This window comes from Kitasatospora sp. NPDC018619 (genome assembly GCF_044391605.1).
Taxonomy (GTDB): Bacteria; Actinomycetota; Actinomycetes; order Streptomycetales; family Streptomycetaceae; genus Kitasatospora.
The window spans coordinates 1-113020 of the sequence record NZ_JBISAI010000011.1 but is presented as its reverse complement, the minus strand read 5'-3'; the positions used below and the strand labels follow the sequence as shown (position 1 = coordinate 113020).

Below are 113020 nucleotides of genomic sequence, written 5' to 3'. Positions count from 1 at the left end.
CGCTCCCACCGCCTCCCCCGGCGGTCTGGAGCGCGGGGTGCTCGGCACCGGCGACATCGTCTTCTTCGTCGTGGCCGCCGCCGCGCCGCTGACCGTGATGGCCGGCGTCGCACCGTTCGCGATCTCCTTCGGCGGCATCGGCACGCCGGTCGCCTACCTGGCCACCGGCGTGGTGCTGGCGCTCTTCGCGGTCGGGTTCACCGCCATGACCGCCCACATCCGCAACGCCGGCGCCTTCTACGCCTACGTCACCCGCGGGCTCGGCCGGGCGGCCGGGCTGGGCGCGGCACTGCTCGCGGTGCTCTCGTACAACGCCATCCAGATCGGGATGTTCGGCGCCTTCGGGTTCTTCGCCCACACCACGGCCGCCGACCTGCTCGGGCTGGACCTGCCCTGGCCGGTCTGGGCGCTGCTCGGCGTCGCGCTGGTCTGGTTCCTCGGCTTCCGCTCGATAGACCTCGGGGCCAAGGTCCTGGGGGCGCTGCTGATCGCCGAGACCGGCATCCTGCTGGTGCTCGCGGTGGCGGTGCTGGTCAGGGGCGGGGCGCACGGGCTGAGCCTGTCCTCGTTCGCCCCGGAGCACGTGTTCTCCGGCGGGATGGGCGGGGTGCTCGGCCTCTCCTTCGCCGCCTTCATCGGCTTCGAGGCCACCGCGATCTACCGCGAGGAGGCCCGCCGGCCGCAGCGGACCGTACCGCGCGCCACCTACGCCGCGATCGCCTTCCTCGGGCTCTTCTACACCTTCATCACCTGGATGATCGTGCAGGCCTTCGGCGACACCGGGGCGGTGGCGGCCGCCACCGCCGACCCGGCCGGGATGTTCTTCACCGCGATGACCGACTACGTCGGCGGCTGGGCGACGGACGTGCAGCGGGTGCTGATCGTCACCAGCCTGCTCGCGGCGCTGCTCGCCTTCCACAACACCATCACCCGGTACGGGTACGCGCTGGCCTCCGAGCAGGCCGCACCGGCCGCACTGGGCAGGGTCCACCCGCGCCACGGTTCGCCGTGGATCGGCGGCATCGCCCAGTCGGTGCTGGCTGCGGTGGCCGTCGGGGTGGCGGCGCTGATCGGCGCGGACCCGTACAACCAGTTCTTCCTCTGGGTGAACTCCCCCGGCGTGGTCGGCATCCTGGTGCTCCAGGCGCTGGCCGGGCTCGCCGTGTTCGCCTTCTTCCGCCGTGAGCGGGCGGCCGCCGCGAGCGCCGGGTTGCTCCGTACGGTCGTGGCACCGCTGGCCGCCACCGTGCTGCTGTGCGGGGCCACCGCGCTCGTGGTGTGGCGGCTCGACCTGTTCACCGGGGCCGGCCCGGAGGTCAACTGGCCGCTGGTCGCGATCGTGCCGCTGGTGTTCCTGACCGGCGTCGGGATCGCCCTGCGGCTGCGGGCCCGGCGGCCGGAGGTGTACGCGCGGCTCGGGACGAGCGAGGTCGACGCGGGCTGAGCGGCGAGCGGAGCGCGCTGGGCCCGGGGCCGGGCCCGGGTGAGGCCCCGGCCCGGGCCGTTCGTTCAGGCCGGGCCGACGGCGTTCAGGCCTGGCCGACGGCCTCGGCGAGGAGCCGGTAGGACGCCAGCAGCGCGGTGCGGTCGTAGGTGCTGGTGGCGACCAGGAACTCGTCCGCCCCGCTGCGGTCCATCAGCGCCCGCAGCTCGGCGGCGGCCTGCTCCGGGGTGCCCGCGATGTGCCCCTTGAGCGACTGCTCGAAGGCGGCCCGCTCCCGGGCGGTCATCTCCCGGGAGCGGATCTCCTCCGCGGGGGCCAGTGGCGGGAACTCTCCGTGGGTGCGGGAGTACGCGCCGGACCAGGCCTCCGGGACGAGCAGTTCGTGCGCCCGCTCGGCCGTCTCGGCGACGGCGACGGTGCCCGAGACCACCACGTACGGCTCGGCGGCCTGCGCGGAGGGGCGGAACCTGGCACGGTAGCGGTCGATCGCCGCCAGCATCCGCTCCTCCCCGTGCGGGGCGGCGATCACCAGCGGCAGCCCGGCCTCGGCGGCGAGGTCGGCGCCCGCGCCGGTGGCCAACAGGAAGGCCGGCACGTGCAGCCCCTCGGCCGGCCGGGCGTGGACGCCGCGGTGCGCCTGCTGGGTGCCGTCGAAGTAGCCGAGCAGTTCGGCCAGCTGGGCCCCGAACTCGTCCGCGGCGTCCTTCTCCCGTCCCAGTGCCCGCCGGACACCGTCGGTGAAGCCCACCGAACGCCCGAGCCCCATGTCGATCCGCCCGGGGAAGAGCGCGGCCAGCACGCCGAACTGCTCGGCCACCACCAGCGGTTGGTGGTTGGGGAGCATCACCCCGCCGGTGCCCACCCGGATGTCCGTGGTGGCCGCCGCCACCGCCGCGGCGAGCACCGTGGGCGCCGATCCGGCCACCCCCGGCACACCGTGGTGCTCGGAGACCCAGAACCGGTGGTACCCGAGCCGCTCCGCCTCCCGGGCGAAGGCCACCGTGGACCGCAGCGCCAGGGCGGGCTCCTCGCCCCGTCTCGTGCGGGAGCGGTCGAGCACGGAGAGCTTGGGCACGGCGGGCGCGGCGATGGTCACGTCCGTGGACAACGCCCACCCCTCGCACGGGCATTCCCCGGGAGGACCCGGCCGGGTGCCCTGACCGGCGGCCGACCGGTCAGGCGCCCGCCCCGGGTATTCGGCCCCGGCCGGCGGCCCCGGCCCCACCCCCGGCCCCGGCCTTCGCCTTCCGACGGCCCCAGGGCTTGTACACCGAGAGGATCACGATGGCCAGGTAGAGCGTCAGCGCCACCGCCGGGACGATCACCGTGTTGTAGCGGACGAAGCCGAGCTCCGCGACCGTGATCGGGCCGGTGGGGTGCGCGTCCGCCGCCCGCACCGCCTCGTGCAGCCGGTCGGTGAGGGCGAGGACGGAGGCCGCCAGCGCCCCGAGCGTCAGCCAGAACTTGACGCTCACCCAGTGGTACCGGAAGAGCCCCCAGGACGTGCCGAGCCCGAGGACCACCCCGCTCAGGAAGGTGAGCAGGCCCAGCGGCAGCACCAGCGCGTCCCCGAGCAGGCCCATCGCCCGGTAGGCGGTGCGCAGCCGGTCGGCGTCCGCGGTCGTCAGCGCCGCCACCGCCAGGGTGAGCAGGCAGAGCATCAGCGCCAGCCAGCCCACCGAGGCGACGACGTGCAGGACGACCAGCGCTTTGCGCAGCGCCGGCGGCAGGCGCCTGCCGCCGGCCGGCGGAGCGGCCGCCCGCCGCGGCGTCGGTTCGGACGCCGCGTGGGCGCCGGTGGGCGAGCGCATGGGTACCTCCTTCGAGTCGGGGCGCGAGCACGGCCCCACACTCTCCCGCCGACGCCTCATCGGACATCCGACGGTGGAAGTAACCTCGCCTACTCCAGGGCGAGTACGCGCCCTGGCGGGTCGCTGCCCGCCGAGGAGGCGCCCCCGGGGGCGCCTCCTGACCGGGGAGCGACCCCCGGCCGCCGCCGGGGGCGCTGCGGCCCGGAGCCGGCCTCAGTCGGTCACCGCGAACCCGTGCGCCGCTCCCAGCCGGTTCAGCGAGGCCGGCCCGGGGATCCCGTCCGCCGCCCCCGCCTCGTACCCGCAGCGCCGCTGCCAGGCCGCGTACGCGGCGACCGTCCGGGTGCCGAACGAGCCGTCCACCCACCGCTGGTCGAGCAGCCCCTCGTCCGCGAGCGCCTGCTCCACGATCGCCACCTCGGCCCCGTACGTCAGGTGGCCCTGCGCGGCGCCCGGGTCCGCCCCCGCGGCCGCGACCACGTGGGACACCGAGACCGTCCGCTGCCCGGGCAGGTAGCCGAGCAGCCGGCGCAGCGAGCCCTCGCCCGGCACGCCGTCCGCCGCCTGCCCGGAGTAGCCCAGACTCCCCTGGTAGTCGGCGTAGTTCGCGGTGTCCGCGTCCGTCCAGTCCGGGCCGGGCCCGGAGCGGTAGTGGCGGCCGAAGCCGTGCGCGACCAGTGCCCGCCCGACCGCCGTCACCTGGTAGCCCCGGGCGCCGTAGCCGTACGGCAGGCCGTTGATGCTGACCTGGTAGCGCGCGGGCGTGGCCGGGGGCCCCGGGTGCTGCTGCGAGGGCGGGACGCCCGGGGAGCCGGACCCGTGGGTGAAGTCCGGCCAGGAGCCGGGGTCGGTGTGGTCGTTGTACGGCACGTGGGCGTGCGCGTACCAGCCCCCGACGGCCTCCCAGGTCCGTTCGTCGCGGTGGCTGGAGAAGTCGGCCGGCCGGCCCATCGGCCAGTTGTCGGGCACGCCCCAGGAGGAGATCCAGGCGTGGAGCCGGTCCCAGCCGGCGCACGGGGTGTCGACCAGGCGCGGGTAGACGACGCCCTGGTAGCGGCAGTAGGGGAAGAAGACCGCCTCGATCTGGATCACCACCCGCCCGGCGCGGTTGGTGCGGGTCGGGCTCTGGTCGGGGCTGCGCAGGCTCTTCGAACGGGAGTCGGCCGGGAACAGCTGCGTCGCGCGGCCGCTGAACGGGTCCCAGACCAGGTGCGGCGCTTCACCGGCGCCGCCGCCGGTGAAGTAGCCGACCAGGTCCTCGTAGGGGCACCAGTCCTGCGGTGCGGCAGCGGTCGCGTTGCGGTCCCAGGTGATGTGGGCGATGGCCTTCGGCGGGTACTGCTGGTCGGTCGGTGCGTGGTCGCCGAGGTCGTGGACCTCGGCGCCGGGCAGCCACAGTTCGGGCATCGCTGGCTCCTCCCAACGGTGTGAGGGCATCACCTCCGGTATCGGCAGGAAGGGCCCGCGGATTGACCCCGACGGCGTAATTTCCCGGTGCTGAACCCCTCGCACTCGTCCGGCCGTTCGACTCTGCGGGGGAGGTTCGCCCCCGTGTGCGATCCGGGCGCCCGTGCGGGGGCGTCCGATCGCCCGGCGGGGGGGCGCATTCCACCCCGCCGGAGCCGCGCTGTCAATCGTTGACATCAAAAGTGGTCTAGTCCACGGTGGTCCGGCGGACCGGCCCCAGCCCCGCGCCCGGGTACTCCCGTGCGCCCAACAGGCCGTCGCGGTAACGAATCTGACGATCCGATGGAGAAGCCCGCACCATGCAAAGAGTCTGCCTCGCCCTGCCCACCATGCGGCCCTGTCCCGACACCATCGCGGAGCTCGCCGAGGAGGCGGCCTACGCCGTCGAGAACTTCGGGGTCGAGGTACACCTGCTCGTCCTCGACACCAACGACGACGCCGGGTTCGCGCGGAACGCAGGCGCCGTCGCCGCGATCGAGCCCACCCCCGGCGTGGTCGTCCACCACCTCGGCGAGGCGCGGCAGCGGGAGTTCCTGCGCCGGGTGGCCGAGCGCTCCGGCGCCGCCGACCCCGACCTGCTGCTCGACCTGATGCTCCCGCGGGCCGTCGCGTACGGCTCCTGCGTCAACCGGCTCTTCCTGGGCGCGGCCGCCCTCGGCTGCACCTCGGCGCACCTGCGCAACGACGACGCCGACTTCCAGGTCGTCGACGGCCGGAAGGTCTTCCCGATCCACCACGAGCTGCTCTCGATCGGCCGGCCGGCCCGCGAGGCGGCGGCCGTCGTGTCCCGCTCCCTGCTCGACCCGGCCGACGCGGACAAGCCGGTGATGCTGGTCAGCGGCTCCTTCATCGGCGAACTCAACGTGGACATCGGCGAGATTCACGAGCTGGACCCGGCCGTCTACCGCGACGTGGTGCGCCTGTGGACCCCGCCGGTGTGGTCGGAGGAGGAGCGGGACGCGATGGTGGACGTCTCCTTCAAGGGCGCCGGCTCCGAGCCCTTCAGCACCGACGAGTCGGTCCTCGGCGTGCCCGACATCTGGGACGTCTACATGTGCAACATCGCCCTGGACCACCGGGCCTACGAGGCGCTGCCGCTGCTGCCCTCGACCGAGACCATCGGCAGCGACTACGCGCTGCTGCACGCCCTGGTCCACTCGCGGCTGCCCGGCGTCGTCCACAACCGCCACATCGTCAACTACTACACGCCCGAACGCCGCACCGGCTCCGGCTTCGTCGCCTACCAGCTGCGGTTCGTCAAGTTCCTGCTCTCGATGCTGTACCTGTACCCGGTCTACGGCGGGATGATCGACCTCGGCCGCGACCTGCTGGACGAGCGGCACGGGCTGAGGGTCGAGCCGCTCCTCGACCTGGTGCGGGGCAGCGTCGACTGGGACCAGGCAGGGAACGAGCACTGCCTGGACGTCCTGGACCGCTCCTACCGCAAGCTGGGCGGCAAGTACGCCGAGCTCGCGGACGTGGTGGCGCAGCGGCGCCGGCAACTGCTGGACGAGGCCCGGGAGGACGCCGAGCGCTGGGCGGTGCTGATCGGGTCCTGGGCGTCACTGGTGGCCGCCTCCCGCGCGGAGGGGCTCGGCGCGGCCGCCGAAGCGCTCGGCACTGCCTCGGAGGGGCTCGGCGCGGCCGCCGAAGCGCTCGGCACCGCTTCGGACGGGCTCGGCGCTTCCGCGGACGGACGCGGCACCGCCGCGGAGGTCGCGGCCGGGTGAGCGGGGACCTCCGGATCCGGCTTTTGGCCGAGGCCGACTGGGACGCCGTCGTCGCGCTGGAGCACGACGCCTACGCGGCCGACGGCCTGTCGGAGGGGCGGGAGGCGCTCCGGTCCCGCGCCCTCGCCTCGCCGGGGACGTGCTTCGTGCTGGAGCAGGGCGGCGCGGTCCGCGGCTACCTGCTGAGCCTGCCGTACCCGCCGCTGCGCTGCCCGGACCTCGCCCGGCCGGAGGAGGCGGCGTTCGCCTCGGACAACCTGCACGTGCACGACCTGGTGATCGCCGAGGACCTGCGCGGCCGGGACGTCGCGCTGGGGTTCATCCGGCACTTCCGGGAGCACGCGGAGGAGCTGGGCTACCAGCGGATCTCGATGGTCGCGGTGCGCGGGGCGGACATCCTGCTGCGGCTGCTCGGGTACCGGGCGCACCGGGAGGTGGCCGTCCCCGCCTGCTACGGGCGGCGCGCCGTCTACATGTCGATGCCGGTGCGCTGACCTGCGGAAACGCGGCGCCGATGATCACTCGTTCGGCCTAGCCCCGGCGGCGAAGATCACCCCATCGGGTGAAGCTGGTGGCGGCTGCGCCTCGCGCGCTGCCGCCACCGGCACCGTCCGTACGCCCGAGGGAGCAGAGCATGAAGGCCGCAGTCGTCCACGACTTCACCGAGCCGCTGGTCATCGAGGACCGGCCCGTTCCCGAGCCCGCCGCGCAGCAGGTCCGGGTCCGGATCGAGGCCTCCGGCCTCTGCCACACCGACATCCACGCCGCCCACGGCGACTGGCCGGTCAAGCCCAGCCCGCCGTTCGTCCCCGGGCACGAGGGCGTCGGCGTCGTGGAGGCGGTCGGCGGGCAGGTCCGGCACGTCCGGGTGGGCGAGCGGGTCGCCATCCCCTGGCTCGCGGACGCCTGCGGGCGCTGCGACCAGTGCGTCACCGGCTGGGAGACGCTCTGCCTCCAGCAGCACAACAGCGGCTACTCGGTGGACGGCGCCTACGCCGAGTACGCGCTGGCGCACGGTGACTACGTCGTCCCCGTCCCCGACGGGGTCGACCCGCTGGACGCCGCACCGCTCTCCTGCGCGGGCGTCACCACGTACAAGGCGCTCAAGGTCTCCGATGCCGGCCCCGGCACCCGGGTGCTGGTCTCCGGCATCGGCGGGCTCGGCCACCTCGCCCTCCAGTACGCCCGGATCTTCGGGGCCGAGACGATCGCCGTCGACGTCACCGACGACAAGCTCGCCCTGGCCCGCGAGCTCGGCGCCGACCACGTCCTCGACGCCCGTACCCAGGACGTCGCCGCCGAGGTCCAGGCCCTGGGCGGCGCCCACGCCTCAATCGCCCTCGCCGTCAGCAACGCCTCCTTCCAGGCCGCCTACGGCGCCCTGCGGCGCGGCGGCACCCTCGTCCTGGTCGCCCTCCCGGCCGGCGGCAAGCTCGAACTGCCCGTCTTCGAGACGGTGTTGAACGGCACCAAGGTGATCGGTTCGATCGTCGGCACCCGCGAGGACCTCGCCGAGGTCTTCCGCCTGCACGCCCTCGGCCGCACCCGGGTGATCCGCGAGACCCGCCGACTCGAGGACGTGAACGCCTGCTTCGACGAGGTGCTGGGCGGCAAGGTCTCCGCCCGCCTGGTCTTCGACATGCGCTGACCGGCCGCCCTCGCCCGTGCCGGGCCCGGTCCACCGGCGCTGCCCCGGCCCGGCCCGTGGACCGGCGGCACCCCCGGCCGGACGGCGGGCACCATGCCCGAATGCCGTCACCGCTCTACGCCGCCGCCCGCAACCCCGTCCTGCCGCCCGACCTCCTCCGGTCCCTCGTCCGTAGCGCGCCCGGCCGTGCGGGGCGGCGCCCCCGGACGGCGCGGGTTCGTCCGGGTGGCGTTGCAGTTGCGTCTCCGTTCCGTCCCGCCCGGGGCGAAGCGGGCGGCGGTCCAGGATGGTGGGGGCGACCACTCGTGCGGCAGGGGGAGTTGCCATGGGGGACGGCCGGGAATCGGCACCGGGGGCGGTCGCGGCGCTGCTGGGCGACGGTCCGCACCGGGCGGTGGCCGACGTCGTGCGGGCGCGGTTGCGGATGGTGCCGGAGGGGGCCCGCGCGCTCGCCGCGGCGCAGGCACGCCCGGGCGACGCCGAGGCGCGGGCCCTGCTGACCACCGCGGTCGAGCACCTGCTGGCCACCGACCCGGCGTTCGCGCAGTACCTGGCCACCACCGGGCTCGGCGGGCCCGGCGATCCGCCGACCGTCCGGTTGCGGGGCGAGCCCGGCACCCTCCGGCTGCGGGTCGGGCCGCCGTCCGCGCCGCCGCCGAAGGGCCCGGCCACCGTCCAACTGCGGACCGGCCCCGCGGCCGCCCGCGCCCGGGCGCTCGGCTCCGGGCGGAGCACCGCCGGGATCGTCGCGGCGCTCGTCCTGGTGCTGATCGCCGTGCTGGTCGCGCTCGGCGTCCACCTGGGCTCGCGCCCGCTGATGAAGCCCGGCGGGCCCGAACTGGCCCATGCCGCCCCTCCGTTGAGCGAGCCGACGGTGGTGCGCAGCGTACTGCCCGGCGAAGGGGCGATGCCGCCCGGCTGGCGGGTGCAGCGGGGGCCGCAGTCCGGGACGGGCCCGGCCGACGGGTCGCCGTGCCTGCCGCCGGGCCCCTGCGGCCGGCAGCTCGCCTACGCCACCGTGACGTTCGGCGCGGCACCGGTGCAGACCGTGGAGTTCGGCGTGGTCGCCTTCCCCTCCCCCGAGGCCGCCGCCGAGGGCTTCGAGGCCATGCTGGCACGCATCCCCGGCGAGGAGCCGACGGCGGTGGCGATCCCCCGGATCGGCGACCGGAGCACGACCCGGGTCGACGGCTCCTCGTCGGCGGTGGCGCTGGTCCGGCTCGGCGGCGTGCTGCTGGTGGTGCGCGGCGACGGGCCGGGCGCCGCCCTCACCGCGCCCGGGCTGACGGTCTTCGCCCGGCTGCTCGCCGACCGGGCCCGGCAGGCCCAGGACGGGCGCATCCCCGACGCCTCCGCCCGGGAAGCGGCGGGCTGACCTGCCCGATCACCGAGAAGGGGCGAGAGCGGGCAGCGGGAGCACAGCGCGCCGGGCTTCGCGAACCGGACGCCGGACGAGCACCGGGGCCGTCCCCCGAATGCATGTACCGCTCTCTTGACTGGCGTCACCAAGGCGCCATACTGGCCTCACTCCCGCTCGCACGACGAGGTGCCGCCCATGGAGCTCTCCCCCTCGGCGCACGTGGACACGTTCTGCCGAGACCACCTCCCACCCTTCGAGCAGTGGCCCGAACTCCTCTTCGATCTCCCGGAGTTGGCCTACCCCGACCGCCTGAACTGCGCCGCCGCCCTGCTCGACGACACCATCGGACGCCTCGGCCCGGACCGCCGCTGCCTGCTCACCCCCACCGACCAGTGGTCCTACGGCGAACTGCGCGACCGCGCCGACCGGATCGCCCGCCTGCTGACCGAGGACCTCGGCCTCGTCCCCGGCAACCGGGTCCTCCTGCGCGGCCCCAACACCCCCTGGCTGGCAGCATGTTGGCTCGGCGTGCTGAAGGCCGGCGGAGTGACCGTCACCACCGTGCCGCTGCTGCGCGCCGCCGAGCTGACCGAGCTGCACCGCATCGCCGGGCCCGTCCTCGCCCTGTGCGACCACCGCTTCCTGGCGGAGCTGCACCGCGCGCGGACCCCCGGGCTGCGCGTCCTCGGCTTCGGCGGCCCGGGCCCCGAGGACCTCACCGCCCGCTGCGCCGCCAAGCCCGCCGGCTTCCCGGCCGTCCCGACCGCCGCCGACGACGTCGCACTGATCGCCTTCACCTCCGGCACCACCGGCCGCCCCAAGGCCACCCTGCACTTCCACCGCGACGTGCTCGCCATCGCCGACACCTTCTCCCGCCACCTGCTCCGCCCCACCCCCGAGGACCTCTTCGCCGGGACGCCGCCGCTCGGCTTCACCTTCGGCCTCGGCGGCCTGCTGGTCTTCCCGCTGCGGGCGGGCGCCGCCGGGCTGCTGCTGGAGCAGGCCGCCCCCGAGCAGCTCGCCGAGCACGTCCGCCGCCACCGGGTGAGCGTGCTGTTCACCGCGCCGACCGCCTACCGGGCGATCCTGGCCGCCGGGCTGGCCGACCGGCTGGCCGGGGTGCGGCGCTGCGTCTCGGCGGGCGAGCCGCTGTCCGCCGAGGTCTGGCAGGCCTTCCACGCGGCCACCGGCCGCCGGCTGATCGACGGCATCGGCGCCACCGAGCTGCTGCACGTGTTCGTCTCCGCCGCCGACGAGGACATCCGCCCCGGCGCCACCGGCCGCCCCGTCCCCGGCTTCCGGGCCGCGGTTCTGGACGGGCAGGGCCGCCCGGTGCCGGACGGCGAACCCGGACTGCTCGCCGTCAAGGGCCCGACCGGCTGCCGCTACCTGGACGACGAGCGCCAGCTGGACTACGTCCGCGACGGCTGGAACCTCACCGGCGACACCTACGTCCGGGACGGCGACGGCTACTTCTGGTTCCGGGCGCGCAGCGACGACATGATCGTCTCGGCCGGCTACAACATCGCCGGGCCCGAGGTGGAGCGGGCCCTGGCCACCCACCCCGACGTGGCCGACTGCGCGGTGGTCGGCGCGCCGGACGAACACCGCGGCACGGTGGTCAAGGCGTACGTGGTGCTGCGCGCCGGCGCACCCGCCGGGCCGGAGACGGCCCGCGCGCTCCAGGAGCACGTCAAGCGCACCATCGCACCATACAAGTACCCCCGGACGGTCGAGTTCCTGCCCGAGCTGCCGCGCACCGCGACCGGCAAGCTGCACCGTGCCGAGCTGCGCCGACGGTCCGTGCCCAGCCCGGCCAGCGTCACCGTCGAGCGCCGGGTGGAGTGGTCCGACACCGACGCCGCCGGGCACTACCACTTCTCCGCCGTGCAGCGCTGGGCCGAGGCGGCGGAGGCGGCCCTGCTGCGCCGGCTCGGGCTCGCCGAGCTGTTCGGGCGGATCCCCCGGGTGCACTTCGAGGCCGACTACCGCGAGCGGCTCTGGTTCGGCGACGTGGTCCGCACCGAGCTGCGGGTTGTCCGGGTCGGCGGGTCCTCGCTGCACTACGCCTTCGAGGTGCACGGCCCGAACGGGCTGGCCGCCAGCGGGCGGATGTCGGTGGTGCACGCCGGCCCGCGCGACGGGGGCGCCGAGCCGTGGCCCGCACCGGTCCGCCGCGCGCTGATCGAGGCGGGGCCGCAACGGCCCGAGGTGGTCGCATGAGCACCGCGCGGGAGCGCTCCCCGGCCGGCGCCGCGGTCCGCCGGATCGCCGTGATCGGGGCCGGCCCCGGCGGGCTCTACTTCGCCGCCCTGGCCAAGCAGCTGGCGCCCGACCGGGAGATCACCGTCTTCGAACGCGACGGCCTGGACGACCGGACCGGCTTCGGCGTGGTCTTCTCCGACGAGACCCTGGACGGCATCGCCCGGGCCGATCCGCGCGTCTTCGCCGCGATCAGCGCCGAGTTCGCCCGCTGGAGCGACATCGACATCCGCTACGCGGGCGAGGTCCGCACCAGCGGCGGCCACGGCTTCGCCGCGCTGGACCGCAACCGGCTGCGCGCCGTCCTCCGGGAGCGCTGCGCCGAGCTGGCGGTGGACCTGCGCTACCGCACCCCGGCCCCGCCCGTCGACCGCCTGGCCGACGGGTACGACCTGGTGGTGGCCGCCGACGGCATCCGCTCCGGCACCCGCGCCGCCCACCCGGAGAGCTTCCGGCCCGACCTGGACAAGCGGCACTGCCGCTACATGTGGCTCGCCACCGACAAGGTCTTCGAGGCCTTCACCTTCATCGTCGAGCGCTACGACTTCGGCGTCCTCCAGGTGCACGCCTACCCGTACAGCGCCACCCGCTCGACCTTCATCGTCGAGGCGGCCGCGGACGCCTGGCGCCGCGCGGGCTTCGAGGCCCTCGGCACCCCGGAGCCGGCCCGCGGCCGGAGCGACCTGGCAAGCGTACGGCGCTGCGCGGACCTGCTCGCCGGGCACCTGGACGGCCACCGGCTGATCCCCAGCGCCTCCCGCTGGATCCGCTTCACCACGGTGCGCAACGCGAGTTGGCGCCACCGCAACGTCGTCCTGCTCGGCGACGCCGCGCACTCCGCGCACTTCTCGATCGGCTCGGGCACCAAGCTCGCCCTGGAGGACGCCCTCGCCCTGGCCGCGGCCCTGAGCGAACAGCCCTCCCTGGACGAGGCGTTGGCCGCCTACGAGGCCGAGCGGCGACCGGTGGTGGAGTCCACCCAGCGCGCCGCGCAGGCCAGCCTGGAGTGGTTCGAGACCATCGGGCGGCGCACCGGCCAGGGGGCCGACCAGTTCGCCTTCAACCTGCTCACCCGCAGCCGAAGGGTCACCTACGGCAACCTGCGGGCCCGCGACCCGGCCTTCGTGGACGCCGTGGAGAGCGCCGTCGGCGGCCCGCCCAGGGTACCGCCGATGTTCCGGCCGCTGGCACTGGGCGCGCTGGAGCTGCGCAACCGGATCGTGGTGCCCCCGCTCGCCACCTTCACCTCCCCCGACGCGCTGCCCAGCGGCTTCGACCGCGCCCAGCTCACCGGGCACGCGCTCGGCGGCGCCGGGCTGGTGATCGCCGGGATGACCGCCGTCAGCCCCGAGGGCCGGGCCACCGACCGCTGCCCCGGCCTGTGGGCCGACCACCAGGAGGCCGCCTGGCGCGAACTGGTCCGGGCCGTCCGGGAGGTGAGCGACACCCCGCTCGGCCTCCAGCTGACCCACGCCGGCCGCCGCGGGGCGACCGCCGCCCCCGGGCCCGACGGCATCGGGCGCCCGCTCGCCGACGGCTGGCCGCTGCTCGCCCCCTCGGCCCTGCCCTGGGACGCCGGCAGCCCGCTGCCGCACGAAGCGAACGACATCCAACTGGCCGCGGTCACAGCGGACTTCGCAGCCGCCGCCGAGCGGGCCGGCCGGGCCGGCTTCGACGTGCTGGAGCTCCAGTTCGGCCACGGCCACCTGATCTCCTCCTTCCTCTCCCCGCTCACCAACCGCCGCACCGACCGCTACGGCGGCCCGCTCGCCCACCGGCTGCGGCTGCCGCTGGAGGTGCTGACGGCGGTCCGCGCCGCCTGGCCGGCCGAACGGCCGCTGCTGGTGCGGATCTCGGCGAGCGACTGGGCGCCCGGCGGCACCACCGAGGAGGAGGCGGTGGCGATCTGCCGCGCGCTCGGCGGGGCCGGGGCCGACGCACTGGACGTCTCCACCGGCGAGGTGGTGGCGCACCAGCGGCCGCCGTACGGGCGCGGCTTCCAGACGCCGTTCGCCGAGCTGGTCCGCACCGCCACCGGACTGCCGACCATCGCGGTCGGTGCGATCTCCGGCTCCGACGACGCCGACTCCGTCCTGCTGGCCGGCCGGGCCGACCTGGTGGCCGTCGGCCGCGCCCACCTCCACGACCCGCTGTGGACGCTGCACGCCGCCGCCGAACGGGGCTACACCGGCCCCGGAGCCCGCTGGCCCGCGCCCTGGCGGGCCGGCAGCCGGAAGCCGCCGGGCCCGAACGCCGACCGGGTCGCACCCCGCCTGCACCTGCTGCGCGAGCCGCCCGCCCCCGTGCACCGCCGCTGGTCACCGCCCCTTCCCTCCGGACCCCCCGAGGAGTGACGAGGAACCATGCCCCACCTCCCCCGCTTCACCGCCGCCGCCGTCCAGGCCGCCCCGGTCTACCTGGACCCGGCCGCCACCGTCGACAAGGCCGTCGCCCTGGTCCACGAGGCGGCCGGGCACGGCGCCGGACTGGTGGTCTTCCCCGAGGTGTTCGTGCCCGGCTACCCGTACTGGAACTGGACGATGAACCCGGTGCAGGGCTCGCCCTGGTACGAGCGGCTGTTCCGGGCGGCCGTGGACGTCCCCGGGCCGTACGTCGACACCCTGCGGGCCGCCGCCCGGCAGACCGGCACGGTGCTGGTGATCGGCGTGAACGAACGCGGCGGGCCCGGTCTCGGCCCGCTGTACAACACCGTGCTGACCATCGGGGACGACGGCGAACTGCTCGGCGTGCACCGCAAGTTGATGCCGACCTGGGCCGAGAAGCTGACCTGGGGGCAGGGCGACGGCAGCACCCTGCGGGTGCACCGAACCGCCGTCGGCCCGCTCGGCGCGCTGGCCTGCGGCGAGAACACCAACCCGCTGGCCCGCTTCACCCTGCTGGCCCAGGGCGAACTCGTCCACGCCGCCTGCTACATCGCGCTGCCGGTCGCCCCCGAGGACTACGACATGGCCGACTCGATCGCCCTGCGCACCGCCGCGCACTGCTTCGAGGGCAAGGTGTTCTCCGTCGTCTCCTGCTCCACCGTGTCGCCCGAGATGGTGGACCTGCTCGCCGGTGACGACCCGCTGCTCCGCAAGCAGCTCGCCCGCCCGCACAGCGCGCTGTCCGGCGTCTTCGGCCCGGACGGCCGGCCCGTCACCGAACCGCTGGTCGACGAGGAGGGCATCGTCTACGCCGAGATCGACCTCGGCCGCTGCGTCCAGCCCAAGCAGATGCACGACATCGTCGGCCACTACAACCGCTTCGACGTCTTCCGGCTGCACGTGGACAACCGCCCGCTGCGGCCCCTGGCCCTGCCCGAGGAGGAGGCATGACCGCCACCGGTCCCGCCCGCGAGGGCGGCCGCGACGACGACCACGACGACGCCCGGATCGGCCGGGCCAGGGTCACCGACAGCCCGGAACTGCGCGCCTACTACGAGGAGTTGGCCAGGCACCAGGCCGGAGCCCTGTGGACGGTCGCGAACGAGATCGAGCCCTGGTACCCGCAGCCGAGGTCCGTACCGGCGCTCTGGCGCTACGCCGACCTCCGCCCGCTGGTGCGCAAGGCACTTCCACTGGTGAAGGCCGACGACGCCGGGCGCCGGGTGGTGATGCTGGTGAACCCGGGCCGCCGCGAACTCAGCGCCGCCGTCGGCCTGTTGTACACCGGCCTGCAGATCATGGGCCCCGGCGAGGCGATGACCGCGCACCGCCACCAGGCCTCCGCGCTGCGCTTCGTGCACGAGGGCACCGGCGCCTGGACGATCGTGGACGGCCAGAAGCTCAGGGTCGGCCCGCGCGACTTCGCGATCACCCCGAACAACACCTGGCACGAGCACGGCAACGAGGCCGACGACGCCCCGGTGATCTGGCAGGACGGCCTGGACATCCCGCTGGTCAACACCCTCGACGCCAACTTCTACGAGGTCCACCCGGAGCTGTACCAGCGGCCGGCCCCGGTCGTCGGCTCCTCGCTGCTCAGCTACGGCGGCAACCTGCTGCCGTACGGCGTCGAGAAGTGGACCAGGCCCTACTCGCCGCTGCTCGGCTGGCCCTGGGAGCCCAGCTACGACGCGCTGCGCCGGCTCGCCCGCGCCACCGAGGGCTCCCCGTACGACGGCGTGATCATGGAGTACACCAACCCCGTCACCGGCGGCCCGGTGATGCCCACCATGTCCGCCCACCTCCAGCTGCTGCGCCCCGGCCAGGCCACCCGCGCCCACCGGCACACCGGCTCGGTGGTGTACACCGCGGCCAAGGGGCGGGGCGTCTCGGTGATCGCCGGGCAGCGCTTCGCGTGGCAGCGGAGGGACGTCTTCGTCGTCCCGTCCTGGGCCTGGCACGAGCACGAGAACCTCGACCGGGGCGAGGACGCCTGCCTGTTCTCCTTCAACGACTTCCCGGTGATGCACGCGCTCGGCCTGTACCGCGAAGAGGCCCATCCGGACGGGCAGCAGCCCACCACCCCCGCCTGACCAGGAGCCCCACCGCCATGCACCTGCTCACCTTCCGCGCCGACGGCGACGACACCCCCCGGCTCGGCGCCCGCACCGGCGACGACCGGATCGTCGACCTGACCGCCCTGGCCACCGCCGCCGGGGCCGAACTCCCGCCCGACCTGCTGGGGTTGGTCCGCGCCGGGGAACCGGCCCTGGCCACCGCCCGCAGCCTGCTCGCCGGAGCCCCGGCCACCCGGCCGCTCGCCGAGGTCGCCCTGTGCGCGCCGCTGCGCCCCGGCAAGATCGTCGGTGTCGGCCTCAACTACGTCGAGCACGTGGCCGAGTCGCACCGCACCCTGGACACCGACCGCGAACTGCCCGACCGCCCGGTGCTGTTCGGCAAGCCCTCGACCGCCGTCACCGGCCCGGGCGGGCCCATCCCGCACAACGGCGACCTCACCGAGCAGCTGGACTGGGAGTGCGAACTCGCCGTGGTGATCGGCGCCCCGGCCTTCCGGGTGGCCGAGGCGGACGCGCTGCGGCACGTGTTCGGCTACAGCATCGTCAACGACATCAGCGCCCGCGACCAGCGCCGCTCCGGCCAGTGGTTCTTCTCCAAGGGCCAGGACGGCTACGCCCCCTTCGGCCCCGTCGTGGTGACCGCCGACGAGATCCCCGACCCCCAGCGGCTCGACCTCTCGCTCAAGGTCAACGGAGAGCTGAAGCAGGACTCCAACACCCGCCACATGCTGTTCGGCGTCGCCCGGCTGATCGCCGACATCTCCTCCGGCGTCACCCTGGAGCCGGGCGACGTGATCGCCACCGGCTCCCCCTCGGGCGTCGGCGCCGGGATGGTGCCCCCGCAGTTCCTCCGGCCCGGGGACCTGGTCGAGGCCACCATCGAGCGGATCGGCACCCTCGCCAACCCGGTGGTCGACGCCCGCCGTCCAGCCCCGGACCGGAAGGGGGCGTCCACCCGGTGACCACCTACCGGATCGGCCAGATCGTCCCGAGTTCCAACGTCACCATGGAGACCGAGGTCCCCGCCCTGCTGCGGGCCCGCGAGGCGGTCGCCCCCGAGCGGTTCACCTTCCACTCCAGCCGGATGCGGATGACCAGGGTCACCCCCGAGCAGCTCCGGGCCATGGACGCCGAGTCGGACCGCTGCGCCGCCGAGCTCTCGGACGCCCGGGTGGACGTGCTCGGCTACGCCTGCCTGGTCGCCGTGATGGCCACCGGCCCCGGTTACCACCGCGAGGCCGAGCGGCGGCTGCACCTGCGCACCATCCAGAACGGCGCCCCCGCACCCGTGGTCACCAGCGCCGGCGCCCTGGTCGCCGGGCTGCACGAGCTGGGCGCCGCGAGGATCGCCATGGTCACCCCGTACCTGCGGCCGCTGGCCCGCACGGTGGTCGGGTACCTCGCCGCGGAGGGCATCGAGGTGCTCGACCACGCCGCGCTGGAGATCGCCGACAACCTCGACGTGGCCGCCCACGACCCGGCCCGGCTGCCCGCCATCGCCCGCCGCCTCGCCCATGCCGAGGCGGACGCGGTGGTGCTCTCGGCCTGCGTCCAACTGCCCTCGCTCACCGCGCTGGAGGAGGCCGAGCAGCAGCTCGGCAAGCCGGTGGTCTCGGCCGCCGTCTGCACCACCCACCAGCTGCTGCGGGCGCTCGGCCTGCCCGCCTTCGCCCCCCGGGGCCGGCCGGCTGCTCTCCGGCGCGTACGCCTAGGGCATGTCTGACAATTCGCCGCGCACCCGGCGAGAATTGTCAGACACGCCCTAAGGACAGGCCCTGGTTCCCGCCGTAGCAGACCGCCCCCGCCGCCGCCCCGGGGACCGGCCGGTCCGGCAAAGACCGGCAAGACCCTTCCCGGCCCCGGCGCCCTCGTTATGATCACCACCAGTCGCCGGGGAGGAGGCCCGCACATGTCCGAGAGCGCGCCCCGGCCGAGCTCCCTGATCCACACCGTCTACGGCGAGTTCGTCCGCCGCCTCGGCGGCTGGATATCCATCGCCGACCTGATCGCCCTGCTGGCCGAGCTGGACGTGGACGGCCCGGCCGTCCGCTCGGCGATGTCCCGGCTGAAGAAGGCCGGCACCCTGCGCCAGGAGCGGCGCGCCGGGGCGACGGGGTACCGGCTCGCCCCGGCGGTGGAGCCGCTCTTCGAGGAGGGCGACCGGCGGATCTTCCACAGCCTGGAGCCCGCCGAGCTCGCCGACGGCTGGGTGGTGGCGGTCTTCTCGGTGCCGGAGTCCGCCCGCGCGCACCGCCACCAGCTGCGCTCCCGGCTGAGCTGGCTCGGCTTCGGCAACGCCGCCCCCGGCGTCTGGCTGGCGCCCGCCCGGCTGCTGCCGGACGCCCGCCGGCTGCTGGACCGGCTCGGCCTGAGCGCCTACGTCCACCTCTTCCTCTCCGCCGAGTACGCCGGCTTCGCCGACCTCCGCGAGGCGGTGGCGACGTGGTGGGACCTCCCGGCGATCGAGGCCCAGTACGCGGCCTTCGCCGACGCCTGGCGCCCGGCCGCCGAGGAGCTGCGCGAGCGCTCACCGGTCGACCCGGCCGGAGCCTTCCGCGACTACGTGCCGATGCTCACCCGGTGGCGCCGCCTGCCGTACCTCGACCCGGGGCTGCCCGCCCGGTTGCTGCCCGCCGACTGGAACGCGGTGCCGGCCCGCGCCGTGTTCACCGAGTTGCACGGGCTGCTCGCCGAGCCCAGTCTCCGGTACGTCGAGAAGGTGACCGGGCTGTCCCCCCTCCAGGAGCCGCGATGACCGACCACGCCCCCGCCGACCTGCTGGTCCGCGCCGCCGCCGTGCACACCCTGGTGCCCGGCGAGCCGCCCCGCAGGGCGGTCGCCGTCACCGGCGGCCGGATCACCGCGCTGTCCGCCGCGCCCGGCGGGCTGGACGCCCTGATCGGCCCGGCCACCGAGGTGGTGGACGCCCCGGGCTCGACGGTGCTGCCCGCCTTCGACGACACCCACGCCCACCTGGTCCTGGCCGGGCACAGCGTCCACGGCGTGCCCGTCCACCGGGCCCGCGACCTCGACGGGTTCCTGGCGCTGGTCCGCGAGCGCGCCGCCCGCACCCCCGCCGGGGAGTGGATCCACACCACGGTGAACTGGCAGGAGGTGCTGCTGGCCGAGCAACGGATGCCCACCGTCCGCGAGTTGGACGCGGCCACGGCCGACCATCCGGTGCTGGTGCGCCGGGGCGCCTACAACATGGTGCTCAACTCCGCCGCGCTGCGGCTGGCCGGGATCACCGAGGCCACCGAGGCGCCGCCGGGCGGGGTGGTCGAGCGCGACGCCCACGGGCACCTGACCGGCCGGCTCGTCAACCGGGCGGTCGAGCTGGTCGAGCGGGTGCTGCCGCGTCCGACCCTCGCGGAGCGGATCGCGGGCCTGCGGGCCGCGTCCTCACAGTTCGCCGCCACCGGGATCGGCACCGTCCGCGACTGCCTGGTCCCGGTCGAGGACCTCGACGTGCTGGCCGCCGCGCGGGCCCAGGACGCCCTGGCCGTACGGGTCCGGGCGCTGGTCTCCGGCTTCGCGGCCCGCACGCCGGAGCAGGTGGACGCGCTGCTGGACCGGATGGACGAGTGGCGCGCCGCCGGCCGCGACGACGGCCGACTGCGCCTGTGGGGCGTCAAGTTCGGCATCGACGGCGGCTTCGAGGCGGGCGCGGTGGAGGAGCCGTACCGGGGGCAGCCGTGCTACCACGGGCGGCTGCTGTGGGAGCCGGACGAGCTGCTCGCGGCGGTGGACCGGGTGGTCGGGCGGGGCTGGCGGGTCGGCGTGCACGCCTGGGGCGACCGCGGACTGCGGGTGCTGCTGGACGTGTTCGAGCAGGTCGCCGCGCGTCGCCCCGGACTGCCGCCCGGCACGTTGGTGGTCGAGCACGGCGGCCTGGCCCGCCCCGAGCAGCGGGCCCGGGCGGTCGCCCTCGGCGTCCCGGTGACGGTCCAGCACCCGCTGCTGCACGACGGCGCGCTCGCCCAGCAGCGCGCCTGGGGCGAGGAGCGCACCGCCGCGCTCTTCCCGCTGCGCGAGTGGCTGGACGAGGGCGCGCTGATCACCGGCGGCTCGGACTTCCCGGTCGGCCCGTACGGCGCGATGGTGTCGGTGTGGGGCATGACCACCCGGGGTACCACGGCCGGGGTGGTCGGCCCGGAGCACGCGATCGGCCGGGCCGAGGCGGTCGCGCTGCACACCGTGAACGCGGCCCGGCTGACCGGCGAGAGCGCCGTGCGCGGCAGCCTGCGGCCGGGGGCGTTCGCCGACCTCACGGTGTGGCCGGTCGACCCGCTGGACTGCCCGGTGGACGCGCTGCGCGACCTGCGCCCCTCCCGTACGGTGATCGGCGGCCGTACCGCACACCACGGCTGACGTCCCGTCAGGCGGCTGCCAGCTCCCGCAGGTCGATGCCGCGGTGCAGCGCCCGCAGGTCCTCGTGCAGCGTGGACGGCGGGACGACGAGCACGCCGCAGCGGGCCCGGTCCAGGCAGCGCCGGGTGACCGAGCGGCGCAGCAGCCCCCGCACCCGGGCGGCCGGGCCGCCCTGCCCGCCGCTGCTGACCACCAGCAGGTCGCCCGGACGGTCGGCGAGGCCGGTCAGCACGGCCGCGGCCTCGCCGCGCACGACCAGGGGCTGCACCGGCACGCCGACCGGCAGTCCGCCGAAGGCCTGCTCCAGCGCGCCCGCCATCCGCGCCTCGGCGAGCTCCTGCCAGGCGCGCAGCAGCGGCGGGCACGGCCGGGCCCGGTAGCTGCGCTCTCCGCCGACCGGGGTCCAGGCGAGCACCGGCACTAGGACCGCCTGCCGGGCCCGGGCCTCCTCGGCCGCCCGGTGCAGGGCGGTGAGGCTGTGCAGGGAACCGCTGACTCCGACGATGACGCGGGCGCCGTCCGACATGATCCTTCGCTTTCCGGTGTCAGAACTCTTCAATGTCTGCAATTAGATTGCCACATCCATATTTTGCCTGCAAATCTAAGGCATTCACTGAATATCACCTTGCATCGCCCGGCATATCCATGCCCGGGCCATCCACCCCGACCGGACGGACCTCCTGGAGCAGCCCCCAGGTGAAGTCGGCCTCGTACCGGCGGAGCCGACCGTCCGCGTCCGGCACGGAGAGGTCCAGCCGGAACCTGCTCGGCGCGCTCCCCTCCCGCGGCACGGCGGACGGGAAGGCGGCCCCGACGTCGCCGACCACGCAGCCCCACGGCACGAGGTCGCCCGGCGTGCGCAGCTCGGGTGCCGGTACGCCCGGCGCCCGCACCAGCCACTCGTTCAGCACCGCCCCGCGTGCCCCGGCCGGGCCCAGCAGGACCTCGAAGCGCAGTGCGGGCCAGAGCGGGAGCGACCACTGCCGCGCGACACAGCCGAGGTCTCCGATCCGACGCGGCACGCTCGCCTCGGCCGGCCCGAGCACCGCCGCGTACCGGGCGCCGCCGCGCGGGAACCCCGGCGCACGGACCATCGCCTGCCAGCGCCGGTTGGCCTCCCGCATCGAGGCCCGGGTGGCGCCGAGCCGCCGCACCGCCTCCTCGACCAGTCCCGGCTGGAAGTCGGCCATCCGGCGCAGCAGTACCAGCTGGAACTCGGTGACCCCGAATCCGTTGATCGCCATGCGGAAAGCCTAGAACCCTCCCGCCATTCGAGCACGTGTTCGAACCAGGGCGTACCCTGGCCTCATGCACGGCACCGTCCCCCTCCAGCCCTCGCTGTTCGACGACACGGACCACGGCGGCATCCGCCTCGGCCCGCTCGACGGCCTGCGGCGGCAGCAGCTCGGCGACGGCGCCTGGCTCGACCTGCTCCCGGGCTGGCTGCACGGGGCGGACGCCCTGTTCGAACAGCTGGTCGCCACCGTGCCCTGGCGGGCCGAGCGCCGGGCGATGTACGAGCGGACGGTCGACGTCCCGCGCCTGCTGGCCTCCTACCCGGCGCACGCCGAACCGCCGCACCCCGTGCTCGGCCTGGCCCGGGCCGCGCTGAGCGACCACTACGCCCGGGAGCTGGGCGAGCCGTTCCGCACCCTCGGGCTCTGCTACTACCGGGACGGCCGGGACAGCGTGGCCTGGCACGGCGACCGGATCGGGCGCGGCGCCCGCGAGGACACCATGGTGGCGATCCTCTCCGTCGGCGAGCCGCGCACCCTGGCGCTGCGGCCCCGCTCCGGCGGGCCCACCGCCGTCCGCCACCCGCTCGGCCACGGGGACCTGGTGGTGATGGGCGGCTCCTGCCAGCGCACCTGGGAGCACGCGGTCCCCAAGACGGCCCGCCCGGTGGGCCCGCGGATCAGCATCCAGTTCCGGCCGCACGGGGTGTCCTGAGGCGTGCCCGGCCACCGCCTCGCCCTTGCCTGCCGCCCCCTCGCCCACCTCGCCCTTGCCGGCCGGCTCCTCGCCCGCCGCCCGCTCGCCCGCCGCCCGCTTGCCGGCCGCCCGCCGGGCGCGGAGGCTGGCGGGTGGGGCCGGTGGCGCTCGGGCGCCCGGGCCCACCTGGAGGGCCGTATGCCGAAACCGGGCACCTACCACGCCGGAGTCCCGTGCTGGGTCGCGCTCACCGCCCCGGACACCGCACGGGCCCAGGCCTTCTACGGTGCGCTGTTCGACTGGGAGTTCGTCCCGACCGGCCCCGCCGAGGCGGTGGCCACCCGGTACGGCGTCCAGGTCGCGGCTGTCGAACGGGCCCGGCCGGACGACCCGCCCACCGCCTGGACCACCTTCCTCGCCTGCCCCGACCCGCTGCGCACCGCGGCCGCCGTCCGGGCCGCCGGCGGCCGCCTGGCCCGCGGTCCGTACGAGGTGCCCGAGCAGGGCCGCGCCGTGCTCGCCGTCGACCCGCTGGGCGCCCGTTTCGGGCTCTGGCAGCCCGGCACCATCGACGGGGCCGGGCTGGTCGACGAGCCGGGGGCACTCGCCTGGAACGAACACCTCTCCCCCGACCCCGACGCCGCCCGGGCCTTCTACCGCCGGGCCGTCGGCTACACCTACGACCGGCCGAGGGCGGGCCACGCCCTCGCCCGGGCGGCCGGGCGGCCCGCGTGCAGCATCGGCCCCTGCGCTCCGGGAGCCGGGGCGCGCTGGCTGGTCCACTTCGCGACCGAGGACGCCGACCGCGCCGCCGACCGGCTGCGCGCCCTCGGCGGCACCGTCCGCACCGGGCCGGCCCCGACACCGTTCGGCCGGGCCGCCCTCGTCCTGGACGACGCGGGCGCGGAGTTCGTCCTGGTCGCCGTCCCGGGCCGCGGCTCCGCGGCGGCGGCCTGAGTCCGGGGCGCCGAGGAACTCCGGGGCCTCCGGGCGGCGCCGGAGCCGCTCCTGCGGCCCCGTCAACTTGCCTCTCGGGTAACACCGTTAGGTGCCGGACCAGCCACGGGAGCGGCCGGACCCGCCGGGCCGGCCGTCCGTCGCGACCGCTACCGTGCTGGCATGAGTTCCTTCCTGCGCGCGTACCTGGTCGATCCCGCGGAGCTCCGCGCCCGCGTCGGCAGCGGCAACGACGGGGCGGTCGAGGAGGCCCTCGCGTACTTCGGTCCGTCCCTGGACAGGTCCGACGAGCACTTCGCCGACGAGATCGCGCAGGGCGCTCCGACCGCCCTGGAGGCGCTGCGGGCCGTGGTGCACGGCGGGCCGTTCTCCGAGGACGAGGACCACGCCTTCCAGTACGGCTACGCGTACCGGCGGCTGTGCTGGCTGGTCGGGCAGCCCCTGGAGGTGGACTCCTTCGGCCCGTTCCGGGGCAACTGGCTGGAGGTGGTCGACGAGGGCCTGGAGGCGTACGGCGTCACCGCCGTCTCGGTCGCGGACTTCCAGTACCGCGGCGGCCTGCCCGCCGGGCTGCCCTCCTGCGACGTGCCGTCCTGCGGCACCTGGTCGGCCGAGGACTGCCGGACGGCCCTGGAACGGTTCGAACGGGCCGAGTGCGAGGGCCGGGCCCCCGCGCCGGAGCGCGAGGTGGCCGAGGCCGTCGCGGAGGTGGTCGGCTGGCTCCGGCTGGCGCGGCACCGGGGGGACGGCGACATCGTCGGCTTCGTCTCCTGAGCCGGCCGGGCTCCGCCCCGGAACGCCCGCGGGAGTCCCGGACGACACGGGACTCCCGGGTGCTCCCCGGCCGGCGCGGCTCAGTCCTTCACCGCACCGGCCAGCCCGGAGACCAGCTTGCGCTGCACCGCGATGAAGAAGATCAGCACCGGCACGGTCATCAGCGTGGACGCCGCCATGATGCCGCCCCAGTCGTTCTCGTCCGGCTTGAAGAACACCAGAAGCGCCGAGGGCAGCGTCTGGTTCTGGGTGGCGCTGATGATGAAGGTCTTGGCGAAGACGAAGTCGTTCCACGCCGCGATGAACGAGAACACGCTGGTCGCGGCGAGGCCCGGCGCCACCAGCGGCAGCAGGATCCGCCACAGGATGCGGGTCCGGCTGGCCCCGTCGATCTGCGCCGCCTCCTCGATCGAGACCGGGACGGCCGCGACGAAGCCGCGCATCATCCAGATCCCGAACGGCAGCGAGAACGCCAGCTGCACCAGGACCAGCGAGGCCAGGGTGTTCAGCCCGATGCCCGGGGCGAACCGCCCGGCGTCGCGGAACATGAAGAACAGCGGGATGGTCAGCGCCTCGACCGGGATCATCTGGGCGATCAGGAACATCACCATGATGGTGGTGCGGAACCGGAACCGGAACCTGGTCACGGCCACGGCCGCCAGGAAGACCACGACCGCCGACAGCACCACCACCGACAGCGCGATCACCAGGCTGTTCCCGAAGTAGCGGGCGAAGCCGTCCACGCTGAGCACCTGGCGGAAGCTCTCCAGCGTGGGGTGGGCGGTCCAGGGGCGGGGTTCGAGCGACTGGATCTCGCCCTTGGGCTTGAAGGCCGAGAGGACCATCCAGAAGATCGGGAAGGCGGTGACGACGGCCAGTACGATCGCGCCGGAGTTGGCGGCCAGCCGCCACCGGCCGCGGGTGTTCCGGGCCGGCTTCACGGCCGGGGCCTTCACCGGGGGGTTCACCGGGCTCACAGTTCGTTCCCCGTCCGTCGCAGGGTGCGGATGTACAGGACCGTCGGGATCACCAGGATCAGCAGCATGATCACGCCGATCGCCGCGCCCAGCCCGTACTGCGAGGAGGCGAAGGCCTTCTGGTACGCGTACACGTTGAGCACCAGGTTCTGGCCGGCGATGCCGCCGCCCTCGGTCATCACGTAGATCTGGGTGAAGACCTTGAAGTCCCAGATCACCGACTGGATCACCACGATGGTCAGGATCGGCCGCAGCATCGGGGCGGTGATCCGGCGGAAGGTGGTCCAGGTGTTGGCGCCGTCGAGGGCGGCCGCCTCCATGATCTCCTCCGGGATGGCCCGGATGCCCGCGTAGAGGGTGACCATCACGAAGGGGAAGGAGTGCCACACCACCACGGCGCCGACGATCAGGAACGCCGTCCACTTGTCGTAGAACCAGTTGAACTCGTGGAAGCCGGAGAGCCCGAGCCCTTCCAAGGTGTGGTTCACCAGGCCGAGGTTGGTGTCGAACAGGAAGCTCCACACCGTCGAACCGGTCATCGCCGGCGCTGCCCAGGCGGCCATCGCCGCCGTGGTCAGCACCAGCCGGGGCCACCGGCCGACCTTGGTGAGCAGCACCGCGAGGGCGGCGCCGACCGCCAGGGTGGCGACCACGCAGAACGCGGCGAAGCCGATGGTCTGGAACAGCACCGTCCAGAACTGCTCGTCCTGGAGGATCTTCGTGTAGTTGCCGAGGCCGACGAAGGAGGTCGGGGCGCCGCCGGAGGCCTGGGCCTGCCCGAAGTCCAGGACGGACAGCAGGCCGAGCTGGTAGATCGGGTAGGCGACCAGCGGGATCAGGATGACCGCGGCCGGCAGGAGCAGCAGCAGCGGGGGCCGCCGGCGCCGGCCGCCCGGGGGTGCGGCCGGCGCCCTGCCCGCACGGCGCCTCTGCGGGGAAGGCGGCGCCGGGGCGGTCGAGGTGGATACGGACACGTGCGGGACCTGCTCTCTGAGACGAACCGGGAGGGGGCCGTCCGTACCCGGCCGGTGGCCGGCTTCGCGCGCCGGCTCAGGGGTGGCTCTGCGGGGTGGCTTCTGCGACGGGTGGCTCTCGGGTGGGGCTGCGGGACTGCGGGGCTCCGGAGGCGCCCTGAACCGGCGCCGGGTGGGCGCCGGGGGGCGCGGGGAGGGCCCCGGCCGGCGGCAGCGCGCTCGGTGCGAGCCGCGCCGCCGCCGGCGCTCGGACGTCGGTGCGCTCGGTCACCGGTGCGCTCGGTCACCGGCGTGCTCGGTCACCGGCGTGCTCGGACGCCGGCGTGCTCGGCCGTCAGTGCGCGGCGAAGGCCGAGGAGATCTGCGCGGCGGCGTCGGCCGAGGCCTTGGCCACGTCCGCCTTGCCGGTGACGACCTGCTGGACCATCGTCGGGATCACCGCCTGGGCGTCGATCTGCGCCCACGCCTGGTCGAGCGGGACGAACCTGGTGCCCGCCGCGATCGTGTCGGTGAAGGGCTTCAGGAACGCGTCCTTCGCCGCGACCTTGCCGCTGACGGACTTGAGCGTCGGCAGGTTGCCCATCGCGTCGTACATCTGCTCCTGGTACGCGGGGCTCGCCAGCAGCTCGGCGAACTCGACGGCCAGCGTGCGGTGCTTGGCCGCCTTCATCACGCCCAGGTTGTTGCCGCCGGCGAAGGCCGGGGCGATCGAGCCGGGCTTCTCGCCGGGCAGCGGCACCACGCCGTACCGGTCCTTGACGGCGCCCGCGTCCACCTTGCTGCGGTTGGAGTTGAGCAGCACCGCCATCGCCGACTTGCCGGCCGCGAACAGGTCGACGGTCTTGCCGCCGGTCAGGTCCGCGCACTGCTGGGCGGGGCAGCCGTCCGCACCGAACAGGTCGGTGTAGCGCTTGAGCCCGGCCTGCGAGGCCGGCGAGTCGATGGCCGCCTTGAACTTGGCGCCGTCCTTGGTGGCGATGTCGCCGCCCGCGTCCCAGACGAAGGGCAGCGCGGCGAAGGTGTACTTGCCGCCGACGGCGATGCCGAAGGTGTCCGGGTGCGCGGCGTGGATCTTCTGGTTGGCGGCGACCAGCTCGGCGTAGGAGGTCGGCGGGGCCAGGCCGGCCTCGGTGAACAGGTCGGTGCGGTAGTACAGCGCGCGCACGCCGACCCACCAGGGCAGGCCGTACGTCTTGCCGTCCACCACGGCGGTCTTGGCGATCGCCGGGTCGAGGTCGCCCTTGTCCTGCCACGCGTCCAGTTCGGCGGTGATGTCGGCGAGGCCGCCCGCGGCGACGTAGCCGGGCAGGTCGGTGTTGCCGAACTCGACCAGGTCGGGGGCGCTGTTCGGGTCGTTGAACGCGCCCTTCATCTTGGCCGCGCGGGCCGAGGCGTCGGTGTCGATGTAGCTGACGTTGACGGTGACGCCCTGGTGGGAGGCCTGGAACTCGGTGACGGCCTTGGTGACCACGGCCTCCTTGGCCGCGTTGCCCGCCTCGTTGTACAGCCAGACCTGGAGGGTGCCGGTCCGGTCGTCGCCGGCCTTGGCGCCGGCCGGTGCGGCGGTGCCGGGGGCGCAGGCGGTGGCGGCCAGGCAGCCGGCGGCGAGGACGACGGCCGCGGCGGTCCGTCCGATGAGTCGCATGGTGGAGACCTCCCCTCCCGACAGCTGCCGCCGAGACGTCCGCCCCGCCTGGGACGGGCACGTCGAAGCAGGCCCTGACCGGGGCCGATGGTGGGTGAAGTAGTGGGGGTACGGCAGGGCGCAGCGCTCGGGTGGGGCGACGTCGCCTGCTCGATGGCAGGGACGTTAGGCGGGGGCGATCGGCGCCAACAAGGGGGAGTTGGTGAAAGTTTTGCAATGCACAACGTTGTATCGAAGATGCGGCGATCCGGCGTCGAACGGGTACGTTCTGACAACCGCCGCCGACCTGCGGGGGAACACCGGCAGAACGACACCAGGGAACGGACCCATGACGGAGACGGCGCCCAAGAAACCCGCGACCGAACGCAACCAGTCCTCCTCGCTGCGCCGGGCGCTCGCCGTCCTGGGCTACGTCCGCGACCACAGCGACGGGCGCGGCGTCCCGCTCGCCCAGCTCTCCGACGGCCTCGGCCTGAACAAGAGCACCGTGCTGCGGCTGGCCGGCCCCCTGCTGGACGAACACCTCCTCGACCGGGACCGCGAGACCGGCTGGTTCCGGCTCGGCCACGGCTCCCTGCGGCTCGGTCAGGCCTACCTGACCACCCTCGACCTGCGCAGCGTCGCCGCCGAGCACCTGCGCCGGCTCCAGCGCGAGGCGGGCGAGACCGTCCACCTGACCGTCTGGCAGGCCCCGGGGATCGTCTACCTGGACAAGGTCGAGGACGAGACCAACGTCCGGATGGCCTCCCGGGTCGGCAGCCGGGCCCCCGCCTACTGCACCGCCACCGGGAAGGCGATCCTCGCCTGGCTGCCGGAGGAGGCGGTGGCCGAGGTGGTCGCGGCCGGCCTGCGCCCGGTGACCGCCTGGACCATCGCCGACGAGCCCCGGCTGCGCGCCGACCTCGCCCGCATCCGCGCCCGCGGCTACTCGATCGACGACCGGGAGAACGAGCCCGAGGTCCGCTGCGTCGCCGCCCCGATCTTCGACCACACCGGCGAGGTGACGGCCGCCCTGTCCGTCTCCGGCCTCACCTCGCGGATGACCGCCGCCCGGGTCCGCGCCCTCGGCCCGGTGGTCGCCCAGGTCGGCCTGCGGATCTCCCGCGAACTGGGCTCCGACCGCCAGCCGTCCTGACCGCCGGCCGCCCTGGGCTCCCCCTCCTGAGCGGCCCGCCGCCCCACCGGCCCCCCTCAGGCGCGCCCCGCCAGGCCGTAGCCCCGCTCCAGGGCTTCCAGGTCGCGTTGCAGCGGCGGGTGCGGGACGGCGAGGACGGGGCAGGTGGCGTGCCGGACGCAGTAGGCGGCGACGGAGGGGTGCACCAGGCGGGCGAGGCGGCCGCGCTCCCGGCCGGCGCCGAGGACGAGCAGGTCCCCGGGGCGGTCGGCGCACCGCACCAGGGTGTGGCCGGTGTCGCCCCGGACGGTCTGGCAGCGCAGCCGGACGCCCGCGTACTGTCCGGCGAAGGCCTCGTCGAGGGCCTGCCGGAGCCGGGCGACGGCGGCGGCGCGACCGGCGTCGACGACCGGCGGGCACGGGCTCCGGCGGTAGCCGAGTTCGTCGCCGGGCGGGATCCAGCAGAGCACCGCGAGCACCTCGGCGTCCGTCCTGCGGGCCTCGGCCACCGCGTGGTGCAGGGCCGCGAGGCTGCCGAGCGAGCCGCTGACGCCGACCACGATCCGCCCCTCGTCCGCACCGCTGTCCGCCATGGCCCGCCCTGCCTCTCCGTCCACCGCCCGGGTGTCCCGTACGGCGCACGGGACCGGGCCGACCGCGCCGGCCCGCTCCCCAGCAAAGCGGTCCGCACCCCTGCGGGCCCGGCCCGTTGACGCGCCCCTGACGCGGAGCGGGCCCGTCCGTACGCGCCCCTGACGCGGCCCGGCCACCGTGCCCGGCGCGCTCACGCCTCCGGCGGCTCCGCCTCCCACAGGTCCGCGAACATCCGGTCCAGGTGCTCCTCCCCGACCGGCGGGACGGGCAGCGGGTGGGCGGCGCGGGCGCGGAAGCCGTCGAGCAGGAGCGCGAGGTAGCGGCGCCAGAGGTCGGGGCGCAGCTCGGTGGCGGCGGGCAGGGCGCGGCAGAGCGGGCCGAGCAGGAAGAGCAGGTCCATGGTGACCACGTCGCGGCGCATGGTGCCCTGGTCCTGGGCGCGGGCGATCAGGGTGCCGACGGTGGCGGCGTGCTGCCGGCTGATCTCGATCATGCCGGGGATGGTCGGGATCGCCTGGGTGACCAGGTCGTTGATCCCCCGGTCGGCGGCGACCAGTTCGAAGATCCGCCCGAAGTACCGTTCGAGGCCGCTCCAGGCGTCCTCGGCGGCGAGCGCCTCCTCGCCCGCGGCGGCCAGCTCGCCCCCGGCGTCCGCGAACACCTCGCCGATCAGTGCCTCGCGGGTCGGGAAGTGCCGGTAGAGGGTGGCGTTGCCGACGCCCGCCTCCTTGGCGATCTGGTCGAGCGGCACGTCCAGGCCGTGCCGGGAGAACATGTCGCGGGCGGCGGCGAGCAGGAGGTCGCGGTTGCGCTGCGCGTCCCGCCGGAGCCGCCCCGGGGGGTTCGCGCTGCTCGGTGGTGCCATGCCCACGACCCTAGCAAGCGCCGGGCCGGGCCCACCCGGGCCTGCCCGCCGTCCCCGCCGGAGTGGTCAACTGCCCTGTGAGGCCGCCGAGATGAATGCCGCGCGGGCTTGGGAGGCCCGCCGGCACCACGGGGGAGGCAGGACGATGGCCACGGTGACGGAGCTGCGGTACCACCACCCGGTGAAGGGCTGCGCCGGGGTGACGGCCGCGCAGGCGGAGCTCACCCGGGCCGGGCTGGCCCACGACCGGGCGTTCATGGTGGTGGACGAGGACGGCGTGTTCCGCTCCCAGCGCAGGGACGCGGCGCTCGCCACCGTCCGCCCGGCGGTGGCGGAGGACGGCCGGTCGCTGGCGCCGGCCGCCCCGGGGACGGAGCCGGTGACCGTCCCGGTGGCCACCGAGGGGGCGCGCCGCGCGGTGCGGCTGTTCGGTGCACCCTTCCTCGGCATCGACCAGGGCGAGGAGGCCGCCGACTGGCTCTCCGGGGTCCTGGGCGCGCGCAGCCGGTTGGTCCGGGTGCCGCCGGAGCACGACCGGGTGACGGACGGGCTGGTCCCGGGCACGTCGGGGTACGCGGACAGCTGCGCCGTGCACCTGGTGTCGCGCTCCTCGCTGGAGCGCTTCAACGAGCTCTCCGGCGTCGAGCCGGTGCCGACGGACCGGTTCCGCCCGAACCTGGTGGTGGACGGCTGGCCCGAGCCGCACACCGAGGACCTGGCCCGCCGGATCGAGGTGGGCGGGGCCGAACTGGGCCACGCCAAGCTCGCGATCCGCTGCGCGGTGACGACGGTGGACCAGACCCGCGGCGCCAAGGCGGGCCCGGAGCCGCTGCGGACGCTGGCGCGGTACCGCCGGGCGGCGGCGGGCGGGGTGGCGTTCGGCAGCAGGTTCGCGGTGCTGCGGCCCGGCGCGCTGCGGGTCGGGGACGGGCTGGCGGTGGGCGCCTGGGGGCCGTCCGAGCTCTGAGCCCGGAGCGGGCGGGAGCGGCGGACGGGGCGGCGGGTGCCGTGACGGCCGCAGGTGCCGCAGATGCCGCACGTGCCACACCTGCCGCACGGCGGTGGCCTCGGCGGGGAAGCCGGCCGGGGCCACCGTCGTACGGGAGCGTCCGGGGACGTCGGGACGCCGGCGGGCAGGAGCAGGAGCAGGGGGTCAGGGCGTCAGCAGGTCTGGTCGATCAGGAAGAACGTGGCGTAGTGGTCGCCCGTGTAGTAGTCCTCCTGGCTGGCCTGTCCGGTCACGATCCGGCGGGCGCCGCGGGTCGGGGAGCCCGGGGTGATGACGGTGTACTCGTGGTAGTAGCCGTAGGACTCGCTGGGCAGGACGCCCTCCCGGTTCTGGAAGACCACCCCGTCCTGGGAGTAGGGGAACGGCCCACCGGCGGCGATCAGGTCGAGGGTGTCGGCGGCCTGCGGCGGGAGGGCGGTGAGGCAGACCGAGCCGCTCACGTCGGCGTGCGCCTGGGTGGCGACGGCGACCGGGGCGAGGGTCATCAGAGCGACGGCGGTGGCGGCGGCAGCGCGGGACTTCCACGCGCGTAGAGTGCGAGACATGCCCCTCAGTCTGGCGGGACGCCGTCAACTCCGGAAGCCCTCCGAGAAACTATTAACCAGTGAGTAACTCCCCTTTACCTGCGGAGACTTGAGCCGTACCCCGTCCTGCGGCCCACCCCGCCGGAGCCGCCCGCGCAACGCCCACGAACCGCCCGTCCGGCGCAGGGGTCGACCGCCGTCGAACTCATGTCGGAGCTGTCCCGCCCGGACGGCGCCGCATAGAGTGCCGCGTGACGCGGCGGCTCCCGGCACGGCCGGAACGATCTCTGACGGGGTGGGCATGGGTACGGTCTCGGGCACGGCGCTGACGGCCCACCAGCTGATCGGGCTGCTGGTCGATCCGGGCGGCTTCCGCGGCTGGGACGGGCCGCCGGCGGCCGGCGGCTCCGCCGACCGGACCGCCCCCGACTACCGCGCCTCCCTCGACCGCGCCCGCGCGCGCACCGGGCTGGCCGAGGCCGTCCTCACCGGCCTCGGCCTGGTGGACGGCCGGCCCGTCGCCCTCGTCGCCTCCGAGTTCGGCTTCCTCGGCGGCTCGATCGGTGTCGCCACCGCCGAACGGATCACCCGCGCCGTCGAGCGCGCCACCGCCGAGCGGTTGCCACTGCTCGCCCTGCCGGTCTCCGGCGGGACGCGGATGCAGGAGGGGTCGGCGGCCTTCCTCTGCATGCTGCGGATCACCGCCGCCGTCCAGGCGCACCGGGCCGCCGGCCTCCCGTACCTCACCTACCTGCGCAACCCCACGATGGGAGGGGTCTTCGCCTCCTGGGGCACGCTCGGCCAGCTGGTCCTGGCCGAGCCGGGCGCCCGGCTCGGCTTCCTCGGCCCGCGCGTGTACGAGGAGCTGCGCGGCGTGGAGCTGCCGCCGGACGTCCAGCGGGCCGAGACGCTGGCCGGGCAGGGGCTGGTGGACGCCGTCGTGCCGCCGCAGGAGCTGCGCGAGCTGCTCCGCCGCACGCTGGCCGTCCTCGCCGCCGCCCCGCCGCCCCCTGCCCCCGGGACTGCACCCGGGCCCGCTCCCGCCGCCGGTTCCGCGCCATCCGTACCCGCGCCGTCCGTACCCGCGCCGTCCGTACCCGCGCCGTCCGTACCCGCGCCGTCCGTACCCGCGCCCGGGCAGCCGGACGCCTGGGACTCCGTCCGCCGCACCCGCCGCTCCGACCGTCCGGGCGCCCGCGAGCTGCTGCGGCGCACCGCCGAGGAGCTGGTGCTGCTGGACGCCCCCGGCGGGCGCGACGGCGCACTGGTCCGGGCGCTGGCCCTGCTCGGCGGCCGGCCCGTGGTGGTCGTGGGCCAGCAACGGCAGACCCCCGAGCACGAGCGGCCCTTCACCGCCGCCGACCTGCGGGCCGTACGGCGCACCGCGCGCCTGGCGGAGCAGCTCGGGCTGCCGCTGGTCACGGTCGTGGACACGGCCGGTGCGGAGCTGTCCGCCCGGGCCGAGCTGGACGGCATCGCGGTGGAGATCGCCCACTGCCTGACCACCCTGCTCGCACTGCGCACCCCCGTCCTGGCCGTCCTGCTCGGCCAGGGCTCGGGCGGCGGGGCACTGGCGCTGCTCCCGGCGGACCGGGTGATCGCCGCCGAGCACGCCTGGCTGGCGCCGCTGCCGCCGGAGGGCGCCTCGGCGATCGTCCACCGGGACGGCGCGCACGCCGCCGAGCTCGCCCGCTCCCAGGGGATCGGGGCACGCCACCTGGCCGAGGTCGGGCTGGTCGACGAGGTGGTCCCGGAGCGGCCGGACGCCGCCGAGGAGCCGGAGGCCTTCTGCGCCCGGCTCGGGCAGGCGGTCGGTGCGGCGCTCGGCGCCCTGGCGGCGACCGGCGAAGGGGACCGGCTCGCCGCCCGGGCCGCCCGGCACCGGCGGTTGGGCGACCTCCGGTAGCCCGCCGCTGCGACCTCCGGCGGCCCGCGCCCGCGACGGTCGGTAACCCCGCGGCGGTGTGGCGCCGGTCTCAGCACGCGCTTGATCGTCTGAACCCACCGTGCTGCCGCCGGGCCGGAGCGTGACGCCGACCGGGGCCCGCACGGTGAGTGCGCTCACACGTGATCAAGACCGACGACGGACGGTAGTAGACGCCCGGCCGGCGCCCGCCCCGCCGCCGCACGGCCCGCGTTCGTCCAGCTCACGCCCCGTGGGTCCTGCCCCACCCGGCGGCCCCTTCGATTCCACGGCCGCCCCCTGGGTACGACCGCGGGTCGTACCGAGGGGGTCTTGGCGACGGCGGTCCCGGTCTGCCAACAATGGCTCTCGTCGTCAGCCACACCGGCTCCTGTCCCGCCGGTGAAGGCTTACTGCCGAGTCACTCCCCGTGACCGTTACGGCCCCTGTCCGGCCGTGGTCCCGGGCGGGGAGCGACCCGGCCCAACCTGATTGAGGTCCTGTTCTTCATGCCCGCTTTCAAGCTCCGTATGCGCACTTCCGCCGCCATCCTCGCCGGCGCCGCCGGTCTGACCGCCCTGGGCGCGGGTGTCCTGCCCGCCACCGCGAACGCCGCCACCGCCTCCCCGCAGGCCATCGCCGCCCAGATCGTCCCGGCCAACCAGCTGGCGTCGTTCAGCCAGATCATCGCCCACGAGTCCAGCTGGAACGTGACCGCGACCAACGCGAGCTCGGGCGCCTACGGCCTGGCCCAGGCGCTGCCGGGCTCCAAGATGGCCTCCGCCGGTGCGGACTGGAAGACCAACCCGGCCACCCAGATCAAGTGGGCGCTGGACTACATGAACACCCGCTACGGCAGCCCGAACGCCGCCTGGGCGTTCTGGCAGAACCACCACTGGTACTAAGCCGACCCCGTCGGCCCACCGAGCTCCGACCGTCACCTGACCACTCCCCCTCACCCCGGGGGTCGGACAGGGGCCACCGGGGTGCCCGAGAGGGCCCGGACCCGCGCGATCCGCGTGGTCCGGGCCCTCTCGCGGTTTCCGGGCCCCCGGGGCGCGTCGTACGGGCTACAGCTCGCCGGTGAGCCCGAGCAGCTCGCGCATCCGCGCGTACTTGGCGGTCAGCCGCTCGGCGGTCGCCGGGTCCAGCGAGGCCAGGCGCGCCGGATCGGAGTTGTGCGCCAGGTCCGCGCGCTTGACCAGCAGCGCGCCCGGCGTGGCCAGGATGCGCGCGGTGTACTGCTCGACCGGCTCGTCCGGGCGCCGGGTGAGGGCGTCCACGATCGCCTTGGTCTCCTCCGGCAGCGCGGCCCCGGCCAGCCACTCGCGACTCAGCCGGTCGTCCTCCACGGCGTCGTGCAGCCAGCCCGCCGCGATCTGCGCCGCGCTACCGCCGCGCGCCGCCGTCCCGTGGGCGACGGCCGCGATGTGCTCGGCGTACGGGTGGCTGTTCTTGTCCAGCTGCCCCCGGTGGGCCCGGCGCGCGACCGCCTCCACCTCGGACAGGCTCAGGTACTGGTCCTCCATCGGCTCATCGTAGGCCCGGGCGGGAGGTGCCGCCGGGTCGGCCCGGGGCGGTGGGCCCGGGGACCCGGCGGCGACGGCGGGCCCGGGGACCCGGCTCGGACGGCGGGCCCCGACGGCGGGCCGGCGGATCGCCGCCGGGCGACGTGTTCGCGACAGACCCGTCGGCCGCGCCCTCGACGGCCACTGGTTTACTGCCCCGGGGGTTCATGGGCTTCGGGGGGTCACCGCGCTCGGGAGTCGGCGCCCCCGGCGGGAGACCCCCGCCGCACCGGCAGACCCGTCCGAGCGATCCGAGGAACCATGCCAGCCCTGCACCCGCTGCTGTCCGCCTTCCTGCCGATCTGGGCGCTCACCGGCGTCGGCTACGTGGTCGGCCGCAGCGGGCTGCTCGGGCCGCAGGCGGAGACGGTGCTCAACCGGTTCGTGTTCCACGTGGCGATGCCGGCCGCGCTCTTCCTGATGATCGCCCGCACTCCGCTGGACCGCTTCGCCAACGCCTCGATGCTCGCCTTCATGGCGGGCACGCTGGTCACGACCGGCCTGGGGCTGCTCGCCGGCCGGCTGCTGTTCCGGCGCAAGCCCGGCGAACTGGCGGTCGGCGCGATGGCCGCCGGTTACGTCAACTCGGCCAACCTCGGCATCCCGGTGACCATGCAGGTCCTCGGCGACGCCTCCTTCGTCGCGCCCGCGGTGCTGTTCCAGATCCTGGTGATCACCCCCGCCGTGCTGGCCGTCCTGGACAGCGGCGCGGCCGGCCGACGGGCGCTGCTCACCCTGCCCGCCCGCAACCCGATCCTGCTGGCCACCGTCCTGGGGGCCGTCGTCTCGGCGACCGGTACGCACCTGCCCGGCGAGCTGAACCGTTCCTGCGAGCTGCTCGGCGGCGCCGGCGTGCCGACCGCGCTGATCGCCATCGGCATGTCGCTGCACAACCGCCCGCCGGCCGACAGCCGGCCCCGCCGCGCCGAGGTCGGGCTGACCGTCGCGCTCAAGACCCTGGTCCAGCCGCTGGTCGCGCTCGCCGTGGCCGGGCCGGTGCTCCGCCTGCCCGCGCACCAGCTGCTCACCGTGGTGCTGTTCTCCGCGCTGCCCACCGCGCAGAACGTGTACACCTACGCCCGCGAGTACCAGCAGGGCACCGCCCTCGCCCGGAACGCGGTGCTCTGGTCGACGCTGGTCTCGATGGCGACGCTGTCGGTGATCAGCTGGACCCTCGGGCCCGCGTAGGTCACCTCTCCCGGGCGGCCGCCACCACTGCGGACATCGCCTCCAGGAAGCGCCGGGCGGTGTCCAGCTCGCCCGGCTCGAACCGCCCCATCGCCGCGACCAGGCCACCGATCAGCCCGCCGAAGAAGCCCTCCCCCAGCTCCATCGCCCGCTCCTCCACCAGCAGCCGCACCCGGCGCCGGTCCTGTGGGTCGCGCTCGCGCCGGATCAGCCCGAGCCGCTCCAGCCGGTCCACCAGGCCGGTGGTGCCCGCCGAGTTCAGCCCCAGCGCCTCACCGAGCCGGCCCGGGGTGACCACCTCCCCGGCCCGGGCCGCGTCCAGCAGGTGGATCAGCGCCCGCAGGTCGGTCGGGTGCAGACCGTTGCGGGCCGCGAACTCGGCGCCGAACAGGTCGAGTTCGACCGTCAGACCACGCAGCAGATGGACGAGCCGCATCGGCTCGGCGACCTCGGACACCCTGTCGTCCTTCCTGGGGAGGGCATGTGCGACTATTCTCTCGGCCAGCGAGATACTTGCCCAGCGAGAGACTTGCCGGGCACGGTCCCTGCTCGCCGGGTGGTCCGCCGCTCCGGCCGCCATCACACCACACCCGCGGAGGCCCTGATGTCCGCCCGCACCGCTCCCTTCCTCGCCGCCTACGACGCCCTGCTCGCCCGCTGGCCCGTCCCGGTCGAGGCCCTCACCGTCCGCACCGCCCACGGCACCACCCGGATCAACGCCTGCGGTCCCGCCGACGGCCGCCCGGTCGTCCTGCTCCACGGCGGCGGCGCGACCTCCACCCTGTGGTTCGCCACCGCCGGCGCCCTCGCCGAGGCCGGGCACCGCGTCCTCGCCGTCGATCTCATCGGCGACCCGGGCCGCAGCGTCCACGACGGCACCGCCCTCGACGGCGTTCCCGGCCTGCTCGGCTGGCTGGACGCCGTCCTCGACGGGCTCGGCGTCCCCCGGGCCGACTTCTGCGGCCACTCGTACGGCGGTTGGATCGCCCTGGAGTACGCCCTGCACGCGCCCACCCGGGTCGGCCGGCTCGTCCTGCTCGACCCCACCCAGTGCTTCGGCGGCTTCCGCCCCGGCTACCTGCTGCGCACCCTCCCCCTCTTCCTCCCCCGCCGCACCCCGGCCCGCGCCCGCGCCTACCTGGACTGGGAGGCCGGCAGCACCTCCGGAGCCGACCCCGACTGGTGCGAGCTCTACGCCCTCGGCTACGCCGACTTCCCCGCCTCGCCCGTCATCACAGGCCCCCGCCCCTCCCCCGACCGCCTCCGCACCCTCACCGCCCCCGTCCTCGCCCTCCTCGCCGCCCACAGCCGCGCCCACGACCCCCACCACATCGCCCGCGCCGCCCGCACCGCCCTCCCCGGCGCGGAAGTCGCCATCCTCCCCGGCGTCTCCCACCACGCCCTCCCCACCGCCACCCCCCACACCCTCAACCCGCGCCTCACCGCCTTCCTCACCCCCTGAAGCCGGGCCACCACCCCACCCCGCGGAGAAAGTCGGCGCATCCGACTTCTGACGCACGCCACACACCACCCGGCAGCGCCAGCTCCGCACGCGGGGGCGTCCACAGCACGCCGAACGGCGACGCCCCGCACAAGAAGTCGACCCACCCGACTTCCCACGCCAGCCACACCCGCCGGGCAGCCACACACAGAAGTCGACCCACCCGACCTCCCACGCCAGCCACACCCGACCGGGTAGCGCCAACCGGTCACAGCAACGCCGGACGACAAGCCACACGGCACGCAGGAAGTCGACCCATCCGACTTCCCACGCCCCAGCGCCCCGCACCAGACAGCCACCACCCCACCCACCCCACACAGGAAGTCGGCCCACCCGACCTCCCACGCACGCCGCACCCGACCGGGTAGCGGCGGTTACGGACGCGGGGTGTTGGGCCGCAAGGTGCCAGCGGCGTACGTAGCGTGGCGGGATGACCGAGAGCTCGCGGACCGGCGGCGCGGCACGGGTGAGTGCGGCTCATGTGATGGCGCCGGCGGTGGTGTTCGCCATTCCGGTGCTGAAGCTGGCGTGGACGCTCGGAGGCGGGGACGCCGCTCGGGACGCGCTGCTGGCGATGGGGCCCGCGAACTGGGTGGACGTCGTCATCGGGATGTTCTTCGCCGAGCCGGTGATGGCCGTGGTGCTGGCGGCGGTGCTCGCCCACGTCGGCTACGCCTACCGGGCCGCCCACGGCGGAGCCGCCCGGCACCAGGGGCGGGCCCTGGTGGAGACGGCGGCGCGGGCCGCGATCGTGCCGGGGGCGCTGGGCGTGGTGGTCGGGGCGTTCAACGGGCTGTGGTGGGGCGTGGCCGCGGGCGTCCTGGGGTACCTGCTGCGGCTCGGCGTGGTGGCCGAGTACCGGACGGGCGCGCGCTCCGTCACCACCGGCCGCCGCACCGGGCGCCCCGCCGCGTCCTTGGCGCCCCGGGTCGTCGACGCGCTGCGGGGCGCCGCGCTCCTGCTCTCCCTGGTCGTGCTTCCGGCCCTGGCGGTCGTCGCCGCGCTCGACGGCCGGTCCTGGACCAGCGTCCTGAGGTGCGACGTCGACACCGGCACGGGCCCGCAGCGCGCCCGGCTGGTCGAGCTGGACCGCCAGGCACCGGGCGTCGTCGGCTGGGACGTTCCCGCCCACCAGGTGGTGAGCGGCACCAACTGTGCCACCGACCCGGACGACGTCCTCCGGGCCCCCTGGTGGCGCGCCGACTGACCCTCCCGGCCGCCGAGGCGCCGAGGTGGGATCAGTAGATCAGGTAGTTCGGGCGGTGCCCTTCGTCGTCGATCTCCCCGGTGGCCTGGGACCGCAGCATCCGGGACAGTTCCTCCAGGGCCCGGGAGGCCGCGACCTCCTCGCCGATCCTGGCGAGCGGGCGGTCGTCCGCGCTCTTCACGGACTCGCCGTGGGCGCTCAGGCCGGGTGCCCGGGCGCCCGTCAACCTGGCCTCACACGCCGTGTGCACGCCGTCTTCCTCGAAGCTCAGCTCCACGTCCCACTGGTTGTGCATGCCACACCTCCTGGCGCCGGCCCCCGTCGCCGCCTGTCCGGACCGGCACGGACGGTGACCCGTGGCGGCCGCTCACACCAGCGTGCGCCTGCCCGGCCGATGGCGGCAAGCGCTGCCGGACGGGCCCCGCGCCCCGCCGCGCCGCGCGGGTGCCGTGCGACCGGCCCGTGCAGGGGCCCGGCGGTAGGCTGACGGGAGCGGCCGCGATGCCGACCCGCCCCTCGGACCCGTCGGCGCGGCGCGGGCAGCGACAACCTGGTGGTCCCTCCGTGGCGGTCTTCCTCCTGGCTCTCAGTGCGGCCTGCTGTCTGGGGCTCGGCTTCGTCCTCCAGCAGCACGCGGCGCAGCAAGCCCCGCGCTCCGACCTGCTGCGCTGGCGGCTGCTGCTGGACCTGATGCGGATGCCCCAGTGGTTGCTCGGCACGGGGTTCATGGTCAGCGGGCTGATCCTTTCGGCGCTCGCGCTCAACCAGGGCGAGGTGTCGCTGGTCGAGCCGCTGCTCGCCACCAATCTGATCTTCGCCATGGCGCTGGCCCGGGTGTTGACCCGTCAGACCCTGGGCCGCTCCGGCTGGGCCGGGGTGCTGTTGCTGGCCCTGGGGGTGACGGCCTTCATCGTGGCCGGGCGGCCGACCGGCGGCGGGCCACCCGCCGGGGAGCTGCGGCACTGGCTCGTGGTCGGCACCGTGACCGGGCTGGTCGTGCTGCTGGTCTCGCTGGCCCGGCGGCTGCCGCTGTTCGAGGAGGCGACCCTGCTGGCACTCGCCGCGGGCCTGCTGTACGGCCTCCAGGACGCGCTGACCCGCACCACCACCCAGCGTCTCGACCACGAGGGCCTCGCCGCGGTGCTGCGCAGCTGGCAGCCGTACGCGGTGGTGGTGGCGGGGGTGGTCGGGCTGCTGCTGGTGCAGAGCGCCTTCGAGGCCGCACCGCTGCGGATGTCCCTGCCCGCGCTGACCGCCGCCCAGCCGCTGTCCGGGATCGCCTGCGCGGTGGGCTTCCTCGGCGACCGGCTGCGGGTGACGGCCGGAGCGTTGGCCTGGCAGTCGGCCGGGCTGCTGGCGATCGTGGTCGGCGTGATCGTGATCGGGCGCCACCCGGCGATGCCCGGTACCGTCCGGGACACCCTGGAGGGCATCGGGGCGTCCCCGGAGGACACGGCGGAGGAGACACCGGGAGACGAGCGGGGCGAGCCGGGCGAGACGGACGAGTCGAGCGGCGGACCGGCGGAGGGATCCGCCGACGACGACGGCCGCCCCGGGAGCACCGGCTAGGCCGCGATGTGCTGGAGCGCCCAGGCGGACGCCGTGGCCGGTGGGCTGGTCACGGTCGTGGGCGTGGCCTGCCTGGCCCGCGCCCGCCGGGCCGGCCGGCCCGAGCGCCTACCGCTCGCCGCGCTCCCCCTGGTGCTCGGCGTGCACCAGCTGATCGAGGCGCTGGTCTGGCTCGGTACGGACGGCGGGCTGCCCGACGGCCTCGCCGGCGCGGCCCGCACCGCCTGGGCGGTGATCGCCCTGCCGCTGCTGCCCGTGCTCGTCCCGGCCGCCGTGTGGTGCGCGACCGACGGACCGCGCCGACGGGTGCTCGCCGCGCTCGTCCTGCTCGGCGCGGCGGTCGCCGTCCCGCTGGCCGTGGCCGTCGCCACCCACCCGGTGACGGCCACCGTGCACGGCCACACCCTCGACTACGCGATCGGCGTCCCGTACCCGGTCCCGCTGCTCGCCGGCTACCTCCTCGCCACCGTCGGCTCCCTCCTGGTCAGCGGCGACCGGCTGCTCCGCCACCTCGGTCTCCTCGTCGGCGCGGGCACCCTCGCCTGCGCCCTGCTCTGGCACCTCGCCTTCGTCTCCACCTGGTGCGCCCTCGCCGCCCTGGCCAGCCTGCTGCTGTTCCGCTGGGCGGGCCGCCGCCCGGCGAGGGCTCCCACCGCGGCCGCCGACCGGGCCGGCTAGGGCATTTCTTTCCGATCATCGGGCCGTTGGCCTGGTCGTACCGTTGACTGACGCGCAGTGGGTGCGGACAGAGCCGTTGTTGCCGGACCGGACGCCGAGGCGGGGAGGGCGGTGGCGCGATCACCGGCAGGTGATCGACGCGATCGCCTGGAAGTTCCGGACCGGCTCGCCGTGGGTGCACCTGCCGGCCGGGTACGGCTCCTGGAAGGGCGTCCACACCCGGCTTAGGAACCGGGCGATCGACGGAACCCGGGCGCGGGTCTTCACCGCCCTGCTCGCCCGGGCCGACGCGGAGGGGGACCTGGACCGGGTCGTCTCGGTCGACTCGACGATCGTGCGAGCGCCCCAGAGTGCGGCCGGGGCCGCGCCAGAAGGGGCCCCTGCCGACGAACCCGACCACCACGCCCTCGGACGCTCCCGCGGCGGGCTGACCACCAAGATCCACCTTGCCACCGACGGCCGCTGCCGCCCGCTGTGCTTCCACCTCACGCCCGGCCAGGCCGGCGACGCGCCCGCGTTCGAACACATCATGGCCGCCCTGCGCGTTCCCAGGCCGGTCGGACGCCCGCCGGCCTTCGACCGTGAGGCCTACAAGCAGCGCAACACCGTCGAGCGCTGCACCAACCGCCTGAAGACCCGGCGCGGCCTGGCCACCCGCTACGAGAAGACCGCCACCGTCTTCCAAGCCGGACTCCACATCGCCGGCATCCTCATTTGCTCCGCCCGCTGATCCAAAAGAAAGGACCTAGCCGCAGGATGCTGGTTCCGGCTCGGCGCCCGCGGCGCCCCTGTGCCCGCGCAGGCGGTCCATCTCGCGCCACTCGGAGCGCAGCCCGGCCACGGTCGTGGTCGCGAAGTAGAGGCCACCGGCCGCGACCAGGCTGGGTGTCAGGCCGATGCCGGCGACCGCCGCACCGGCCACCAGCCCGCCCAGCGGGATGCCGGCCCAGGCGAGGGAGTCGCTCAGGGCGTGGACGCGGCCCAGCAGCCGGCGGGGCACCCGCTCGAAGAGCACCGCGCCGAGGATCGGATTGAGGAAGCCGGAGCCGAAGCCGCCGACCGCGAAGACCATGAGCACCAGCCACATCGGCGCGCCGAGGGCGAGCACCAGGAAGCGCGGGGCGCCGCAGAGCAGGAAGCCGGTGAAGAAGACCGTGCGGCGGGGCAGCCGGGAGGCGACGGCCGCCGCTATCAGGCTGCCGAGGACCGCGGTGGCGCCCATGACGGCGGCGGCCAGGCCGATGGCGGCCGGCCCGTTGCCGGACTCCCGCGCCCAGACCGGGAGGAGGACGGAGACGAACCCGGCGTCGATCAGGTTGGTGATGCCGATCATCACGATCACGGCGAGCAGCAGCGGCTCCGCCCGCAGGAAGGTGAAGCCCTCGCGGAACATCCGCCAGTAGCCCGCGGGCTGCTGCTCTCCGGACGGGCCGGTGGCCGCGGCGGGCACGGCCGGGCGCCCCATGCCGCGCGGGAGCGCGACCGCGACGACCAGCGACCCGAGCGCGAAGGTGGCCGCGTTGACCGCCACGCCGGCCAGCGGGCCGACCAGGGCGACCAGCCCGCCGCCGACCGCCGGCCCGACGGTGGAGGCCAGCCGCTCGGTGACGCCCGACAGCCCGGTGGCCCGCTCCATGGGGACCCGGGCGCGGTCGGCCGCCTCCGGGACCATGACGGACTTGGCCAGATCCCCCGGGCCGCGCATCGCGCCGATCACCGCCACCACCGCCAGCAGCGCCCAGAACGGCAGCAGCCCCCGGGCGTACAGCAGCGGGACCAGCCCGGCCGCGACGGCGCTGACCGCGTCCGTCGTCCAGGACACCACCCGCGGCCCGAGCCGGTCCACCAGCGGCCCGGTCAGCGCCTTGACCGCCACGTACGGCGCCATCTCGGCGAAGGCGACCAGGCCCGTCATGGTGGCGCTGCCGGTGGTGGCCAGGACGAACCAGGGCAGGGCGATGGCCGAGACGCGGGTGCCGGTCACGGAAATGACCGTGGCGGTCAGCACCCCGGCCAGCGGGCGCAGGCTCCGCTCGGGAGCGTCGACGGCGGCGGTGGTCACGCGGGGCCCTCCTCGGTCGTGGTGGAGCTGGTGTCCGGCAGGACGTGGACGATCACCGAGACCTGCTCGGTGCCCTCCGGAACCGGCCCGCCGTGGTCGATCTGCCGGTAGCGCCGGACCACCTCGAACAGCTCGCCGGACAGCCGGTCGGCCTCGGCGGGCGTCAGCTGGAGGACGCGGTCGCTGAAGTCCGTCACCCGGCGCCACTCGCGCGGCATGGTCTCGAAGGCGTCCAGCGCGCGCTGGGCGGTCAGGGTGTGCGCGGCCAGGACGGACCGCAGGAAGCCGACGGCCGTGTCGAGCTCCTCGTCCGCCACGTCGTCCACCGTCCAGACCGTCAGCGGCTGGGCCGAACGCCACCACCGCTCGCGGGCGTTGCCGCGCTCGGCGTCCTCCTCGACGAAGCCCGCCGCGGCGAGCTGGCGCAGGTGGTAGCTGGTGGCCCCGGAGTTCAGCCCCAGCCGCGCGGCGAGCCTCGTCGCCGTGGACGGGCCGTGCTTGCGCAGCAGCCCGACCAGCTGCATGCGCACGGGGTGCGCCATCGCCCGCATGTTCTTGGCGGTGATGGCGATGTGCGGGTCGTCGCTGTGCTTCCAGCCGCGTTCTTCGGTCATGGTCAGGAGACTAGGACCGCAAAGACTTCTTTGCAAAGGATTTTTCGCGAAGATTTTTTTGCGAAGGTCTCCTTGCGGTTCATCGGTGTGCAGTAGGCCGCGCCCCGCCGCCCCGCCGGTCGACGGGTGCCCGGCCGGCCGCTCGGCGGGGGCCCCGCGGCGCACCGCGGCCCGGAGCGGGATTGTCACCCGGGCGGCCGAGGCGCAGGCTGACAGGGCGGGCCCGGACGTCGGCCCGCGCCGGCCGGCCGCGGATCCGATGACGGCCGCCGGGAAGCACGAGGGGCAGGGCGATGGCACGCGGGAGGCTGTGGGGCTACGTCGCGTCGGGGGCCCGGGCGCTCGGCGCGTTGGGCGGCGCGGGCGTCATCGGCGGCACGGGCGGTACCGGGCGCCGGGGTCGGTCCGGGCCGGCGGACGCGGCGTCGGCGGCCGGCGCCGACGAGGGCCTCGGCCCGTCCTCGCCCGGCGTGATGGCCGCCCCCAGGCCGCTCACCCGCACGGAGCTGGAACGGCTGCGCTGGACCGGTCGGCAGGCCGGCTGCGAGCCGATGGCCCGGCACGTCCAGGTGACCGACGTGGTCCGCCGGGTGGTGCGCGGCGGCGGCCGGGCGGCGGCCGTCACCGTCCGGCTGGCGCCCGGGCTCCCGGTGGTGGCCGGCGACGCCCGACGCCTGGAGGCCGCCCTCGCCGGGCTGGTCGACCACGCGATCCGGCGCAGCCCGCTGGGCGGCCGGGTCCTGGTCCGGGCCGACGTCGCGGGCGGCGCGTCCGCGCTGCGCGTCCCCGGCCGGACGGCGGCGGCCCGCGGCCGGGTGGAGGTCCGGGTCTGCGACCGGGGCGCCTACGAGCAGCCCGGGGCGCACGGGCGGGCGGCCGCGGGCGCAGCCGCGGGCAGCCCGGTGGGGCCCGCCCTGCAGAGCCTGGTGGCCGCCGCGGGCGGCCGGCTCGTGGTGGAGCCCACCCCGGGCGGCGGGCTGACCGTGGTCCTGCTGCTGACCGTCTCGTACGACTGACGGCGTAGGGGGCGGTGCCCGGCGCACACCCGGCAGACCCGCGCCGGGAAACCTAGACTTGCCCCATGCCCCGGCTCAACGAGCAGGTCGGCGAGCTGCTCCAGGAGTACGCAGACCTGATCAACATCACCGGCGGGGACGCCTTCCGGGCCCGCGCCTACGAGAAGGCCGCCCGCGCGGTCGGCGGCCACTCCGAGGACCTGGCCGGCCTGGACCTCAAGGGCCTCCAGCAGATCCCCGGCGTCGGCAAGTCCACCGCGGCGAAGATCGCCGAGTACCTCGCCACCGGGACCATCCGCGCCCTGGAGGCGCTGCGCGCCCAGATCCCGTCCGGCGTGCGGGAGATGACGGCAGTCCCCGGCGTCGGCCCCAAGCGCGCGCTGGCCCTCTACCGCGACCTCGGGATCTCCTCGGTGGACGAACTCGCCGCCGCCGCCCGCGCCGAGAAGCTCGCCGACCTGCCCGGCTTCGGCGAGCGCAGCGGCGAGCGGATCCTGCACGGCATCGAGCTGCTGCGGCAGTCCGGCGGCCGCACCCTGCTGGACACCGCCACCGAGCTGGCCGAACAGCTGGTCGCCGCGCTGACCGCCGTTCCCGGCTGCACCCGCTGCGCCTACGCGGGCTCGCTGCGCCGGATGCGCGAGACGGTGGGCGACGTCGACCTGCTCGCGACCGCCGAGGAGTCCGCCCCGCTGATGGCCGCGCTCACCGGGCTCCCCTACGTCGCCGAGGTGATCGGCAGCGGGAGCACCAAGACCTCGGTCCGTACCACCGAGGGCGTACAGGTGGACCTACGGGTCCTACCGGAGGAGGACTGGGGCGCCGCGCTGGTCTACTTCACCGGCTCGAAGGCGCACAACATCAAGCTGCGCACGATGGCCGTCCGGGCAGGGCTCAAGCTCTCCGAGTACGGGCTGTTCGAGGTGGACGGCGGCGCCAAGGTGGTCTCGGAGAGCGAGGAGGAGGTGTACGCGGCGCTCGGCCTGCCCTGGATCCCGCCGACGCTGCGCGAGGACCGGGGCGAGGTCGAGGCCGCGCTGGAGGGCGGACTCCCCGACCTGGTCCAGGAGTCCGACCTGCGCGGCGACCTCCACACCCACACCGACCTGACCGACGGGCTGGCCACCCTGGAGGAGATGGTCGACGCCGCCGCCGCCCGCGGCTACTCCTACTTCGCCGTCACCGACCACGCGCCGGACCTGGTGATGCAGCGGATGACGGACGAGAAGGTACTCGCCCAGCGCGAGCAGCTGAGGCGGCTCGCCGACCGGCACCGGAAGCTGCGCCTGCTGCACGGCACCGAGCTGAACATCGGACCGGACGGCGGGGTGGACTGGCCCCCGGAGTTCCTGGCCGGCTTCGACCTCTGCGTCGCCTCCGTGCACTCCCACTTCGCCCTGGACCGGGCCGCCCAGACCCGGCGGCTGATCCGCGCCTGCGAGAACCCGTACGTGCACGTCATCGGGCACCTCACCACCCGCCGGATCGGCCGCCGCGGACCGATCGACGTCGACCTCGACGCGGTGTTCGAGGCGGCCGCGCGCACCGGCACCGCGATCGAGGTCAACAGCTCCCCGCAGCGGCTCGACCTGCGCGACGAGGACATCCTGCGGGCCCGCCGGCACGGCGTGCGCTTCGCGGTCGACAGCGATGCGCACGCCGTCGGCCACCTCGGCTACCCGCGCTACGGCATCGGCACGGCGCAGCGCGGCTGGCTCACCGCCGAGGACGTGGTAAACACCTGGACGTGGCAGAAGCTGAAGCACTTCCTCCGCAAGGACGCGGTTCCGAAATGACGCGGCGTCCCGGGGCCACGCGTCCCGGAGCCAGGCGTCCCGGAGCGCGGAGCCCCGGAGCCAGGCGTCCCGGAGCGCAGAGCCCCGGAGCCCGGAGCCCCTGGACGCGCCACCGCCGCCCGCCGCCACGCCGAAACGTCACTCCCCGCCCCAGGAGGCCCCCGGCGAGCCCAGCACCCGGGCCGCGTGGCGGTGCCCGAGCCCGGTGGCGTGCCCGAGGTCGCCGGTGTCCAGGAACCCGGCCAGGAAGCCCGCCGCGAAGGCGTCCCCGGCCCCGGTGAGGTCCCGCACCCCGGCCACCGGCGGCACCGGCACCACGGCCAGCGGCTCGCCCGGGACGTCGACGGCGGTCGCCTCGGCGCCCGCCTTGGTGACCACCGTGGTGGCCGCCAGCCGGGCCCGCTCCGGCCCGGGCCTGCCGCCCACCAGCAGCCCGAGGAACTCCGACTCGGAGCGGTCGGCGAACACGAAGGTCGGCGCCAACCCGGCCAGCAGCGCGAGGAAGCGCTCCCGCCCGAACCGCTCCAGCATGCCGGTCGAGGAGGCGTCCACCGAGGTGGTGCCGCCCGCCCGGCGGACCCGGGCGAGCGCGTCCAGGGCCGTCCCGCCGACCGGCTCGCCGTCGAAGGAGTAGGCGGGCACGTGCAGGTGGGTCAGCCCGGCCAGCCACTCGTCCGGGACGGGCTCCAGGAGCGTGGCGGCGCCCCGGTCGGGCAGCATGGTCCGCTCGCCGTCCTGGTCGATCAGCACCACGACGCTGCCGGTCCGGCCGCGCCGCGCAACCCGCACGTCGACGCCGTGGCCGGTCAGTTCGGCGACGACACCGTCCCCGACCGCGTCCTCGCCGACGCAGCCGAGGAAGCGGGCCGGGTACCGGCCGGCGGCGAAGCAGGCGACGTTGGCCGCGCTGCCGCCGCGCCGCCGGAACACCCGGGCGCCGGAGTCGGTGCCGTGCCGCAGCGGTCCGTCGGTCCAGACCACGATGTCCTCGACGAGGTCGCCGAGCACCCCCAGCACGGCTCAGACCCCGCTCTCGACGGCGCCCCCGGCCGCGGCGCCACCGGCCGCCAACGCGCTCGCGATCTCCCCGCCGAGCCGGACGTTGCCCCGGTACACCGCCACGTTGACCTCCAGGCTGCGCCCGCCGGTGTCCCGCCGGATGTGGTCGAGCAGGAACGGCGTCGCGGCGTTGCCGGTGACGCCCAGGCGCTCGGCCTCCGCCCGGGCCCGCGCCAGGATTCCATCCAGCTCCTGCGGCGGCAGCTGCTCGGCCGGGTCGACCGGGTTGGCGATCAGGACGGCCTGCGGCAGGCCGAGCCGGTCGCGGGCCTCGACGACCGCGGCGGCCTGCTCGGGGGACTCCACGCTGAAGCCGAGCTCGTGGCCGGAGTCGGTGACGTAGAAGCCGGGGTACCTGCGGGTGCGGTAGCCGATGACCGGGATGCTGTACGTCTCGAAGCGCTCCAGGGTGGCCCGGATGTCGAGGATGGACTTCACGCCCGCGCTCACCACGGTGACCGGGGTGGCGGCCAGGGTGGTCAGGTCGGCCGACTCGTCGAAGCTCTCCGAGGCGCCGAGGTGCACGCCGCCCAGGCCGCCGGTGGAGAAGACCCGGATGCCCGCGCGGTGGGCGAGGAAGGCGGTGGCGGCGACGGTGGTGCCGCCGTGCCGGCCGAGTGCGGCGACCACCGGGAGGTCGCGCAGGCTCACCTTGTCCAGGCCCTCGGCGGTGGACAGTTCGGTGATCTGGTCCGTGCTCAGCCCGACCGTGGGTACCCCGGCGTGCACCCCGACGGTGGCCGGCACGACGCCCGCCGCCCGCAGCTGCCGCTCGGCCTCCAGCGCGACGGCCAGGTTCCGCGGCCGCGGCAGGCCGTGGGTGAAGATGGTCGACTCCAGGGCGACCACCGGTCGGCCGTCGGCGAGCGCCCGGGCGACCTCCTCGGAGAGCCGGACGGCGGGAGCGGTGGGACGCGTTCCGGTCATGGTGCGCACTCCCTGTGAGGCGGCCGTTGCGATGGGGCGACGTGCAGCCAGCGTAGGGACGGCTCGCGGCGGAATCCAGAGCGCCTCCCGCGGCCTGCGACAGGCCCGTGCCACCGGACCGCACGCCGCGCGCGAGCACCCCACCGACGCGCACCGGCCGTCGCATGCCTTGACGCTGGCATGCCACCCCCGGAAGGATTCCCTGATCATCCGACCGGCCCGCGGCACCGACCGCGGGCCGCCCGACCCCGGGAACCCGCCTTGGCCCTGCGCCCGTTGCTCCGCCGCGCCGCCGGTCTGGTCGGCGCCGCCGTCCTCTCCCTGGCCGGCACCCTCACCGCCGCCGGCCCGGCCCACGCCGACTTCGGCACCGACTACCACGACCCGGTCACCGCCACCAAGCCGCTCACCCGCCCCGACACCCGCTCCTGCACCGTCGAGGTGATGCACGAGCGCGCGTTCCGCAACGGGTACGGCAACCCGCCGGACACCCCGTACGAAGCCCTCCTCGCCCCGCCCGCGGACTGCGCCGGCCCGTGGTCCGCGGTGGTCCTGGACCTCCACGGCGAGGTCGCCGGGCGGCAGTTCGACCGGATCTTCAGCGTTCGCGTCGGCGGCGTCCAGGTGCTGCTCTCCTCCACCCCCGAGCCGTCCAAGGACGGCATCGCGTGGAACGTCGAGCACGACGTCACCCGCTACGCCCCGCTCTTCGCCGACGGCCCGCAGGAGTTCTCCTTCGACCTCGCCAACGTCACCGACGCCACGTACACCGGCGTCTTCACGATCAGCGCGAAGCTGACCTTCTACACCGCGGACGAGCACTGGCCGGCCGCCCGCACCGCCGATCGGCTGCTCACCACCGGGCCGTTCGGGCTCACCGGGGCCGCCCCCACCGCCGGACGCGAACTCACCTTCCCGCAGAACACGGAACGCCTCACCGCCGAGGTCTACGCCCGGGGCGGCGGCGCCTGCGAGGAGTTCGCCTACGCCTCCGCGCCGGACGCCTTCGCCGCCGCCAACCCGGGCAGCGGCATCTGCGGCAAGGGCCCGTTCCGCGAGCTGCGGCTCACCGTGGACGGCCGGGTGGCCGGCGCGGTCTGGCCGTACCCGGTGATCTACACCGGCGGCTGGGACCCGCTGCTCTGGCGGCCGGTGCCCGGCGTCTTCGCCTTCGACCTGCCCGCCTACCGGCTCGACCTCACCCCGTACGTCGGACTGCTGCTGGACGGCCGGCCGCACACCGTGGGCGTCACCGTGAACACCGCCGAGGCGCAGAGCAACGACGTCTGGACCGGCCAGGTCAACCTCTTCGCCGAGACCGACCACGGGGCCGCCCGCACCACCGGGGCGCTCACCGAGCACCGGGTCGCCCCGGAGGCCACCGTCGCCACCGACCTCGCCGACCACGGCGCCGGCAGCGGCGACTGGACGGTCACCGCCACCCGGCACGACCTCGCCCGGGGCTGGGTGCAGACCTCGCACGGCCGGATCACCACCGAGGTCCGCGACGAGCTGGCCTTCCGCTCCACCCAGCGGCTGCGCGACGGCGGCAACGACGTGACGCTGCACAACGGCACCGACCTCACCCGCACCACCGCGACCTGGGGCGGCGGCCCGCACCGCACCACCACCGTGCACGAGGGCGAACCGCTGGACGTCACCTACCGGGTGAGCCGCGACGCGGCCGGGAACACCGACCAGAGCACCGCGATGGAGCTCGGCTACCACCGGGAGAGCACCGCGGCGACCGGCGGCCGCGTCACCGAGCGCTCCACCGTCGACCACACCCTGCGCCCCACCGCCCGGCGGCACGACGGGGACCGCACCGTGCGGACCGGCAGCAGCACCGAGGAGTACCGCAGCACCGGGCCCGAGGGGCCGTACCGGCGCACGCTGGACTTCGTGGACGGCTGGCCCCGGCCCTGACCCCGGCCGGGCCGCCCGAGTCGCGAAAATTGGTCGGATTCATACCGCTTCCCCCTGGTGCACAGCCCGTGGGAGGCGCATCATGGGAAGTGGACCTGCGAGGTAGCTGAAGGAAGTTCGACCGCAGGAGGCAGTGGCGACGGATCGAGACGGATCAGGGTCCGCCGCTGAATGACTACCTCGGTCGACGATCGAACTACCGGCCGGAGGACGTCACGTCCGGAGGCCACCCCCGCCTCGCAGGTTCCGCGCGTCCACGGAGCACCCCCTCGGCCCCGTGGGCGCGTTTCCGTGCCCGGTCACCGCCCGCCCGTCCAGCCCATCTCCCAGGCATGCACCGCGATCCCGACCCGGTTCGCCACCCCGAGCTTGCGCTGGATGCTGGCGACGTGGGTCTTCACCGTCCCCGGCGAGATGAACAGTTCCGCGGCGATGTCCGCGTTGGTGCGGCCCGCGGCGACGTGGCCGGCGATCTCCACCTCCCGCTCGGTCAGCGCCGCCGCCGACACCGGCCGCCGGCGCTCCGGGCGGTCCGGCGCCGTCACGTGCCGCAGCAGCCGGACGGTGACCGACGGGCTGATCAGGCTCTCCCCGTCCGCCGCCGCGCGCACCGCCTCGGCCAGCAGGGACGGGCCGGAACGCTTCAGCAGGAAGCCGGACGCCCCGTGCCGCAGGGCCGGGTAGACGTACTCGTCCAGGTCGAAGGTGGTCAGCACCACGACGCGCACCGGCTCCGCCGCCTCCGGTCCGGCCAGCCGCCTGGTCAGCTCCAGCCCGTCCATCCGCGGCATCCGGATGTCCACCAGCGCGACGTCCGGCCGCAGTTCGGCCGCCAGCTCCAGCGCCGCGAGGCCGTCCGCAGCCTCGCCCACCACCTCGATGTCCGGCTGGGCCGTCAGGATCCGCCGCACCCCGCGGCGCACCGCCTCCTGGTCGTCCGCGATCAGGGTGCGGATCACCCGCGGGCCCTCGTCGTTGGTCCTCGTCACGCCCAGCAGTCTGGCGCACGGCCGACGGGCGGCAAAGTTCACGCGGCGGACCCGGCGCGGTTCACCTTCGTCCGGTGGGCTGGCCGCCATGAACGAATCCAGTGGACGTCCCTCCGTCAGCCGGCGCGGCCTCCTGGCCGGTGCGACCGGTGTCGGCCTCGGCGGTGCCGTGTCCCTCTCCGGCCTCCCGGCCGCCCCCGCGGCCGCCTCCCCGGTGCTGTGGCAGCGCCCGGACCGCTCCGGCGCGCCGCGCGTGGCGGGCCTGCACCTCCAGTTCGGCTCGGACGCCTCCCGCGAGGTGGTGGTCTCCTGGCACACCACCCGGTCCGTCGGCAACCCGCGGGTGGTGTACGGGACTTCCCACAGCGGCTTCGGCCGCACCGTCCAGGCCGCGACCCGCACCTACCGGGACGCCGCGTCCGGCACCGAGGTCCAGGTCCACCACGCCCGGCTGACCGGCCTGCACGCCGACACGGACTACGTCTACGCCGCCGTCCACGACGGCACCACCCCCGAGCTCGGGACCGTCCGCACCGCACCGCGCGGCCGGGCCGCCTTCACCTTCACCAGCTTCGGCGACCAGGGCACCCCGACCCTCGGCAGGAAGACCGCCAACGGCTACGTGAACGACAACCTCGGCAGCCCCGCGGCCGGCGACACCACCGCCGGGGTCGAGCGGATCGCCCCGCTGTTCCACCTGCTCAACGGCGACCTCTGCTACGCCAACATCGCCACCGACCGGGTCCGCACCTGGTCGGACTGGTTCGAGAACAACACCCGCTCGGCCCGCCACCGCCCGTGGATGCCCGCGGCCGGCAACCACGAGAACGAGAAGGGCAACGGGCCGATCGGCTACGGCGCCTACCAGGCGTACTTCGAGCTGCCGGAGGCCCGCTCCGACGCGGAGACCCGCGGCCTGTGGTACGCGTTCACGGCCGGCTCGGTACGCGTGATCAGCCTCAACAACGACGACGTGGCCTACCAGGACGGCGGCAACAGCTACGTCCACGGCTATTCCGGCGGCGCCCAGCAGCGCTGGCTGGAGCGGGAGTTGATCGCGGCCAACGCGGACCCGGGGATCGACTGGATCGTGGTCTGCATGCACCAGGTGGTGGTCTCCACCGCCGACAGGTTCAACGGCGCCGACCTCGGCGTCCGCGAGGCCTGGGTGCCGCTGTTCGACAAGTACGGCGTGGACCTGGTGGTCTGCGGCCACGAGCACCACTACGAGCGCTCGCACCCGATCCGCGGCCAGCAGCCCACCGACACCCGCACGCCCGTCCCGGTCTCCACGAACACCGAGACCATCGACACCACCAAGGGCACCGTCCACATGGTCATCGGCGGCGGCGGCACCTCGGCCCCGTCCAACCAGCTCTTCTTCAGCCCCGCCAAGGCCCGGGTGATCACCGGTGTCGGCGCCGCCGACCCGGCCACCGGCAAGCGCCCGCCGGTGTACGTGATCGAGGACGCCCCCTGGTCCGCCTTCCGGGACGCCGAGAACCCGTACGGCTTCGCGTCCTTCGACGTCGACCCGGGCGGCCGCAACGGGCAGACCACCATCGGTGTCACCTACTACTCGGTCAGCGGCCCGTACGGGGACCTCGTCCCGGTCGACCGCTTCACCCTGACCCGCCCGCGCGGCACCCGCGGCGGCGGCCGGGGGCACTGACCCGCGCGACCGGGAGAGCGCAGCGGCACCGCCCCGGGCACCGGGCCGACCGGGGCCTCACCGCCCCGGCAGGGAACAGCTGACCCGCCAGCCCGCCGCCGGGCCCGGGCCGGCGGTCAGCGAGCCCCCGTGGGCGGCGACGCGGGCGGTGAGGCCGGCCAGGCCGGTGCCGCCGGCGCCGGGGCGGCGGCGCAGCCGCGGCCTGCGGGCCGGCCCGCCGTCGTCGGTGACGGTCAGCTCGACGGTGCCGCCCCGGCCGGCCGCCACGGTGACGGTGACCGCGGTGGCCTGCGGGGCGTGCCGACGGACGTTGGTGAGGGCCTCCAGGACGACGGCGTAGGCCGTCGCCTCGGCCTCGGCGGAGAGCCGGCCGACGCTCTCGGGCGCCAGGTCGGCGATGGCGCTCAGGCCGCCGGTGGCGCCGAAGCGGGCGACCAGCTCGGGGAGGTCCGCCAGGCCCAGCCGGCGCGTGGTCGCCCCGCAGTCCCCGTCCTCCGGGTCCTCCCGCTCCGTGCGGTCCGACCGGTCCGACCGGTCCGACCGGGCCGACCGGGCCGACCGGGCCGACCGGTCGTCCGGCCGTGCGGCCCGGCCGGACGGCTCGCGCAGGGCGCCGACCATCTCGTCCAACGAGTCCAGCGCCCGCAGCCCGGCCTCCTCCAGCCGCCGCAGCAGCACGGCGGTGTCCTCCGCCTCCTGGCCCGGGAGTTGACCCGCCTGGGCCTCCAGCACGATGCCGGTGATCTCGTGGGCGACGAAGTCGTGCAGCCCCCGGGCCACCTCCAGCCGCTGCTCGCGCCGGGCCCGGGCGACCGCCCACTCCCGGCGCCCGTCTAGGACGCGCAGGTAGAGCGACGCGCCCGCGACGCCGAGCAGCGGCAGCAGCGAGACCAGCACCCCGGCCACCGGCCAGGCCGCGCCCTCCTGCGGCGCGCGCACCGCGAACCGCAGCGGCAGCAGCACCGCCGCGAGGCCGACCAGCCCGCCGACCGCACCGGCCCGCCGGTCGGGCAGCCGGCGGACGACCCGGAAGAGCAGCCCGAGCAGGGCGAGCCACTCGAACGGCAGCCAGAACGCGGGCAGCCGGTACGGGCCCGGGTAGGCCAGGTCGACCAGCAGCGAGGCCCCGGCCACCGCCACGGCGGCCGCGCCCAGGGTGATCCGCCCGGCGGGCCACGGCAGCAGCGCCACCGCCGCGGCGAGCGCGGCCGCCAGGGCGAGCAGCACGGCCGCACCCCGGGCGTCCGGCTTCGCCAGCATGACGGGGGCCAGCAGGACCAGCCCGCAGACGGCGGCGAGCGGCCCGCGGACCCGGACCGACCGCGACCGCGACCGCGGCGGCGGACGCCCGGGGCCCGAGCGAACGAGCGGAAAGTCGGTACGCACCGTGCCGAGCCTACGGGCAGCTCTGCCGGGGGAGGCGGCCTCCTCCTACCGGGGGAGGGGCGGGGCGTCAACTCCCCTCTGGAGCGGGAGGTCCGGGCAGCCGGACGGGAGCAGGATCGGTGGCGTCGGGAACGACCGAACCGAAGGGAACCACACGCCATGAGCCGCCGCCTGGCGACCGCCGCCGTCATACTCCTGCTGCCGGCCGCGACGGCCGCCACCGCCGCGCCGGCCGCGATCGCCGCACCGACGCCCGCCGCGCCCAGACCCACCGCGCCGAGGCCCACCGCGCCGACGCCCGCCGCCTCGGCCTCCGTCCCGGAAGCCTCCGCCGCCGTGGACGGCTTCGGGCCGGTGAGCGTACGCGGCACCGGCACCACCGTGCTCACCCCCGCGTTCCACGGCTTCGAGGGGGACCCGGTGCGGATCTCGGTGGACGCCCGCACCACCGCCAACGGCGATCCGCGCACCACCACCGGCCACTTCCACGTCCGCCACGTGCACACCGACGGCCGGCTGGTCGCCGACTTCGAGGGCGACATCACCTGCCTGGCCGGCGGCGGCCGCGAGGCGATCGCCACCGGGGTGATCACCAGGGGCGAGGTGCCGTGGTTCCCGGACATGCGGCCGGTGGGCGGGAAGGTCGCGCTGTCGGTGGAGGACGACGGGCGCCACGGGGACCGGATGGGCTGGGTCTGGGGCCTGTTCGACCAGCCGGTCTCGGACTGCCAGGGCACGGTACCGTTCATCCGCACGACCGGTGGTGACTTCTCCGTGCACGGCTGACACCCGGCCCACCAGGGCTCTCGGGTCCGGCCGGGGCTGCGCACCGCCGCCCGACCGCGTACCCGCAGACCTGGAGGCCCCGTTGCCCCTCGACCACCGGACCGCCCCGCCGCGGGCGGGCGCGGGGTTCAACGACCGCACAGGGGACGGCCGTTGAACCCCGCGCCGGACCGCCGGACACCCGACTACGCCCGACTCGCCGCCGTCGGGCCGTACTTCGCCCTGGACACCTCGCCCGCCGACCGGCCGCCCGAGGGCTTCCGCCCGCTGGCCGAGCTGTACGGCACCGGCCCGGACGCGCCGCTGGCGGCACGGCTGCGGGTGGTGGCACGGCGGCTCGGCACCGGCGAGCCGAGGGTCGCCGCGTCGATCCTGCACCTGGGACTGGCCGCCCGCTTCTGGTCGGTGGGGCTGGGCTCGGCCGTCCTGCTGGGGACGGTCCCGACGCTGGAGCACGCCTGGATGCGGATCCCGGACCAGGGCCCGCTCGACCTGTGGACCCCGCCGGAGCAGCTCGGAGCGGCCGTCCGGCCGGCCGCCGGAACGCTCGCCGACCAGCTGCACGAGGCCGTCCTGCTCGGCGGGTTGGAGCCGCTGGCGGCCGCCGTACGGGCGGCCGCCCCGCTCTCCGCACGCCTGCTGCTCGGCAACGCCGCCTCCGCGCTGGCCGGGACGCTACGGGTCCTGGACGCCCACGCGCCGGGCGCCGCACGGGCCTTGGCGGCAGAGCTGCTGAACCGTCCGCCGCTGGCCGGCACGGGCACCCTGCGCACCGGGCCGCGCGGCACGGAGTTCCGCCGGAACAGCTGCTGCCTCTACTACCGGCTGGGCCCGCGGGCCGGGCTCTGCGGGGACTGCTGCTTCAGCACGCCCCCCGGGCGCGGCGCCGGGAGCGGCCGGCACCTTCACGGATGAAGGTCGTCACGGCCTGAGGCCCCCCGCCCCTACCCGCCCGTGCCCGGGCGGGCCGCAGGTGTCCGCCAGCCGCCCTCGGCCGGGGTACGGACGAAGCTGGCGCCGTGGCGGCCGCGCCGGGGCCCGGGGCGCCTCCCGGGCGAGCGCGCGCCCTTGCCGCCGGAAACCCGATCTCGTATGTTCTGCCGCAGCCCCGGCCCGAGCAGCAGCCCCTCGGCTCCCCCACGCATCACGACACGTTCCCAGGAGCAGGTCATGACCGATGCCAGTGCCCGTGTCACCGCCCGCTCCGGCGACCCGGACGCCGAACGGCTGGCCGCCCTCGGCTACACCTCCGAGTTCAAGCGGGACATGAGCCTCTGGGCGAACTTCTCCCTCGGCTTCACGTACCTGTCCCCCGTCGTCGGCGTGTACACGCTCTTCGCGTCCTCGCTCGGGACCGCCGGGCCGCCGATGGTCTGGAGCTTCCTGATCGCGGGCGTCGGCCAGCTGCTGGTGGCGCTGGTGTTCAGCGAGGTGGTCGCCCAGTTCCCGGTGGCCGGCGGGGTGTACCCGTGGGCGCGCCGGCTCTGGGGCCGCACCTGGGGCTGGCTGACCGGCTGGGTCTACCTGCTGGCGCTGATGTCGACCATCGCGGCCGTCTCCTACGGCGCGGGCCCGTACGTGGCCGCCCTGCTGGGCGTCGAGCCGAGCACCGCGACGACCGTCTGGTGCGCGCTCGGCCTGCTGGCGCTCGCCACCGCGGTCAACCTCGGCGGCACGCGGGTGCTCTCGGCGGCGGCGGTGTTCGGCTTCGCCGCCGAGCTGCTCGGCGCCCTGGCGGTCGGCGCCTGGCTGCTGCTGACGCACCGGTACCACGGGCTGGGCGTGGTGTTCGACCGCTTCGGGGCGGGCGGCGACGGCGACTACCCGGACGCCTTCCTGGCCGCCGGGCTGATCGCGGTCTTCCTGTTCTTCGGCTTCGAGGCCTGCGGCGACGTCGCCGAGGAGGTGCCCGACCCCGGTCGACAGATCCCCAAGTCGATGCGGCGCACCATCTACGTGGGCGGCGCGGCGGCGATCGGGGTCAGCCTGGCCCTGGTGATGTCGATCCGGGACATCGGCGCGGTGGTCTCCGGCGACGACAAGGACCCGGTGGCCCGCGTCCTGCACGACGCCTTCGGCGCGGCCGGCGCCCGGGTGGTGATCGGCGTGGTGCTGATCTCCTTCCTGTCCTGCGTGCTGAGCCTCCAGGCGGCGGCGAGCCGGCTCGCCTACTCCTTCGCCCGGGACCGGATGATCGCCGGCAGCCGGCTGCTGGCCACCGTCTCGGACCGGCTGCGGGTGCCGCCGTACGCGCTGCTGCTCGCCGCGGCGCTGCCCGGTGTGATCATCGTGGGTGCCTCGGCGCTCTCCGAGGGCGCCCTGACGAAGATCATCTCCTTCTCCAGCATCGGCATCTACCTGGCCTTCCAGATGGTGGTGCTGGCCGCCCTGCGGGCCCGGCTGCGCGGTTGGCGCCCGAGCGGGGACTTCCGGCTCGGCCGCTGGGGCCTGGCAGTGAACACCGGCGCGCTGGTCTACGGCATCGCCGCGATCGTCAACATCTGCTGGGGCCGCACCCCGGACGCCGCCTGGTACGACGACTACCTGGTGCTGCTCTCGGCGGTGGTCGTGCTCGCGGCCGGCGGCCTCTACCTCCTGCTGGCCCGCCCGCACCTGCGCGGCGAGGCACCCTCCGGCGACGCGACGACCGCGGCCGGCGCCGCCGCCGAAAAGGGCTCGGCCGCCGGAACGGGCCCGGCCGCCGGGACGGGCGCCGCCGGGGGCCGGGGGTGACCGGGCTCCCGCTGGACGGCATCCTGGTCGCCGACTTCGGCCGGGTCCTCGCCGCGCCCTACCTGACCATGCTGCTGGCGGACCTCGGCGCCGACGTGATCAAGGTCGAGCAGCCCGGCACCGGGGACGACACCCGCTCCTGGGGCCCGCCGCACGCCCAGGGCGAGGCCACCTACTTCCTCTCCGTCAACCGCAACAAGCGCTCCCTCACCCTCGACCTGCGCGCCCCGGCCGACCACGCCCGCGCCGTCGAACTCGTCCGCCGCGCCGACGTCCTGGTGGAGAACTTCCGCCCCGGCACGATGGCCCGGCACGGCCTCGGCCCGGACTCTGCCGAAGCCCTCAACCCCCGGCTGGTCTACTGCTCGATCACCGGCTTCGGCTCCGGCGAGGGCGCCGCGCTGCCCGGCTACGACCTGCTGGTGCAGGCCGTCGGCGGCCTGATGTCGGTGACCGGCCCCGTGCCCGGCGAGCCGGTGAAGACCGGCGCCGCCCTGGTGGACGTGCTGACCGGGCTGCACGCGGCGGTCGGCGTGCTGGCCGCGCTGCGCGAGCGCGAGACCACCGGCCGGGGCCAGCTGGTGGAGCTGAACCTGCTCTCCACGCTGCTCTCCGGGCTGGTCAACCAGTCCGCCGGCTACACCCTGGCCGGCGCGGTGCCGGGGATCCTCGGCAACCGCCACCCGTCCATCGCCCCGTACGAGGTGTTCACCGCGGCCGACCGCCCGCTGGTCGTCGCGGTCGGCAACGACCGGCAGTTCGCCGCGCTGTGCCGGGGCGTGGGCGCCCCCGGGCTGGCGCAGGACCCGCGCTTCGCGACCAACGCGAACCGGGTCGCGCACGTGGAGGTGCTGGCCCGCGAGCTCACCGCCCGGCTCGAACGCCGCACCGCCGCCGAGTGGTTCGCGGTGCTCACCCCGCTCGGCGTGCCGTGCGGCCCGGTCAACGACCTGGCCGAGGCCTTCGACCTCGCCGACGCGCTCGGCCTGCGGCCCCGGGCGCCGCTGCCCGGCCCGGACGGCCGCCCGCTGGAGCTGGTCGCCAACCCGATCGGGCTCTCCCGCACCCCGCCCCGCTACCACCTGCCCCCGCCCCGGCTCGGCGAGCACACCGCCGAGCTGACCGCCTGGCTGGACGCCCCGCCCCCGCCCGCGACGGACCCGGGAGCCCCCTGAGGCGCGCCCCGACACCGCCTGGGGGGCCTCCGGCACGCGCCCCGGGGCCGCCCGCGAGCAGTGCGGCGGCCCGCCGCCGGCTTGTCCGGAGCCGTGCGCGGGCCGCCCGCCCCACCCGGCACCGATGCCCGTGGCACCGGGTGGAGTCCGTCCGAGGGGTGCGGTCAGACCCCGACCGCCTCCTCCATCTCCTCCTCGGCCTGCGCCGGCGTCTCCACCGGCCGGCGTCCGCGGCCCTCGTACAGCGCCGCGGCCACCAGGGCCGCCCCGCCGAGCAGCAGCCAGACCAGCAGGGTCACGACGTGCCCGCCGAGGCCGGCGCCGCCGTCGAAGTACAGGATGCTGCGCGCGCCCTCCAGGAAGCCGGCGCCCGTCCAGAAGCCGTGCAGGCCGCCGAAGAACCCGTTCTGCAGCTCGGGCCGGAAGACGCCGCCGGAGGAGGTGAAGTTCAGCATCACGAACAGCACCATCAGGGCCAGCGTGGTCCACTTCTTCAGGAAGCTGTGCAGGCCGATGCCGATCAGCACGATGCCCGCCGAGTAGAGCCAGCCGAGCGCCCACACCGCCGCGTGGGCGTGGTCGACCACGTGGAAGACCGGCCCTGCGGTGACGATCCCGATCACGCTGACCACCAGTGAGACGGCCACCCCGACCAGCGCCCGCACCCCCATGCCCAGCCCCGCACCGGCGGCGCCGATCACCGCGACGCTGGCGTAGGAGCCGATGCTCAGTGCGACCAGCAGGAAGAACAGACCCTGCCCGGTCGGGTCGCCGGAGGCCGGCGTGGTCAGGTCGGTGACGTGCAGCGGGACGCCCTGGCGGTCGGTGACGTTGCTGAACACCGCCGTGGCGGCCACCGCCGAGGTGTCCGAGTTCCCCTTGGCGACGATCAGTTCGGGGCTCCTGGCGTCCGGCACGAAGGCGCCCACCAGGTCCCGGTCGCGCAGTTGCTGCTCGGCGGCGGCCCGGTCGGCCACGGTGCGGACGTCGAGCGCGTCCCCGGCCTTGCCCTGGATCTCCTGCGCCAGCCCCCGCGCCTGCTCCGTGGTGCCGACCACCGCCACCCTGAGGTGGTGCGGCTCGGGCTGGTGGAAAGCGCCCAGGTAGGCGAGCGCCATGCCCAGGCACATCAGCAGCGGGGTCACCAGGTGGACGGCCAGGTGCTTGAGCGCGGGCCCCAGGGTGGGCGCCGCGGCGGGGTTCCGGGATGAGCTCATGGTGTTCGTACCGTCCTCCGATGGTGTCTCCTGATGGCGAGAAGGTGGCAAATACAACCAATACAGGTGGTGAATGCAACCATCTAAGGATGGAGTTTACAACCATCCGACACCGGCCGGAAGCCGGGCCGGCAGCGGCCCCGCCCCCGGCCCGGTTCCGTCACCCCGCCTCAGCCCAGCTCGAACACCCCGTAGGAGAACCCGTCAACGCGCAGTTCCCCGTCCGTCACCCGCACGCCCTGCACCTCCAGCGGCCGGACGCGCTCCGCCCGCCCGACGGCCTCCGGCAGGCCCTCCGGCCCGACCGAGGCCGGCTCCCGCCGCGGGTTGACCGCCACCAGGTACCGCCCGGCCCGGGTGTAGACCAGCGGGTAGCCGGCCTGCCGGACCTCCACCCCGCCGGCCGTGCCCAGCCCCGGGTGCGCCCGGCGCAGTGCGATCAGCCGCCGGACGGTGTGCAGCAGCGAGGTCGGGTCGGCGCGCTGGGAGAGCACGTCCGGGCGGTGCGGGTCGGGGTCCACCGGCAGGTACAGCCGCTCGGGCGGGGCGCTGGAGAAGCCGGCCGTCGGGCCGGGCGACCACTGCATCGGGGTGCGCGAACCGGCCCGGTTGAACGTCGGGCCGAGCACGCTGCCCTCGGTGTCGGGCAGGCCCGGCAGGTAGCGCATCCCGATCTCGTCGCCGTAGTAGACGGCCGGGAGGGTGGGCCAGGTGAGCAGGAAGGCGAACGCGGGGGCGAGTTGCTCCGCGGTGCGCGGGCCGGTGGCCAGCCGGGAGAAGTCGTGGTTGGCGGTGGGCAGGACGATCTGCCCGCTGCCCTCGGTGAGCGCGGCGGCGGAGCGCCAGGCGTCCAGGAAGGGCTGCGGGGTGCCCCGGCCCTCGGCCTCGAAGTAGCAGGCCTCCTGGTGCCAGAACTCCTCGACCGTCCCGCCGTTGTTGTTCCACAGGCAGCGCAGCGGAAGGCCGTGGTCGGCGCCGCCGAAGTGCAGGAAGAAGTCGGCGTGGAAGCCGGCCGCGACGGCGGCGGCCGGCTCGCCCCACTCGGCGAGCAGGACGGCCTCCGGGTGGGCGCGGTCCAGCCAGTCGCGCTGCCCGCTCCAGAGCTTGGCGGTCTCCACCGCGCCCGGGTCGTCCTTGACCAGCGAGTAGGCCATGTCCACCCGGAATCCGGACACCCCGAGGCCGAGCCAGTGCGCCATGATCTCGCGCAGTGCGGCGCGGTTGGCGCGCGGCCCCGGCGCGTCCACCGGCTGCCGCCAGGGCTCCTGCGGACTGTCGCGCGCGTAGCCGAAGTTGAGCGCCGGCTGGCAGTCGAAGAAGTTCGGCCGGTACCAGCCGTGGCGGCTGCCGGGCGAGGCCACGAAGCCGTCCACCGGCCGGTCCGACCAGATGTACCGGTGGTCGCCGGGGTCCTCGGCGGAGGCCAGGAACCACGGGTGGCGGTCGGAGGTGTGGCCGGCCACCAGGTCCAGCAGGATCCGGATGCCCTTGCGGCGGGCGGCGTCCACCAGGGCCGCCAGGTCCTCGGTGCTGCCGTAGCGCGGGGCGGGGGCGAGGTAGTCGGTGACGTCGTACCCGGCGTCCCGGAACGGCGAGGCGAAGCAGGGGTTGAGCCAGACCGTGTCCACGCCGAGCCAGGCGAGGTGGTCCAGGTGCTCGGCGATGCCGGCGAAGTCGCCGATGCCGTCGCCGTCGGAGTCGGCGAAGCTCTGCGGGTAGATCTGGTACAGGACGGCGTCGGCGAGCCAGTCGGGGCCGGGGCGGGTCGAGGTCATGGGCGGTTCCTCCTGCCGGGTCCGGAGCCCGGGCCTGGCCGGGCGGGGGGAGCAGAGCCGGGGCGGGCTCGGCCGGGGCCGAGCCGGGTGCCCCCGATTCTCGTCCAATCCCGGCCGTGCCGACAGCCCGCCCCCCCGGCCCGGACCCGCTACGGCCGCGCGCAGGCCGCCGTGAAGGCCCGGGCCCGCCGGGCGATCTCCGCCCAGTCCCCCGCCGCGACCGCCTCCGGCGGCACCACGTCCGTCCCCGCGCAGACCGCGAGCGCGCCGTGCGCCAGGAACTCGGCGGCGTTGCCCGCGTTCACCCCGCCGGAGGCCACCAACGGCACCCCGGGGTACGGGCCGCGCAGGTCCTTGAAGTAGCCGGGGCCGAACGCCCGGGCCGGGAAGATCTTGACGGCGGCGGCGCCGAGGTCCACCGCGTGCGCGACCTCCGTCGGGGTCAGCGCCCCGAGCACCACCGGCACGCCTGCGGCGGCTGCCGCCCCGGCGACCTCGGGGCGACAGCCGGGGGTGACCAGGAAGGACGCCCCCGCCTCGACCCCGCGCCGCGCCTGTTCGGCGGTCAGCACCGTCCCGACGCCGACCTGCCAGCCGGCCTTCGACGCCCGCAGCAGGTGGTCCGTCACATCCGGTGTGGTGTAGGTGAATTCGGTCAGGTTGATGCCGCCCTCGGCGAGGGCGGCGCAGAGCGCCGCAGCGTCCGGGATCCGCGGTGCGCGGACCACCGCGATCACCGGGTGGTCGCGCAGCGCGACGAGGCCGGACGCGGTGGCGGGCTCGGTCGCGGTGGCGGTCGGGGCGGCGGGGGCGGTACGGGCGGAGTGCGAGGTCATAGGGCCAGGGTTCCTCGATCGGTTCGACGCAGGGCCCGCCCCGGCCGGGCGCCGGTGGTGCGGCCCTGCCGGACGACGGCGGTGCCGTTGACGTACACGTGCTCGATGCCCTCGGCGGGCAGCCGGGGGTGCTCGAAGGTGGCGGCGTCCCGGACCTTCCCGGGGTCGAGGAGCACCAGGTCGGCGTGGTGGCCGGGGGCGATCCGGCCCCGCCGGTCCAGCCCCAGCCGGGCGGCGGGGCGGCCGGTCATCCGGCCGATCGTCTCCTCCAGCGTCAGCACGCCCAACTCCCGGCTGTAGTGGCCGAGGTAGCGCGGGAAGGTGCCCCAGGCCCGCGGGTGCGGCCGGGCGCCGACCAGCAGCCCGTCGCTGCCGACGGTGTGCGCGCGGTGGCGCATGATCGCCCGGACGTTCTCCTCGTGCCCGACGTGCTGGAGGATCGTGGTGGCCAGCTCGTCCCGGCGCAGCAGGTCCAGGAACACCTCGGTGCCGGTCCGCCCCTCCTCGGCGGCCAGTTCGGCGACGGTACGGCCGACCGCGCCGGCGAGCGGGGCCGAGCCGACGCCGGAGATCTGGATCGTCGCCCAGTCGGTGACCACCCCGTGGCAGCCGTCGCTGCCCTTCTCCTCCACCTCGTACCGGATCCGCGCGCAGTGGGCCGGGTCGGCGAGCCGCGCCAGCGTCGCGGCCGGGCCGCCCTCGGTGGCCCAACTCGGCAGCAGGGCGGCCAGGGTGGTGGAGCCGGGCAGGTAGGGGTAGCTGTCCAGGGTGAGGTCGACGCCGTCGGCGAGGGCCCGGTCGAGCAGCTCCAGCAGTTCGCCGGCCCGGCCCCGGTTGACCCCGAAGTTCATCGTGGCGTGGGTCAGGTGCAGCGCGCAGCCGCTGCGCCGGGCGATCTCCACCATCTCCGCGTAGCCCTCCAACGCCCCTTCGCCGTACGAGCGCTGGTGCGGCGCGTGGAAGCCTCCGTAGGCCGCGACGACGGTGCACAGCTCGACCAGCTCGGCGGTGTCGGCGTACATCCCGGGGGTGTAGCTCAGGCCGCTGGACATGCCGACCGCGCCGTCCAGCAGGCTCTTCGCCAGCACCTGCCGCATCCGGTCCAGCTCGGCCGGGGTGGGCGGGCGGTCGGACCAGCCCATCGCGAGCATCCGCAGCGTGCCGTGCGGGACGAGGTAGCAGGCGTTGACGGCCACGCCGGTGCGGTCGATCCGGTCCAGGTAGCCGGCGACGTCCCGCCAGTCCCAGTCGAACCCGTCCGGATCGCCGTTCCAGCCCGCGAGTTGGCGGCGCAGCGCGGGCAGCGTGGCGTCGTCCACGGGGGCGTAGGACAGGCCGTCCTGGCCGAGGACCTCGCAGGTGACGCCCTGGGTGACCTTGGCCGGGTGCTCGGGTTCGCGCAGCAGGGCGAGGTCGGAGTGGGCGTGCATGTCGATGAAGCCGGGGGCCAGCACCAGGCCGTCGGCGTCCACCGTCGCGGGCGCGTCCAGGCCCCGGCCGATCTCGGCGATCAGGCCGTCGGCGATCCGGACGTCCGCCCGGTAGCGCTCGGCGCCGGTGCCGTCGACGACGGTGGCGCCCCGGAAGACCGTCGAGCGCTCGGGCTCCGCTCTCTCCCCGGGCATCAGAAGAACGTCCTGACCAGGCCGGTGACCTTCGGCTCGGCGGCGTCCGCACAGTCCAGCACCGGGATCGCCGTCCACTTGTCGAAGGCCGTGCAGGGGTGCGAGACGCCCAGCCGCAGCACGGCGCCGACCGGGGCGAGGTCGCCCGCGTCGCGCAGGAAGGCGTGCTGGTCGTTGAGGGCGGTGATCCGGGCCGCCGTACCGGTCAGCCGGGCTCCCCCGCGCACCTGTTGCGGCTCGGGCAGGCCCTCGTCGAAGGGCAGGTCGCGCTTGCCGGCGTCGAGCAGCGCGAGCTGCGGCTCGGGCCGGGAGACCACCCGGGCCCAGCCGTGCAGGGCACCGCGGAAGGGCGCCTGCCCGCCGTCCCGGGCCAGCGGCGAGATGCCCCGGTAGAAGCCGTCGTCGTGGGCGATGTACGCGCCCGAGCGCAGCACCACGAAGGCCTCCGGCAGGCCGGCCAGCTCCTCGACCACCAGGTCGAAGTAGGCGCTGCCGCCGGCCGAGACCACCGGCGGGGTCCCGTCCGGGTAGGCGCTCGCGAGCCGGCCGTGCAGCCCGCCGAGCTCCCGCAGGTAGCCGCGGACGGCGGCCAGCCCCTCGGCCGAGGCGTCGTGCGCGAGCGCGCCCTCGTAGCCGCCGACGCCCGCCAGGCGCAGGGTGGGGGCGCGCAGCACCGCGGCGGCGACCTCGACGGCGGCGTCCGTGCCCCGGGCGCCGGTCCGCCCGCCGGGGCCGCCGAGTTCGACCAGCACCTCGACCTGCCGTTCGGCCCCGGCGGCGCGCAGCGCCTCGTCCATCAGCCGCACGCTCTCGACGGAGTCGACCCAGGAGAGGAACGCGAAGTCCGGGTCGGCGGCGAGTTCGTCGGCGAGCCAGCCGAGCCCGGCCGGGTCGAGCAGGGTGTTGGCGAGCAGGATGCGCTGGACGCCGAAGGCCCGGGCGATCCGCACCTGCGGCAGGTTGGCGAGGGTGATGCCGTGGCTCCCGGCGTCGAGCTGGGCCTGCCAGAGGGCGGGTGCCATGGTGGTCTTGCCGTGCGGGGCGAGCGCGACGCCCGCCTTGGCGCACCAGTCGGCCATGGTGCGGACGTTGTGGTCGAGGGCGCCGCCGTCGAGGGTGAGCAGCGGGGTGCCGAGCGAGGAGAGGGTGGGGCCGGTGGCGAGCCACTCCCGGGTGCTGCGGCCCCAGGACTGCGGTGGAGCGGCTTTGAACCGCCAGTCGAGCGGCTCGTCGGCCAGGGCCGCCACCGCGCCGCGGGCGATGCCCGGCCCGGTGCCGCTGCTTGCGAAGGTCTGCTCCACCGTGTTCCTCCATCCGCACAGGTTGCAACATGCGCAACGAGGGTTGCACATGCTGGCAGCACGGTTCTAGCATCGGCGCCGGACCACGGTCAACGGACCGGACTCCCGGTCGACGGGGTCGGCTCGCGTCCGGCGCCCACGGACGGCGCTCGCGGACGACGCGGCGCTCAGGCGCGGCGGAGCCGGCCCGGTGGGCCCGCTCTCGACGGAACGGCCGCAGACGAGGAGCTCCGCACATGCCGCGACAGGACACCCAGGGCCCGACCCGCCCCGGTCCTCCCCCGACGGCCGTGTGCGTGGGCGAGTCGATGGCCGTCCTGCTGCCGGACCGCCCCGGCCCGCTGGAGTCGGTGGAGAGCTTCCGGCTGTCGGTCGGCGGCGCGGAGTCGAACGTCGCGGGCGCGCTGGCCGCGCACGGCGTGCCGACGGCCTGGATCAGCCGGGTCGGTGACGACGGCTTCGGGCGCCGGCTGCTCGCCGAGGTCGCCGCCCGCGGCGTGGACGTCTCGGCGGTCGCGGTCGACCCGCACCGCCCGACCGGCCTCTACCTCAAGGAGGTCGGCGGGACCACCGGCGAGCGCCACGACCTCGGGCCCGGCCGCAGCCGGCTGCACTACCACCGGCGCGGTTCCGCCGCCGCCGCGCTCTCCCCCCGCCTGCTCGCCGAGCCGGCCGCCGCCGCCCTGCTGGCCGGCGCCCGGCTGCTGCACCTGTCCGGGATCACCGCCGCGCTCTCCGACGACTGCCTGGCCCTGCTGCGCGCCCTGCTCGCCGACCGCCGCCCGGGCCGCCTGGTCAGCTTCGACCTCAACTGGCGCCCCTCGCTGTGGCGCGAGCGCGACCCGGCCGTCCTGCCCCCGCTGCTGGACGCCGCCGACCTGCTGCTGCTCGGCGCGGACGAGGCCGAGGCCGCCTTCGGCACCGGCGACCCGGCCGAGCTGCGCCGCCGCTTCCCCGCGCCGGCCACCGTCGTGGTCAAGGACGCCGCCCGGCAGGTGACCGCCCTGGAGCGGGACGGTACGGCCGTCACCGAGCCGGCCCTCGCGGTCGAGGTGGTCGAGGCGACCGGCGCGGGCGACGCCTTCGCGGCCGGCTACCTGGCCGGCACCGTACGGGGCCTGGACCAGCGGCGCCGCCTGCGCCTGGGCCACCTGAGCGCCGCCTGCGCGCTGACCGCCCACGGCGACCAGGCCGAACTGCCGGACGCCGCCGTGGTGGCCGCCCTGCTCGACGCCTCCCCCGCCGAGTGGGCCGCCACCCGGGTGACCGCGGACGCCATCACCGGCCCGGCGCTGCCCGCCGGGCACGCGCGGCCGGGCGACCGGACGCCGTCCGCCGACCGGTCCCGGGCACAATGAGCGGGACCCCCAGCCCTCGAAGCGGAGCACGATGAGCCAGACCGTCACCCGCGCCCTGCGCATCCTCGCCCAACTCGGCGAGGGCGAGCGCTCCCTCGACCAGCTCGCCGAGGTGCTCGGCGTCCACAAGACGACCGTGCTCCGACTGCTCCAGAGCCTCGAAGAGGAACGGTTCGTCTACCGCGACGCGGCCTACCGCTACCACCTGGGCGCCGGCCTCTTCGCGCTCTCCGGCCTGGCCCTGGAGCAGCGCGGCGTGCGCCGGATCGCCGCCCCGCACCTGGCCGAGCTGAACGCCGCCACCGGCCAGACCGTGCACCTGGCCGCGTACGAGGGCGGCGAGGTGGTCTACATCGACAAGTTCGACTCCCGCCACCCGGTGCGGATGTACTCCCGGATCGGCCTGCGCGCCGCCCTGCACAGCGCCGCCGTCTCCAAGGTGCTGCTGGCCGACCTCCCGCTGCCCGAGCGGCGCCGGGTGGTGGCCGGGATCGACTTCACCCCGCACACCGAGCGCACCCTGACCACCCCCGAGGCCCTGCTCGCCGAGCTGGAGAAGGTCGCCGCCCAGGGCTGGGCGCAGGACCACGCCGAGCACGAGGCCTTCATCAACTGCGTGGCCGCGCCCGTCCGGGACGCCAGCGGGCGGGTGGTCGCCGCCGCCTCGATCTCCGTCCCGGACGTCGTGCTGCCGTACGAGCAGGTGCTGGACCTGCTCCCGCAGCTGCTCGCGACCACCCGGGCCGTCTCGGCCGACTGCGGCCGCCCCGACCAGCACTGACGAACCGTCGAGACCAGTAAGGAACCCCATGTCCCCCGAGCTCCCCCAGACCGCCGAGAAGGCCGAGATCCGCACCGACGGCGCCCCCGCCCCCGCCTGGATGTTCTCCCAGGGCGTCCGCAAGGGCCCGATCCTCCAGGTGTCCGGCCAGGGCCCGCAGGACCCGGCCACCGGCGAGTACCTGTACCACGGCGACGTGAAGGCGCAGACCCGCCGCACCCTGGAGAACGTCAAGGCCATCGTCGAGGCCGGCGGCGCCACCATCGGGGACGTGGTGATGTTCCGCGTCTACCTCACCAAGCGCGCCGACTTCCCGCTGATGAACGAGGTCTACGCCGAGTTCATCGACGAGAACATCGAGCCCGGCGGCGTGAAGCCGTGCCGCACCACGGTCTTCGTGGAGCTGCCGCAGGAGCCGATGCTGGTCGAGATCGACGCCCAGGCCGTCGTCGGCTGACCGCACCCGGCCCGCCGGAGGGCCCGGACGCCACCCGCGCGCCCGGGCCCTCCGGCCTGTCAGCCCGCTTGCCACACCTCCGGTCGGACATTAGGTTAGGCTCACCTAACTAACTGGAGGTCCGTCCATGAGCCTGCCCAGCGGCGACACCGAGGTCCCCGAGCCCACCACCGCCGAACGGATCCACAGCGTGCTCACCACGGCCTCCTCGCTCACCGTCCGCGCCCTGGGCGAGCTCCACCACCTGGACACCCCGGTCTGCGTGCACGGCTCCCGGCTGCGGCTGCGCACCGCCCTGGACGACCCGCTCACCACGGCCGCCGTCGCCGCCGCCGAGGGCCTCGCCGTCGTCCTGGACGTCACCGACGTCGCCCCCGTCGCCGTCCGCGACCGCGTGCGCGCCCGCCTCACCCTGGCCGGCCGGCTGCGCCCGGCCCACCTCGCCGACGACGGCCTGAGCGTGCACCTGCGGGTCGACGTCGCCCACGCCGTCCTCGCCACCCCGTACGGCACCGGCGCGGTCACCGCCGCCGACCTCGCCCTCGCCTCCCCCGACCCGCTGGCCCGGCACGAGGCCGCGCTGCTCACCCACTTCGCCGACGACCACGCCGAGGCGCTCCACCTCCTCACCCGGCTGCTCGACCCGGCCGTGCTCGCCCACGGCCCCGAGGTCCGCCCGCTCGCCCTGGACCGCCACGGCCTGGTGCTGCGCCTGGACCACCCGCACGGCCACCGCGACGTCCGCCTGGCCTTCCCCGAACCGGCCCGGGACACCGAGGACTTCGGCCACCGGATGCACGGGCTGCTGGCCGCCGCCCAGTACGGCCAGCCGGTGCGGCGCGGCTGAGCCCCGGGGCCGGGCCCGCCGTCAGCGCTCGACCGCGTCCTCCAGCACCACCCGCCCGATCCGTGCGTACAGCTCCGGCCGCCACCGGCGCACCGCGAGCGCCAGCCCCACCCCGCCCGCGAACACCCCGGTCACCAGGTACGGGATCAGCCGGAACAGCAGCGTGTGCGCCGCCGCCCCGGCCGCGGTGTCCTTGTTCAGCACCAGCAGCACCACGACCCCGGCCATCGCCACCCCGCCCACCAGCGGCGCGACCAGCGTCCGGAACCAGTGCGCCGTCTCCGGGTGCCGCCGGCGCACGTGGAAGTACCCCACCACGGCGAAGGAGCAGAGCGTCTGCACGACCAGGATCGCCATCGTCCCGAGCAGCGCCAGCAGCGTGTACAGGTGTGCGTACGGGTCCATCCCCGCCGCCAGGAACCCCGCCACCAGCCCCACCGCGATCACCGACTGCGCCACCGAGGCGACGTGCGGCGAGCCGTGCCGCGGGTGGGTGCGGCCGAGCGCCCGGTGCAGCAGCCCCTCCCGGCCGATCGCGTACAGGTACCGGGCCGCGCACTGGTGGAAGGCCATCGCGCAGGCGAACGAGCCGGTGACGACCAGCCACTGGAACACCGTCACCGCCCAGCCCCCGAGGTGCGCACCGAGCGGGTCGAAGAACAGGCTGTTGCCGTCCTCGCCCGGCACCGCGCCGCTCGCCACCGCGACCGCCCGCGCGGTCCCGTTGCCGGACACGATCATCCAGGACACGAACACGTAGAGCAGCCCGACCCCGAGCACCGAGACCATCGTCGCCCGCGGCACCACCCGCTTCGGGTCGCGGGACTCCTCGCCGTACATCGCGGTGGACTCGAAGCCCACCCAGGACCAGAACGCGAAGAACAGCCCGAGCCCGGCCGCGGCCGACCCCGAACCCCCCACGCCCTCCAGCGCGTTCAGCGGGCTCAGGGCCTGCGGCACCAGCCCGTCCGGCCCGCCGCCGGAGCACAGCACCGCCAGCGACACCGCACTCAGCACCCCGATCTCCAGCACCAGCGCGACGCCGAGCACCCCGGCCGTCAGGTGCAGGTCGAACCAGGCCGTCACCCCGATCACCGCCGCCCCGAACAGCGCGTACCAGCCCCAGCCCAGCTCCACCCCCAGCTGCGAGCGGACCAGCCCGCGCAGCGAGTACGCGAAGAAGCCGAGTGCCGAGGCCTCGGTGACGACGTACGCGAGCACCGCGAGCAGCCCCGAAGCCATCCCGACCACCCGGCCCAGCCCGTGCGAGACGTAGCCGTAGAACGCGCCGGCCGCGGTGATGTGCCGGGCCATCGCCACGTAGCCGACCGAGAACACCGTCAGCACCGCCGTCGCCACGATGTACGCGGCGGGCGCGCCCGCGCCGTTGCCCTGCCCGACGATGATCGGCAGGTTCCCGGTCATCGCGGTGATCGGGGCGGCGGTGGCGAGCGCCATGAACACCACGCCGACCAGGCCGACCGAGTCCGCCTTCAGCCGGTCGATGCCGCCCTCCTCCGGCCGCTCCCGCCCGGCCCGCTCCCCCGCCACGTCCCCGCTGCGCACCGCCATCCGGCCTCCTCGCCTCCCGGCCCCGCCCGGCCGCCGGACCGGCCGGGCGCCGGCCCGCCGCCAGCATGGCGCGCCGAAGGCCCCCGGCGGTCCGCCGACCGCCCGGCCCCGCAGAGGAGTTGACGCCGTGTTCGACACCTCGTACGGCCCGGCCGCGCCCTCCTCACGCCCGGAGCGGCCCCGGCGGCCGCCCGGAGCGGCCCGGAAACGCGAGCGGCCGGCCCGGCCGTACGAGAGGTCCCTCGTACGGCCGGGCCGGCCTGGGCGTGTCCCGCGCCCATGTCCGCCGTGCGGCGATCACCCGGTCGAGCGGTCACCCGACATGACCATCCCGGAGGATCGATTCGCTCCGCAGCAGCGGTGGTCGGTGAGTCCCCGGAGCTCAGCGGCCCCGAATCAGAGCGCCACGCCGTGCGCGCGCAGGAAGGTGACCGGGTTGATGTCCGAGCCGTACTCCGAGCCGTTGCGGATCTCGAAGTGCAGGTGCGGGCCGGTCACGTTGCCGGTGGCACCGGAGAGGCCGATCTGCTGGCCCACGGTGACGGTCTGACCGATCTTCACACCGATCGAGGAGAGGTGCGCGTACTCGGCGTAGTGGCCGTCGGCGAGCTTGATCTCGACCTCGTTGCCGTAGGCGCCGCCGTTGCCGGCCTTGACCACGACACCGTTGGCGACGGCGCGCAGCGGGGTGCCGGTGGAGGCGACGAAGTCCTGGCCGGTGTGGTGGCCGGAGGCCCACATCGAGCCGGCCACGCCGTAGGCGGTGCCGAGCTTCGGGTTGGCCAGCGGGGCGACGTAGCCGGAGGTGGCGGCGGCGACCGGAGTGGCGGTCACGGCCTGGGCCGGGGCGGCGACCTGGAGCTGGGTCTGGAGTTGCGCGGACGGCTTGGCGGCCTCGGTCTGCACCGGGGCCTGGGCCTGCGGCTTGGCGGCCTGGGCGGCCGGGGCGGCCGGCTTGGCGGGCTTCACCGGGGCCGCGGGCTTGGCGGCGGCGGCACCGGTGGACGGCGCGGCGGCGTGGCCCGGCAGCACGAGCTGCTGGCCCGGGAAGATCAGGTTCGGGTTGGCACCGACGACCGAGCGGTTCTGCTCGTACAGCGCGTGCCAGCCGCCCTCGACGTTCCTGGCGTCGGCGATCTTGGACAGGGTGTCGCCACCGACGACGCGGTAGCTCTCCTGCGCGGCCTGGGTGGCCTGGGCAGCCGGAGCGGCGGCCTGGGCGGCCGGCTTGGCGGCAGCGGTCTGCGCAGCCGGAGCGGCCGGGGCGGTGTGGGCCTGGGCGGTGACCGCGGTCACCAGCGGCAGGGCGAACGACACACCGGTGACGGCGGTGGCGATGCCGATGCGGGCGGCGCGGGGCAGGGCGATACGACGAGCCTGAGCAGGCATGGAATTTTCCTCTCCGACGCCTGCGAGGTGAGCTGTCGGGTTCGGGCTGGAGTTGCCCGGCCGCATGCGCGGCTTCACCCCTAGCCGGTCCTGGACGCCCGCGCCCTGAGGCGCGAACTCCGGTCCGGCGACTTACCTGTGGGTCCCCCGCTCCTGCCGTACAGAGTTCGTTTCGAACCACCGGGCAGCGGCAGGACTCGGCGTTCCACCCAGCGGATCCGTCCGGACTGGCCGGGCGGTCGCTGAACTAAAACCCATCCGTTCGGGTGAAGCAATGTCGATCTTTGAAAACGCAACGACCCCCTCTGCCGCCGTGACCCTCCGCAGGCCGGAGCGCACGATACGTACACAATCCATTCACCCCGCGCCACTGATCCACGACCCTGCGCCGAGATCGCCGACGCTGCGCAGCCGGCCACTCACGTACCGCCGATCCCCAACACGCCCACCGGTGACCCTTGTCACTCGCGCCCCGGCAGCGCAGGATTCGCCCGTGGCCACCTCCGAGGCCGGCACCCTGCGTCTGGGCACCGCGCAGGGTCGCTGGGTACTGATGGCGACGGTGCTCGGCTCCAGCATGGCGATGCTCGACGGCACCGTGGTCAACGTCGCCCTGCCCAGGATCGGCGCCGACCTCGGCGCCTCCCTGGCGTCCCTGCAATGGACCCTGAACGCCTATCTGCTCACCCTGGCGGGCCTGATCCTGCTCGGCGGCGCGCTCGGCGACCGGTACGGGCGGCGCAGGGTCTTCCTGATCGGCGTGGTCTGGTTCGCCGTCGCCTCCGCGGCCTGCGCCGCCGCGCCGGACATCCACGTGCTGATCGCCGCCCGTGCCGTCCAGGGCATCGGCGGGGCGCTGCTCACCCCGGGCTCGCTCGCCATGCTCCAGGCGGTCTTCCACCCCGACGACCGCTCGGCGGCGGTCGGCCTCTGGTCCGGCCTCGGCGGGGTGTCGGCGGCGGTCGGCCCCTTCCTGGGCGGCTGGCTGGTGGACGGCCCCGGCTGGCGCTGGATCTTCCTGCTGAACCTGCCGCTGGCCGCCGCCGTGATCGCGGTCGCCACCCGGTCGGTGCCGGAGAGCCGGGACGAGGGCGCCTCCGGCCGCTTCGACGTCCTCGGCGCCGTGCTCGCCGCCCTCGCCCTCGGCGCGATCACCTACGCGCTGACCGCGGCCGGCGAGGGCCTGTCCCCCGCGGTCTGGGTCAGCGGGGTGCTCGGCCTGGTGCTCGGCGCCGTCTTCGTGGCCGTCGAACGCCGCGCGCCCGAGCCGATGCTGCCGCTCGGGCTCTTCTCCTCCCGGCTGTTCACCGCGGTGAACCTGGTCACCCTGTGCGTGTACGCCGCGTTCAGCGGCGTCTTCTTCCTGCTGGTGGTCCAGCTCCAGATCGTGTCCGGGTTCTCACCCCTGGTCTCGGGCTTCGCGCTGGTGCCGATCACCGTGCTGATGCTGGCGCTGTCCGCGCGCGCCGGGCGCCTCGGCAAGCGGATCGGCCCGCGCCTGCCGCTGACGGTGGGCCCGCTGCTGTGCGCCACCGGGGTGCTGCTGATGCTGCGCGTCGGCACCGGCGCCTCGTACTGGGTGGACGTGCTGCCCGCCGTCGCGGTGATGGGCTGCGGGATGACACTGCTGGTCGCGCCGCTGACGGCGACGGTGCTGGCCGCCGTCGACGTCCGGCACGCGGGCATCGCGAGCGGGGTCAACAACGCCGCCGCCCGCGCGGCCGGGCTGCTCGCGGTGGCCGCCCTGCCGGCGCTGGCCGGGCTGAGCGGCGACGCCTACCGGGTGCCCTCCTCGGTCGACTCGGCGTTCCACACCGCGATGCTGATCTGCGCGGGCCTGCTGGTTGCCGGCGGACTGATCGCCCTCGGGACGGTCCGGGGCAACGTCCTGGCCCCCGAGGAGCAGCAGGTGGCCGAGCCGAACTGCGACTGGCCGTGCGGCCCCACCTCCCCGCCGCTCGACCCGGGCCACGTCCCCGCACGGCGCGAGGGCCCTGCCACCGGTCCGGCGGCAGGGCCCTCGATCGACGACTGACGAAACGTCAGAGGATGTCGCCCGGCGCGTACTTGGCCGCCTCCGGGTAGGCGGCCGCGACGGCCTCCACCTGGCGGACCACCTCGGCGACCTGGGCACCGGCGGCACCGGTGAAGGACAGCCGGTCGGCCAGCAGCGCGTCCAGCGCGGCCCGGTCCAGCGGGATCCGCTCGTCGGCGGCCAGCCGGTCCAGCAGCTCGTTCTCCCGGGCGCCCGCGCGCATCGCCAGCGCGGAGGCGACGGCGTGCTCCTTGATGACCTCGTGGCCGGTCTCCCGGCCGACGCCGGCCCGCACCGCACCCATCAGCACCTTGGTGGTGGCGAGGAACGGCAGGTAGCGGTCCAGCTCGGCCTCGATCACGGCGGGGAAGGCGCCGAACTCGTCGAGGACGGTCAGGAAGGTCTCCAGCAGGCCGTCGAAGGCGAAGAACGCGTCCGGCAGCGCGACCCGGCGCACCACGGAGCAGGAGACGTCGCCCTCGTTCCACTGGTCGCCGGCCAGCTCGCCGGCCATCGAGGCGTAGCCGCGCAGGATGACGGCCAGGCCGTTGACGCGCTCGCAGGAGCGGGTGTTCATCTTGTGGGGCATCGCGGAGGAGCCGACCTGGCCCTCCTTGAACCCCTCCGTGACCAGCTCGTGGCCGGCCATCAGACGGATGGTCTTGGCCAGGCTGGACGGCGCGGCGGCCAGCTGGACGAGGGCGGTGAGCACCTCGAAGTCCAGCGAGCGCGGGTAGACCTGGCCGACGCTGGTCAGCACGTGGTCGAAGCCGAGGTGACCGGCGACCCTGCGCTCCAGCTCGGCCAGCTTCCCGGTGTCGCCGCCGAGCAGGTCCAGCATGTCCTGGGCGGTGCCGACCGGGCCCTTGATCCCGCGCAGCGGGTAGCGGGCGATCAGCTCCTCCAGGCGGCGGAAGGCCACCAGCAGCTCGTCGGCGATCGACGCGAACCGCTTGCCCAGGGTGGTGGCCTGCGCGGCGACGTTGTGCGAACGGCCGGCCATGACCAGCTCGGAGTGCTGGGCGGCCAGGCTGGCCAGGCGCACCAGCACGGCGACCGTGCGGTCCCGCACGTGCTCCAGGGACTGGCGGATCTGGAGCTGCTCGACGTTCTCGGTCAGGTCCCGGGAGGTCATGCCCTTGTGGATCTGCTCGTGCCCGGCGAGTTCACTGAACTCCTCGATGCGGGCCTTCACGTCGTGGCGGGTGACCCGCTCACGGGCGGCGATCGAGCCGAGGTCGACCTGGTCGATCACCCGCTCGTAGTCGGCGACGGCGGTCGCGGGAACCTCGACGCCGAGGTCCTGCTGGGCCTTCAGGACGGCGAGCCACAGGTGGCGCTCGAGGACCACCTTGTGCTCGGGGGACCACAGCTGGGCCAGGGTCGCCGAGGCGTACCGGGAGGCCAGGACATTGGGGATCTGGGGCTTCGCGCTCACGCTTCGCAAGGGTAACAGCCGAGGTCACGCCGGACGTCGGCGGATGGGGTACGCTGGTTGATTGAGCGCCTTTCAGATGACGCTTCACAGCCTCCTCACCGCAATGATACCACACCGATGAGCGAACCTCCAGCGGCCGCGTCGGACCCGGGCAGCGCCGCCCTCGCCACGGCCCTGCGCACCGAGCAGGTCCGCCTCACCCGCCTCTACGCCCGGCTGGACGCCGTACGCGAACGGGCCCGCCGCACCGCCGACGGGGCCCACGACGGCGCCGCCCCCGGCGGCACCCACCAGGCCCGGCTGGAGCGCGAGGTGCGCGCCCGCGAGGCCGCCCGCCACGCCGCCCGGCTGGACGCGGCCGAGCGCGGCCTGTGCTTCGGCCGGCTCGACGAGCGCGACGGCACCGTCCACTACATCGGCCGCACCGGCCTGACCGACGAGGCGTACGAACCGCTGCTGCTCGACTGGCGCGCCCCGGCCGCCCGCCCTTTCTACACCGCGACCCCGTCCCGGCCCGGCCCGGTGGTGCGCCGCCGCCACCTGCACACCCGGGGCCGCACCCTCACCGGCCTGGACGACGAGGCGCTCGACCCCGCCGGGCTGGACGACTCCGGCCGGCACGCCCTGGTCGGCGAGGCCGCCCTGCTCGCCGCCCTGGCCCGCGCGCGCACCGGCCGGATGGGCACCGCCGTCGCCACCATCCAGGCCGAGCAGGACCGGGTGATCCGCTCCCCGCTGCGCGGCGCACTGGTGGTCCAGGGCGGCCCCGGCACCGGCAAGACGCTCGCCGCCCTGCACCGCGCCGCCTACCTGCTGTTCACCCACCGCGCCGCGCTGGAGCGCCGGGGCGTGCTGGTGATCGGCCCCAACGCGGGCTTCCTGCGCTACATCGAGGAGGTGCTGCCGGCCCTCGGCGAGACCGAGGTGGTGCTGCGCACCGTCGGCGAACTCCTGCCCGGCCTCACCGCCACGGGCACCGACGCCCCCGCCACCGCCCGCGCCAAGGGCGGCCCCGGGATGGCCGGGGTGCTCCGCCGCGCCGTGGCGGCCCACCAGTCGGCCCCCGCCGGCGGCCTGGACCTCGGCGAGGGGCTGCGGCTCCCCGCCCGGGCCTGCGCCGAGGCCCGGGACGCCGCCCGCGGCCTGCGGCTGCCGCACAACCGGGCCCGCGCCTTCTACCTGGGCACCCTGCTCGACGCACTCGCCGTCGCCCAGGCGCTCGCCGTCGGCCGCCCCTACGACGACGAGGAGGCGCACTACGCCCCGCGCGAGCTGTGGCAGCGGCCGGACGTCCGCGCCGCGCTCGACCCGCTCTGGCCCCGGCTCACCCCGCAGCAGCTCCTCGAACGGCTGCTTACCGACCGGGAGTTGCTCGCCGAGGTGGCCCCCGACCAGGCGGCCGACCTGCTCCGCCCGCCCGGATCCCCCTGGACCGTCGAGGACGTCCCGCTGCTCGACGAGGCCGCCGAGCTCCTGGGCCCCGTACGGGAGTCCGCCCCCGCTGGCCCGGACACGGACGAACTGACCTTCGCCCAAGGCGTGTTGACCATCACCGGGCAGACCGACGACGCCCTGCTGGACTCCGCCGCCCTGGCCGAGCGGTTCCGCGACGACGGCCCGTACCGCTCCACCGCCGAGCGCGCCGCCGCCGACCGCACCTGGGCGTACGGCCACGTCGTCGTGGACGAGGCGCAGGAGCTGTCCGCGATGGCCTGGCGCGCCGTCCTGCGGCGCGTCCCGACCGGCTCGCTCACCATCGTCGGCGACCTCGCCCAGACCGGATCGCCCGCCGGCGCCCGCAGCTGGGCCGAGACGCTCGACCCGCACCTGCCCGGCCGCTGGCGCGAGGAGCGGCTGACCGTCAACTACCGGACGCCGGAGCCCTTCATGGCCCTCGCCACCGCCGTCCTGCGGACCGCGGACCCCGGCCACCGGCCGCCCGAGTCGGTGCGCCCGGGCACCGAGCGGCCCCGCGCGGCCGCCGTCCCGGACGGCGACTTCGCCGCCGCGCTCGCCCGGCTGCCCCTCGCCGGCCCGGGCACCCTCGGCGTGATCGCACCGGACGCCCTGGCCGCGGAACTGGACGCGCTCACCGTGGCGGACGCCAAGGGCCTGGAGTTCGACGCGGTCGTGGTGGTCGAGCCCGCCGCGCTGGCGCCGCGCGACCTCTACGTCGCGCTGACCCGGGCCACCCGCTCGCTCACCCTGCTCCACCACCGGCCGCTGCCGCCCGGGCTCGCCGGGCTGCTCTGACCGCACCCTCCCGCGGACGGCCCGGACCGTACGGGCGGCCCGGCCCGTACGGCGGCGGACGGCGCGGGCGGCGCGGGTGCTACTGCGCGCCGCCCGTACGGCCGGCCAGCACCGGCAGCACCTGGGCGCAGATGGAGTGCAGGGCGATCCGCTGCTCGTCGGTCATCGCCTCGAAGGCCTGGTGGGTCCGGGCCATCTCGCCACGGATGCGGTTCAGGATCTCCCGGCCCTCGGCCGTGACCACCACGATCTTCACCCGGCGGTCCCCGGCCGCCGCCTCCCGGTTGGCCAGGCCCAGCGACTCCAGCCGGTCCACGATCCCGGTGACGTTCGACGCGTCGCAGCCCAGCCGCCCGGCCAGCGCCCGCATCGGCACCGGCTCCTGCACCGCGCCCAGCGCCTTGGCCTGCGAGGAGGAGAGCCCGTGCCGGGCCGCCGCAGCCGCGAAGTCCTGGAAGTACGCGGCACCGACGGAGGCCAGCGCCTCCATCAACTCGGCGTTGGTCGGTACGGTCGTCGTCGCTGTCGAACCCATGGGGTCAGCGTACGGCCAGGTGCTTCAGCAACTCAAGCTTTGACCACGGCAACCGTCGGCGAGCCGCCTCACACCCCGGCCCGGCGCCGGGCGCGGGCCCCTCGGCTCAGAGCACCAGCTGGTCGAACAACCGCCGCAGTTCCGCCTCCGGGTCCGCGGTCAGCCCGGTGTGCACCGGCCCCGGCTGGACGATCGCGCTGCGCGGCGCCGTCAGCCAGCGGAACCGCTGCCCGGCGCTGTCCCCCGCCGCCGGGCCGGCCTGCGGGCCGCCGTGGCAGACCGCCTCGATCCCGTGCAGCGCCCGCCGCACGCCCTGGACGTCCGCCACCGGGTCCAGCGCCAGCAGCCGGGCCTGGTCCAGGTGGGTCCGGGCCCCCAGGTGCGAGCTCTGCCGGCAGTACAGCAGCACCCCGACGTTGACGCACTCGCCGCGCTCGACCCGCGGCACCGCGCGGATCACGGCGTACTCGTAGTCGTGCAGCTCGACGGTGGCCGGCAGCGCGGACTCGGTCATGCGGGAACCTCCGGGAGCCAGTCGCGCGGACCGGCCAGTCGCCCGGTCAGCTGGGCACGGTACGCGGCGCGCACCTCGTCGGGCGAGTCGAAGCCGGACTCGTCCGCCAGCCAGACGTCCGGGATCTGCGCCACCGCGCCCTCGACCGCCGCCTCGGCCTGCGGCGCGAGCACCTTGTCGGCCGCCGCCACGTCCGGCCGGGCCCCCAGCAGCGCGTGGTCGGAGGCGTCGTACGGACGGCGGACCCACGCGGCGGCGCCCGCCCAGTTGTGGTGGAAGATCAGGCTCGCGCCGTGGTCGATCAGCCGCAGCCCGCCCGTCGCCACCAGCAGGTTCGGGTTGCGCCAGGAGCGGTCGACGTTGCCGATCAGCGCGTCGAACCAGAGCACCTGGCCGGCGAGCTCCGGGTCCACCTCGAAGCAGAGCGGGTCGAAGTTGAGCGCGCCGCTGACGAAGGCCATCCCGAGGTTGGTCCCGCCGCTGGCCCGCATCTGGTCCTGGACCTGGTGGTCCGGCTCGCTGCGCGCGAGCACCGGGTCCAGGTCGACGGTCACCAGCTCCGGCACCGGCAGCCCGAGCCGCCGGCCGAGCTCGCCGGCCAGCACCTCGGCGACCAGCGCCTTGCGGCCCTGCGCCGCTCCGACCCACTTCAGCGCGTACAGCCGCCGGTCGTCGGCCTCGACCAGGCCCGGCATCGAGCCGCCTTCTCGCAGTGGCGTCACGTACCGGATCGCCGTCACCTCGGGGAGCACGGCGGACAGCCTATCGGTGCCGCCGCCCTTCCTCCTCCCCTCCTCCCGCCGCCACCCCGCGGAACGCCCGCTCCGCCCGCCGCGACGGCCCGGCCCCCGCCCCCGGCGGACACCCCCACGGACCCGCCCAGTGGCAGCCTCCGCTGCTCCGTGCGAGTGTGGCGGACAGTAATGGGGACCTTCACGGCAAAGGGATGAGCGATGGAACGACCTCGGATCCTGATCGTGGGCGGTGGCTTCGCCGGCCTGGAGTGCGCTCGCCGCCTCGAACGCAAGCTGTCACCGTCGGAGGCCGAGATCTCGCTGGTCACGCCGTTCAGCTACCAGCTCTACCTCCCCCTCCTCCCCCACGTCGCGGCCGGCGTCCTCACCCCGCAGTCGGTGGCCGTCTCGCTGCGCCGCTCGCTGCGCCGCACCCACATCGTCCCCGGCGGGGCCATCGGCGTGGACCCGGCCGCCAAGGTCTGCGTCGTCCGCAAGATCACCGACGAGGTGGTGGCGCAGCGGTACGACGTCCTGGTGCTGGCCCCCGGCAGCGTCACCCGCACCTTCGACATCCCCGGCCTCACCGACTACGCCCGCGGCATGAAGACCCTCGCCGAGGCGGCGTACGTCCGCGACCACGTGATCGCCCAGCTCGACCTCGCCTCGGCCACCCTGGACCAGCGGGAGCGCGAGTCCCGGCTCCAGTTCGTGGTGGTCGGCGGCGGCTACGCGGGCACCGAGACGGCCGCCTGCCTCCAGCGCCTGACCACCGCCGCCGCCCGCCGCTACCCGCGCCTAAACGCCCGGCAGATCAAGTGGCACCTGATCGACATCGCCCCGAAGCTGATGCCGGAGCTGGGCGACCCGCTCGGCGAGGCCGCCCTGGAGGTGCTGCGCGACCGCGGCATCGAGGTGTCGCTGGGCGTCTCGGTGGCCGAGGTCGGCGCTGAGACGGTCAAGTTCACCGACGGCCGGGTGCTCCCCTGCCGCACCCTGATCTGGACGGCCGGCGTGGCCGCGAGCCCGCTGATCGGCACCCTGGACGCCGAGACGGTCCGCGGCCGGCTCGCCGTGACGGCCGAGATGCGGGTCCCGCAGTTCGAGGGCGTGTTCGCGCTCGGCGACGCGGCCGCCGTCCCCGACCTGTCCAAGGGCGACGGCGCGGTCTGCCCGCCGACCGCCCAGCACTCCGCACGCCAGGGCCGCGCGGTCGCGAACAACGTGATCGCCTCGCTGCGCAACCAGCCCCTGGAGCCCTACTACCACAAGGACCTGGGCCTGGTGGTCGACCTCGGCGGCAAGGACGCGGTGTCCAAGCCGCTCGGCGTGGAGCTGCGCGGGGTGCCCGCTCAGATGGTGGCGCGCGGCTACCACCTGATGGCGATGCGCACCAACGTGGCCAAGTTCCGGGTGGGCACCAACTGGCTGCTCAACGCGACCGCCGGCGACGAGTTCGTGCGCATCGGCTTCCTCGCCCGCCAGCCGGCCCGGCTCCGAGACTTCGAGTACACCGACGCGTACCTGTCGAAGGACCAGGTCCGCGCGCACGCCCAGGCGCTGCTCGCCAAGGGCTGAGCACGGCCGGACCGGCGCCCCGCGGCGAGGGCCGCGGGGCGCCGGTCGTGCGGTCACCGGCCGGCCACCGCGCGGTCAGGTACATCCCGCCGGCGTCCTGCCCGGCCGTGTTGTGGCAGGCGTAGTCGCCGCTCGGGCGCACCCACAGCAGCGTCAGGCAGCGCCCGGCCGCCTGCTGGCCGTAGTAGTCGGGGTGCAGCGACTCCTGCAGCGCGCCCTGCGTGGAGTTGAGGCCGCCGTCCAGGAAGCGCGCCCACTCGCTGGTGGTCGCGGACGGTCCGCTGCCGGCGGTCGGCTGGCTGGTGGCCGTCGAGCAGACCTCGCGGCCCTGGAGCATGTCCGAGAGGTCCAGGAACTGCGCGCCCTTGGCGGCGGCGACACCGGCCAGCGCCCGGGAGATCTGCGGCACCATCGAGTCGCGGGCCCAGTCGGCGTCCCCGTCCCAGAACGGGCAGCCGCCGGTGTTGCTGCGGGTCCAGCCGCTCTCCGGGTAGCGCATCTCGGCGCTGCGCGGGATCGGCGAGGGGTAGGACTGGAGCACCAGGCGGTAGTCCGACCGCGCGTACCCGGCGTCGGCCATCACCGCGCGGACCTCGTCGACGGCCTTGCCGACGCCGGCCATGGCGGCGGGCATCTTCGCGTCGATCGAGGACTGCGCGGAGTCGTGGCAGTAGGAGTACCAGATCAGGTAGTCCTGCACGCAGCCGGAGATGACGTCCGAGAAGCCGAGGTCGTTGCCGCCGATCGACAGGGTGATCAGCTTGACGTTGTTCTGCCGTGCCACGGTGGCGAGTTGGTCGGCCTGCGGGGCCTCGCCCTTGAGCGACTGGCCGCCGTTGGCGGCGCGGAACACGTTCGCGCTGACGGCGCCGGAGCAGGCCAGGTCGATCTGCTGCTGCGTCCCGGTCGAGGCGCTGAGCACCTCGGCGACGTCCGAGCGGTCGCACCCGCTCGCGGCGGTGGCGCCGTAGACCCGCGAGGGGTCGTACGCGCTGCCGGTCCAGGCGCGGTCGGTGCCGTTGCGGCTGCCGCCGGTGCCGGCCGCGTTGCCCTGCCAGCGGCCCGCCTCGCCGGAGATGTAGCTGTCGCCGAGCGTGACGCTGGCGGTGGGGCCGGACGGCACGGCGGCCGGTGCGGCGGCGGCCGGCGAGGCGACGGCCGCGCCCGCGAGGGCGAGCGGGAGGGCCAGCGCGGCGGCGAGCAGCCGTCGGCCGGGGCGAGGGGTGCTGCGGGTGATGCGCGAACGGTTCTCGGGCACTGCGGAACTCCTGCGGCTCGGTCCTCCCGGGGAGCAGGGAAGGGGAGGACGCCTGGGTGAGGGTGGGCCGCCGGCCGGTGGCGCGATGAAGATGACATGTCCGCGCGGGCCACCGCTAGGCGTCGGCGGGAGGTTTCCGCTTTTGTTACCGCCGGGTTCAGACCAAGCGGTCGGCCGACGACCGGATGCCGCCCGCGGTTCACACCCGCCTCACCCGCCCCATCCGCCGCCGGGGCCACCGCACCCCGGGCTCACACCAGCCGCGAGCCTCCCCGGCCCGCCCCGAGCACCGCCGCCAGGTCCTGCGCCAGCTCGCGCGCCTGCGCCGCCTCCAGCCGCGCCGTGGTGAACCGCAGCCCGGGCGGCGACTGGATCCGGTACCGCGCGCCGGGCGCCGCGACCCAGCCGCGCTGCACCAGCGCCGCCAGCACCGAGGTCTCGTCCGGCACCGGCACCCAGACGTTCAGCCCGCTGCGCCCGTGCGCCTCGATCCCGCGGGCCGACAGCTCCTCCAGCAGCGCGCCGCGCCGGGCCCGGTACGCGGCGGCCACCCGGTCGACCGGCGCGGCGTCCCCGGCCCACAGCTGCGCGACGGTGCGCTGGAGCAGGTGGCTGACCCACCCGGCGCCCAGCCGAAGCCGGCCGGCCACCCGGCCGATCGTCTCCTCGTCGCCGACCGCCACCGAGACCCGCAGGTCCGGCCCGTACGCCTTGGCCGCCGAGCGCACCACCGCCCAGTGCCGGCTCCCGGCGCCGACCAGCGGGTGGTACGGCAGGTCGACCATGCCGTGCCCGTGGTCGTCCTCGATCAGCAGCACCCCGGGGTGCCCGGCCAGGACGGCCCTGAGCTCCTCGGCCCGCCGCGCGGTGAGCGCCGCGCCGGTCGGGTTCTGCGCCCGGCTGGTCACCACCACCGCCCGGGCCCCCTCGGCCAGCGCGGCCGCCAGCGCCTCGGGCAGCGGGCCCTCGTCGTCCAGCCGGAAGGGCACGTGCCTCAGCCCCAGCGCGGGCAGCAGGTCGAGCAGGCTGCCCCAGCCCGGGTCCTCGACGGCCACCGCGTCGCCGGGGCGCAGCCGGGCGCCCAGGATCCGCTCGACGGTGTCCAGCGAGCCGGAGGCGACGGCGATCGGCCCGCCGGGCAGGCCGTCGGCCTCGAAGGAGGCGCGGGCGAGCGCGAGCAGCCGCGGGTCGGCGGCGGCGTGCCCGTACAGCACCGGATCGGTGCGCGCGGCCCCGGCGGCGGCCGCGAGGGCCTCGGCGAGGTCGGGCAGCAGCGCCGGGTCGGGGTTGCCGGTGGACAGGTCCCGGGCGTTCGGCGGGACGGGGATGCGGATCTCGTCGCGCGGGGTGAGGGCGGGCCTCGGCAGGACGCGGCTGCCCTTGCGGCCGGCGGTCTCGATCACACCGCGGTCGCGCAGCAGCCGGTAGGCGGCCGCGACGGTGTTGGGGTTGACGCCCAGTTCGGCGGCGAGGTCGCGCAGCGGGGGCAGCGCGGCCCCGGGAGCGAGCTGCCCGCTGCTCACGCCCTGCTCGATGTGGGCCGCGATTTCGCTGGCGCGGCGCCCTTTCAGGGGATAGTCTCCTAGCACAAAGAAGATTATGCACTAGTACATAGAGGATGTCATGTCAGCCAGCCCGGAAGGCTCGCCCAGCTACTCCCGCACCCCCAGGACCACCCCCACCCGCTACCGGGACCGGGCCACCTGGGAGCAGGAGGCGATCCACGCCATCCTCGACAGCGCCTACATCTGCCACCTCGGCTTCGTCGTCGACGGCGCCCCCGTCGTCCTGCCGACGATCTTCGCCCGGGTCGGCAGCCGGCTCTACGTGCACGGCTCCACCGGGAGCCGTCCGCTGCGCAACGCCTCCGGCGAGCAGGGTATGCCGGTCTGCGTCACCGTCACCCAGGTCGACGCGCTGGTGCTGACGAAGTCCGCCTTCAACCACTCGGTGAACTTCCGCTCGGTGGTCGCCCACGGCACCGCGCGCCAGGTCACCGACCCGGTGGAGCTGGACGTCGCGCTCGCCGCCCTGGTCGACCACGCGGTGCCGGGCCGCTCCGCCGAGGTCCGCCCGGCCAACGCCAAGGAGCTCGCCGCCACCGCCGTCCTGCGGCTGGAGCTGGACGAGGTCTCGGCCAAGACCCGCGAGGACGGCGCCGACGACGATCCGGAGGACGCCGGCCTGCCGTACTGGTCCGGGCTGATCCCGGTCACCACCGTGCACGGCACCCCCCAGCCGCACCCCGGCACCGACATCCCGCTCCCCGCGCACCTGCGCGGCTACCCCCGCTGACGGGAGGCGCACCCGTGCTGATCCGATCCTGGGACCGCGGCGACGAGGCCGAGTGGCGCGCCTGGCTGGCGGAGGGCCGCGACTTCGGCCTGCTCGCCGCCAACGGCCGCCCCGGCGAGGGCCCGGTGCTCGTCCCGACCCACTTCCTGCTGGACGCCGGGCGCGGCGAGATCCTGCTCCACCTCGCCGCCCCCAACCCGCTGCTGGCCGCCGTCCGGGCCGACCCCCACGTCACCCTCGCGGTCACCGACGGCTACGCCTTCGCCCCGGGCCACTGGCGCGGCGCCCCGGGCACGCCCACCAGCTACTACGCCTCGGTCCACTTCCACTGCACCGCCGAGGTGGTGGAGTCGGCGGCCGGCAAGGCGGAGATCCTCAACCGCCAGCTCGCGCACTTCCAGCCCGAGACGCCCGGGTTCCGGGTGGTGCCCGGCGAGGGCGAGCCGGCCCGGCTGCTGCCCGGGCTGCGCGGGCTCCGGCTGGCCGTGAACGAGGTGCGGGCCAAGTTCAAGTACGACGACAAGAAGCCCGCCGAGGCGCAGTACGCGATCGCCGACCGGCTCGCCGAGCGTGCCGGGGGCGCGGGGCGCGGCCGCGACCAGTACGCCGCCGCCCGCACCCAGCTGCTCCGCCGTCACCGGCGGCGCAGCGCACCGTAGCGGGGCACCGCCGGCCCACCGGGCGCACCGACCGCCCACGCGGCGCCGACCCGCGCACCGACCGCCCGCGCGCCCCCGGCTGACCCAGGGTCACCCGATCGGCCGCCAACGCGGGCAGGTCGGCCGCGGCGCTGCTCGAATGTGAGACGAGCCCTGCCCACTCGCCGTCAGAGCGGGCCCGTCCACCCCCCGGGAGCGCGCGTGTCCTCAGTCAACAGCCATCGGGTGACCGGCGAGGCCCACCTCGGCCACGTGGTGTTCATCTCGGCGGCCGCCGCCATGGGCGGATTCCTGTTCGGCTACGACAGCGCGGTGATCAACGGTGCCGTGACGGGCATCCAGAAGCACTTCGGGGTCGGCCACGGCACCACCGCCTTCGTGGTGGCCATCGCGCTGCTCGGCTCGGCGGCGGGCGCGGTGGTGGCCGGCCGCCTCGCCGACCGCCTGGGCCGGGTGCGGACGATGCTGGTGGCCGCCGTGCTGTTCGCGGCCAGCGGCATCGGCTCGATGTTCCCGCCGAACATCGAGACCCTCGCCGTCTGGCGCGTGATCGGCGGCATCGCGATCGGCATCGCCTCGGTGATCGCCCCGACGTACATCGCCGAGGTCGCCCCGACCGCCTACCGGGGCCGGCTCGCCTCCTTCCAGCAGATGGCGATCGTGCTCGGCATCACCGTCTCCCAGCTCGCCAACTGGGCGCTCAACCAGGCGGCCGGCGGCGAGTCCATCAACCACCTCGGCGGCGTCCAGGCCTGGCAGTGGATGCTCGGCGTCGAGGCCATCCCGGCCCTGGTGTACGGGCTGATGGCGCTCGCCATCCCGGAGTCGCCGCGCTTCCTGATCGCCGACCACCGCGAGGCGCAGGCCCGCAAGGTGCTGGTCGAGGTCGAGGGCGAGGGGGTGGACCTCGACGCCCGGGTCGCCGAGATCCGCGCGGTGCTGGAATCCGCCCACAAGCCCCGGCTCAAGGACCTGCTGGGCGGCCGCTTCGGCCTGCTGCCGATCGTCTGGATCGGCATCGGCGCCTCGGTGTTCCAGCAGTTCGTCGGCATCAACGTGATCTTCTACTACTCGTCCTTCCTGTGGCAGTCGGTGGGCATCAACGAGTCCAACTCGCTGCTGATCAGCCTCTCCACCTCGATCATCAACGTGATCGGCACGGTGATCGCGATGGCGCTGGTGGACCGGATCGGCCGCCGGCCGCTCGCCCTGGCCGGTTCGGCCGGCATGGCGGCCGCGCTGGGCACCGCCGCCTGGGCGTTCTCCTACCGGCAGGGCACCGGCGACACCGCCACCCTGGACAACACCCACGCCACCGTCGCCCTGATCGCCGCACACGTCTTCGTGCTCTGCTTCGCCTTCTCCTGGGGCGTGGTGGTCTGGGTCCTGCTCGGCGAGATGTTCCCCAACCGGATCCGCGCGCTGGCGCTGTCCGTCGCCGCCTCGGCGCAGTGGATCGCCAACTGGGCGATCACCGTCAGCTTCCCGGACCTCGCCGACTGGAACCTCTCCGCGACGTACGTCATCTACGCGGCCTTCGCACTGCTCTCCATCCCCTTCGTGGCCTTCTGCATCAAGGAGACCAAGGGCCGCGCCCTGGAGGAGATGGGCTAGGTGCGGCCCCGGCGATCGCCGCCGGCCCCGCCCCGCCCTCGCCGGACTCCCGCCGCACGCGGCCCGACCCACCGAGAGGAAGCCATGCCTGACCAGGGCGGCTCCCGACAGAACGTCACCTTCCCGAGCAACGGCCGCACCGCGCACGGCTACCTGGCCCGGCCGCCGCAGGGCGTCGGGCCGGGCCTGGTGGTGGTGCAGGAGTGGTGGGGCCTCACCTCGCACATCGCCGACGTCGCCGACCGCTTCGCCGCCGAGGGCTTCACCGTCCTCGCCCCCGACCTGTTCGGCGGCGCCACCACCCACGACCCCGCCGAGGCCGCCCGGTTCCTGCGCGAGCTGCCGGCCGACCGGGCGGTGCAGGACCTGTCCGGAGCGGTCGACCACCTGCTGGCCCTGGACGGCGTGGTCGGCGACGCGGTCGGCGTGGTCGGCTTCTGCATGGGCGGCGGCTTCGCCCTGCTGCTGGCCGCCCGGGCCGGCGACAAGGTGGCCGCCGTCGTCCCGTTCTACGGCCTGCCGCCCGACCCGGACTTCGACTACCGCGGCCTGACCGCCCACGTGCTCGGCCACTTCGGCGAGTCGGACGGCTCGATCCCGATGGCCGCCGTGGACGAGGCGGCGATCCGGATCGGCGAGGCCACCGACGTCCGCCCGGAGATCCACTTCTACCCGGCCGGGCACGCCTTCATGAACGACGAGAACCTGATCGGCACCTACGACCCGCTCCAGGCCAGGATCGCCTGGCGCCGCACCCTCACCTTCCTCTGGGGCCACCTCGGCTGACCCGCCCGCCCCCGCCGCGCCCCCTCGGCGGCCCCGGGGCGAAAACGCCTGGACACCCGTACGGCCCGACGGCATAGTCGCCGAGTGCCGACCCCACCCCCGCGCCGCTTCGCCTGGGCGAGCCGCAACTTCCGCATCCAGACCGCCGCCACGGTGATCAGCGGCCTCGGCAACGCCGGCGCCCCGATCGCCACCGCCTTCGCCGTGCTGGGCTCCGGCGGCTCCTCCACCGAGGTCGGCTACGTCACCGCCGCCCGCCTGGTGCCCACCGTGCTGCTCATGGTGCTCGGCGGCACCCTCGCCGACCGGATGCCGCGCCACCTGATCATGGTCGCCGCCAACGTGTTCAGCGGGGTGTCCCAGGCCGTCCTGGCCGCGCTGGTGCTGGCCGGGGACGTCCCGCTCTGGCAGCTGCTGGCGCTCTCCGCGGCCGGCGGGGCCGGCTACGCCCTCTACTCCCCCGCCTCCGGCGGCATGATCATGCAGGCCGTCCCCCAGGAGCACGCCACCCGCGCCTTCGCGGTCTTCCGGATGGGCCTCAACGCCTCCCAGATCGGCGGCGCGGCCCTCGGCGGCGCGCTGACCGCCGCCGTCGGCCCGGGCTGGGTGCTCGCCCTGGACGCCCTCTGCTTCCTCGTCGCCGCCGGCCTGCGCTTCTTCCTGGAGCCGGAGAAGGCGCCCGCGCCCTCCGGCAGCAGCATGCTGCGCGACCTGCGCGCGGGCTGGCGCGAGTTCGTCTCCCGCCGCTGGCTGTGGGTGATCGTCGCCCAGTTCTCGGTGCTGGTCGCCTGCATCAACGCGGTCGAGTCGGTGTACGGCCCGACCGCCGCCGCCGAGCGGCTCGGCGGGGCCGGTGCCTGGGGCCTGGCGATGTCCGCCTACGGCACCGGCCTGGTGGCCGCCGGCGTGCTGATGACGCGCTGGCGCCCCCGCCGGATCCTGCTGGTCGGCAACTGGGGGGTCTTCCTGTTCGGCGTGCCCGCGCTAGCCCTCGCCGCCGAGGTACCGCTGGCGCTGCTGGTCGTCGCGATGTTCCTGTCCGGCGTCGGCGTCACCGTCTTCAGCGTCAACTGGATGGTCGCGCTCCAGCAGGAGGTGCCCGAGGAGATGTTCTCCCGGGTGACGGCGTACGACGAACTCGGCTCCTACTCGCTGGCCCCGGTCGGCACCGCGCTGGCCGGCCCCGCCGCCGTCGCCCTCGGCCTGGCCGGCGCGCTCTGGGCGTGCGCCGCCGTCTGCCTGGTGCTCAGCGCGGTCGTCCTGGTGGACCCTCAGGTGCGCCGGCTGAGCCGTCGGGGCACGACGGACGCACCGGTGCCCGCCACCGAGCCGACGCCCGCCCCCTGAGCGCCCCCTGCGCCCTGTGTGCGCCTGTCCGCGCGCAACCGGAGGGACGCGTGGGTCGTCCGACCAGGCAGGAAACACGACCGTCCCTGGGGGTCCACCGGTGCCGAAGCCACTGCTGTTCCTGGACGTCGACGGCGTCCTGAACCCGGTCTGCCCGCACCCGGACGCCGGGTTCGACACCCACACCCCGTTCGGCCACACCGTGCTGCTGTCCGCCCGGCACGGCGCCTGGCTGCGCGAGCTCGCCGACACCTACGAGCTGGTCTGGGCCACCACGTGGGAGGAGCACGCCAACACCCACATCGCGCCGGCGATCGGCCTGGACCCGCTCCCGGTGGTGGCCTGCACCGGCTACGTCCCCCAGCCGGGCGATCCGCGCGTCCCGCTGATGGAGCTGTTCTCCGCCGCCAAGTGGGCCCCGCTGCTGCGCTACGCCGCCGGCCGCCCGTTCGCCTGGGTGGACGACGTCATCCCGCCACGGCTGCTGCTGCGCTCGCAGTGGCGCCCGGACCGCCTGCTGCTGCCCGTCGACCCGGGCCAGGGCCTGGAGCGCCGGCACGTCGACCGGCTGCTCGCCCGGCCGCCGCGCCACCGGGCGCTGTCGCTCAGGGTGTCGGCAGCCAGCTGACGTGCCCGGCCAGCAGCGCGTACCCGACGAAGGCCACCGTGTCGATCAGCGCGTGCGCCACCACCAGCGGCATCACCCGCCCCCACCGCCGGTACAGCAGGCAGAACACCGCGCCCATCACCGTGTTGCCGACCAGCCCGCCGACCCCCTGGTAGAGGTGGTACGAGCCGCGCAGCACCGAACCGGCCGCCAGCGCCGCCGGCCAGGACCACCCGGTCTGCCCCAACCGGCGCAGCAGGTAGCCGAGGACGACGACCTCCTCCAGGATCGCGTTCTGCCAGGCCGACAACAGCAGCACCGGCACCCGCCACCACACGTCGGGCAGCCCGGACGGCGCCACCGTCAGGTTGTACCCGGCCGCCTGCGAGGCCAGGTAGAGCGCCAGCCCCGACCCGCCGATCGCGGCCGCCACGGCGGCGCCCCGCCCCAGGTCGCGCAGCTTCTGCCCGAGGTCGAAGCCCAGGACCCGCAGCGCGACGCCCTCGCGCACCAGCAGGTAGCCGACCAGCACCACCGGCATGAGCCCGCGCCCGATGTAGTACAGCTGCCACACCAGGTCCAGCCAGGGCCGCCCGGGCGCCCGTGAGCCGTTCAGGGTGGCCACCTGCTGGCCGAGCCTGAGCGGTTCGGTGAGCGAGCCGGTGAAGCTGATCAGCGCGCTGATCCCGCTGGCCCCGAGGGAGAGCCCGAGGACGATCAGCAGCTCCGCGCCGAACAGCCGACGGGTGGGCTTCGCGGTCTCCGGCGCGGTCGGGACGGTGGTCACGGGGGCTCCAGCGGACGGGCGGTGCTCCGGCCGTCGGCCGACCGCCGGAGCGCTCATCCTGACACAGCCGCCGGGCCGCCCCGACGGGGAGGTCTCAGCCCACCGGCCAGGTGTGCACGGGCTCGCCGCCGCGCATGTGTTCGGCGTAGCGCCTGGTCATCGCCGCGAGAGCGGCCGGCCGGTCCATCCCGTACTGCTCGCGCAGCCGGTGGAAGGTCGCGGTCTGCCAGGACGCGCCGTTGGTGCGGCGCAGGCAGCGCTGCTCGATGATGCCCAGGTAGCGGTCCCGGTCGGCGGGCTCCACGCCCCACGCGTCCAGCCCCTGGTGGGCCATCGGCAGCAGCTCGTTCAGCACCAGGTCGACCGCGGACACCGTCTGCAGCCCGCCACCGCGCCCGGCCCGGCCCGAGCGCGGCCACTGGAAGACCGCGTCGATGCCGTACCGGGCGCCCTGCTGGAAGTTCTCGTCCGCCCGCTCGAACGGCAGCCGGGTCCAGATCGGCCGGGGCTGCTCGGCCAGCACCCGCACCAGCCCGTAGTAGAAGGCGGCGTTGGCGAGCGTGTCGGCCACCGTCGGCCCGGCCGGCAGCGCCCGGTTCTCCACCCGCAGGTGCGCCACCCCGCCCGCGACGTCGTACACCGGGCGGTTCCAGCGGTAGATGGTGCCGTTGTGCAGCCGCATCTCGGCCAGCCGGGGGGCGCCGCCGGAGGCCAGCACCTTCAGCGGGTCCTCGTCGTCGCAGATCGGCAGCAGCGCGGGGAAGTACCGCAGGTTCTCCTCGAACAGGTCGTAGGCGGAGTCCACCCAGCGTTCACCGAACCAGGTGATGGGGCGCACGCCCTGGGCCTTGAGCTCCGCCGTACGCGTGTCGCAGGCCTGCTGGAAGAGCACCGGACGGGTCTCCCGCCACAGCTCCCGCCCGAACAGGAACGGCGAGTTGGCACCGAGCGCGAGCTGCGGGCCGCAGATCGCCTGGGCGGCGTTCCACACCGAGGAGAACCGCTGCGGCGTCACCTGGAGGTGCAGCTGGAGCGAGGTGGCGGCGGCCTCGGCCACCATCGTGATGGACTCCAGCTGGAGGTGCTCGACGCCCTCGATGTCCAGCGCGATGTCCTCCCCGCGGGCGGCCAGGATCTGGTCGCTCAGCAGGCTGTAGCGCTGGTTGTGGCTCATCGCCTCCAGCCCGGTGTGGGCGTGCTCCAGGGTCGGCAGGATGCCGACCATGACGATCCGGGCGCCCGCTTCGGCGGCCCGCCGGTCGGCGTAGCGCAGCCCGGTGTCGATCTCCTCGCGCAGTTCCTCGAAGACGTGCCCGCAGAGCCGGTGCGGCGTGATGTTGACCTCGATGTTGAACCGGCCCAGCTCGGTCTGGAAGTCGCTGGAGCCGATCGAGCTCAGCACCTGGGCGTTGTTCATGGCCGGCAGGCCCTGCTCGTCGGCCAGGTTGAGCTCGATCTCCAGGCCCACCACCGCCCGCGGCCGGTCGAAGCGGTCCTCCCGGATCATCCGTCCGAGTGCTTCCAGACAGGCCTGGAGCTTGCGCCGGTACAGCTGCCGGTCCGCCAGTTCCGCCCGAGTCGCCACGACCTTCTCGCCCACGGTCCCCTCCTCCAGAGCCACCCCGTCGAGCACCCGGTCGACCGACCGTGCAAGCATCATGCCCACCTCGAAGATCGATACCCGAATGCGCGTACTGGCTTGCATTGCAAGGCAACTGACGGTAAATCAGACGAACTGTAGACTTGCTCACCATCACGGCCTGTGATAAACAGATCACCCTGCGCACCTGTTCGATTTTGCACAGCGCTCCGGCCGGTCCGCCTCGCCCCGAGGCCCCGGAATCCCGTCGCCTCGTCGACGACGGCGACCGCGCCGGCACCGCGATCCTGCACAACCGGACACGGCCGGGCCCCCGTCACCGACGACGCGTCGCCCCGCCATGCCGGTATGCCGCACTCGCACGCCGATCTCGCTTGGAGAGGCGGACCCCGCCATGACCCTGCAAACCCCCCAGCCCCCGCCGAGCGCGCTGCGCGCGGTCCTGGGCGCGCTCGACTCGGAGACCGCGCTGCGCCAGCCCGCCGCCGCAGCGCTGCGCCATCCGACCGGCACGCTGCTGCCCGCCCACCCCCTCGCGGTGTACGTCCTGAACGGCCCGCGCCCGGAGCTCCCGGCCGCCCGCCGCACCGGCTGGCGCTTCCTGATCAAGGACGGTGCCGAGGTGGCCGCCGCCGCCGAGGTGGTGCAGAGCGCCGAGGGCCACAGCTTCTCCCACTTCACCGCCGGCCCCTACCTCCACTCGACCGTCCGGGCCCTGCGCGAGGCCTGGCAGCTCGCCCAGGGCTCCCGCACCCACCGACAGCCCCGGCTGCTGACCTTCCCGGGCCAGTACGCCACGGCGCTCTGGCTGCACAGCCGGGACGCCGAGCCGGGCGGCGACCTGCTGATCCCGCTGGCCCCGGCGCCGCTCGGGGTCACCGCGCACCGCGCCCGCCCGGCCGCCGAACTGCTGCCGCTGCTCGCCCGCGCACCGCTCGCCCGGCCGCTGCTGCTCGGCTCGCCCTGACCCGCCGGTGCGCCGGGGGCCGCCGGGCCCACCCGCCCGGCGGCCCCCGGCCGTGCCCGCGCACCCCGCCCCGCTGCCGTCCACCCCGCTGCCACCCGGCCGGCGGCAAGCCGGAGCGCGGCCACCCGGCCGACAGGCCGGAGCCCGACCGCTCGCCCGACGACCACCCGGCCGGGCCATCCGGCATGGCCCCAACGGGCCATGCCCCGGCTGACCCACCGGTGCGCCTTTTCCCGTCGGCCCCACCTGAACGGGTGATCTCTGCCCGGGAGTTGTGGCGCATGTCACGAAATCCCTGCGCGCGGGTCCCGGGATGCCGACACTGGGAACCAGCGTGGAAGGACCCCCTGTCCTACCCACTTGAGCGCCGGTCCACACTCGGTCGGCGCGCGGACAGGATCCGACCACCGCGGCGGCCCCGGACGGCACCACCTCCGGCGACCGCACCACGGGGAGGATCGCAGAGCGAAGCGAGGGTACGCGTATGTGCCAGCACCGTCCTGAGTGCCCGACGGCCGAGTCCGAGGACCGCGAGGCGGCCGTCTCGGTGGCCCGCCACCCGGAGCAGGGCTGGAGCCTGCTCTGCAACGGCGTCGTCCTGTTCGAGGACACCGGGGAACTGCTGCCCGACGGCCGGGTGATCGCCCCGCGCCGTCCCGTCGCCCACGCGGCCTGACCTCCCGGTCCGACCGTCCCGGCGGGGGCAGCCGCCGCATCGACCGGCGCAACGGGCGGGGCCCCGGCGGAGTTCTCCGCCGGGGCCCCGCCGCACCGTCCGGACCTCGCGGGTCCGGGTCCGGTCAGGCGCCGTACTCGTCCAGCGGCGGGCAGGAGCAGACCAGGTTGCGGTCGCCGTACGCGCCGTCGATCCGGCTCACCGGCGGCCAGTACTTGTCCGCCGGGTTCACGCCCGCCGGGAAGACGGCCTCCTGCCGCGTGTAGCCGTGCGCCCAGTCGCCGGCCAGCGTGGCGGCGGTGTGCGGAGCGTTGCGCAGCGGGTTGTCGTCGGCCGCCCACTCGCCCGAGCCGACCTTGTCGATCTCGGCGCGGATGGTGATCATCGCGTCGCAGAAGCGGTCGATCTCGTGCAGGTCCTCGGACTCGGTCGGCTCGATCATCAGCGTGCCGGCCACCGGGAAGGACATCGTCGGCGCGTGGAAGCCGTAGTCGATCAGGCGCTTGGCGATGTCGTCCACCGTCACGCCCGTCTCCTTGGTCAGCGGGCGCAGGTCGATGATGCACTCGTGGGCGACCAGCCCGCCCGGCCCGGTGTAGAGCACCGGGAAGTGCGGCGACAGGCGCTTGGCGATGTAGTTGGCGTTCAGCACCGCGACCTGGGTGGCGTGCTTGAGGCCCTCGCCGCCCATCAGCCGGACGTACGCCCAGGAGATCGGCAGGATGGCCGCCGAGCCCCACGGCGCGGCCGAGATCGGGCCCACGCCGGTGGCCGGGCCGGCCTCCTCCTGGAGCGGGTGGTTCGGCAGGTACGGCGCCAGGTGGGCGCGCACCGCGACCGGGCCGACGCCCGGGCCGCCGCCGCCGTGCGGGATGCAGAAGGTCTTGTGCAGGTTCAGGTGCGAGACGTCCGCGCCGAACTTGCCCGGCTTGGCGAGGCCGACCAGGGCGTTCAGGTTGGCACCGTCCACGTAGACCTGGCCGCCGGCCTCGTGCACCAGGGCGCAGATGTCGGTGATCCGGGTCTCGTACACGCCGTGGGTGGACGGGTAGGTGACCATCAGCACGGCGAGGTTGTCGCGGTGCTGCTCGATCTTGGCCTTCAGGTCCTCGACGTCCACGTCGCCGTCGACCAGGGTCTTCACCACGACCACGCGCATGCCCGCCATCACCGCGGAGGCGGCGTTGGTGCCGTGCGCCGAGGACGGGATCAGGCAGACGTCGCGCTGGGTGTCGCCGTTGGCGTGGTGGTAGGCGCGCACGGCCAGCAGGCCGGCCAGCTCGCCCTGGGAGCCCGCGTTCGGCTGGATGGACACGGCGTCGTAGCCGGTCACCTCGACGAGCTGCTGCTCCAGCTGGCGGATCAGGGTCAGGTAGCCCTGGGCCTGGTCGATCGGCGCGAAGGGGTGCAGCTGGCCGAACTCCGGCCAGGTCACCGCCTCCATCTCGGTGGTCGCGTTGAGCTTCATGGTGCAGGAGCCCAGCGGGATCATGCCGCGGTCCAGCGCGTAGTCCCGGTCCGACAGGCGGCGCAGGTAGCGCAGCATGGCGGTCTCCGAGCGGTGGCTGTGGAAGACAGGGTGGGTCAGGTACTCGTCCTCGCGCAGCAGCCCGGCGGGCAGCGCCTCGGCGGCCTCGGCGACCTCGACGGCGGGGACGCCGAACGCGGCCCAGACGCCGGCCAGGTGCTCGCGGGTGGTGGTCTCGTCGGTGGAGACGGAGATCCGGTCCTCGCCGTCCTGGTGGACGTTGATGCCGTTGGCGCGGGCGGCGGCGGCGATCTCGGCGGCGCGGCCCGGGACGACGGCGGTGACGGTGTCGAAGAACTCGCCGTGCAGCAGCTCGACGCCGCCGGCCCGCAGGCCCTCGGCGAGGGCGGCGGCGTAGCGGTGGGTGCGGCGGGCGATGTCGGCCAGGCCGTCCGGACCGTGGTACACGGCGTACATCGAGGCCATCACGGCGAGCAGCACCTGGGCGGTGCAGATGTTGCTGGTGGCCTTCTCGCGGCGGATGTGCTGCTCGCGGGTCTGGAGCGCCAGGCGGTAGGCGCGGTTGCCGTCGGCGTCGACGGAGACGCCGACGAGCCGGCCGGGCAGCGAGCGGGCGTACTCGGCGCGCACCGCCAGGTAGCCGGCGTGCGGGCCGCCGAAGCCCATCGGCACGCCGAAGCGCTGCGAGGTGCCGCAGGCGATGTCGGCGCCCAGCGAGCCGGGGGACTTGAGCAGGGTCAGCGCGAGCAGGTCGGCGGCGACGGCGACGACCGCGCCGAGGCCGTGCGCCTGCTCGATCACCGGGGCGAGGTCGCGGACCACGCCGGTGGCGCCCGGGTACTGGAGCAGCACGCCGAAGACGCCGCGCTCGGCGACCTCGGCCGGGATGCCCTCGGACAGGTCGGCGACGACGACCTCGACACCGGTCGGCACGGCGCGGGTGTTGATCACCGCGATGGTCTGCGGCAGGGTCTCGGCGTCGACCAGGAAGACGCCGCCCTTGACCTTGGTGACGCGGCGGGCCAGCGCCATCGCCTCGGCGGCCGCGGTGCCCTCGTCCAGCAGCGAGGAGCCGGAGGTGGGCAGGCCGGTCAGGTCGGAGACGAGGGTCTGGAAGTTGAGCAGCGCCTCCAGGCGGCCCTGCGAGATCTCGGGCTGGTACGGGGTGTAGGCGGTGTACCAGGCCGGGTTCTCCATGACGTTGCGCAGGATCACCGGCGGGGTGAAGGTGCCGTAGTAGCCCAGGCCGATCATCGGCTGGAGCACCTGGTTGCGGCCGGCCAGCTCGCGCAGCTCGGCGAGGACCTGGGCCTCGGTCCGGCCCGCGGGCAGGTCCAGGGCGGTGATGGAGCGGATCGCCTCGGGCACCGCGGTGGCGGCGAGCTCGTCCAGCGAGCCGTAGCCGACGGACGCCAGCATCTTCTCCTGCGCGGCGGCGTCGGGGCCGATGTGGCGGTTCTCGAAGGGGCTGGCCAGCTCAAGCTCGGTGAGGGTCGAGGCGCCGGTGGGGCGTCCCGCGTTCGGCTGGGCGTTCATGGTGGTCGAGGCCTCCTGGTCACGGACCGGCGGGGGTCCGCACGCCGACCGGTCCCGCCGCTGCGGGCAGCGGACGGGCCTGGGCGGGGCGGACCCGACAGGCCTCCCCCTCTGTCATCGGGACCTGAGAGCTTCACCCGCACGGGGCGCTGTGGGCGCTCCGCCGGCTTGCACCGTCGGTGAGGGTGGTGCTCGCCGGCTTCCGTGCCGGCGCTCCTGCCCTGCTTTCCAGAGTGACCTACCCCACACGGTACGGATGCCTGAGAGATTCCGGGGAGGAGTTGCTCCTTCGGCGCTCCGACCAGCGGTTTTCGCAGTCGGAGACTCTCCCGAGCGGGCTCTGCGGTCGCCGCCCAGGGTACCAGCGGGAGGCCTCCCGATCACGGGTGCGTCGGGCCGCTCCGGGTCTACGCGCGTCCCCCGTACGGTCCTGTACGCCGCCCGTCCGGCGCACTCCCGGTCGCGCACGTCCGATTCGTGCCCTTTGGTGTGAAGTGGCGGATCGGGACAGGTGCTCCCGTCGCCTTTCTGCGGTTCCGCAAGCTCAGCGCACGGGAGGAAAGAGTGCAGACCGACATCGACCCCCGGGACCTCATCGGTCACAAGGCCGTCGACCGCAACGGAGACAAGATCGGCACGGTCGACGAGGTCTACCTGGACGACGCCACCGGCCGTCCCGAGTGGGCCGCGGTCCGGACCGGCATCTTCGGCCGGGACGCCTTCGTCCCGCTGACCACGAGCGAGTTCGCGGGCGACGAACTCCGCGTGCCGTACGACAAGTCCCTGGTGAAGGAGTCGCCGGACTTCGGCGTCGGCCAGCACCTCTCCCCCGCCCAGGAGCTCCAGCTGTACCGCTACTACGGACTCGACACCCCGGCGGACGGCCGCCCGAGCGGCGACAACGGGAGCCGGCCCCAGCAGTCCGACCTCGACTTCGGCACCACGGCGGCGGCCGCCGGCACGACGACGGCCGCCGCGGCGCCGGCCAAGCCGCCCACCTTCCACACCCCGGAGCGCCCCGCCGAGCCCGCCCCGGCCAGGGCCGCCGCGGCGGCGTCCGACCCCACCAGGACCGCCGCGGAGGACGAATTGCGGCCCCGCGGCTTCGCCTCCGCGAGCACGGCCTCCCCGGCCGCCTCCACCGCCCCTCCCGCACCCGCCGCCCCCTTCACCCCCACCGCGGAGCCGAAGCAGCAGGCGCAGCCCGCCCCCGTCCCGACGGCGGCCACCGGCGGCACCCGCCCCGCCCCCGTCGGCGCCGCCCCGTCCGCCCCCGGCGGCCCGGTCGAGATCACCTGCCGCGAGGAGCGGCTGGAGATCACCACCGAGTGGCACACCCTCGGCACCGCGAAGCTGCGCAAGTACGTGACGGCCGAACAGGTCGAGCGCCGCATCCCGGTGGTCCGCGAGCGGGTCCGGGTCGAGCGGACACCGGTGAGCGACGCCGAGCGCGCCTCGCTCACCGAGAAGGAGATCGCCGAGGCCGTCGAGGAGGTCACTCTCCGTGAGGAGCGCGCGGTGGTGCGCAAGTACCTCGCGCCCGTCGAGCGGGTCCGGCTGGTCGTCGAGCGGTACACGACGGAGGAGGTCGTCCGACAGGAACTCCGCCGCGAGCAGGTCGAGGTGCACGACTCCACCGCCGCCCAGCACGTCCGCACCCCGTCCGCGACGGGCGGCTCCGCGACCGGTTCCGTGACCGGCTCCGCCGCCGATCCGGCCCGGTCGGCGGCGGTGCGGCCACTGGTCTGACCGCACTCGCACCGAGGGCCCCGGGCACCGTCCGGGGCCCTACCCGTGCCCGCCGCCCCCTTGGCGCGTACCCGACCGTTCGTCTTTGCCAAAGCTTAACCGCTCGATATTTGACACTCTGAAGTATCCCCGGGCACAGTTACTTCAGTTCATTCACTATGTACGGGAGGAAGCAACCGTGAGTGAGGCACCACAGCCCACCACCGCGGCCGAGAAGCAGAGCAGCGCCCGGGTCCTGCCGGCCCTCATCCTGGCGATGCTGTCGTTCAGCGTGGTGCAGACCGCGGTCGTCCCGATCCTGCCCTCGCTGGCCAGGGAACTGGACGTCTCCGTCTCCAGCATCACCTGGCTGATGACCGCCAACCTGCTCTCCGCAGCCGTGCTGACTCCCCTCCTGGGCCGCTTCGGCGACCTCCGGGGCCGCAAGCCGATGCTGCTGATCTCGCTGGCCGGCCTGGTCGCCGGCTCGGCGCTGGCGGTCAGCACCCACTCCTTCACCTGGCTGGTGGTCGCCCGCGTCCTCCAGGGCGCCGGCGGTGGCGTCTTGCCGCTGGCCATCAGCATCGTCCGCGACGAGCTGCCCAGGCAGAAGGTCACCGGCGGCGTCGCCGCCATCAGCGCCTCGATGGGCGTCGGCTCCGGCCTCGGCCTGGTCGCCACCGGCCTGCTGCTGGAGCACTGGAACTACAAGTCGATCTTCTGGATGGGCCTGGTCTTCGGCCTGATCGCGGTCGCCCTGGTCGCCTTCCGCGTCCCGGCCGACCCGGTCACCGACAAGGAGGGCGGCGCCGACCCGCTGGGCGCCCTCACCCTGGCCGGCTGGCTCTCCGCCCTGCTGGTCGCGGTCAGCCAGGGCAACCACTGGGGCTGGACCTCCAACAAGACGCTCGGCCTGTTCGCCGTCGCCGCCGTGGTCGCCCTGGTCTGGGGGATCATCGAGACCAAGGTCGCGCACCCGCTGGTGGACATGAAGATGATGGCCCGTCCGGCCGTCGCCTTCACCAACGTGGCCGGCCTGCTCATCGGCTTCGGCATGTACGGCTCCTTCATGGTCATCAGCAACTTCGCCCAGACCCCGGAGAAGCTCACCCACTACGGCTTCACCGCCAGCGTGCTGCACGCCGGCCTGCTGCTCCTGCCGTCCGCGATCGGCTCGATGGTCGCCGCCCCGGTCGGCGCCCTGCTGATCGCCCGCCGCGGCCCGCGCCTGCCGCTGGTCCTCGGCGGCGTGCTCGGCGCCGTCGCGATGGCCTACCTGGCCGTGCGCCACGGGCACGAGGGCGACATCTACACCGCTTCGGCGATCTTCGGCCTCGGCGTCGGCCTCGCCTTCGCCGCGATGCCCGCCTTCATCAACGGCGCCGTCCCGGTCGAGCAGAGCGGCATCGCCAACGGCATGAACTCCGTGCTGCGCACCGTCGGCGGCGCGATCGGCACCGCCGTCATGGCCGCCATCCTGACCGGCGACACCATGAAGCTGCCGCCGCAGATCCCGCTCTCCCTGCCCACCCTGGACGCGTACAAGCACGCGTTCTGGACCGCGGCCGTCGTCTGCGTCGTCGCCGGCGTCGTCCCGTTCCTGATCCGCGGCAACGCCGCGGCCGCCGCGCCCGCCGTCCTCGGCGGCTCGGCCCGGCAGGACTCCAGCCCCGAGCTGGCCAAGACCGACGTCTGACGAGGCGTCCGGCCCCGCGCTCCGGGACAGGGCGCGGGGCCCCGGCCCCCGTACGTCGTGAGGGCATCGCGCACGCACGGGGTCCGGCACGGTGATCGGCCCCACCCGGTACTCCCCCACCGGGTGGGGCCGCTTCGCGTCTCAGGCCCCCTTCTCCGACGGCCCGCCCTCCCCCGGCAGCCTGTCCGCCTCCGGTCCGTCCTCCCCGCGGCGCAGCGGCAGCGGCCGGGACGGCTCGAGCGCCGGGTCGTCCACCGCGAAGGTCCGCACCCGCCCCGGGCCGCTCCACGGCGTCTCGAACCGTACGGTGACCCTCCCGACGCCGCTGCCCTGCACCCAGCCCGGCCCGTACTCCTCGTGCCGGACGTCCTGCCCGGGCATCCAGCGCCGCACCGGGACGGCCTCCGGCTTCTCCTCCGCCTCCTCGGCCTCGGCCGCCGCCTCCGCCAGCTCCGCGGCCTCCTCCCTCAGCGCCTGGGCGAAGAGGTCCTCCTGGGTGTAGTCGGCGAGTTGGGCCACGCCCACGCCGAGCAGCCGCACCCCGCCGGTGATGTCGACCTGGTCGGCCAGCCGACGCGCGGTCGCCGTGATCACCGCCTCGTCGTCGGTGGGCCCGCCGAGCGTCTCCGAGCGGGTCAGCGTCGAGAAGTCGAACCGCCGGACCTTGAGCACCACCGTCCGCCCCGAGCGCCCGGCCGCCCTCAGCCGCCGGACGCACCGGCCCGCCAGCGCCTCCACCTCGCGCAGCACCCGGTCCCGGTCGGCCAGGTCCACCTCGTAGGTGTCCTCCACCGACACGGACTTGGCGTCCTGGTCGGCGACCACCGGCCGCTCGTCCAGCCCGGTGGACATCTGGAAGATGCCGGCCCCGTGCGCCCGCCCGACCAGCTGCACCAGCTCCGCCTCCCCCGCGTCCGCGAGGTCGGCGACGGTGTTCAGCCCGGCCCGGCGCAGCACCTGCTCGGTGGCCGGCCCGATCCCGGGCAGCGCCCGCACCGGCATCGGGCCGAGCACGGCCCGCTCCTGCCCCGGCTCGATTATGACCAGCCCGTCCGGCTTCGCCTGCTCGGAGGCGATCTTCGCCATCAGCTTGGACCCGGCCGCGCCGACCGAGCCGGTCAGCCCCGTCAGCCGCTGGATGTCGGCCCGCAGGTCCTCCGCCAGCGCGAGTACCAGCCGCTCGCCGGTGTCGTGGTCCGCCGCCAGCAGCGCCGGCCCGTACGGGCCCGCCTCCAGGTCCACGAAGGCCTCGTCCAGGCTGAGCGGCTGCACCAGCGGGGACAGCTGCCGCAGCAGCCCCATCACGATCTCGCTGTTCTGCCGGTAGGCCTCGAACCGCCCCGACAGGAAGGCCGCGTTGGGGCAGAGCCGGCGCGCCTGCGCCATCGGCATCGCCGAGTGCACCCCGAACCTGCGCGCCTCGTACGAGGCCGTGGAGACCACCCCGCGCCCGCCGAGCCCGCCGACGATCACCGGCTTGCCGCGCAGGCTGGGCTTGGCCGCCTGCTCCACCGCCGCGAAGAAGGCGTCCATGTCGAGGTGGATGATGCTCGGCAGAGATCGCACCCGCCGATCATCGCCCACGGGTCCGACAGCGGGTGCGAACCCGGCCGGTCGGCCCGCCCGGCCGCCCGGCCGCGGCTACTCCCGGGCAGCCGCCGCCAGCGCCTTCGGGATGCCGTCCTCCCGGGGCCCGAGGAACACCGGGTCCGGCCGCAGCCAGGCGTTGACGGCCGCCTTGCCCGCCCCGGCGACCTCCCGCAGCCCGCCGTACAGCCAGGTCGCGTCGTGCAGCTCCGGCACCCCGACCGCGTACGAGCGGATGCCCGCCGCCTCGCACAGTGCCAGCGCCCGGCGGACGTGGAAGTCCTGGCTGACCAGCACCGCGTGGTCCACCCCGAAGATCCGCCGCGCCCGGGTGCAGGAGTCCCAGGTGTCGAAGCCCGCGTAGTCCCGCACCACCCGCTCCGCGGGCACCCCGTGCCCGGTCAGGTAGTCGTACATCGCGTCGGGCTCGGAGTACTCGACCCGCCCGTTGTCCCCGGTCACCAGGATCGCCTGCACCTTCCCCTCCCGGTACAGGTCCGCCGCCGCGACCAACCGGTGCTCCAGGTACGGCGAGGGCCTGCCCTGGTCCAGCCCGGCGCCGAAGACGACGGCGACCGGCGCGGCGGGCGCGCTCTCCACGGTGCCGACCCGGTCCCCCGCGGAGGTCCACACCCAGGCGCTCGGCGCCAGCGCCAGCGCGCAGAGCACCGTCCCGGCCTGGAACACCCTGCGCTGCGTGCGGCGCTGCCGCAGCCGCGTCGCGAACAGCCCGGCCCTGCGCCGCAGCAGCCCCGATATCCCGGTGCCGACTCCCACGTGCCCTCCCTCGATCAGGTCAACCGGGGAACACGACGGGGCCGCGGGTCCGAACGGTTCCCCGTCCGGGCCCGCGGCCCCGTGGTACGTCCGCTCAGACGGCCCGGTGGCGCCGCTGGGCCAGCTCGTCGGCCGGGTCGTGCCCGACCAGCGTCTCGCCGGTGTCGGTGCGCTCGGCGTGCAGCCGCCCGAGGGTGAGCTCCAGCTCCTGCCAGACCGCTCCGACGGCGATGCCGAAGACCCCCTGGCCGCCCTTCAACAGGTCCACCACCTGCTGCGCCGTGGTGCACTCGTACACCGTCGCGCCGTCGCACATCAGCGTCAGCCCGGCCAGGTCGGACTGCTCGGCCGCCTGGAGGTGGGCGACCGCCACCCGGATGTTCTGGAGCGAGACGCCCGCGTCCAGGAGCCGCTTCACGATCTTCAGCAGCAGGATGTCGCGGAAGCTGTAGAGCCGCTGGCTGGTCGACGGGTAGGCGGTGCGGACGCTGGGCTCCAGCAGGCCGGTGCGGGCCCAGTAGTCCAGCTGGCGGTAGGTGATGCCGGCCGCCGCGCAGGCCGTCGGGCCGCGGAAGCCCAGCAGGTCGGACGTCGGGGCCAGCCGTTCGATGGCCGGCTGGCCCGGCTGGACGGCCGGGAACCTGCCGACTCTGGGGAGGTCCGTGACGGTGCGGGCGGCGCGCGGCATGTGCACGGCGCACCGGCCTCCCACGGCCGCGTCATCGCCGGTGCTGCTCATGCCTGCCTCCGTCCACTTGTGCTGCGGGCAACCCGACTGCGGGCATCGGCCACCCGGACAGCCACTCCTGACGGTAGGCAGTCCCCTATGACCCGTCAACGATCGCCACGCCGGGCCAGACAAACCACATCACTCAGGAGAGTGGTTTTTCGTGCCCCTAGTGTGGGTAGGTCGACGGATTTTGGCAAAACGGTGGGCCAGAAGGCCCACACGGTCCGGTCCCGCTACTGCGGGCCGCTGCCCCCGAAGTCCTCCGGCGACACCTGGTCGAGGAACTCGCGGAACTTCTCGACCTCGTCCTCCTGCTCGTCCGGGATCGCGATGCCCGCCTCGGCGAGCACCTCCTCGCTCCCGTAGATCGGCGTGCCGGTGCGCAGGGCCAGCGCTATGGCGTCGGACGGCCGGGCGCTCACCTCGACCCCGCCGGAGAACACCAGCTCGGCGTAGAACACGCCCTCCCGCAGGTCGGTGATCCGGACCTCGGTGAGCTGCTGGCCGAGCGCCTCCAGGACGTCCTTGAAGAGGTCGTGCGTCAGCGGGCGCACCGGCGTCATGCCCTGCTGGGCGAAGGCGATCGCGGTCGCCTCGCCGGGGCCGATCCAGATCGGCAGGTAGCGGTCTCCCCCGACCTCCCGCAGCAGCACGATCGGCTGGTTGGAAGGCATCTCCACTCGGACACCCACGACGTCGAGCTCATTCACACACGCAACCCTATGGCTCCGCTCCCGGATATGAAAGCGCAGCGCCGACGCCGCTGGTCAGCGCGGTGCAGCCGGCGCCGCCGGGGCGGCGCGAGCGCTACCCGCGCGCCCGCAGCCCGGCCTGGACCATCGCCGCGTGCAGCCGGACGGACAGCGTCGCCAGCTCCCGGGCGGTGGCCTCCGCGTGCGCCCTGGTCTGCGGGTTGCGGTGCCGGCGCAACGGCGCCACCACCTGCTCCACCAGCGCGATCTCGCGGTCCGCGGCGGCCTTCATGGCACGCAGGTGCCGGGGCTCCAGCCCGTACCGGCCGAGCTCCGCGACCAGCCGGGCCACCTGGAGCGCCTCGCCGTCGTAGCCGCCGTCCGGGCCCGGGGCGACCAGCCCGTAGGCCTCCCACTCGGCCAGCTCCGCCTCCCCGGCGTCGGCCGCCGCCAGCAGCTCGGCGCGCCCCAGCCGCACGCCGGCGGGCACCTCGCCGCCGGCCACCAGCTCCCGGTCCGCCTCCTCCAGCGGCCCGGGCCGGGTGTCGGCGGCGGAGGGCAGCGCCGGCGGGCTCTCGCCGCGCTCGATGGCGTCCAGGTGCTCCCGGATCACCCGCAGCGGCAGGTAGTGGTCCCGCTGCATGCGCAGGACGTAGGCCAGCCGCTCGACGTCGGCCGGGCTGAACTTGCGGTACCCCGAGGGCGTGCGCTGCGGCTCGACCAGCCCCTCCGCCTCCAGGAAGCGGATCTTGGAGATGGTGACCTCGGGGAAGTCGTCGCGCAGGAAGGCCAGCACCGCGCCGATGCTCAGCAGCTCGTCGCCGCCGCGCCGGCGGCCGGCGGACCGCTCGGCCCGGACCGGCTGCCGCGGGCCCGCGACCACCCCGCGTCCGCCGCGGTCCGCCTGCGGACCGGACGGGGTTGGGGTGGCCGCCCCGAGAGAAGAGGAAGGGGTATTCGTATTCACTCGGGCTCCCGCCGACGTCGTTTTCAGTACCCCCGGTTGTGGCCGGCGAAGAACACCAGCCGGTACTTCCCGATCTGCACCTCGTCGCCGTTGTTCAGCGCCACCTCGTCGATCCGCTCGCGGTTCACGTAGGTGCCGTTGAGGCTGCCGACGTCCGCGACGCTGAAGCCGGCCGGGGTGCGGCGGAACTCCACGTGGCGGCGCGAGACCGTGACGTCGTCGAGGAAGATGTCACCCTGCGGGTGGCGCCCCGCCGTGGTGACGTCCGAGTCCAGCAGGAAGCGGCTGCCGGAGTTGGGGCCGCGCTGCACGATCAGCAGGGCCGAGCCCGGCGGCAGCGCGTCGATCGCCGACAGCACCTCGGCCGACAGGGCCGGCGTGGCCCCGGTGCCGGTCGTGGTGGTGGGGTCGTACGACTCCAGGCCGGAGATGGAGATGGTCGACGTGGTCTCCGCCGCCCCCTCCGGGAGCAGGCCGCCGCGCAGCGCCGTGCCGCAGTTGGAACAGAACCGGGCCGAGGCCGGGTTCCGGTTGCCGCACCTGGGGCACGGAGTGGGGCCAGCCATGTTCACAGCCTCCTGGCGCGGCACACCCGACGGGTTGTGCCCGGCGTACGGATCCGGGGCAAACCCTCCACCAGAGGTTGAGGGTCCTGCCGGGAAACCTATGCGCGGCTCGCCGGAAGGGTCAACCGACGCGCCGTAGCCCGCCGGATTCCCCGCGTACTGGGCGGCGCCGCCGTCCCGGTACAGCTGCTGACCCGCGTACGGCGCGGCCTCGGGGGCCGGACGCATGCCCGGCACCGCCGGCTCGTCCTCCGGTCGGCGGTGACGCGCGGTGGGCGCCTCGACGGCGGCCGCGTCACGGCCCTTGTTACGACCGAACAACTTCGAGAAGAAACTCACGGGCGAATCCCCTTGCGTGTGACAGACCCGCCCGCGGGGCAGGGTGAGAACCTCGGACATGCTGCGCGCCCGGTCCTTGCGACCCGGGCCCGCCGGAGTGGTACTCCGTCGGTTGGTACTGCGTTTGCTGCTCCGGAGCGTACCGGTGCGAACCAGTCTCGCCCACCGGCCGGCGGCTCCCCGCAGCGGGTGCCGCCCTCCCCTGACGGGCCGTTCGCCGGGCGCCCCGTCACTTCTGGGCCGGCTTGGCGTACTGCGGCGACTTCGGGTCCACCAGGGCGTCGACGACCACCTTCTGCTGCGGGGCGATCGTCGCCCGCGCCTGGTGGCTCTCCAGCGTGCGGACGACACCCCCAGGGATGTTCAGCGCGGGCGTCAGGTCCTGCGGGTTCCCCACGACCGTGAAGCGGTAGGGCTGGGAGACCTTCTTCCCGTCGATCTGCACCCCACCGGCCGACAGGTCGGTGAAGTAGGTGTTGACCACCACGCGCACATCGTTGATCTGAATCGCCTCCGCCCCTGCCGCTCGAAGTTCTTGCAGGGTGTCCAGCAGCATATCTGCCTTCACCTGCCCTTGGGGATCATCGACCGTGAGTACGATGCCCGGACCAGTGGCTTTGACGGTACCGGCGAGCACGCCGAGCTCCGTCACCTTCTTCCTGGTCTGCTCCTGGGCCTCCTTGGCCTGGTTGGAGCTGTTCTCCAGCTTCGCCAGGGACTGCTCCAGCTCCGCCTTCTCCTGCTGGAGGCGCTGCTGGCGGCTGTCCAGTTCGTCGAGGATCCGGACCAGGTCCTCCTGGCGGGCGCCGCGCAGCTGGCTGTGGTGGTCGTTGGTCGACCGCACCTGGATCGCCAGCCCCAGCCCGAGCGAGAACAGCAGCAGTGCCACCACCAGCTGCCCGCGCGACAGCCGCGGCGGCCAGAGGGCGGCCTTCAGGCGTCGGCGGCCGGCGCTGCGGTCGGCAGCGGGCGCGGGCTCCGCCTCGGGTACGGGCTCGGCGGCGGGCTCCGGTTCCGGCTCGGCCTCGGGCCCCGTACCGGGCCGCGGCCCGCCCGCGGGCGCCGGCTCGGCCACCTTGGTGAGCCGCAGCGTCGGCTCGACCACCGGAGCGGCCCCAAGCTCAGGCTCGGCGTCGGACTCCGCCTCCGGGGGCGCCGGGGCGTCCTCGCCCCGCGGCGCCTTCCCGGCCGTCCCGGCGGCCTCGGCCACCTCGGCGTCGTCCGCCCGTCCGACCTCCTCGTCCGGCTCCGCGCCCGGGGCGTCCACGGACCGCTCGACGGGCTTCTCCGCGGGCTTCGCGATCGGCTCCCCGACCGGCTTCGCCGCCGCCCGAACCTCCTCCGCCGCCGGCTCGCGGCCCGGCTCAGGCACGGAAGACATGACGCCGGATCGCGGCCGCGTTGGAGAAGATGCGGATGCCGAGGACGACGACCACACCGGTGGACAGCTGGGAGCCGACGCCCAGCTGGTCGCCGAGGAAGACGATCAGGGCCGCGACCACCACGTTCGACAGGAACGAGACGATGAACACCTTGTCGTTGAAGATCCCGTCGAGCATCGCCCGGACACCGCCGAACACCGCGTCCAGCGCCGCCACCACCGCGATCGGCAGGTAGGGCACCACGGCGTCCGGCACCTCGGGTTGGACGAAGAGGCCGACGACCACCCCGATCACAAGACCCAGTACGGCAATCACGGTCTGGCTGCTCCTGTCCCTGTCGTGGTCTTGGTGGCTCCGCCCGACGGACGCCGTTTGGAAGCGGAAGGGGTGCTGGGCGCGGTGGAGGAGGCGGAGGCGGAAGGCGAGGCCGACGGGGAGACGGACGCACCGGGGCCCTCCGGGGTTCCGGCGCCCGCCGACGGCGTTGCGCCCGGGGCGGCCGTCGCCGTGGGCGAGGCCTCGGGCGTCACCGGCTGGGCGGTCCGCAGCGTCACCCCGACGGCCGCCGGCAGGGTGAGGCTCTTCTGCACGGAGAGCGTCGACTTGATGCCGTACTGCTCCTGGAGCAGCCGCAGGTACTGCCCCGCCATGTCCTTCTCGAAGGTGCCGAGGAGCTTCGAGCCGTCCCCGATCGCCTGGATGCCGTACGGCGGCACCAGCGGCCGGTTGTCCACCAGCACGGCCTCGCCGGCGGCGCGGATCGCGGACAGCGCGGTCAGCCGCTGGCCGTTGATCGCGATCGCCTCGGCCCCGGCTCCCCAGAGGCCGTTCACCACCAGTTGCAGGTCGCGGTCCCGCAGCCGGCCGCTGTTGGAGAAGCCCTGCCCGGCCCGCGGGTCGACGTTCCCGCCGAGCCCGGTGCCCGCGGCGTCCTCCAGGACCAGCTTCAGGCCCGGCCCGGTGACCTGCCCCAGACCGACCGCTCCGCTCACCTCGCCGGGATCGGCGTCCCCCGAGGCCAGCGCCTGCTGCTGGGTGCTGTCGACCTTGAGCCGCAGCTCCTGGACCTGCTTCTGGAGGTGGTCGGCGGAGGTGTTGCTGTCGTTGATCCGGTGGATCAGCGCGTCCCGCTCCTTGGCCAGCGAGGGCTCGGCCTTGTGCGCGTTCACCGCACCCACCGTCACCACCGCGCCGACCAGCGCCAGCCCGGCACCGAGCGTGAGCAGCCCCGGCAGGGTGCCGGGTATCCGGCTGTCGCGGGCGCCGCCGCGCGCGGCGGCGGCCTCCGCGTAGCCCTCGTCGAGGCTGTGGTCCATCACGTTGGTCAGCAGGGACATCGAGGCGTCCGGACGGTTGTACCGTCCGTTCGGGGCACTCGGCGTCGGCGTCGCTGGCATGGAGACCATCGTCCCACGTCGCCGAAGGGGCCTGTGCACGGCCCCTGAGCTGCACACCCGCTGCACACATGACGGAACGTGACGGAATGTTCCGAATGATGCGAAAACGGACGGCGGGGCGCGCGGACGACACCGCGCGCCCCGCCGTTCGAGGCAGTTCCGGTCGTGCTCAGTCCCGCAGGGTCAGCGTCACCGCCCGGCTCCGTCGACCACGGCCGCCCACTCGTCCAGCAGCGCCTCGGTGGCCTCGTCGTCGGGGCCCTCCGCCCACAGGTGGGTGACCGCCTCGGCCGGGTCCGGCAGCACCAGCGTCCAGCGCCCGTCCGCCTCGACCACCCGCACGCCGTCGGTGGTGTCCAGCCGACGGCTGCCGGCCGCCTCCACCACCGAGCGCATCACCATGCCCTTGGCCGCCCACGGCGTCGCGATGTCCCGGCGCCGGATGTGCGCCTGCGGGATCCGCGCGTCGATCTGGCTCAGCGTGAGCTGGGTCCGCGCCACCAGGCCGACCAGCCGGACGAAGGCCGCGGCGCCGTCCAGCACCCCGCTGAACTCGGGCACCACGAAGCCGCCGCGCCCGTCCCCGCCGAACACCGTGCCCTCGGCGGAGGCCGCCTTCGCGAGGTCGTCCGGCGTCGTCGTGGTCCAGATCACCTGGGTGCCGTGGTAGGCGGCGACCTGTTCGGCGATCCGGGTGGTGGTCACCGGCAGTGCCACCTGACCGCTGCGCCGCTCGGCGGCGACCAGGTCCAGCAGCACCAGCAGCGCCCGGTCGTCGTCGATCACCCGGCCGAGCTCGTCCACGAAGGCGACGCGCTCGCCGACCGGGTCGAACCGCACCCCGAAGGCCGCCCGTGAGGAGGCCACCAGCTCGCCGAGCCTGGCCAGCCCGGCCCGGCGCGTCTCCGCGTCCTCGGTCGGCCGGGCCTCGTCCAGCCCGCTGGAGACGGTCAGCGCCTCCACCCCGAGCCGGCCGAGGATGCTCGGCAGGACGAGGCCCGCGCTGCCGTGCGCGGTGTCCACGACCACCTTCAGCCCGGCCTCCCGGACTCCGGTGGTGTCCACCGTCCGCAGCAGGTTGCCCGCGTAGGAGTCGAAGACGCTGGACGGGAAGGTCAGGTCCCCGATCTCACCGGGGAAGGCCCGGCGGTACTCCTGGCGCGCGTAGACGCGGTCGAGCTTGCGCTGGCCGGCCTGGGAGAGGTCCGCCCCGCGCTCGTCGAAGAACAGGATGTCCAGCGAGTCCGGCACGCCCGGCGTGGTCCGCAGGAAGATCCCGCCCGCGCTCCCCCGCGCCGTGTGCTGCCGGGCCACCGGCATGGGCACGTTCTCCAGGTCACGGACGTCGATCGCCGAGGTCTGGAGCGCCGAGATCATCGCCCGTTTGAGTGCACGCGCACCGCGTGAGTGGTCACGCGCGATGGTGACGGTGGCGCCCTTCTTCAGCGTCGTCGCGTACGCCCCCGCCAGCCGTACCGCCAGCTCCGGGGTGATCTCGACGTTCAGGACGCCCGAGACGCCGCGCGCGCCGAACAGGTGCTCCTGGCCGCGCGACTCCCAGATCACCGAGGTGTTGACGACGGCGCCGGCCTCGATGGTCTTGAAGGGGTAGACCCGGACGTTCGCCCCGATGATCGACTCCTCGCCGACCAGGCACTCGTCCCCGATCACCGCGCCGTCCTCGACCCGCGCGGCGCGCATCACGTCGGTGTTCTTGCCGACCACGCAGCCCCGCAGGTTGCTCTGCGGCCCGACGTACACGTTGTCGTGCACCACCGCCTTGTGCAGGAAGGCTCCGCGCTTGACGACCACGTTGCTGCCGAGCACGGTGTGCTCGCGGAGCTCGACGCCGGCCTCGACCTTGGCGTAGTCGCCGATGTACAGCGGCCCGCGCAGCACCGCGTCCGGGTCCACCTCGGCGCCCTCCGCGACCCAGACCCCCGGGGAGATCTCGAAGCCGTCGAGCTCGACGTCGACCTTGCCCTCCAGGACGTCCGCCTGGGCCTTGCCGTAGCTCTCGTGGGTGCCCACGTCCTCCCAGTAGCCCTCGGCGACGTACCCGTAGACCCGCTTGCCCTCCTTCAACAGCTGGGGGAAGACGTCACTCGACCAGTCGACGGACTCGCCCGCCGCCACGTAGTCGAAGACCTCGGGCTCCATCACGTAGATACCGGTGTTGACCGTGTCCGAGAAGACCTGTCCCCAGGTCGGCTTCTCCAGGAACCGCTCGACCCTTCCCTCCTCGTCCGTGATCGTGATGCCGAACTCCAGGGGATTCGGCACCCTCGTGAGACAGACGGTGACCAGAGCGTTCTTGCTGCGGTGAAAGTCGATCAATTCCGAGAGATTGAAGTCGGTCAGCGCGTCACCGGAGATCACCAGAAAGGAATCGTCCTTGAGCGCGTCCTCGGCGTTCTTGACACTCCCCGCAGTGCCCAGTGGCGTCTCCTCGTGGGCATAGGTCAGGTGCATGCCCAGCTCTTCGCCGTCGCCGAAATAGTTCTTGACCAGTGAGGCCAGGAACTGCACGGTGACGACGGTGTCGGAGAGGCCGTGCCGCTTCAGCAGCCGAAGCACGTGCTCCATGATCGGCCTATTGGCGACCGGAAGCAGCGGCTTCGGCATGCTGGAGGTCATCGGGCGGAGACGGGTGCCCTCGCCCCCTGCCATTACAACGGCTTTCATTACGGGTGCGTCCTCCTTCGCGGTGGTGGACCAGCACGGTCCATCAAAGCGTTCCAGAAGGTTGTCTACCCGGAAGAGATCGTCCGACGCACCGAAGAAGCGTGGGGCTTCTCTCAGATCACGTCTCAGACTGTGGACGCCGAGCCCGCGGCGCTCCCCCGGACGATCTGCCGCACCTGGACCGCGTAGAGAATCGCGGCCCACCAGTACAGGGTCGTCCCCCACCAGATGAACGCCCAGCTCACCACCTCGGCCGGCCGGGCGATCCAGCTGTCGACGCTGCCGAGCAGCAGAAGCGGGAAGCCGTACATCAGGTTGAAGGTCGCGGCCTTCCCCAGGAAACTCACCTGGAGCGGCCCGTACCCGTGCCGGTTCAGAATCGGCAGCAGTGCGGCGATGAATACCTCACGGGCCAACAGGATCGCGGTGAGCCACCACGGCAGAATCTCACGCCAGGTCAATCCGACCAGGGTGGACAGCACATACAGCCGGTCGGCCAGCGGATCGAGCAGCTGCCCCACCCGGCTGATCTGCCCCCACCGGCGGGCGAGCTTCCCGTCCAGGTAGTCGCTGATCCCGCTCAGCATCAGGATCAGCAGCGCCCAGCCGTCGTTGTTGGGCCCGCCGAAGACCGGCCACAGGATGAGCCAGAGGAAGAGCGGAACACCGACCAGCCGGCCCATGCTCAACACGTTGGGGATGGTGAGGACGCGATCGGTCTGGACCCGCGTCTCCTGGACCTCCACCCGGGGGCCCTCCTGTCCGGTACGACGACAATTGCAAGTTGACCCTACAACAGAGAAGCCCCCGACCGGTTCACCCGGCGGGGGCTTCTCTAGAAGAATTGTTCGGCGGCGTCCTACTCTCCCACAGGGTCCCCCCTGCAGTACCATCGGCGCTGTAAGGCTTAGCTTCCGGGTTCGGAATGTAACC

General features: G+C 74.8%; 97 protein-coding genes, 1 rRNA gene, 2 pseudogenes and 2 riboswitches (1 of these 102 cut by a window edge). Of the genes and pseudogenes, 52 read left to right on the top strand and 48 right to left on the bottom strand.

What is annotated here, in order from left to right:
* A protein-coding gene (locus ACH5AR_RS19170; protein WP_396302601.1) for an APC family permease crosses the window boundary here: on the top strand, window positions 1-1444 show its 3' portion. 59 nt of this gene lie to the left of the window's left edge; 1444 of the gene's 1503 nt are visible here — the last part of the coding sequence; its start codon lies beyond the left edge, outside the window; its stop codon occupies window positions 1442-1444.
* Window positions 1445-1529: 85 nt separating this feature from the next.
* Here the strand turns inward: ACH5AR_RS19170 and ACH5AR_RS19165 are convergent, their stop codons facing one another.
* From ACH5AR_RS19165 to ACH5AR_RS19155, 3 genes are all read right to left on the bottom strand, one after another.
* Complete coding sequence (locus tag ACH5AR_RS19165; RefSeq protein WP_396302600.1) at window positions 1530-2552, bottom strand: LLM class flavin-dependent oxidoreductase; 1023 nt, start codon at window positions 2550-2552, stop codon at window positions 1530-1532.
* A 67-nt stretch (window positions 2553-2619) separates the two neighbouring features.
* Entirely contained in the window at window positions 2620-3255 is a 636-nt protein-coding gene (locus ACH5AR_RS19160) for a DUF2269 domain-containing protein (RefSeq protein ID WP_396302599.1), read from the bottom strand.
* A gap of 213 nt (window positions 3256-3468) precedes the next feature.
* The gene (locus tag ACH5AR_RS19155; protein ID WP_396302598.1) at window positions 3469-4662 is read right to left on the bottom strand and encodes a peptidoglycan-binding protein; all 1194 of its coding nucleotides are present in this window, start codon (window positions 4660-4662) and stop codon (window positions 3469-3471) included.
* A 359-nt stretch (window positions 4663-5021) separates the two neighbouring features.
* On the opposite strand from ACH5AR_RS19155, the gene ACH5AR_RS19150 reads away from it, so the two are divergent.
* From ACH5AR_RS19150 to ACH5AR_RS19090, 13 genes and pseudogenes are all read left to right on the top strand, one after another.
* Window positions 5022-6452, top strand: a complete 1431-nt coding sequence (locus ACH5AR_RS19150; protein WP_396302597.1) for a DUF6271 family protein — start codon at window positions 5022-5024, stop codon at window positions 6450-6452.
* The gene (locus ACH5AR_RS19145; RefSeq protein ID WP_396302596.1) at window positions 6449-6946 is read left to right on the top strand and encodes a GNAT family N-acetyltransferase; all 498 of its coding nucleotides are present in this window, start codon (window positions 6449-6451) and stop codon (window positions 6944-6946) included. Before ACH5AR_RS19150 ends, ACH5AR_RS19145 begins: the two co-directional genes overlap by 4 nt.
* A gap of 140 nt (window positions 6947-7086) precedes the next feature.
* Entirely contained in the window at window positions 7087-8100 is a 1014-nt protein-coding gene (gene adhP / locus ACH5AR_RS19140) for an alcohol dehydrogenase AdhP (protein ID WP_396302595.1), read from the top strand.
* A 325-nt stretch (window positions 8101-8425) separates the two neighbouring features.
* On the top strand, window positions 8426-9475 hold the full coding sequence (locus tag ACH5AR_RS19135; RefSeq protein WP_396302594.1) for a hypothetical protein: 1050 nt from the start codon (window positions 8426-8428) through the stop codon (window positions 9473-9475).
* A gap of 180 nt (window positions 9476-9655) precedes the next feature.
* Window positions 9656-11254: pseudogene (locus ACH5AR_RS19130) on the top strand (AMP-binding protein); the annotation flags it as partial.
* A 9-nt stretch (window positions 11255-11263) separates the two neighbouring features.
* Window positions 11264-11683, top strand: coding sequence for an acyl-CoA thioesterase (locus tag ACH5AR_RS19125; RefSeq protein WP_396302744.1), 420 nt, complete (start codon window positions 11264-11266; stop codon window positions 11681-11683).
* Window positions 11680-14076 (top strand): FAD-dependent monooxygenase, encoded by a 2397-nt coding sequence (locus ACH5AR_RS19120; RefSeq protein WP_396302593.1) that lies wholly within the window; start codon window positions 11680-11682, stop codon window positions 14074-14076. The genes ACH5AR_RS19125 and ACH5AR_RS19120 overlap by 4 nt, the downstream gene beginning before the upstream one ends.
* 9 nt (window positions 14077-14085) lie before the next feature.
* On the top strand, window positions 14086-15057 hold the full coding sequence (locus tag ACH5AR_RS19115) for a carbon-nitrogen hydrolase family protein (RefSeq protein ID WP_396302592.1): 972 nt from the start codon (window positions 14086-14088) through the stop codon (window positions 15055-15057).
* Window positions 15054-16199 carry a cupin domain-containing protein gene (locus tag ACH5AR_RS19110; RefSeq protein WP_396302591.1) on the top strand — a complete coding sequence of 382 codons (1146 nt, stop codon included), beginning with the start codon at window positions 15054-15056 and terminating at the stop codon, window positions 16197-16199. The genes ACH5AR_RS19115 and ACH5AR_RS19110 overlap by 4 nt, the downstream gene beginning before the upstream one ends.
* A 17-nt stretch (window positions 16200-16216) precedes the next feature.
* On the top strand, window positions 16217-17146 hold the full coding sequence (locus ACH5AR_RS19105) for a fumarylacetoacetate hydrolase family protein (RefSeq protein ID WP_396302590.1): 930 nt from the start codon (window positions 16217-16219) through the stop codon (window positions 17144-17146).
* Window positions 17143-17907: an Asp/Glu racemase gene (locus tag ACH5AR_RS19100; RefSeq protein ID WP_396302589.1), complete on the top strand. Its 765-nt coding sequence runs from the start codon at window positions 17143-17145 to the stop codon at window positions 17905-17907. Before ACH5AR_RS19105 ends, ACH5AR_RS19100 begins: the two co-directional genes overlap by 4 nt.
* 186 nt (window positions 17908-18093) lie before the next feature.
* The gene (locus ACH5AR_RS19095; protein ID WP_396302588.1) at window positions 18094-18939 is read left to right on the top strand and encodes a PaaX family transcriptional regulator C-terminal domain-containing protein; all 846 of its coding nucleotides are present in this window, start codon (window positions 18094-18096) and stop codon (window positions 18937-18939) included.
* Window positions 18936-20555: an amidohydrolase gene (locus ACH5AR_RS19090; protein ID WP_396302587.1), complete on the top strand. Its 1620-nt coding sequence runs from the start codon at window positions 18936-18938 to the stop codon at window positions 20553-20555. Before ACH5AR_RS19095 ends, ACH5AR_RS19090 begins: the two co-directional genes overlap by 4 nt.
* A 7-nt stretch (window positions 20556-20562) precedes the next feature.
* Here the strand turns inward: ACH5AR_RS19090 and ACH5AR_RS19085 are convergent, their stop codons facing one another.
* Window positions 20563-21081: a universal stress protein gene (locus ACH5AR_RS19085; RefSeq protein ID WP_396302586.1), complete on the bottom strand. Its 519-nt coding sequence runs from the start codon at window positions 21079-21081 to the stop codon at window positions 20563-20565.
* 94 nt (window positions 21082-21175) lie between these two features.
* Window positions 21176-21799: a hypothetical protein gene (locus ACH5AR_RS19080; protein WP_396302585.1), complete on the bottom strand. Its 624-nt coding sequence runs from the start codon at window positions 21797-21799 to the stop codon at window positions 21176-21178.
* A gap of 64 nt (window positions 21800-21863) precedes the next feature.
* On the opposite strand from ACH5AR_RS19080, the gene ACH5AR_RS19075 reads away from it, so the two are divergent.
* The 3 genes from ACH5AR_RS19075 (at window position 21864) to ACH5AR_RS19065 (ending at window position 24218) form a co-directional block, all read left to right on the top strand.
* Complete coding sequence (locus ACH5AR_RS19075) at window positions 21864-22505, top strand: alpha-ketoglutarate-dependent dioxygenase AlkB (protein WP_396302584.1); 642 nt, start codon at window positions 21864-21866, stop codon at window positions 22503-22505.
* 180 nt (window positions 22506-22685) lie between these two features.
* Window positions 22686-23444, top strand: a complete 759-nt coding sequence (locus ACH5AR_RS19070; protein WP_396302583.1) for a VOC family protein — start codon at window positions 22686-22688, stop codon at window positions 23442-23444.
* 162 nt (window positions 23445-23606) lie between these two features.
* A complete protein-coding gene (locus ACH5AR_RS19065) occupies window positions 23607-24218 on the top strand; it encodes a hypothetical protein (protein ID WP_396302582.1) in 612 nt (203 codons plus the stop codon).
* Between the two features lie 80 nt (window positions 24219-24298).
* Here ACH5AR_RS19065 and ACH5AR_RS19060 read toward each other — a convergent pair whose 3' ends face one another.
* From ACH5AR_RS19060 to ACH5AR_RS19050, 3 genes are all read right to left on the bottom strand, one after another.
* Window positions 24299-25186, bottom strand: a complete 888-nt coding sequence (locus ACH5AR_RS19060; protein WP_396302581.1) for a carbohydrate ABC transporter permease — start codon at window positions 25184-25186, stop codon at window positions 24299-24301.
* Between the two features lie 5 nt (window positions 25187-25191).
* Window positions 25192-26169 carry a carbohydrate ABC transporter permease gene (locus ACH5AR_RS19055; RefSeq protein ID WP_396302580.1) on the bottom strand — a complete coding sequence of 326 codons (978 nt, stop codon included), beginning with the start codon at window positions 26167-26169 and terminating at the stop codon, window positions 25192-25194.
* A 334-nt stretch (window positions 26170-26503) separates the two neighbouring features.
* Window positions 26504-27814, bottom strand: a complete 1311-nt coding sequence (locus ACH5AR_RS19050) for an extracellular solute-binding protein (RefSeq protein WP_396302579.1) — start codon at window positions 27812-27814, stop codon at window positions 26504-26506.
* A gap of 328 nt (window positions 27815-28142) precedes the next feature.
* On the opposite strand from ACH5AR_RS19050, the gene ACH5AR_RS19045 reads away from it, so the two are divergent.
* On the top strand, window positions 28143-28949 hold the full coding sequence (locus tag ACH5AR_RS19045) for an IclR family transcriptional regulator (protein WP_396302578.1): 807 nt from the start codon (window positions 28143-28145) through the stop codon (window positions 28947-28949).
* A 56-nt stretch (window positions 28950-29005) separates the two neighbouring features.
* On the opposite strand, the gene ACH5AR_RS19040 is transcribed toward ACH5AR_RS19045, so the two are convergent.
* Window positions 29006-29521 (bottom strand): universal stress protein, encoded by a 516-nt coding sequence (locus ACH5AR_RS19040; protein ID WP_396302577.1) that lies wholly within the window; start codon window positions 29519-29521, stop codon window positions 29006-29008.
* Between the two features lie 191 nt (window positions 29522-29712).
* Window positions 29713-30387 (bottom strand): TetR/AcrR family transcriptional regulator, encoded by a 675-nt coding sequence (locus ACH5AR_RS19035; RefSeq protein ID WP_396302576.1) that lies wholly within the window; start codon window positions 30385-30387, stop codon window positions 29713-29715.
* Between the two features lie 145 nt (window positions 30388-30532).
* On the opposite strand from ACH5AR_RS19035, the gene ACH5AR_RS19030 reads away from it, so the two are divergent.
* On the top strand, window positions 30533-31354 hold the full coding sequence (locus ACH5AR_RS19030) for an MOSC domain-containing protein (RefSeq protein WP_396302575.1): 822 nt from the start codon (window positions 30533-30535) through the stop codon (window positions 31352-31354).
* 194 nt (window positions 31355-31548) lie between these two features.
* Here ACH5AR_RS19030 and ACH5AR_RS19025 read toward each other — a convergent pair whose 3' ends face one another.
* Window positions 31549-31941, bottom strand: coding sequence for a ribonuclease (locus ACH5AR_RS19025; protein WP_396302574.1), 393 nt, complete (start codon window positions 31939-31941; stop codon window positions 31549-31551).
* A 280-nt stretch (window positions 31942-32221) separates the two neighbouring features.
* Between ACH5AR_RS19025 and ACH5AR_RS19020 the strand changes: the two genes are divergently transcribed.
* Together ACH5AR_RS19020 and ACH5AR_RS19015 are read left to right on the top strand one after the other, a co-directional pair.
* Complete coding sequence (locus tag ACH5AR_RS19020) at window positions 32222-33826, top strand: carboxyl transferase domain-containing protein (RefSeq protein ID WP_396302573.1); 1605 nt, start codon at window positions 32222-32224, stop codon at window positions 33824-33826.
* A gap of 527 nt (window positions 33827-34353) precedes the next feature.
* Window positions 34354-34728, top strand: a complete 375-nt coding sequence (locus tag ACH5AR_RS19015; RefSeq protein ID WP_396302572.1) for a transglycosylase SLT domain-containing protein — start codon at window positions 34354-34356, stop codon at window positions 34726-34728.
* A 165-nt stretch (window positions 34729-34893) separates the two neighbouring features.
* Here the strand turns inward: ACH5AR_RS19015 and ACH5AR_RS19010 are convergent, their stop codons facing one another.
* A complete protein-coding gene (locus ACH5AR_RS19010; RefSeq protein WP_396302571.1) occupies window positions 34894-35352 on the bottom strand; it encodes an HD domain-containing protein in 459 nt (152 codons plus the stop codon).
* Between the two features lie 300 nt (window positions 35353-35652).
* Between ACH5AR_RS19010 and ACH5AR_RS19005 the strand changes: the two genes are divergently transcribed.
* The gene (locus tag ACH5AR_RS19005) at window positions 35653-36579 is read left to right on the top strand and encodes an AEC family transporter (protein ID WP_396302570.1); all 927 of its coding nucleotides are present in this window, start codon (window positions 35653-35655) and stop codon (window positions 36577-36579) included.
* A gap of 1 nt (window position 36580) precedes the next feature.
* On the opposite strand, the gene ACH5AR_RS19000 is transcribed toward ACH5AR_RS19005, so the two are convergent.
* Window positions 36581-37015 (bottom strand): MarR family winged helix-turn-helix transcriptional regulator, encoded by a 435-nt coding sequence (locus ACH5AR_RS19000; protein WP_396302743.1) that lies wholly within the window; start codon window positions 37013-37015, stop codon window positions 36581-36583.
* Window positions 37016-37183: 168 nt separating this feature from the next.
* Here ACH5AR_RS19000 and ACH5AR_RS18995 point away from each other — a divergent pair, with 168 nt between their 5' ends.
* Together ACH5AR_RS18995 and ACH5AR_RS18990 are read left to right on the top strand one after the other, a co-directional pair.
* Window positions 37184-38041, top strand: coding sequence for an alpha/beta fold hydrolase (locus ACH5AR_RS18995; RefSeq protein WP_396302569.1), 858 nt, complete (start codon window positions 37184-37186; stop codon window positions 38039-38041).
* Window positions 38042-38510: 469 nt separating this feature from the next.
* Window positions 38511-39287 carry a hypothetical protein gene (locus tag ACH5AR_RS18990; RefSeq protein WP_396302568.1) on the top strand — a complete coding sequence of 259 codons (777 nt, stop codon included), beginning with the start codon at window positions 38511-38513 and terminating at the stop codon, window positions 39285-39287.
* A gap of 31 nt (window positions 39288-39318) precedes the next feature.
* Here ACH5AR_RS18990 and ACH5AR_RS18985 read toward each other — a convergent pair whose 3' ends face one another.
* The gene (locus tag ACH5AR_RS18985) at window positions 39319-39582 is read right to left on the bottom strand and encodes a dsRBD fold-containing protein (protein WP_396302567.1); all 264 of its coding nucleotides are present in this window, start codon (window positions 39580-39582) and stop codon (window positions 39319-39321) included.
* Between the two features lie 269 nt (window positions 39583-39851).
* On the opposite strand from ACH5AR_RS18985, the gene ACH5AR_RS18980 reads away from it, so the two are divergent.
* From ACH5AR_RS18980 to ACH5AR_RS18970, 3 genes are read left to right on the top strand one after another with little or no spacing between them, the layout of a single operon-like run.
* Entirely contained in the window at window positions 39852-40856 is a 1005-nt protein-coding gene (locus ACH5AR_RS18980) for a DMT family transporter (protein ID WP_396302566.1), read from the top strand.
* 6 nt (window positions 40857-40862) lie between these two features.
* The gene (locus ACH5AR_RS18975; protein WP_396302565.1) at window positions 40863-41534 is read left to right on the top strand and encodes a DUF6629 family protein; all 672 of its coding nucleotides are present in this window, start codon (window positions 40863-40865) and stop codon (window positions 41532-41534) included.
* 31 nt (window positions 41535-41565) lie between these two features.
* Window positions 41566-42264 carry an IS5 family transposase gene (locus ACH5AR_RS18970; RefSeq protein ID WP_396302742.1) on the top strand — a complete coding sequence of 233 codons (699 nt, stop codon included), beginning with the start codon at window positions 41566-41568 and terminating at the stop codon, window positions 42262-42264.
* Window positions 42265-42279: 15 nt separating this feature from the next.
* Here ACH5AR_RS18970 and ACH5AR_RS18965 read toward each other — a convergent pair whose 3' ends face one another.
* Together ACH5AR_RS18965 and ACH5AR_RS18960 are read right to left on the bottom strand one after the other, a co-directional pair.
* Entirely contained in the window at window positions 42280-43596 is a 1317-nt protein-coding gene (locus ACH5AR_RS18965) for an MFS transporter (protein ID WP_396302564.1), read from the bottom strand.
* Window positions 43593-44210: an ArsR/SmtB family transcription factor gene (locus ACH5AR_RS18960; protein ID WP_396302563.1), complete on the bottom strand. Its 618-nt coding sequence runs from the start codon at window positions 44208-44210 to the stop codon at window positions 43593-43595. The genes ACH5AR_RS18965 and ACH5AR_RS18960 overlap by 4 nt, the downstream gene beginning before the upstream one ends.
* A gap of 293 nt (window positions 44211-44503) precedes the next feature.
* Here ACH5AR_RS18960 and ACH5AR_RS18955 point away from each other — a divergent pair, with 293 nt between their 5' ends.
* Both ACH5AR_RS18955 and polX read left to right on the top strand, forming a co-directional pair.
* Window positions 44504-45226, top strand: a complete 723-nt coding sequence (locus ACH5AR_RS18955; RefSeq protein WP_396302562.1) for a hypothetical protein — start codon at window positions 44504-44506, stop codon at window positions 45224-45226.
* Window positions 45227-45291: 65 nt separating this feature from the next.
* On the top strand, window positions 45292-47022 hold the full coding sequence (gene polX, locus ACH5AR_RS18950) for a DNA polymerase/3'-5' exonuclease PolX (RefSeq protein WP_396302561.1): 1731 nt from the start codon (window positions 45292-45294) through the stop codon (window positions 47020-47022).
* Window positions 47023-47160: 138 nt separating this feature from the next.
* On the opposite strand, the gene ACH5AR_RS18945 is transcribed toward polX, so the two are convergent.
* Both ACH5AR_RS18945 and ACH5AR_RS18940 read right to left on the bottom strand, forming a co-directional pair.
* Window positions 47161-48039 carry a carbohydrate kinase family protein gene (locus ACH5AR_RS18945; protein ID WP_396302560.1) on the bottom strand — a complete coding sequence of 293 codons (879 nt, stop codon included), beginning with the start codon at window positions 48037-48039 and terminating at the stop codon, window positions 47161-47163.
* Between the two features lie 3 nt (window positions 48040-48042).
* Window positions 48043-49008, bottom strand: a complete 966-nt coding sequence (locus tag ACH5AR_RS18940) for a pseudouridine-5'-phosphate glycosidase (protein WP_396302559.1) — start codon at window positions 49006-49008, stop codon at window positions 48043-48045.
* A 261-nt stretch (window positions 49009-49269) separates the two neighbouring features.
* Between ACH5AR_RS18940 and ACH5AR_RS18935 the strand changes: the two genes are divergently transcribed.
* The gene (locus ACH5AR_RS18935; protein ID WP_396302558.1) at window positions 49270-50934 is read left to right on the top strand and encodes a peptide-N4-asparagine amidase; all 1665 of its coding nucleotides are present in this window, start codon (window positions 49270-49272) and stop codon (window positions 50932-50934) included.
* Between the two features lie 299 nt (window positions 50935-51233).
* On the opposite strand, the gene ACH5AR_RS18930 is transcribed toward ACH5AR_RS18935, so the two are convergent.
* Window positions 51234-51923: a response regulator gene (locus ACH5AR_RS18930; protein ID WP_396302557.1), complete on the bottom strand. Its 690-nt coding sequence runs from the start codon at window positions 51921-51923 to the stop codon at window positions 51234-51236.
* Window positions 51924-52011: 88 nt separating this feature from the next.
* Here ACH5AR_RS18930 and ACH5AR_RS18925 point away from each other — a divergent pair, with 88 nt between their 5' ends.
* Window positions 52012-53595 (top strand): purple acid phosphatase family protein, encoded by a 1584-nt coding sequence (locus tag ACH5AR_RS18925; RefSeq protein WP_396302556.1) that lies wholly within the window; start codon window positions 52012-52014, stop codon window positions 53593-53595.
* A 57-nt stretch (window positions 53596-53652) separates the two neighbouring features.
* On the opposite strand, the gene ACH5AR_RS18920 is transcribed toward ACH5AR_RS18925, so the two are convergent.
* On the bottom strand, window positions 53653-54981 hold the full coding sequence (locus tag ACH5AR_RS18920; protein WP_396302555.1) for a sensor histidine kinase: 1329 nt from the start codon (window positions 54979-54981) through the stop codon (window positions 53653-53655).
* A gap of 159 nt (window positions 54982-55140) precedes the next feature.
* On the opposite strand from ACH5AR_RS18920, the gene ACH5AR_RS18915 reads away from it, so the two are divergent.
* From ACH5AR_RS18915 to ACH5AR_RS18900, 4 genes are all read left to right on the top strand, one after another.
* Window positions 55141-55767, top strand: coding sequence for a hypothetical protein (locus tag ACH5AR_RS18915; RefSeq protein ID WP_396302554.1), 627 nt, complete (start codon window positions 55141-55143; stop codon window positions 55765-55767).
* Between the two features lie 153 nt (window positions 55768-55920).
* The gene (locus ACH5AR_RS18910; protein ID WP_396302553.1) at window positions 55921-56682 is read left to right on the top strand and encodes a (2Fe-2S)-binding protein; all 762 of its coding nucleotides are present in this window, start codon (window positions 55921-55923) and stop codon (window positions 56680-56682) included.
* Window positions 56683-56937: 255 nt separating this feature from the next.
* Window positions 56938-58500: an APC family permease gene (locus ACH5AR_RS18905; protein WP_396302552.1), complete on the top strand. Its 1563-nt coding sequence runs from the start codon at window positions 56938-56940 to the stop codon at window positions 58498-58500.
* Window positions 58497-59675, top strand: coding sequence for a CaiB/BaiF CoA transferase family protein (locus tag ACH5AR_RS18900; protein WP_396302551.1), 1179 nt, complete (start codon window positions 58497-58499; stop codon window positions 59673-59675). Before ACH5AR_RS18905 ends, ACH5AR_RS18900 begins: the two co-directional genes overlap by 4 nt.
* 164 nt (window positions 59676-59839) lie before the next feature.
* Here the strand turns inward: ACH5AR_RS18900 and ACH5AR_RS18895 are convergent, their stop codons facing one another.
* The 5 genes from ACH5AR_RS18895 to ACH5AR_RS18875 form a co-directional block, all read right to left on the bottom strand.
* Entirely contained in the window at window positions 59840-60892 is a 1053-nt protein-coding gene (locus ACH5AR_RS18895; RefSeq protein WP_396302550.1) for a hypothetical protein, read from the bottom strand.
* A gap of 170 nt (window positions 60893-61062) precedes the next feature.
* The gene (locus ACH5AR_RS18890) at window positions 61063-62667 is read right to left on the bottom strand and encodes an alpha-amylase family glycosyl hydrolase (protein WP_396302549.1); all 1605 of its coding nucleotides are present in this window, start codon (window positions 62665-62667) and stop codon (window positions 61063-61065) included.
* 149 nt (window positions 62668-62816) lie between these two features.
* Window positions 62817-63503 carry a bifunctional 4-hydroxy-2-oxoglutarate aldolase/2-dehydro-3-deoxy-phosphogluconate aldolase gene (locus ACH5AR_RS18885; protein WP_396302548.1) on the bottom strand — a complete coding sequence of 229 codons (687 nt, stop codon included), beginning with the start codon at window positions 63501-63503 and terminating at the stop codon, window positions 62817-62819.
* Window positions 63500-65128, bottom strand: a complete 1629-nt coding sequence (locus tag ACH5AR_RS18880) for an amidohydrolase family protein (RefSeq protein WP_396302547.1) — start codon at window positions 65126-65128, stop codon at window positions 63500-63502. The genes ACH5AR_RS18885 and ACH5AR_RS18880 overlap by 4 nt, the downstream gene beginning before the upstream one ends.
* Window positions 65128-66429, bottom strand: a complete 1302-nt coding sequence (locus ACH5AR_RS18875; RefSeq protein ID WP_396302546.1) for an amino acid deaminase — start codon at window positions 66427-66429, stop codon at window positions 65128-65130. Before ACH5AR_RS18875 ends, ACH5AR_RS18880 begins: the two co-directional genes overlap by 1 nt.
* Before the next feature lie 236 nt (window positions 66430-66665).
* Between ACH5AR_RS18875 and ACH5AR_RS18870 the strand changes: the two genes are divergently transcribed.
* From ACH5AR_RS18870 to ACH5AR_RS18855, 4 genes are all read left to right on the top strand, one after another.
* Window positions 66666-67787, top strand: coding sequence for a sugar kinase (locus ACH5AR_RS18870; RefSeq protein WP_396302545.1), 1122 nt, complete (start codon window positions 66666-66668; stop codon window positions 67785-67787).
* Window positions 67788-67818: 31 nt separating this feature from the next.
* Complete coding sequence (locus tag ACH5AR_RS18865; RefSeq protein ID WP_396302544.1) at window positions 67819-68568, top strand: IclR family transcriptional regulator; 750 nt, start codon at window positions 67819-67821, stop codon at window positions 68566-68568.
* Window positions 68569-68596: 28 nt separating this feature from the next.
* On the top strand, window positions 68597-69025 hold the full coding sequence (locus ACH5AR_RS18860; protein WP_396302543.1) for a RidA family protein: 429 nt from the start codon (window positions 68597-68599) through the stop codon (window positions 69023-69025).
* Window positions 69026-69152: 127 nt separating this feature from the next.
* Window positions 69153-69872, top strand: coding sequence for a DUF2470 domain-containing protein (locus tag ACH5AR_RS18855; RefSeq protein WP_396302542.1), 720 nt, complete (start codon window positions 69153-69155; stop codon window positions 69870-69872).
* Between the two features lie 21 nt (window positions 69873-69893).
* Here the strand turns inward: ACH5AR_RS18855 and ACH5AR_RS18850 are convergent, their stop codons facing one another.
* On the bottom strand, window positions 69894-71444 hold the full coding sequence (locus tag ACH5AR_RS18850) for an APC family permease (protein ID WP_396302541.1): 1551 nt from the start codon (window positions 71442-71444) through the stop codon (window positions 69894-69896).
* A 396-nt stretch (window positions 71445-71840) separates the two neighbouring features.
* Window positions 71841-72833 carry a peptidoglycan DD-metalloendopeptidase family protein gene (locus ACH5AR_RS18845; RefSeq protein WP_396302540.1) on the bottom strand — a complete coding sequence of 331 codons (993 nt, stop codon included), beginning with the start codon at window positions 72831-72833 and terminating at the stop codon, window positions 71841-71843.
* A 2-nt stretch (window positions 72834-72835) separates the two neighbouring features.
* Window positions 72836-73036: riboswitch (cyclic di-AMP (ydaO/yuaA leader) on the bottom strand.
* Between the two features lie 350 nt (window positions 73037-73386).
* Between ACH5AR_RS18845 and ACH5AR_RS18840 the strand changes: the two genes are divergently transcribed.
* On the top strand, window positions 73387-74868 hold the full coding sequence (locus ACH5AR_RS18840) for an MFS transporter (protein ID WP_396302741.1): 1482 nt from the start codon (window positions 73387-73389) through the stop codon (window positions 74866-74868).
* A gap of 7 nt (window positions 74869-74875) precedes the next feature.
* On the opposite strand, the gene purB is transcribed toward ACH5AR_RS18840, so the two are convergent.
* Complete coding sequence (gene purB, locus ACH5AR_RS18835) at window positions 74876-76306, bottom strand: adenylosuccinate lyase (RefSeq protein WP_396302539.1); 1431 nt, start codon at window positions 76304-76306, stop codon at window positions 74876-74878.
* A 117-nt stretch (window positions 76307-76423) separates the two neighbouring features.
* Here purB and ACH5AR_RS18830 point away from each other — a divergent pair, with 117 nt between their 5' ends.
* Window positions 76424-78559 carry a HelD family protein gene (locus ACH5AR_RS18830; protein ID WP_396302538.1) on the top strand — a complete coding sequence of 712 codons (2136 nt, stop codon included), beginning with the start codon at window positions 76424-76426 and terminating at the stop codon, window positions 78557-78559.
* Window positions 78560-78638: 79 nt separating this feature from the next.
* On the opposite strand, the gene ACH5AR_RS18825 is transcribed toward ACH5AR_RS18830, so the two are convergent.
* The 3 genes from ACH5AR_RS18825 to ACH5AR_RS18815 form a co-directional block, all read right to left on the bottom strand.
* On the bottom strand, window positions 78639-79094 hold the full coding sequence (locus ACH5AR_RS18825) for a MarR family winged helix-turn-helix transcriptional regulator (RefSeq protein WP_396302537.1): 456 nt from the start codon (window positions 79092-79094) through the stop codon (window positions 78639-78641).
* 106 nt (window positions 79095-79200) lie between these two features.
* A complete protein-coding gene (locus ACH5AR_RS18820) occupies window positions 79201-79608 on the bottom strand; it encodes a DUF3037 domain-containing protein (protein WP_396302536.1) in 408 nt (135 codons plus the stop codon).
* Complete coding sequence (locus ACH5AR_RS18815) at window positions 79605-80360, bottom strand: HipA family kinase (RefSeq protein WP_396302535.1); 756 nt, start codon at window positions 80358-80360, stop codon at window positions 79605-79607. Before ACH5AR_RS18815 ends, ACH5AR_RS18820 begins: the two co-directional genes overlap by 4 nt.
* Before the next feature lie 201 nt (window positions 80361-80561).
* Here ACH5AR_RS18815 and ACH5AR_RS18810 point away from each other — a divergent pair, with 201 nt between their 5' ends.
* The gene (locus ACH5AR_RS18810) at window positions 80562-81920 is read left to right on the top strand and encodes an NAD(P)/FAD-dependent oxidoreductase (protein ID WP_396302534.1); all 1359 of its coding nucleotides are present in this window, start codon (window positions 80562-80564) and stop codon (window positions 81918-81920) included.
* A 328-nt stretch (window positions 81921-82248) separates the two neighbouring features.
* Here ACH5AR_RS18810 and ACH5AR_RS18805 read toward each other — a convergent pair.
* Together ACH5AR_RS18805 and ACH5AR_RS18800 are read right to left on the bottom strand one after the other, a co-directional pair.
* Window positions 82249-83043 (bottom strand): annotated as a pseudogene (locus ACH5AR_RS18805) (GDSL-type esterase/lipase family protein); the annotation flags it as partial.
* Between the two features lie 386 nt (window positions 83044-83429).
* Complete coding sequence (locus ACH5AR_RS18800; RefSeq protein WP_396302533.1) at window positions 83430-84767, bottom strand: aminotransferase class I/II-fold pyridoxal phosphate-dependent enzyme; 1338 nt, start codon at window positions 84765-84767, stop codon at window positions 83430-83432.
* Window positions 84768-84801: 34 nt separating this feature from the next.
* On the opposite strand from ACH5AR_RS18800, the gene ACH5AR_RS18795 reads away from it, so the two are divergent.
* From ACH5AR_RS18795 to ACH5AR_RS18770, 6 genes are all read left to right on the top strand, one after another.
* A complete protein-coding gene (locus tag ACH5AR_RS18795; RefSeq protein ID WP_396302532.1) occupies window positions 84802-85473 on the top strand; it encodes a pyridoxamine 5'-phosphate oxidase family protein in 672 nt (223 codons plus the stop codon).
* A gap of 14 nt (window positions 85474-85487) precedes the next feature.
* Window positions 85488-86132: an FMN-binding negative transcriptional regulator gene (locus tag ACH5AR_RS18790; RefSeq protein WP_396302531.1), complete on the top strand. Its 645-nt coding sequence runs from the start codon at window positions 85488-85490 to the stop codon at window positions 86130-86132.
* 201 nt (window positions 86133-86333) lie between these two features.
* Complete coding sequence (locus tag ACH5AR_RS18785) at window positions 86334-87746, top strand: sugar porter family MFS transporter (RefSeq protein ID WP_396302530.1); 1413 nt, start codon at window positions 86334-86336, stop codon at window positions 87744-87746.
* Window positions 87747-87830: 84 nt separating this feature from the next.
* On the top strand, window positions 87831-88532 hold the full coding sequence (locus tag ACH5AR_RS18780; protein WP_396302529.1) for a dienelactone hydrolase family protein: 702 nt from the start codon (window positions 87831-87833) through the stop codon (window positions 88530-88532).
* A gap of 84 nt (window positions 88533-88616) precedes the next feature.
* The gene (locus ACH5AR_RS18775; protein WP_396302528.1) at window positions 88617-89879 is read left to right on the top strand and encodes an MFS transporter; all 1263 of its coding nucleotides are present in this window, start codon (window positions 88617-88619) and stop codon (window positions 89877-89879) included.
* A 100-nt stretch (window positions 89880-89979) separates the two neighbouring features.
* Window positions 89980-90507, top strand: a complete 528-nt coding sequence (locus ACH5AR_RS18770; protein ID WP_396302527.1) for an HAD domain-containing protein — start codon at window positions 89980-89982, stop codon at window positions 90505-90507.
* Here the strand turns inward: ACH5AR_RS18770 and ACH5AR_RS18765 are convergent.
* Together ACH5AR_RS18765 and ACH5AR_RS18760 are read right to left on the bottom strand one after the other, a co-directional pair.
* Window positions 90485-91273, bottom strand: a complete 789-nt coding sequence (locus tag ACH5AR_RS18765) for a CPBP family intramembrane glutamic endopeptidase (protein WP_396302526.1) — start codon at window positions 91271-91273, stop codon at window positions 90485-90487. The genes ACH5AR_RS18770 and ACH5AR_RS18765 overlap by 23 nt on opposite strands.
* Window positions 91274-91367: 94 nt before the next feature.
* A complete protein-coding gene (locus ACH5AR_RS18760; RefSeq protein WP_396302740.1) occupies window positions 91368-92873 on the bottom strand; it encodes a glutamate--cysteine ligase in 1506 nt (501 codons plus the stop codon).
* A 394-nt stretch (window positions 92874-93267) separates the two neighbouring features.
* Between ACH5AR_RS18760 and ACH5AR_RS18755 the strand changes: the two genes are divergently transcribed.
* On the top strand, window positions 93268-93840 hold the full coding sequence (locus tag ACH5AR_RS18755) for a hypothetical protein (RefSeq protein ID WP_396302525.1): 573 nt from the start codon (window positions 93268-93270) through the stop codon (window positions 93838-93840).
* 484 nt (window positions 93841-94324) lie between these two features.
* Window positions 94325-94516, top strand: a complete 192-nt coding sequence (locus tag ACH5AR_RS18750; protein WP_049659119.1) for a DUF5999 family protein — start codon at window positions 94325-94327, stop codon at window positions 94514-94516.
* Between the two features lie 124 nt (window positions 94517-94640).
* On the opposite strand, the gene gcvP is transcribed toward ACH5AR_RS18750, so the two are convergent.
* Complete coding sequence (gene gcvP / locus ACH5AR_RS18745; protein ID WP_396302524.1) at window positions 94641-97541, bottom strand: aminomethyl-transferring glycine dehydrogenase; 2901 nt, start codon at window positions 97539-97541, stop codon at window positions 94641-94643.
* Between the two features lie 238 nt (window positions 97542-97779).
* Window positions 97780-97883: riboswitch (glycine riboswitch) on the bottom strand.
* 222 nt (window positions 97884-98105) lie between these two features.
* Here gcvP and ACH5AR_RS18740 point away from each other — a divergent pair.
* Both ACH5AR_RS18740 and ACH5AR_RS18735 read left to right on the top strand, forming a co-directional pair.
* Window positions 98106-99290: a PRC and DUF2382 domain-containing protein gene (locus tag ACH5AR_RS18740; RefSeq protein WP_396302523.1), complete on the top strand. Its 1185-nt coding sequence runs from the start codon at window positions 98106-98108 to the stop codon at window positions 99288-99290.
* A gap of 178 nt (window positions 99291-99468) precedes the next feature.
* Window positions 99469-100965 (top strand): MFS transporter, encoded by a 1497-nt coding sequence (locus ACH5AR_RS18735; protein WP_396302522.1) that lies wholly within the window; start codon window positions 99469-99471, stop codon window positions 100963-100965.
* Between the two features lie 141 nt (window positions 100966-101106).
* Here the strand turns inward: ACH5AR_RS18735 and ACH5AR_RS18730 are convergent, their stop codons facing one another.
* From ACH5AR_RS18730 to rrf, 12 genes are all read right to left on the bottom strand, one after another.
* The gene (locus ACH5AR_RS18730; RefSeq protein WP_396302521.1) at window positions 101107-102531 is read right to left on the bottom strand and encodes a DNA polymerase IV; all 1425 of its coding nucleotides are present in this window, start codon (window positions 102529-102531) and stop codon (window positions 101107-101109) included.
* Window positions 102532-102606: 75 nt separating this feature from the next.
* Window positions 102607-103329, bottom strand: a complete 723-nt coding sequence (locus ACH5AR_RS18725; RefSeq protein ID WP_396302520.1) for a vancomycin high temperature exclusion protein — start codon at window positions 103327-103329, stop codon at window positions 102607-102609.
* Window positions 103330-103423: 94 nt separating this feature from the next.
* A complete protein-coding gene (locus ACH5AR_RS18720) occupies window positions 103424-104068 on the bottom strand; it encodes a MerR family transcriptional regulator (RefSeq protein ID WP_396302519.1) in 645 nt (214 codons plus the stop codon).
* A 224-nt stretch (window positions 104069-104292) separates the two neighbouring features.
* Window positions 104293-104769 carry a bifunctional nuclease family protein gene (locus ACH5AR_RS18715; protein WP_224276619.1) on the bottom strand — a complete coding sequence of 159 codons (477 nt, stop codon included), beginning with the start codon at window positions 104767-104769 and terminating at the stop codon, window positions 104293-104295.
* Between the two features lie 97 nt (window positions 104770-104866).
* On the bottom strand, window positions 104867-105562 hold the full coding sequence (locus tag ACH5AR_RS18710) for a MerR family transcriptional regulator (RefSeq protein ID WP_396302739.1): 696 nt from the start codon (window positions 105560-105562) through the stop codon (window positions 104867-104869).
* 179 nt (window positions 105563-105741) lie between these two features.
* Window positions 105742-106623: an FHA domain-containing protein gene (locus ACH5AR_RS18705; protein ID WP_396302518.1), complete on the bottom strand. Its 882-nt coding sequence runs from the start codon at window positions 106621-106623 to the stop codon at window positions 105742-105744.
* A gap of 229 nt (window positions 106624-106852) precedes the next feature.
* Window positions 106853-107698: a DUF881 domain-containing protein gene (locus ACH5AR_RS18700; protein ID WP_396302738.1), complete on the bottom strand. Its 846-nt coding sequence runs from the start codon at window positions 107696-107698 to the stop codon at window positions 106853-106855.
* 289 nt (window positions 107699-107987) lie between these two features.
* Window positions 107988-108320 carry a small basic family protein gene (locus ACH5AR_RS18695; RefSeq protein ID WP_030062488.1) on the bottom strand — a complete coding sequence of 111 codons (333 nt, stop codon included), beginning with the start codon at window positions 108318-108320 and terminating at the stop codon, window positions 107988-107990.
* Window positions 108317-109402, bottom strand: a complete 1086-nt coding sequence (locus ACH5AR_RS18690) for a DUF881 domain-containing protein (protein ID WP_396302517.1) — start codon at window positions 109400-109402, stop codon at window positions 108317-108319. Before ACH5AR_RS18690 ends, ACH5AR_RS18695 begins: the two co-directional genes overlap by 4 nt.
* 189 nt (window positions 109403-109591) lie before the next feature.
* Complete coding sequence (locus ACH5AR_RS18685; protein WP_396302516.1) at window positions 109592-112087, bottom strand: sugar phosphate nucleotidyltransferase; 2496 nt, start codon at window positions 112085-112087, stop codon at window positions 109592-109594.
* Between the two features lie 125 nt (window positions 112088-112212).
* Window positions 112213-112833: a CDP-alcohol phosphatidyltransferase family protein gene (locus ACH5AR_RS18680; RefSeq protein WP_396302515.1), complete on the bottom strand. Its 621-nt coding sequence runs from the start codon at window positions 112831-112833 to the stop codon at window positions 112213-112215.
* Between the two features lie 100 nt (window positions 112834-112933).
* A 5S ribosomal RNA gene (gene rrf / locus ACH5AR_RS18675) occupies window positions 112934-113020 on the bottom strand; the annotation flags it as partial.

Bases quoted from the DNA above. Each gene is read 5' to 3' on its own strand.
- ACH5AR_RS19160 (WP_396302599.1), bottom strand. From the start codon at position 3,255: ATGCGCTCGCCCACCGGCGCCCACGCGGCGTCCGAACCGACGCCGCGG.
- ACH5AR_RS19155 (WP_396302598.1), bottom strand. From the start codon at position 4,662: ATGCCCGAACTGTGGCTGCCCGGCGCCGAGGTCCACGACCTCGGCGAC.
- ACH5AR_RS19150 (WP_396302597.1), top strand. From the start codon at position 5,022: ATGCAAAGAGTCTGCCTCGCCCTGCCCACCATGCGGCCCTGTCCCGAC.
- adhP (WP_396302595.1), top strand. From the start codon at position 7,087: ATGAAGGCCGCAGTCGTCCACGACTTCACCGAGCCGCTGGTCATCGAG.
- ACH5AR_RS19135 (WP_396302594.1), top strand. From the start codon at position 8,426: ATGGGGGACGGCCGGGAATCGGCACCGGGGGCGGTCGCGGCGCTGCTG.
- ACH5AR_RS19120 (WP_396302593.1), top strand. From the start codon at position 11,680: ATGAGCACCGCGCGGGAGCGCTCCCCGGCCGGCGCCGCGGTCCGCCGG.
- ACH5AR_RS19115 (WP_396302592.1), top strand. From the start codon at position 14,086: ATGCCCCACCTCCCCCGCTTCACCGCCGCCGCCGTCCAGGCCGCCCCG.
- ACH5AR_RS19110 (WP_396302591.1), top strand. From the start codon at position 15,054: ATGACCGCCACCGGTCCCGCCCGCGAGGGCGGCCGCGACGACGACCAC.
- ACH5AR_RS19105 (WP_396302590.1), top strand. From the start codon at position 16,217: ATGCACCTGCTCACCTTCCGCGCCGACGGCGACGACACCCCCCGGCTC.
- ACH5AR_RS19095 (WP_396302588.1), top strand. From the start codon at position 18,094: ATGTCCGAGAGCGCGCCCCGGCCGAGCTCCCTGATCCACACCGTCTAC.
- ACH5AR_RS19090 (WP_396302587.1), top strand. From the start codon at position 18,936: ATGACCGACCACGCCCCCGCCGACCTGCTGGTCCGCGCCGCCGCCGTG.
- ACH5AR_RS19085 (WP_396302586.1), bottom strand. From the start codon at position 21,081: ATGTCGGACGGCGCCCGCGTCATCGTCGGAGTCAGCGGTTCCCTGCAC.
- ACH5AR_RS19080 (WP_396302585.1), bottom strand. From the start codon at position 21,799: ATGGCGATCAACGGATTCGGGGTCACCGAGTTCCAGCTGGTACTGCTG.
- ACH5AR_RS19075 (WP_396302584.1), top strand. From the start codon at position 21,864: ATGCACGGCACCGTCCCCCTCCAGCCCTCGCTGTTCGACGACACGGAC.
- ACH5AR_RS19070 (WP_396302583.1), top strand. From the start codon at position 22,686: ATGCCGAAACCGGGCACCTACCACGCCGGAGTCCCGTGCTGGGTCGCG.
- ACH5AR_RS19065 (WP_396302582.1), top strand. From the start codon at position 23,607: ATGAGTTCCTTCCTGCGCGCGTACCTGGTCGATCCCGCGGAGCTCCGC.
- ACH5AR_RS19050 (WP_396302579.1), bottom strand. From the start codon at position 27,814: ATGCGACTCATCGGACGGACCGCCGCGGCCGTCGTCCTCGCCGCCGGC.
- ACH5AR_RS19045 (WP_396302578.1), top strand. From the start codon at position 28,143: ATGACGGAGACGGCGCCCAAGAAACCCGCGACCGAACGCAACCAGTCC.
- ACH5AR_RS19040 (WP_396302577.1), bottom strand. From the start codon at position 29,521: ATGGCGGACAGCGGTGCGGACGAGGGGCGGATCGTGGTCGGCGTCAGC.
- ACH5AR_RS19035 (WP_396302576.1), bottom strand. From the start codon at position 30,387: ATGGCACCACCGAGCAGCGCGAACCCCCCGGGGCGGCTCCGGCGGGAC.
- ACH5AR_RS19030 (WP_396302575.1), top strand. From the start codon at position 30,533: ATGGCCACGGTGACGGAGCTGCGGTACCACCACCCGGTGAAGGGCTGC.
- ACH5AR_RS19025 (WP_396302574.1), bottom strand. From the start codon at position 31,941: ATGTCTCGCACTCTACGCGCGTGGAAGTCCCGCGCTGCCGCCGCCACC.
- ACH5AR_RS19020 (WP_396302573.1), top strand. From the start codon at position 32,222: ATGGGTACGGTCTCGGGCACGGCGCTGACGGCCCACCAGCTGATCGGG.
- ACH5AR_RS19015 (WP_396302572.1), top strand. From the start codon at position 34,354: ATGCGCACTTCCGCCGCCATCCTCGCCGGCGCCGCCGGTCTGACCGCC.
- ACH5AR_RS19010 (WP_396302571.1), bottom strand. From the start codon at position 35,352: ATGGAGGACCAGTACCTGAGCCTGTCCGAGGTGGAGGCGGTCGCGCGC.
- ACH5AR_RS19005 (WP_396302570.1), top strand. From the start codon at position 35,653: ATGCCAGCCCTGCACCCGCTGCTGTCCGCCTTCCTGCCGATCTGGGCG.
- ACH5AR_RS19000 (WP_396302743.1), bottom strand. From the start codon at position 37,015: ATGCGGCTCGTCCATCTGCTGCGTGGTCTGACGGTCGAACTCGACCTG.
- ACH5AR_RS18995 (WP_396302569.1), top strand. From the start codon at position 37,184: ATGTCCGCCCGCACCGCTCCCTTCCTCGCCGCCTACGACGCCCTGCTC.
- ACH5AR_RS18990 (WP_396302568.1), top strand. From the start codon at position 38,511: ATGACCGAGAGCTCGCGGACCGGCGGCGCGGCACGGGTGAGTGCGGCT.
- ACH5AR_RS18985 (WP_396302567.1), bottom strand. From the start codon at position 39,582: ATGCACAACCAGTGGGACGTGGAGCTGAGCTTCGAGGAAGACGGCGTG.
- ACH5AR_RS18975 (WP_396302565.1), top strand. From the start codon at position 40,863: ATGTGCTGGAGCGCCCAGGCGGACGCCGTGGCCGGTGGGCTGGTCACG.
- ACH5AR_RS18960 (WP_396302563.1), bottom strand. From the start codon at position 44,210: ATGACCGAAGAACGCGGCTGGAAGCACAGCGACGACCCGCACATCGCC.
- ACH5AR_RS18955 (WP_396302562.1), top strand. From the start codon at position 44,504: ATGGCACGCGGGAGGCTGTGGGGCTACGTCGCGTCGGGGGCCCGGGCG.
- polX (WP_396302561.1), top strand. From the start codon at position 45,292: ATGCCCCGGCTCAACGAGCAGGTCGGCGAGCTGCTCCAGGAGTACGCA.
- ACH5AR_RS18940 (WP_396302559.1), bottom strand. From the start codon at position 49,008: ATGACCGGAACGCGTCCCACCGCTCCCGCCGTCCGGCTCTCCGAGGAG.
- ACH5AR_RS18925 (WP_396302556.1), top strand. From the start codon at position 52,012: ATGAACGAATCCAGTGGACGTCCCTCCGTCAGCCGGCGCGGCCTCCTG.
- ACH5AR_RS18915 (WP_396302554.1), top strand. From the start codon at position 55,141: ATGAGCCGCCGCCTGGCGACCGCCGCCGTCATACTCCTGCTGCCGGCC.
- ACH5AR_RS18905 (WP_396302552.1), top strand. From the start codon at position 56,938: ATGACCGATGCCAGTGCCCGTGTCACCGCCCGCTCCGGCGACCCGGAC.
- ACH5AR_RS18895 (WP_396302550.1), bottom strand. From the start codon at position 60,892: ATGAGCTCATCCCGGAACCCCGCCGCGGCGCCCACCCTGGGGCCCGCG.
- ACH5AR_RS18890 (WP_396302549.1), bottom strand. From the start codon at position 62,667: ATGACCTCGACCCGCCCCGGCCCCGACTGGCTCGCCGACGCCGTCCTG.
- ACH5AR_RS18885 (WP_396302548.1), bottom strand. From the start codon at position 63,503: ATGACCTCGCACTCCGCCCGTACCGCCCCCGCCGCCCCGACCGCCACC.
- ACH5AR_RS18880 (WP_396302547.1), bottom strand. From the start codon at position 65,128: ATGCCCGGGGAGAGAGCGGAGCCCGAGCGCTCGACGGTCTTCCGGGGC.
- ACH5AR_RS18870 (WP_396302545.1), top strand. From the start codon at position 66,666: ATGCCGCGACAGGACACCCAGGGCCCGACCCGCCCCGGTCCTCCCCCG.
- ACH5AR_RS18865 (WP_396302544.1), top strand. From the start codon at position 67,819: ATGAGCCAGACCGTCACCCGCGCCCTGCGCATCCTCGCCCAACTCGGC.
- ACH5AR_RS18860 (WP_396302543.1), top strand. From the start codon at position 68,597: ATGTCCCCCGAGCTCCCCCAGACCGCCGAGAAGGCCGAGATCCGCACC.
- ACH5AR_RS18855 (WP_396302542.1), top strand. From the start codon at position 69,153: ATGAGCCTGCCCAGCGGCGACACCGAGGTCCCCGAGCCCACCACCGCC.
- ACH5AR_RS18850 (WP_396302541.1), bottom strand. From the start codon at position 71,444: ATGGCGGTGCGCAGCGGGGACGTGGCGGGGGAGCGGGCCGGGCGGGAG.
- ACH5AR_RS18845 (WP_396302540.1), bottom strand. From the start codon at position 72,833: ATGCCTGCTCAGGCTCGTCGTATCGCCCTGCCCCGCGCCGCCCGCATC.
- ACH5AR_RS18840 (WP_396302741.1), top strand. From the start codon at position 73,387: ATGGCGACGGTGCTCGGCTCCAGCATGGCGATGCTCGACGGCACCGTG.
- ACH5AR_RS18830 (WP_396302538.1), top strand. From the start codon at position 76,424: ATGAGCGAACCTCCAGCGGCCGCGTCGGACCCGGGCAGCGCCGCCCTC.
- ACH5AR_RS18825 (WP_396302537.1), bottom strand. From the start codon at position 79,094: ATGGGTTCGACAGCGACGACGACCGTACCGACCAACGCCGAGTTGATG.
- ACH5AR_RS18820 (WP_396302536.1), bottom strand. From the start codon at position 79,608: ATGACCGAGTCCGCGCTGCCGGCCACCGTCGAGCTGCACGACTACGAG.
- ACH5AR_RS18810 (WP_396302534.1), top strand. From the start codon at position 80,562: ATGGAACGACCTCGGATCCTGATCGTGGGCGGTGGCTTCGCCGGCCTG.
- ACH5AR_RS18795 (WP_396302532.1), top strand. From the start codon at position 84,802: ATGTCAGCCAGCCCGGAAGGCTCGCCCAGCTACTCCCGCACCCCCAGG.
- ACH5AR_RS18780 (WP_396302529.1), top strand. From the start codon at position 87,831: ATGCCTGACCAGGGCGGCTCCCGACAGAACGTCACCTTCCCGAGCAAC.
- ACH5AR_RS18755 (WP_396302525.1), top strand. From the start codon at position 93,268: ATGACCCTGCAAACCCCCCAGCCCCCGCCGAGCGCGCTGCGCGCGGTC.
- ACH5AR_RS18750 (WP_049659119.1), top strand. From the start codon at position 94,325: ATGTGCCAGCACCGTCCTGAGTGCCCGACGGCCGAGTCCGAGGACCGC.
- gcvP (WP_396302524.1), bottom strand. From the start codon at position 97,541: ATGAACGCCCAGCCGAACGCGGGACGCCCCACCGGCGCCTCGACCCTC.
- ACH5AR_RS18720 (WP_396302519.1), bottom strand. From the start codon at position 104,068: ATGAGCAGCACCGGCGATGACGCGGCCGTGGGAGGCCGGTGCGCCGTG.
- ACH5AR_RS18690 (WP_396302517.1), bottom strand. From the start codon at position 109,402: ATGCCAGCGACGCCGACGCCGAGTGCCCCGAACGGACGGTACAACCGT.
- ACH5AR_RS18685 (WP_396302516.1), bottom strand. From the start codon at position 112,087: ATGAAAGCCGTTGTAATGGCAGGGGGCGAGGGCACCCGTCTCCGCCCG.